This window comes from Sphingomonas sp. HITSZ_GF (assembly GCF_029543155.1).
GTDB lineage: Bacteria > Pseudomonadota > Alphaproteobacteria > Sphingomonadales > Sphingomonadaceae > Sphingomonas.
Map to the genome: position 1 here is coordinate 222404 of NZ_JARQXA010000002.1, position 111447 is coordinate 333850.

The window sequence follows — 111447 nt, forward strand, 5'->3', positions numbered from 1 at the left end:
TGTTGCCGGTGAAGCCGATCACTTCGAGATATCGGCGTAGATCGCCTTGGAGACTTCGCGCTTCAGCGGCGTGTCGCCGAACAGGTTGATCATCGCGACGCCGCGCACCTTGTGGACCGGATCGACCCAGGCGATCGTGCCGGCGGCGCCGCCCCAGCCGAACGTGCCCTTGCCCGGCCCGCCGGGCATGTCGTTGAGATAGACCGAGCCGCCGGCGCCAAAGCCCATCTGCACGCCGGTATCCCTCGCAGTCTCGTTGAGGAGCGACGTGTCGGTGCCGGCCGGCAGCAGGTTCGACATGGCGAGCGCCACGGTTTCGGGCTTGAGGATGCGGGCGCCGTCGAGTTCGCCGCCGTTCAGCAGCATGTGGAGGAACCGGTCATAGTCGCGCGCCGACATGACCAGGCCCGCGCCGCCATAGGGGAATTCGGGCTTCTTCAGATAGATCGAGCCGGCAGCCGGATCGGCGGGCACGCGGGCGGCGCCCATGAAGACATAGTTGCTGGCGAAATTGCCGACCTTGTCCGCCGGCACGGTCCAGTAGCTCTGGTCCATCCCGAGCGGCTTGAAGATGCGCGTGTTGACGAACTGATCGAAGGGCATGCCGCCGGCGACCTCGATCACCCGGCCAAGGATATCGAGCCCGATCGAATAGCTCCACTTCGCGCCGGGCTCGGCGATCAGCGGCAGCGAGGCGGTGCGGTTGGCGAATTCCTCGAGGCTGTCCGGACGGAGCGGCGCCATCTGCGCCTCGAGCTGGACGTTCACCTGGGCCGGGTTGATGCCGAGCCGGTTATACTCGTCGAGCAGCGGGCCCTTGGTGATGATGTTGTAGCCCAGGCCCGCAGTGTGGGTGAGCAGGTTGCGCACCGTGATCGGCCGCGTCGCCGGGCGCGTGGTCAGGTCCTTGGCCGGATCGACCAGCACCTTCATGTCCTTGAACGCCGGGATGAAGTCGCTGATCGGCTGGTCGAGCTTGAGCTTGCCTTCCTCGACCAGGATCATCGCGGCGATACCGGTGATCGGCTTGGTCATCGAATAGACGCGCCACAGGCTGTCGATATCGGCCTTGTGCGCGCTGGCCTCTTCGGAGACGCGGCCTTCGCTGACCACGGTCACCGTGCCATCACCGCGGCCCGAGACGATGACGATGCCGGGCACCTTGCCTTCGGCGACATAGCGTTTGGCGAGCGCCGTCTCGGCGGAGACGTTGGGCGTGGCGGGCGGCGGCGGAGCGGTCTGCGCGAGTGCGGGCGACGCCAGCGCCGCCAGGCCAAAGCCGAAACCGATCAGACCGCGCATAGCACTCTCCCGAATGTCCTGGCCGCCTTGGCGAAGACGGTGGGCAATCCGGCCGATTCGAGATCGGCGACCGGCCACCATTCGCCCGCGACGGCGGCGCCTGCATGCTCCGCGATTGTTGCAGCTGCAAGAGCGACGTCGAGATTGAAATGGGTGAATCCGTGGCTGACGGTTTCATCCAGCACGCGCCATTCGGCCGCCGCCGGCGCGCCTTCCAGGCCGGGCGGCGAATCGGTCCAGGGGCCGGTGGGCAGTGCGCGCATCCCGCCGAGCAGCCCCTTGTCCGGACGGCGGACGAGCAGCACCTTGCCGCCGCGCTCGAGCCAGAACATCGTGCCGTGGCGCTGCGGCTTGGGCGGCTTGGCGGCCTTGATGGGGAAGCGCTCGGGCGCGCCGGAGGCGAAGCCGTCGCAATCCTCGCGCAACGGACACAGCAGGCACTTCGGGGAGCGCGCGGTGCAGATGCCGCTGCCGAGATCCATCATCGCCTGGGCGAAATCGCCCGCGCGCGCATCGGGGGTGATCGAATCGGTCAGCGCATAGATCCGGGCCTTCGCGCCGGGCAGCGCCTCCTCCACCGCGAACAGCCGCGAGACGACGCGCTCGACATTGGCGTCGACCACCACCGCACGCCGGCCAAAGGCGATCGCGGCGATCGCCGCCGCGGTATAGCCGCCGACGCCGGGCAGCGCGCGCAGGCCCGCCTCGGTGTCCGGAAACGCGCCGCGCCGCGCCACTTCGCGGGCGCAGGCAAGCAGGTTGCGGGCACGCGCATAATAGCCGAGCCCCGCCCAGGCGGCCATCAGATCGGCATCCTCGGAGGCGGCGAGCGCCTCGACGCTCGGCCAGCTCCGGGTGAACTTGCCGAAATAGGGGATGACGCTGGCGACCTGGGTCTGCTGGAGCATCACTTCGGAGAGCCAGACGCGATAGGGATCGGGCGCATTGGCGCCCGGCCGCGCGCGCCAGGGCAAGTCGCGGGCGTTGCGGTCATACCAGCGGAGCAGCGCGGCTGCGATTGCACGGGGGGCGATTGCGCGAGGGGCGTTGTCGGGCACAGGGCCCTATGGCATGGGTTGGCGGAAATGACGAAGCCCCCGCGTACCACCACTCGCCAGCCGGCTCCCGAGCCGCAGCGCGCACTGCGCCCCCGCGCAGTTTCCGAGCTGCTCCCCGATGTCGGCCGGGCCAGCTTCCGCAAGTTCGGCTTCGTCCAGCATTCGATCGTCAGCCGCTGGGCCGAGATCGTCGGCGCGCGCTATGCCCGCGTCTCGATCCCCGAATCGATCCGCTTCCCCCAGGGCAAGCGCGAGCAGGGCGTGCTCCACCTGATCGTCAGCGGTGCGCACGCCCCGACGATGCAGCATATCGCCCCCGAGATCGTCGAGCGGGTGAACCGCTTCTTCGGCTATGCCGCGGTCGCCAAGCTGGCGATCCGCCACGGCCAGGTGAAGGCACCCGAAAAGGCCGCGCCGCCGCCCAGCCTGAAGCCGCTGAGCGAAGCGATGGGCGAGAGCCTGCGCGGCATCGCCGACCCTGAATTGAAGGCCGTGCTCGAGGCACTGGCCGCCGGCGTCGCCGCAAGCGACGAGAAGCCCAAGATCGGCCGGATAGACTGATGCGCACCCTGTTTGCACTTGCCGGCGCCGCGGCGCTGGCGCTGATCGGCGGCGCTTCGGCGCAGCAGGCGGCGAAGCCCGCGCCCAACTGGGAGTCGACCGTCACCGTCACGCCGCAGGGCGGCTATCGCCAGGGCAATCCCGATGCGCCGGTCAAGCTGGTCGAATATGGTTCGCGCGGCTGCCCCACCTGCGGCCGCTTCGCCGCCGAGGGCGTGCCGGCGCTGCGCCGCGACTATGTCGCCACCGGCAAGGTGAGCTACGAGTTCCGAGACTATCTGATCCACGGGCCGCCCGACCTGGCGATGGCCGCGCTCAACCAGTGCGTGCCGACCGCGCGCTTCTTCCCGGTGCTCGACGCGCTGTTCGCCAACCAGCGCCAGTTCGAGGACAGGCTCGAGGCACTGGTGAAGAGCCAGCCGGCGCAGGTGAATGCCTGGCAGAAGCTGCCCATGCCGCAGATGGCGACCCGGTTCGCCGAGGCGATGGGGCTGATCGCCTTCATGAAGACGCAGGGCCTGCCCGAGGCGAAGGCGCGCCAGTGCCTGGCCGATCCCAAGCTGATCGCCCGCATCGCCAAGACCAATGCCGACGCGGTTACCATCTACAAGGTGGACAGCACCCCCACTTTCATCGTCAATGCGCGCAAGGTAAGCGCCTATAGCTGGGAGCGGCTGCTGCCCGAGCTATGGGCCAATGGCGCCTCGGATTAGTCTGGAGAAGAACTCGCTATGCGTACCCTATTGGCCCTGGCCCTGACTCCGCTCCTCGCGCTCGCGGCCTGCGGCGGCGACGACAAGGGCAACAGCGCGGTCACCTCCGCCACCCCGGTCGCTGCGACGACGCCGCCCGCCGGCAAGGCGTGGACCGACATGATCACCAAGACCAAGGACGGCGGCTATCTCCAGGGCAATCCGAACGCGCCGATCAAGCTGGTCGAATATGGCTCGCGCAACTGCCCCTATTGCGGGCTGTTCGGCCGCACCGCGCCCGAGCCGCTGCGCGCCAACTATATCTCGACCGGCAAGGTCAGCTGGGAATTCCGCGACTTCCTGATCCACGGCGCGCCCGATCTCGCCGCCGCGCTGCTCAACCAGTGCGTGCCCGACGAGAACTTCTTCCCGGTGCTCGACAAGTTCTTCGAGAACCAGGACGCGTTCCTGACCCGCACCGAGCAGCTCTACAAGACCAACCAGCCGCTGATCCAGCAGCTCCAGCAGCTGCCGCCGCCCCAGGCCGCGGTCGCCTTTGCCGAGCAGCTCGGCATGATCGACTTCATGAAGCAGAACGGCGTGCCCGAAGCCAAGGCGCGCCAGTGCCTGAGCGACAAGGCCAAGATCGACGAGATCGCCAAGGTCAATGCCGACGGCGCCACCGTCTATGGCGTCAACTCGACGCCGAGCTTCTTCATCAACGGCAAGAAGGTGGAAGCCGGCAGCTGGGAGCAGCTCGAGCCGCTGCTCAAGCAGGCCGGCGCGCGCTAACGCCGGGAACGGGGGCTAGGGCGCCGTGCAGATCAAGCGGCTGCGGCTGACGGGCTTCAAGAGCTTCGTCGACCCTGCCGATCTGCGCATCGAGCCGGGGCTGACGGGCATCGTCGGCCCCAATGGCTGCGGCAAGTCGAACCTGCTCGAAGCGCTGCGCTGGGTGATGGGCGAAACCAGCGCCAAATCGATGCGCGGCGCCGGCATGGAAGATGTGATCTTCGCCGGCACCGCCACCCGCCCCTCGCGCGATTTCGCCGAAGTCACCATCCAAGCCGACCAGGTCGGCTCCGACGACGAACTGGAAGTGGTGCGCCGGATCGAGCGCGGCGCCGGCTCCGCCTATCGGATCAACGGGCGCGACGTGCGCGCCAAGGACGTGGCCCTGCTCTTCGCCGATTCGGCGACGGGCGCCCACTCCCCCGCCCTGGTCAGCCAGGGGCGGATCGGCGCGATCATCCAGGCCAAGCCGGGCGAGCGCCGGGCGATGCTCGAGGAAGCGGCGGGCATCGCCGGGCTGCATGTGCGCCGCAAGGATGCCGAGCAGCGGCTGCGCGCGACCGAGGCGAACCTGACCCGGCTCGACGAAGTGATCGGCGACCAGGAGAATCGTGCCGCGCAGCTCAAGCGCCAGGCGCGCCAGGCCGAGCGCTACCGCGAGCTTTCGGACAAGATCCGCGTCGCCGAGGCGCGGATGATCTTCGCGCGCTGGCGCGATGCCGCCGCGGCGGCGGATGCGGCGAAGAAGGAAGCGCTGGCTGCCGAGGTGCTGGTCGCCTCGCGGACCCAGGCGCACGACTCCGCCGTGGCGATCCAGCAGGCGGCGGCGGAGAAGCTCGCCACGCTGCGCGCCGAGGCTTTGGCAGTGCGCGACAAGGCGACCGAGGCGATGCACGGGCTCGCCACGCTGCGCTCGGACAAGGCGGCGGTCGAGCGCCGCATCGCCGAGGTACAGGAATCGGTGCGCCGGCTGGAGGAGGATCGCGGCCGCGAAGGCGCGCTCGCCCGCGACGCCGCCGAGGCGCTGGCCCGGCTCGACGAGGAAGTGAAGGCGCTCGACACGCGCATCGCCGAGACGACCGCGCGCATGCCCAATCTCGATGCCGCGCTGGCCGAGGCCGAGCGCGCTGCGCGCGATGCCGAAGTCGCGCTTGCCCAGGCGCTGGCGGCGCAGGCGAGCGAGGCGGCCGAGGCGCGCGTCGCCGAAGCGGCGCTGGCAGCGGCGCGCACCCGCGCCGAACGCTCCGAGCGCGACCGGGCGCGGATCGATGCCGAGCTGAAGGCGCTGCCCGATCCGGAGCCGCTCCAGGCCGAGAAGGCACGGGCGGCCGAGGCGCGCGCGCAGGCGGTGCGCCAGGCGGAAAGCGCGCGCACCGGGCTCACCCGCGCCGACGCAGAGGAGCGCAGCGCGATCGAGGGGCGCAACCATGCCCAGGTGGCGCGCGCCACCGCGCATGCCGAGCTGGCCCAGCTCGACAGCGAATCCGCCGCACTGGTCAAGGCGACGCGGCCTTCGGACAAGGACCGGCTGCTCGACAAGCTCAAGGTCGATGCCGGCTATGAGCGCGCGCTGGCCGCGGCGCTGGGCGACGATCTAGAAGCCGGGCTCGACACCGCGGCCGAGCGCTATTGGGCCGGCGCCGAGGCGCAGCCGGGCGATCCCGGTGCGCCGGCGGACACCACACCGCTCGGCCGCCATGTCCAGGCGCCGGCCGGGCTGGCGCGGCGCCTTGCCCAGGTGCTGGTCGCCCAGGAGGACAAGGGCCAGCCGCTCGCGGTCGGCCAGCGGCTGGTGACGCTTGCCGGCACGCTGCGCCGCTGGGACGGCTATGTCGCCAGGTCGGGCGGCGCCGCCGCGGCCGAGCGGCTGGTGCGGGTCAACCGGCTGATCGCGATCGAGAAGGCGCGTCCCGCCGCGGTGCGCGCGGTCGAGAGCGCCGATGCCGAGCTGGCGCGGATCGAGGAGAATATCGCCGAAGCGCGGCGCGCGGCTGCCGATTGCCGCCGCGTGCTCGAACATGCCGAGAATGCCGGGCGCGACGCTACCCGGGCCGAGGACCGCGCCACTGCGCAGCTCGAACGGCTCGATTCGCAGCGCGCCGATCTCGACACGCGCATCCGCCGCGTCGCCGCCGAGCAGGACGAGGCGGCCACCGAGCTGGGCCGCGCCGAAGCGGCCAAGGCGGCATTGCCCGACGGCACCGAGACGCGCGCGCGCGTCGCTGCGCTTTCCAGCGATGCCGAAGGCAAGCGCGCCGCCTCTGCCTCCGCCCGCGCCGAACGCGGCACGCTGGAACGCGAGATTTCGGCTGCGCGCGAACGCCATGCCGCGGCGGGCGCCGAGGCGAAGAGCTGGAAGTCGCGTGCCGGCGATGCCGCGCGGCGCGCCAACGAGATGGAGAAGCGCGCGCTCCAGCTGGCTGAGGAGAGCGAAGCGCTGGCCGGACGCCCTGCCCTGCTCGACGCGCAGCTTGCCGAGGCCGAGGCGGCAACCGAGAAGGCGCGCATCGAGAGCGCCGCCGCTCAGGCTGCCGAGCGCGAGGCCGAAATGGCGGTGCGCGAGACCGAAGGCGCGGTGCGCGGTGCGAACGAGATCCTCGCCCAGGCGCGCGAGGAACGCGCCGGCGCCGTGGCGCGCGCCGAGAACCAGGAGAGCCGCCGCATCGAGATGGGCCGCATCTCGGGCGAGCGCTTCGAATGCCCGCCGCCGATCCTGCCGCAAAAGGCCGGGTTCGACGAAGCGACGGTGCGCGCGCCCGAGGAGGAATCGACCGCGCACGAACGGCTCAATGCCGAACGTGAGCGAATCGGCCCGGTCAATCTCGTCGCCGAGACCGAGCTGGCCGAGCTCGAGGCCGCCTTCACCAGCAACGCCGCCGAGCGCGACGAGCTGCACCAGGCGGTGAACCAGCTGCGCGGCTCGATCGGCACGCTCAACCGCGAGGGGCGGCAACGCCTGCTCGCGGCCTTCGAGGCGGTCGACCAGCATTTCCGCCGGCTGTTCTCGACGCTGTTCAACGGCGGCGCGGCGCATCTCGAGCTGATCGATTCGGACGATCCGCTCGAGGCCGGGCTCGAGATCATGGCGCAGCCGCCGGGCAAGAAGCTCCAGTCGCTGACGCTGCTTTCGGGCGGCGAGCAGGCGCTTACGGCAGTCGCGCTGATCTTCGCCTTGTTCCTCACCAACCCCGCGCCGATCTGCGTGCTCGACGAAGTCGACGCGCCGCTCGACGACGCCAATATCGATCGCTTCTGCGACCTGCTCGAACGGATGACCGAGGAAACCGCGACCCGCTACCTGATCGTCACCCACAATGCCGCGACGATGAGCCGCATGCACCGGCTGTTCGGCGTCACCATGGTCGAGCGCGGCGTCAGCCGGCTGGTCTCGGTCGATCTCGGCGGGGCGGAAAGCCTGTTGGCAGCGGAATAATGGGTCGCCGGCAATTCCCGCGCGTCGCGCTGTTCGATGCGCCGACTCCGATCCAGCGGCTGGAGCGGATCGAGGCGGCGCTGGCGCTCAAGGGCGCTCGCCTCTTCGTCAAGCGCGACGACCTGATGGGGCTGGGCGGCGGCGGCAACAAGTTGCGCAAGCTCGAATATCTGCTCGGCGCGGCGATCGAGCAGGGCTGCGACACCTTCATCACCACCGGCGCCCGCCAATCCAACCATGCCAGGCTGAGCGCGGCGGCATCGGCGAAGATGGGGCTTTCGGCCGAGCTGATGCTGACCGACACCGTGCCGCGCACCGACCCGAGCTACCTGCACAACGGCAACCAGCTGCTCGACGGGCTGTTCGGCGCCACGGTGCATCACCTGCCGCGCGGCGCCAATGCGCTGACCGCCGCGCATATTCGCGCCGACGAACTGCGCGCCGAGGGGCGCAAGCCCTATGTCGTCGGCGCCGGCGGCTCCTCGCCGGTGGGGGCGCTCGGCTATGCCGCCTGCGCCGTGGAGATTCGCGCGCAGGAAGCCGAGATGGGCCTGCATTTCGAGACGATCCTCGTCGCCAATGGCAGCCACGGCACCCATGCGGGCCTCGCCGCCGGCATGGCCGCCGCGGGCGACGATCCGGCGCGCATCCTGTCCTTCACCGTGCTCGCCGAGCTGGACGAAGCCGAACTCGAGACGCTGGCGCTGGCCCATCAGACGCTGGCGCTGCTCGGCGGCGGCGAGATCGGGCCCGAGGCGATCCGCATCGACGGATCGCAGCGCGGCGAAGCCTATGGCATCCCAACCGAGGCGATGCTGGCGGCCGTGCGGCTGATGGCGCGGGCCGAGGGGCTGCTGATCGACCCGGTCTATAGCGGCAAGGCATTCGCCGGCGTGCTGGCGGGGCTGCGCGACGGCAGCCTGACCGGCGACGTGCTGTTCGTGATGACCGGCGGCACGCCGGGCCTCTACGCCTACCAGCCAGCTTTTGCCCACTAGCCGTCATCCCGGCGAAAGCCGGGATCTCAGGCGATGGCGCGGGGAAGGAGCCGCTTGAGATCCCGGCGTTCGCCGGGATGACGGCTGATACCGGACGATGGCTATTGGCCAAGGATCCGCCGGTAGAGCCGGATATAATTGTCCGCCATCGCCTCGACCGAGAAATGCGCCGCGACCCGTGCGCGGCATGCCGTCCGGTCGATCGCCTCGACCTGCGCCAGCGCGGCGATCGCCTCGCCGGTCGAGCCGACCAGCAGGCCGGTCTCGGGCGTGATCAGCTCGGGCATGCTCCCGCGATCGATCGCGATCACCGGCGTCCCGCATGCCATCGCCTCGACCACCGACAGGCCGAAGGGCTCGTCGAAATTGATCAGGTGGAGCAGCGCCTGTGCCTTGCCGAGCGCGCGGAGCCGTTCTGCGCCGCCGACAGGCCCGTGATAGACGATGCGATCGCCGAGGAAGGGCGCGACTTCGCGATCGAAATAGCCCTGGTCCTGGACGATGCCGTAGAGGTTGAGCCGCCGCCCGGTGGCGCGCGCCACTTCGATCGCCTCGGCCGCGCCCTTGTCGGGATGCATGCGGCCGAAGAACAGCAGGTCCTCGCCACCGTCGGCCTCGAAGGGGAATTCGTCGAGCCGGATGCCGTGGTGGATCGTCGCGGCATAGCGCAGCGCCGGATTCCGATCCGCCTCGCTGATCGCGACATAGTGCACCCGGTCCTCGAACGGCTTGTACATCGGCAGGATGCGATCCGAGGAGAAGCCGTGGATCGTCGTCACCATCGGCGTCTCGACGAGTCCGGAAAAGGCATGCGCAGGGAAATCGGCCTGGTTGTGGATCAGGTCGAAGCGATCGGCCTGTTCGAACAGATGCGCGAGATGGGCATATTCCCACACCTTGGCATCGACGTCCGGGGTCTCCTCATAGCCGCCCGGCACCACGCCATCGAGTGTGGCGGCGGTGATCGAGTCCTTGGTGGCGAACAAGGTCACGTCGACGCCGCGTGCGACCAGCGCCTCGGTCAACAGGCTCGTCACCAGCTCCCACGGGCCATAGTGGCGCGGCGGCGTGCGCCACGCGATCGGCGCCAGCATCGCGATCCTCATCCGAGCACATAGCCTTCATTGGGCGCGAGCAGCGCCGGGTCCTGGCCGCCGCGCGCCGAGGCGAGGATGGTGAAATCCTCGGCCCATTCGGGAATGGCGAAAGGCTGGGGCCGGTCGCCGAGATTGAGCACGACGAGCAGCCGGTCATGCTCGAGCCGCCGTTCCCAGGCGAGCAGGTCGCCGCCGGCGTCGACCGGGTGATAGTCGCCCAGCTTGAGCGCGGGATGCTCGTGGCGCAGGAAGAGCAGCTTCTGCGTCAGCCGCCACATCGAGGCCGGATCGCCGCGCTGGACCTCGACATTGCGCGCCAGCCAGTCGGGGTGGAGCGGCAGCCAGGGATCGGCGGTGCTGAACCCGGCATTTGCGCCGGCATCCCAGGCCATCGGGGTGCGCACCGGATCGCGGCCGAGGCCGATGCCGGGATCGCGGATCTCGCGCGGATCCTGGACAAGTCCGGGCGGGATCGCGCCGTCCTCCATGCCGATCTCGTCGCCATAATAGAGCGTCGGCGTGCCGCGCAGCAGGAGGAGCAGCATCATCGCGATGCGCGCCTGCTCGGGCCCGACGCGCGTGGCGATGCGCGGGCGATCGTGATTGCCGAGCACCCAGTTCGGCCAGCCGCCCGGGGGCAGCGCGCCCTCATAGTCGGCGATCATCCCGGCCAGGCTGCGGGCGTTCCATTCGGCGCCGATCAGCTGGAAGTTGAAGGGCAGATGCACACCCGGCTGCTCCGCCGTGCCATAATAGCCGACGAGCCTGGGCACCGGCAGGTAGATCTCGCCGATCAGCACCCGCGCCCCGAATTCGTCGGCGAGCGCGCGCATCTCGGCGGCGATGTCGTGCACTTCGGGCTGGTCGGTCGAATGGAGCTGGTGGACGCGGGTGTAATCGGGCTCGCCCGGCTGCCATTCGGTGTTCACCGGATTGTCGGGCAGGTCGACATGCTTGACCATGTGCCACAGCACGTCGATCCGGAACCCGTCGATCCCGCGCTCGAACCAGAAGCGCAGCACGTTGAGCATCGCCGAGCGCACCGCCGGGTTGCGCCAGTTGAGGTCGGGCTGCTCCTTCAGGAAGGCGTGGTAGTAATATTGGCCGGTGGCCTGGTCCCATTCCCAGGCCGAGCCGCCGAAATCGCTGATCCAGTTGTTGGGCGGCGAACCGTCGGGCTTCGCATCGCGCCAGATATACCAGTCGCGGCGGGGATCGTCCTGCGCCGAGCGGCTCTCCTTGAACCAGGGATGCTGGTCGGATGTGTGGTTGGGCACCAGATCGAGCAGCAGCTTGATGTCGCGTGCGTGCGCGGCGGCGAGCAGCGCATCGAAATCGGCAAGCGTGCCGAAGCGCGGATCGACGTCGCAATAATCCGCCACGTCATAGCCGAAATCGGCCATCGGCGAGGGGAAGATCGGCGAGATCCAGATCGCGTCGATCCCCAGCGCCTTTAGGTCGTCGAGCCGGCGCTCGATGCCCTTCAGATCGCCGATGCCGTCGCCGTTCGTGTCCTGGAAGGAACGCGGATAGACCTGGTAGATGACAGCGGATTTCCACCATTCGGTCATGCGATACGACTCCCCCCTGTTCCCCGGCGAAAGCCGGGGCCCAGAGCCACAAGCGGTATCGCAGAGAAACCCTGGGCCCCGGCTTTCGCCGGGGAACGGAAAGGCCAGGTCACTTGAACCGCTCCTTCGAAATACGCGTGATGCGGCAGGCGAGATCGGCCTCGCCGCTGGCCGCGATATAATGGTCGCCCGCATCCGCCACGCCGGTGGTGAACACCACCGGGGTCGGCAGATAGAGCTGGTGTGCGATCGGATCGGTGAGCGCGGGATTGGCTTCGAGCAAAGGTGTCTCGTCCTCGAGCCGCAGGATCTTTGACGGATCGTCCTTGTCGAGCAGCGCCCAGAAGCTGCGATAGACGCCGACCGCGCCCTGCTTCTCGACGCCGTGATAGATCAGCATCCAGCCCTGGGGCGTGAGCACCGGCTGGCTGCCGCCGCCGATCCGCTGGGTCGAGCTGGTGCCCTTGCGCGCGCGGATGCCCGGCGTGTCGAGCGGCTTCCAGTGCAGCCCGTCAGGCGACTGGGCCATGTTGATCGCCGGCCCGCCCAGCCAGGGGCTGTCCTCGGGATAGGCGAAATAGCATTCGCCCAGCGGCCGGGTGAGCGCCATGTACTTGCCGCCCGGCTTGCCCTCGAACAGGATCATGTCCTTGTTCTGGTGATCGAGGACGATGCCGAGCAGCGTGTAGTCGAGCCCGTTCACCGAATGGTACATGGCGGTGCAGTGCCGCTCGGCCGAGACGCCGCACACCGTCATCCACCAGCGCCCGCCAACCAGGCTGATCCGCGCATCCTCGACGCCATAATCCATGAAGCTGGCCGAGGGCTGGATCGCCTTGTCGTAATGGACCTTCACGATCGCGCCACCGTCCTTGCTCAGCTCGACCGGGAGCAGCCAGGAGAGCGAGGTCAGGCCGAGCAGGCGCGGGTTGCGGTCCTTGAGCGCGAACTGGCGCGGATCGTCCATGTCGATGCCGGAGACGGCATGGCGATCGAGGACATAGCCCTGCGGCGTCCAGCGCACTGCGCGGGCATGCGCGCCGTCCACCGGATCGCGCAGCGCTTCGGCCACGCGGACCATCAGCAGCAAATTGCCGTTAGGCAGCCGCGCCAGGCCTGGGTTGAACGCCCCGAGCACATGCGTCGGCTCCGCCACGCCGTTGCGCAGCGGGGAACGGCTGAGATCGACATCGTCGGGTCGGAAGATCAGGAAATCATCGGCCAAAGCTCACTCCCCTCGCTTTGACCCGAACGGTATCAGGCCTTGCCGGTTCCGCCCTGCATCTGCTCGTGATGCCGGATCACCTCATCGATGATGAAGCGCAGGAACTTCTCGGAGAATTCCGGATCGAGGTCGGCGGTCTTCGCGAGCTCGCGCAGCCGGGCGATCTGGCGGTCCTCGCGGCCGGGATCGGCGGGCGGCAGGCCCGATTCCGCCTTGTAGCGCCCCACCGCCTGCGTGACCTTGAAGCGCTCGGCGAGCAGGAACACGAGCGCGGCATCGATATTGTCGATGCTCTGGCGATAGCGGGTTAGAGTCTCGTCGGCCATGGCCGCCTCTTTGCGCAGGACGTAAGGTCACGCAAGCCTTGCCTTTGTGCGCTGCACCCGCCACAGGCTTGGGCATGAGCGCTACCATCCATCGCCTCGGCGCCGGCCCCGCCCCCTCGCTCGATCCGATGATGGCGCTGGTCGCCCACGACATGAACCTCGTGAACGCGGTGATCCTCGATCGCATGCAGTCCGAGATTCCGCTGATCCCGGAGCTGGCCGGCCATCTGATCGCCGGCGGCGGCAAGCGCATGCGCCCGATGCTGACGCTCGCCAGCGCCAAGCTGCTCGGCTATCCGGGCACCCGCCACCACCGGCTCGCCGCCGCGGTGGAGTTCATCCACACCGCGACGCTGCTGCACGACGACGTGGTCGACAGCTCGGACCTGCGCCGCGGCCGCCGCACCGCCAACATCATCTGGGGCAACCCGGCGAGCGTGCTGGTCGGCGACTTCCTGTTCAGCAAGTCGTTCGAGCTGATGGTGGAGAGCGAGAGCCTGAAGGCGCTGCACATCCTCAGCAACGCCAGCGCCGTGATCGCCGAGGGCGAAGTCAACCAGCTCACCGCCGTGCGCCGGCTCGATCTGGGCGAGGAACGTTATCTCGACATCATCGGCGCCAAGACCGCCGCGCTGTTCGCCGCCGCCTGCCGCATCGCCGCGGTGGTCGCCGAGCGCTCGGAGGCCGAGGAACTGGCGCTCGACGCCTATGGCCGCAACCTGGGCATCGCCTTCCAGTTGGTCGACGACGCGATCGACTATGTCTCGGACGCGGGCACGATGGGCAAGGATGCCGGCGACGATTTCCGCGAAGGCAAGATGACGCTGCCGGTGATCCTCGCCTATGCACGCGGCGACGAAGCTGCACGCGCCTTCTGGAAGGACGCGATCGCGGGCCACCGCAATTCGGATGCCGACTTCGCCGAGGCGATCAAACTGGTGCAGGCCAGCCGCTCGGTCGACGACACGCTCGCCCGCGCCCGCCATTACGGCCAGCGCGCGATCGACTCGCTCGGCGTGTTCGCCAACGGCAGCGCCAAGGATGCGATGGTCGAGGCAGTCGAGTTCGCGGTCGCCCGCGCCTATTGAGGCTCAGTCCTCGTCTTCATCCTCGTCGTCATCGTCATCCTCGTCGTCGAGCAGGCCGTCTTCCTCGGCTTCCATCTGCTCCTCGATCGCCTCGACGATCAGATCGAGCTGCTCTTCGCTGGCCGTGAATTCCAGCGTCTCGCCGTCATCGTCCTCGAGATGGAGCGTATAGTCGCCATCGCCGTCCGGGGTGATCGTGAACTGTGCCAGGGTTCTCGCCATGTATTCGCTCCTTAGGCTTTGCTTGCGCCAAACCCGGCTTCGGGGAATTGGTTGCGCACAATGAGCGACGCCCTGCCGATTCATGCCGTGTTGCCCGATCTGCTCGCCGCGCTGCGGGCGGAGAGCAACGCCGTGCTGGTGGCGCCGCCGGGCGCGGGCAAGACGACGGCGGTGGCGCCGGCACTGCTCGGCGAGGCCTGGTGCACCGGCGAAGTGCTGCTGCTTTCCCCCCGCCGGCTCGCGGCGCGCGCGGCGGGCGAACGGATGGCGGCGCTGGCGGGCGAACCGGTCGGCCAGACCTTCGGCTATGCCACGCGGATGGACAGCAAGCGCTCGGCGGCGACGCGGGTTACGGTGGTCACCGAGGGCATTTTCGTCAATCGCATCCAGGCCGATCCCGAGCTGGCGGGCGTTTCCGCCGTGCTGTTCGACGAAGTGCATGAGCGCAGCCTCGACAGCGACTTCGGCCTGGCGCTGGCGCTCGACGCGCAGGCGGCGCTGAGGCCCGACCTGCGGATCGTGGCAATGTCGGCAACGCTCGACGGCGCGCGCTTCTCGGACCTGATGTCTGGCGCGCCGGTGATCGAAAGCGAGGGGCGGAGCTGGCCGCTCGAGCTGCGCCATCTCGGCCGCGCCGCCGATGCGCGGATCGAGGATAGCGTGACAGCGGCGATCCGCACCGCGCTGCGCGATGCCGAGGGCGGCGTGCTCGCCTTCCTGCCGGGCGTCGCCGAGATCGAGCGCACCGCCGAGCGTGTCGGCGAGGTGCCGGGCGCGGTGGTCCACAAGCTGCACGGTTCGCTGGAGCCGCAAGCGCAGCGCGCGGCGATCGCGCCCGATCCGCAGGGACGGCGCAAGATCGTGCTGGCCACCTCCATCGCCGAAACCTCGCTGACGCTCGAGGGAATCCGCATCGTTGTCGATTCGGGGCTTGCCCGGCGCCCGCGCTACGACCGTGCCGCCGGCATGACCCGGCTGGTCACCGAGCGGGCGAGCCAGGCGGCGGTCACCCAGCGCGCCGGCCGCGCCGCGCGCCAGGGGCCGGGGACTGCCTATCGGCTGTGGGAGGAAGCGGCGACCGCCGGGCTCCCGCGCTTCGACCCGCCCGAGATATTGGAAGCCGACCTCTCCGCGCTGGTGCTCGATTGCGCGCTGTGGGGGGTGAGCAATCCGCGCGACCTCAACTGGCTCGACCCGCCGCCCGAGGCCGCCGTCGTCGAGGCACGCAAGCGGCTCGGCACGCTGGAGGCGCTGGACGAGGCCGGCCGCCCGACCGCGCATGGCAAGGCGATCGCCGGCCTGCCGCTGCCGCCGCGGCTCGGCCATATGCTGGTGCGCGCCGCCGAGCGCGGCATGGCCGGCACCGCGGCGCAGATCGCGGTGCTGCTCGGCGAGCGCGGGCTGGGCGGCAATGATGCCGATCTGGATCTGCGCCTGCGCCGCTGGCGGAACGAGCGCGGGCCGCGCGCCGAGAATGCGCGGCGACTGGCGCAGCGCTGGGCGAAAATTCTCCCTCTCCCCTCCGGGGAGAGGGCCGGGGAGAGGGGAAGCGCGACGCACTCTCCACCTCTGCCCCGCTCCCCACCCACTCCCCGGGGGGGTGAGGGGGTGGGAGGAGGCGCCGCCGGGGGCGCGCTCGCCGTCCCCCAGCGGGGCGCACAGCGCCCCGCCGCCCGGGGGCCCCTCGGCCCCCCCCCCCCCCCCCCCCCCCCGGCGGGCCCCGGCGCCCCCCCCCCCCCCGCGCGACGCACTCTCCACCTCTGCCCCTCTCCCAACCCTCTCCCCGGAGGGGAGAGGGCTTTGAAGAAGTCGCCGCCTGTGTCGCGCTCGCCTTCCCCGATCGGATCGCAAAGCGCCGCGACGCGAGCGGCGAGACCTGGGCTTCGACGGGAGGGCGCGGGTTCAAGCTCGATCCCACCTCTTCGCTCGCCCGCGCCGAATGGCTGGCGGTCGCCGAGACGCAGGGCATGGCCGCGGGCGCGCGCATCCTTTCCGCCGCGCCGATCGACCCGGCCGAAGTCGAGGCGCTGTTCGCCGAGCGGATCGAGACCAAGCGCAGCGTCCGCTTCGATCCCGCCACCGGGCGGATCGAGGCGCTGCGCGAACGCCGGATCGGCGCGATCCGGCTTTCGAGCGGGCCCGATTCGGCGGCGGAACCCGCCGAGATCGAGAAGGCGCTGCTCGAGGGCGTGCGCGCGCGCGGCCTGGCGCTGCTACCCTGGTCGGGCACCGCCCAGGCACTGCGCACCCGCGCCGCCTATGCCGGCAATGATTCGCTGTCCGACGAACGGCTGCTGGCCGAGCTCGACGACTGGTTGCCCGGGCTGCTCGCCGGAAAGCGACGGCTCGATGCGGTCGAGGGGCTGACCAATGCGCTGAACAACCTGCTCGGCTGGGACGGGCAGAAGGCGCTCGACCGGCTGGCCCCCGCCCGCTTCGAGACGCCCGAGGGATCGAGCTATGCGATCGACTATGCCGCCGAGGGCGGGCCGACCGTCGAGGTGCGGGTGCAGGCGCTGTACGGGCTCGACACGCATCCGGTGCTGGGCGACGGCACGCCGCTGGTGCTGAGCCTCACCTCGCCCGCCGGCCGGCCGATCCAGACGACGCGCGACCTGCCGGGCTTCTGGAAGGGCAGCTGGGCCGCAGTCGCCAAGGAAATGCGCGGCCGCTATCCGCGCCATCCCTGGCCCGAGGACCCCGCATCGGCCTCCGCGACGCTTCGGACGAAAAAGGCTGATGCAAGGGCCGCGGGACCGCGTTAAAGCGACTCACCATGACCAAGACCGCCCGCATCTACCAGAAGCCCAAGAACGCCATGCAGTCGGGCCGCGCACGCACGACGAGCTGGATCCTCGAGTTCGAGCCCGCACGCCAGCAGCAGGCCGATCCGCTGACCGGCTGGGCCGGCGGCGACGCGACTGCCACGCAACTGCGGATGAGCTTCCCGACGCTGGAGGCCGCCACCGGCTATGCCGAGCGCGAGGGCCTGGCCTTCCATGTGGTCGCGGCGCCCGAGCGCAAGCTCAAGCTCCAGGCCTATGCGGATAACTTCCGCTGAACGAACGATAGCGTCACCGTAGTTTGAGCGTCACCCCGGCCTTGTGCCGGGGTCCACGGTGCCGCATCGATTGGCATCGAACCTCTTGTTCATAGCTCGCCTCGCGGTGGCCCCCGGCACAAGGCCGGGGTGACGGCTTTGGCTCAGTCCGTCAGCAGCGCTCCCGACAAAAGCAGCAGGATTTTCGCGTCGATCCCCAGCCCTTCGGCGCGCTTGGCGGCGACGAACGCGGCGAGGTCGCTGCGCGGCACGCGGTGGACGACGATGTCCTCGTCCTCCAGCCCGCCGCCTTCGCCCACCCTGGTGAGGCCGGTCGCCCGCACCAGCGTGAAGCTCTCCGTCACCAGCCCCGGCGAGGCGAAGTAATCGCCCAGATTCTCCACCGCCCCGCAGTCATAGCCCGTCTCCTCGATCAGCTCGCGGCGCGCAGTCTCCAGCGGCGAATCGCCTTCGCGCCCCGCCTCGTCGCCGATCAGCCCGGCGGGCAGCTCTAGGCAGCGCTTGCCCAGCGGCACGCGGTACTGATCGACCAGCAGGACATGATCCTCATCGTCAATCGCAATGATCGCGGCGGCGCGGATGCCGCGGGCACGCGAGACATATTCCCATTTGCCCCGGCGCCTGGCGGTGATCCACTTGCCCTGCCAGGTGATTTCCTCGATCTCGTCGCTCACAATTCGATCAGCCGGTCGGGAAGCTCGTTCACATCGTCCTCGCTGCGGGGGAAATGCTCGGCCAGCACCAGGCCGATCTGGCGCACCGCCTCGGCCATGCCGTCTCCGGCATGCTTGTCCTTCACGCCCTTGATCAGCGCCGCCATCGCCGCGCCCCACACGTCCGCGGTCACCCTGGAGTGGATCGCCTCGTCGGCGATGATCTCGGCGCGGTGCTCGGCCAGGCTCAGATAGACCAGCACGCCGGTCGAGCCGCGGGTGCGCTTCTCGGCGGCGGCACGAAACAGCGCCAGCGCCCGGCGATGCACCCGGCGCGTCTTGGTCGCGCCGGGGGTGAGCAGCAGCCGCAGCGCATCGAGCGCCAGCACCACCCGCACCACCAGGAAGGTCGCCGCCATCAGCACCAGCGCGATCGTGAGATACCAGCGCGCCGGCACCACCTGCGCCCAATTGTCGACGAAGCGGGTGTGGAGCCACTCGGCCGGCCAGGGCTGCCAGGCGAGCAGCGCCAGGACGAGCAGCATCGCCAGCACCGCCCAGTGCAGCGCCACGTCGTGATAGGGATCCGAGCGCCCCGCGACGACGGTGACGATCTCGCCATTGGTGGTGAGCTCCGCCGCGGTGACGGCATCGGTGACGGCCTGGCGGTCCTGATCGGTCAATTGCATCTCACCAGCTCCCCGAGGCGCCGCCGCCCCCGAACGATCCACCGCCGCCGGAGAAGCCGCCGCCTCCACCGCCGCCGCCCCAGCCGCCACCGCCTCCGCCGCCCCAGCTGCTGCCGCCGCCCCGGCCGGCCTCGCGGCCGATCTCGTTGGCGATCGACCAGAGGATGATCGGCAGCGCGCCGCTGTCGTCGCCGCGATAGCGCCGGTCCCAGGGGCCACGCCGCTTGCGCCGGCCGAGCCCGAGCATCGGCAGGATCACGAACAAGAAGATGATGCCCCAGAAGATCAAGCCGATCGGGAAGCCGCCACTGCTGTGGCTCTTCTGGCGCTTCTGGGTGACCTTGGCCTGCTGCTCCTGCGCGCGCTGCTCGGCAGCCTCCAGGGGCAGCTTCATCTGCTCGGCGATCGCCTTGGCGCCTGCCATGATGCCGCCGGGCATGTCGCCCGCCTTGAATTTGGGAATGATCGTCTCGTTGATGATCTGGCTGGACATGCCGTCGGTCATGATCGGCTCGAGGCCGTAGCCCACTTCGATGCGGACCTTGCGCTCGTTGGGCGCGACGATCAGCAGGATGCCGTTCTTGGCGTCCTTCTGGCCGATCCCCCAGCTGCGCCCGAGCTGATAGCCGTAGTCGGCAATGTCATAGCCCTGCAGATCGGGAATGGTGACGACGACGAACTGGCGCGTCGAGGCCTGCTCGACCTGCTCCGAAAGCTGGGTGAGCTCGGCGACCTGGGGCACCGAGAGCAGATGCGCCTCGTCGACCACCCGGCCGGTGAGCTTGGGAAAATTGGGCTGCGCCTGGGCCGAGAGCGGCACCAGGACGAGCAGCAACGCGAGCAGGCTACGCAACAGGGTCATTGAGTGATCTCGCGAATGATGGCTTCGCTGCCGGCGGCGATGCCGCCGGGCATGTCGCCGGCCTTGAAGCGCGGCAGGATATCCGTGTCGATGACTGCCTTGGCCTCCGCATCGGTCAGCGCCTTTTCGAGGCCATAGCCGACTTCGATGCGGACCTTGCGCTCGTTCGGCGCGACGATCAGCAGCACGCCGTCGTTGAAGCATTTGCGGCCGATGCCCCAGGTGCGGCCGAGGTTGAGGCCATAGTCCTCGATGACATGGCCGCCCAGGCTCTGCACGGTCACCACCACGAACTGGTGCTTCGAGCGCTTCTCGGCATCTACCAGCCGGTTCGAGAGCGCGCGCCGCTGGCTGACCGTCAGGAGGTTCGCGCCATCGACCACGCGCCCGGTGAGCGCCGGGAAATCATAGCCCGAGGGCGCGGCCCCGGGCGCCTGCGCCGCGGCCAGATCGGCATCGGCCACGGGCTCCGCCGTCGCCGCCGGAGGCGTGCATCCGGCGGAGGCGGGCTGCGCGGCTTGCGTCGCGGGCTTGCACGCCGCGAGCGCCCCGCAGAGAAGGAGCGCTCTCAGGATCAGTTGCTGTTCCCGAAGCTGACGTCGGGCATCTTCTCCGCACCGGCCTGGGCCTGGAACGGCACCATCGGCTTGGCGCCGTAGAAGATCTTGGCGCCGATCGCGTCGGGGAAGGTGCGGATGCGGGTGTTATAGGCCTGGACCGCGGTGTTGTAGTCGCGCACCGCGATGGTGATGCGGTTGTTGCTGCCTTCGACCTGATCCATCAGCGTCTTGAAGGTCGCCTGGCTCTGGAGCTGCGGATAGGCCTCGACGCTGGCGAGCAGCCGCCCGATCGAGCCACTGAACTGGTTCTGCGCCGCCTGGAAGGCCGCAACCTTGTTCGGATCGGTGAGGTCGTCGGCCTTGATCTGCACCGAGGTGGCCTTGGCGCGCGCCTCGACCACGTCGGTCAGGATCTTGCCTTCCGATGCGGCGGCGCCCTTCACCGTGTTGACCAGCGCGGGGATCGTGTCCGCACGGCGCTGGTACGCGGCCTGGACATCGGCCCATTTCGCCTTCGCATTCTCTTCCGCGGTGGGCACGCTGTTGAGCCCGCAGCCGGCGAGCAGCGCGGCGGCGGCAAGGGCGAGAACGGCACGAAACTTCATCACTATATGATCCTCCGGATCTGGTTCGTGGGTGTCTTATACAGTGGCAACACCCGGCTCCGAAAGCGAAATCGGACAGGGCGGATTTGCGCGAAGCCGTGAGAAGTGCATCATGGGCGCGCTGCCGCGCCCTGGCGGCAGCAGGTGGGAGACCAGGGGATGTTCAAGGAATTCAAGGCGTTCATCTCGCGCGGCAACGTGCTCGACCTCGCCGTTGCGGTTATCATCGGCGCGGCGTTCAGCAAGATCGTCAGCTCGCTGACCGACGACCTGCTGATGCCGCTGATCGGCAAGATCTTCGGCGGGCTCGATTTCTCGAGCTACTTCATCGCGCTGGGCCCGGTGCCCGCCGCGCTGGCCGGATCGACCGACTATGCCGCGCTGAAGAAGGCGGGCGTGCCGCTGTTCGGCTATGGCGCCTTCATCACCGCCGCGGTCAATTTCCTGATCGTCGCCTTCATCATCTTCCTGCTGGTGCGCGCCGTGAACCGCGTGATGCCGAAGCCGGAGGAAGCCACAGCCGCCGAGCCGGCGGACATCACGCTGCTGCGCGAGATCCGCGACGAGCTGAAGAAGAAGGCGGGCTGAGCCCAAAGTGAAGGGAGTCGCGGCAAATCGTTTCACTTTGCCCGCGGCTCCCCTTGCCGGCTGAAAAGGCGGCAAGAGACCGGCGGACGTCATCAGACGACGCAACCAGACGAAATCCTACATTACAAGCGATTTGCGACAGCCTCAGGCTGCGGCGAGATCTTCCGCAGTGGCATCGGCGAGGCTGGTGCCGTCGAGGATGCGCGCCGTCTCGTCGCGCACGCGCGCCATGGCGTGGCGGATCGCGCAGCTCGCCTCGTCCTTGCAATCGTTGCACGGGCGATAGGCGGTGCGGCTGACACACGGGACCAGCGCCAGCGGCCCCTCGATCACCCGGATGATCTCGCCGAGCGAAATCAGATGCTTGGCCCGTGCCAGGCGATAGCCGCCGGCCTTGCCACGGGTGGAGCTGAGGAACCCGGCTTCGCGCAGATCGGCCAGGATCAGCTCGAGGAACTTGCGCGGCACATTGGCTTCGGCGGCGATGCGGTTCATCGGCGTCGGCGCACCCGCCACGGGCTGGCCGGCAAGGAAGAGCATCGCGCGAAGGGCGTAACGGGAACGCTGGGTCAACATCGGTTCGAAACGTCCATGCCAATTGTTTGCGGCACTGTGAAGGCCTTAGGACGTGCTGCCTGACCTTTTCATTAATGAATCGCGCCCCTATATGGGAGTTGCCGGCTTCGGCCGGCTATGGGGATAAACGACGGCGTGCAATAGGCGCAGCGGACCCGGGGGCGGTACCCGGCGGCTCCACCACCAGCTACCTGGCAGTTATCTGGCAAGGCAGTTGATGACGGGGCCGAACTAGGATCGACGTGTGTTGAAAAGCGCTGACCATCTCTCAGCTTGGGCCACTGTGACGGTCTGAAACACAAGTGCCAACGATAACGAAGCACTCGCTATTGCGGCCTAACCCTACGGCTTAACGGCCCAAGGTTAGACTAAAATGCGCGGTTGGACCCCACCGGGCAACAGAAGGGGATTCCAGCGGTACGGGGAGCACCGGGCAACAGAAGCTCCCCACTTGCACATCGAGGGGCGCAGCCATCCGGCCGCGCCCCTCGTGTCACTTCAGGCGTACCCGATCAGGCATCCTGCTTCAGCGTCGCCATGTCGATGACGAAGCGGTACTTCACGTCGCTCTTCGTCATCCGGTCATAGGCGGTCTCGATCTCGTCCATCCGGATCATCTCGATATCGGCAGTCAGCCCGTGCTGGTGGCAGAAATCGAGCATCTCCTGCGTCTCTGCGATGCCGCCGATCAGCGAGCCGGCGATCGCGCGGCGCTTGAACACCAGGTTCATCACCGAAGGCGAGGGATGGGCATGCTCGGGCACGCCGACCAGCGTGAGCGTGCCGTCGCGCTTGAGCAGCCCGGTCAGCGCATCGAGATCATGGCTCGCCGCCACCGTATCGAGGATGAAGTCGAAGCTGTTGGCGTGCGCCGCCATCTCGTCGGCATTGCGCGAGACGATCACTTCATGCGCGCCGAGCTTCTTCGCGTCCTCGATCTTCGACGGCGAGGTGGTGAAGGCGACGACATGCGCACCCATCGCCGCAGCGATCTTGATGCCCATGTGACCCAGGCCGCCGATACCGACCACGCCGACCTTCTTGCCGGGGCCGGCATTCCAGTGGCGGAGCGGCGAATAGGTGGTGATGCCGGCGCAGAGCAGCGGCGCCACCGCCGCCAGATCCTTCTCGTCATGGCCGATCTTGAGCACGAAGCCGTGCTTGACGACGATGTGATCCGAATAGCCGCCAAAGGTGTGGCCGCCGAGATGCGCATCGGGCCCGTTATAGGTGCCGGTGAAGCCGGTGGTCTCGCAGAACTGCTCCTCGCCTTCGTGGCAGGACGGGCAATGGCCGCAGCTGTCGACCATGCAACCGACGCCGACCAGGTCGCCTACCGCGAACCGGGTGACGTCGCCGCCCACCGCGGAAACGCGGCCGACGATCTCGTGCCCGGGGACACAGGGGAAGAGCGTGCCGTCCCATTCGCTGCGCGCGGTGTGCAGGTCCGAATGGCAGACGCCGCAGAACAGGATGTCGATCGAGACGTCGTCGGGCAGCAGGTCGCGGCGTTCGAAGGTGAAGGGCGCGAGCGGCGTGGTCGCCGACTGCGCGGCATAGGCCTTGGCCTGGGTGGTCATGGGGATTCCTCTGTTCTTGGGGTGTCGGAAATTCAGGGCCTTACCGGCCGACCATCGCCATCTGCGCGGGCGCGTAGCGATCGCCTTCGACTTCGAGCGCCGCTGCCGAGCGATCGATCCGCTCGAGTTCGTCGGCGCCGAGCACGAGATCGGCCGCGGCGAGATTCTCCTCCAGCCGGTGCAGCTTGGTCGTGCCCGGGATCGGGACGATGTACGGGCGCCGGGCGAGCAGCCAGGCGAGCGCGACCTGGGCGGGCGTGGCGCCCTTCTCGGCCGCGACCTGCTGGAGCAGCGCGACGAAGACCTGGTTCTTCTCGATCGCCTCAGGCGCGAAGCGCGGCGTGCTCGCGCGGAAATCGCCGGCGGGCACCTGGGTGCCGGCGGTGATCGCACCGGTCAGGAAGCCCTTGCCGAGCGGGCTGTAGGGCACGAAGCCGATGCCGAGCTCGTCACAGGCGGCAAGGATGCCGTTCGTCTCGGGCGCGCGCCACCACAGCGAATATTCATTCTGGACCGCAGCGACCGGCTGCACCGCATGCGCGCGCCGCAGCGTCTGCTCGCCCGGCTCGGACATGCCGAAATGGCGTGCCTTGCCCTCGGCGATCAGATCGCGGACCGTGCCGGCGACGTCCTCGATCGGCACCGCGGGATCGACGCGATGCTGGTAGAGCAGGTCGATCGTCTCGATCCCCAGCCGCCGCAGCGAGCCCTCCACCGCCGCGCGGATATGATCGGGGCGGCTGTTGACGCTGCCGAGATTGGAGCCGGTCGCGGGATCGATGTCGAAGCCGAACTTGGTGGCGATCACCACCTGGTCGCGCACCGGGCGCAGCGCCTCGCCGACCATTTCCTCATTGGTGAAGGGGCCATAGACTTCGGCGGTGTCGAAGAAGGTGACGCCGCGCTCCACCGCGGCGCCGATCAGCGCCACGCCCTCGGCCTTGCTCAGCTTGGTGGCATAGCCGAAATCGAGCCCCATGCAGCCGAAGCCAAGGGTGGATACTTCCAGGCCGCTGTGGCCAAGGGTGCGCTTTTGCATATCGATAGTCCTGAAATCGAGAGGTGCCCCGTGCCCGACAGAGATAGGGGGGATCGGCCCCGCGATTAGGGGCTGTAATCTGAACGGGTTTATGAGTAAATTTCAGCAATGAACCGTCAGGACCTGGCCGATCTCGCCGCCTTCGTCGCCGTCGCGCGCGAGCGCAGCTTCACCCGTGCCGCCGCCCAGCTGGGCGTGACGCCCTCGGCGCTGAGCCATTGCATGCGCGGGCTGGAGGAGCGACTGGGCGTACGGCTGCTCAACCGCACCACGCGCAGCGTCACCGCCACCGAGGCGGGCGAGCGGATGCTGCGCTCGGTCGCCTTCCATCTCGACGAGATCGCCACGCACGTAACGGCGCTCAACGACCTGCGCGAGCGCCCCGCCGGCAATATCCGCATCACCGCCGACGAATTCTCACTGCAGACCGTGCTGTGGCCGCGGCTGCGCGACGCGCTGGCGCGCTATCCGGACATCAAGCTGGAGATAGAGACCGACTACAAGCTGGTCGACATCGTCGCCGAGAAGTTCGACGCCGGCGTGCGGCTGGGCGACATCATCGACAAGGACATGATCGCCGTGCCGATCAGCCCGCCGATGCGGATGCTGGTGGTGGCGAGCCCGGGCTATTTCGACAAGGCCGGCCGCCCGCAGACGCCGCAGGAGCTGGCCGGCCATTGCTGCATCAACCTGCGCCTGCCGACGCTGCGTGGCCTCTATGCCTGGGAATTCGAGCGGAACGGGCGGGCGCAGCGGGTGCGCGTGGAGGGCCAGCTGACCTTCAACAGCATCTTCCATATCCGCGAGGCGGCGCTCGACGGCTTCGGGCTCGGCTATCTGATGGAGAGCATGGTGCGCGACGACCTCGACGCCGGCACGCTCGAGACGGTGCTCGAGGACTGGTCGCCGCCCTTTGCCGGCTATCACCTCTATTATCCGAGCCGCCGCCAGCCGACGCCGGCCTTTGCCGCGATCGTCGAGGCGCTGCGCTGGCGGCACAGGGAAGCCGGGAAAGCCCGGAACGGATAGCGCCGTTCACGGACCCGGCGGGCTGTCGAGCCGGCGATAATAGATGATGAACTCGTCGCCGCTCCTGCCCGTGTCGAAGATCGCAGCGGTGCGCTCCAGCCCCTGGGCGCGGAGCTCGGGCCCTCCGGTATCGCGTTCGAGCGCTTCCCACACCGGCCCCATCGTGCCCGTCGCGGGATCGGGATCGGCATAGCCGTTCATCTCGCAGATATTCGCCTTGCAGGCGATCTTGAGGACGCGCTTGTCGCCGCCGATATAGGGAATGGCGCGGGTGAAGTCGCGCAGCGCCGCTTCGCTGCGCGGCGCCCATGCCATGTCGCGCTTCTCGACGAGCAGCTGCGAGGCCTGCTGGCTCGCCTTGTTTCCATTGCGCCGCGTCGGGCGGATCGGAATCGGCTCCATCTTTTCCGCGGAGGCCGCGCTGGGCAACGGCAGCGGCAGGGAAGACGACGGCCCGGGTGCGCCGCCGGCGATCCGCACCTGTCCGGCGGGTGCCGCGGCCGGATCATCGCCCAGGAAGTGCAGCGCCAGCCCGGCCGAGCCCAGAATGGCGAGCGTGCCGCCGATGAGCCAGCGCCGGGTCGCGCGATCCGAAAGTGCTTGCAAGGCCGGTACTCCCTCCGGGTGAACGCCCCCGGCGACGCGGCGTACGCCGCCGGGGGCTTTCTCAGCGGCTCCGGATCAGAGCGGCGCCGAACCGAAATACACGTCGCAGCCGGTGCCGGTCGGGCTCAGCCGCGTCGTCATCTGCACGACGTTCTTGCCGCCCGAGCTGTTGGGCACCCATTGCAGCGCCGGCGAGAAGCCGTCGCAGGTGGCCGATTGCGGATCGTCGACCGAGACCGGCGCGTTCATCGCGGTCCAGGGGCCTTCGGGGCTGCCATTGTCGCTGCGGAACAGCAGATAGCCGTTCGCCGCCGACCAGGACCCGTCGCTGAGATGCAGGTGATGGCCGATCCACAGCAGCGGGCCGCCATTCTGCACCGATTTCACCATCGGGGTGCCGTTGAAATAGCGGCTGGCGCTTCCCGTCATCTGGGTGCCGATATTGGTGGTCGTGCCGTAGTTCCAGCCGTCGGTCGAGGTCTTGTAGTGATGCCGGCAGTTGTTGATGCCGGCCACGCCGCACACCTCATAGGTCAGCATCCAGCGGTCGGTGCCGTCGGTCAGCTTGACCACGATCGGCATGCCCGGACGATGCGTTTCCTTGGTGTTCGAGGTGCCGATCGCAACCAGATTGCTGCGGTCGGTCCAGGTCGCGCCGCCATCGCTGCTGCGGACCCGCACCAGCTTCTGGCTGCAGCAGTCGCTGGTTTCGTCGGCATAGATCAGCACCAGGTTGCCGGCGCTGTCGAACGAGAAATTGGGCTCCCAGAAACCATCGTCGTCGGTCGAGGTGATCGCCTTGTTCGATGTCGCCGCGGTCGACAGATAGGTCCAGTTGCGGCCCTTGTCGGTGCTTCGGAAGATCCGGATCTTCGGAATGCAGCCCACGCAATGGGTTTCGGTGTTGATGCCCAGGATCAGATCGCCATTGGGCATGACGACGAAATCGGGGCTGCTGGTCTGGACGGTCGACCAGTTCGACTCGCCGAAGGTGCTCACCGCAGTCCAGGAAGCGCCGTTATCGGTGCTCGAGAAGACCCGGACGCGATAGTCATTGGGGAACAGCAGCACCGTGGCGATCAGCTCGCCCGTCGCCAGCATGCGGATACGGGGATAGCGAGCCTGGGTCTGGAGCAGGGTTTGTGCCTCGGCCGCAACGGGGATGCTGGTCGCCCCGATCGCCGCGAGTGCGGCCAACAGGCCAAGCTTGCCGAATATACGCCCGCAGATACGCCGAACTAGAGATCTGCCGATCATGTCGCTCTCCTTTCGCTAGACATCCTCTCCATCCGGCCCCGCCGCATTCTCCGATCCGCGCCGTCTTTGCGGCACTGCTTGTTGCGGGATGCCTTGCGAGCGCCCCCGATCGGCGAACGCGAAATCTTATCGGCAAATTGGCCTGACACAAATCAATAAATATAATTTATGATATCAATGTTTTATGTAGGCGGCGGCGCATCCTGCGCGGATATTCGGTCATTTTGGACTGACCTATTTCGCCAATTGGTAAGGTGGCACGCGCGAACGCAGTCCGCGGCTGCAAGCCGGATAGCCGGAGCCGCCAGGCCAAAGAAAAGGCCCCCGCGTTTCCGCGAGGGCCCCTCTTTTCCGGGCTTTCGCCAGATTTTCAGGCGATCAGTCGTCGCCGCCGGTGAGGAACGCCGGCAGGCCGATGTTCTCGCCGCCTTCGTCCTTCGATTCCGAACGCTCGCGGCGCGGGCCGCGATCACCACGGCCTTCGCCGCGCGGACCACGATCGCCACGGTCGCCACCTTCGCGGCGCGGACCACGGTCGCCGCCGCGGCCACCGTCACGACGACGGTCGCCACGGTCACCGCGATCGCCACGATCACCGCGCGGTTCGCGCGGCTCGCGGGCCGGACGGGTGTCTTCCAGCTCCTCGCCGGTTTCCTGATCGACGACGCGCATCGACAGGCGAACCTTGCCGCGCGGATCGATCTCGAGGACCTTGACCTTGACTTCCTGGCCTTCGCTCAGGGCATCCGAGACCTTCTCGACGCGCTCGTTCTTGATCTCCGAGACGTGGACGAGGCCGTCCTTGCCGCCCATGAAGTTCACGAACGCACCGAAGTCGACCAGGTTGACGACCTTGCCGGTGTAGATCTTGCCGACTTCGGCTTCCTCGACGATGCCGAGGATCCACTTCTTGGCGGCCTCGATCTGGGTCAGGTCCGACGAGCTGATCTTGATCACGCCCTCGTCGTCGATGTCGACCTTGGCGCCGGTGGTGGCGACGATCTCGCGGATCACCTTGCCGCCCGTGCCGATGACGTCGCGGATCTTGGTCTTGTCGATCTGCAGCGTCTCGATGCGCGGCGCATGCGCCGACAGCTCCGAGCGGGTCTCGCCCAGCGCCTTGGCCATCTCGCCGAGGATGTGCGCGCGGCCGTCCTTGGCCTGGTTCAGCGCGGCCTCGAAGATCTCCTTGGTGATGCCGGCGATCTTGATGTCCATCTGCATCGTGGTGATGCCTTCGGACGTGCCCGCCACCTTGAAGTCCATGTCGCCGAGGTGATCTTCGTCACCCAGGATGTCCGACAGGATCGCATAGTCCTTGCCTTCGAGGATCAGGCCCATGGCGATGCCCGAGACGGCGCGCTTGATCGGCACGCCGGCGTCCATCATCGCGAGGCTGCCGCCGCAGACCGAGGCCATCGACGACGAGCCGTTCGACTCGGTGATGTCGCTGGTCAGGCGGATCGTGTAGGGGAAGTCCTCCTTCGACGGCAGCACCGGGTGCAGCGCGCGCCATGCCAGCTTGCCGTGACCGACTTCGCGACGGCCCGGGGCGCCGAAGCGGCCCACTTCGCCGACCGAATAGGGCGGGAAGTTATAGTGCAGCATGAACGCCTGATAGGAGAGACCGCCCAGGCCGTCGATCATCTGCTCGGCGTCCTTGGTGCCGAGGGTGCAGGTGGCGATCGTCTGGGTCTCGCCGCGGGTGAACAGCGCCGAGCCGTGCGCACGCGGGAGGAAGTGCGTCTCCGCCACGATCGGGCGGATCTGCGTGGTGGTGCGGCCGTCGATGCGCTTGCCGTCCTTGAGGATGGCGGTGCGGACGATCTCTGCCTCGAGCTTCTTGGTCAGCTTGATGCCGGCCATGACTTCCTGCGGGCTCAGGCCGTCCTCGGCGAACTTCGCCTTCGCCTTTGCGCGCGCTTCGTTGAGCGCGTTCGAGCGGGCCGACTTGTCGGTCAGCTTGTAGGCGGCGGTGATGTCCTTGCCGATCAGCTTCTTGATCGAGTCCTTGAGCTTGGCGTTGTCGTCGCCCGAGGCGATGACCCACGGCTCCTTGGCCGACTGCTCGGCGAGCTTGACGATCGCCTTGATCACCTCGCGGCAGGCGTCATGCGCGAACAGCACGGCGCCGAGCATGACTTCTTCCGAAAGCTCCTTGGCTTCCGATTCGACCATCATCACCGCGTCATAGGTGGCGGCGACGACGAGATCGAGATCGCCCTCGGCAACCTGCGCGTCGGTCGGGTTCAGGATGTACTCGCCGTCGATATAGCCGACGCGGGCGGCGCCGATCGGGCCCATGAAGGGCACGCCCGAGATGGTGAGTGCTGCCGAAGCGGCGACCATCGCGAGGATGTCCGGCTCGTTCTCGCCGTCATACGAGAGCACCTGCGCGATGGCGTTGATCTCGTTGTAGAAGCCTTCCGGGAAAAGCGGGCGGATCGGGCGGTCGATGAGACGCGAGACCAGGGTCTCCTTCTCGGTGGCGCCGCGCTCGCGCTTGAAGAAGCCGCCCGGGATGCGGCCGGCAGCCGAGAACTTTTCCTGATAGTGGACGGTCAGCGGGAAGAAGTCCTGGCCTTCCTTCACGCTCTTGGCAGCGGTGACCGCGCAGAGAACCACGGTTTCGCCGAGCGTCGCCATCACGGCGCCGTCGGCCTGGCGGGCAACCTTGCCCGTTTCGAGAGTCAGCGTCTTGCCGCCCCACTCGATCGATACAGTCTTCTTGTCGAACATTGTTTTTCCTTCACTCCCGCTGCCCGATGCAGCGGGGGCCTATGCGTGAGCCGTGAGTGGCTCGTGGGATGCGGCCGGATTGCCGTTCCCGCGTATGGCTCCCAGGGGTGGGAGCCGATCGGCGCCTAGCGCGCCGGGATGACAAAAAGGCGACCCGAAGGCCGCCTTTCCGGTTACTTGCGAAGGCCCAGCTTCGCGATCAGGTCGGTGTAGCGACCCTCGTCCTTCTTCTTCAGATAGTCGAGGAGGCTACGGCGCTTGTTGACCAGCATCAGCAGGCCGCGGCGCGAATGGTTGTCCTTGGCGTGCGTCTTGAAGTGCTCGGTCAGGTTCGAGATGCGCTCCGAGAGGATCGCGATCTGCACTTCGGGGCTGCCGGTGTCGGTGCCGCCGCGTGCGTGTTCCTTGATCAGCGCTTCCTTGCGCTCTGCAGTGATCGACATAGTCTTTCCTTCGACATCGCTTACAGATTGAAGCCGCGGACGACCCGGATGTGACCGGATAGAGCCTCCACCAGCGCGATCGGAGTCTCCTCCAGGCACGCGAAATATTGGCCGTCTTCCTTGGCGATCCCGGCCAGAACCTGCCCCTGTCGGAGCAGCCCTGCCTGGTCGGGGGTGAGGGATAGAGCCGGGATGTCGTCCAGCCCCGCCCTCAATGGCAGGAGGATTTGTTCAAGGGTGCGGGCCTTAGCGGCTTCGTCCAGTTTGTCCAGCGAAATCGCGGACTCCAGGGTGAAGGGACCGGCCTTCACCCGGCGCAGCATCGTGACATGGCCGACACTGCCGAGCGCCCGCGCGATGTCGCGCGCGAGGCTGCGGATATAGGTGCCCTTGGAGACATGCGCGCGCAGGGTGATTTCAAGCAAATCCTCCCCCAGCTTGCTGGGGGAGGGGGACCGCGCCGCTTCAGCGGCGTGGTGGAGGGGCGGTGCGTCAGCACCGGCTTCGCCAGCCCCTCCACCACTCGCTTCGCGAGCGGTCCCCCTCCCCGAGGCAAGCTCGGGGAGGAACTGCAGCGCGTGGATCACGACGGAACGCGAGGCCAGCTTCACCTCTTCCCCGGCCCGCGCCAGATCATAGGCGCGCTCGCCGTCCACCTTGAGCGCGGAATAGGCAGGCGGCACCTGCTCGATCGGCCCGGTGAAGCGGGGCAGCACCGCCTCGATCTGGGCGCGCGTGGGGCGCACGTCGGACGTCGCGATTTCCTTGCCTTCGAGGTCGAGCGTATCGGTCTCGACGCCGAACCGGATCGTGAAATCATAGACCTTGTCGCTGTCGAGCATCCGCCCGGCCAGCTTGGTCGCCTCGCCGATCGCGATCGGCAGCACGCCGGTCGCCAGCGGATCGAGCGTGCCGCCATGCCCGACCTTGAACTTGCCGTACTTGCCGTCGCGCAGCGCACGCTTGACGGCGCTCACGCCCTGGGTGGAGCCGAGGCCAAGCGGTTTGTCGAGGATGATCCAGCCATGCATCCGCGGCCCCTAGCCGAGGCGCGGCGCAAAGTCAGGCCTTTGGGTCAGGCCTTGGGCTTCTTCGCCTTTTTGGGCTTTTCGGGCGGCGGCCCGCTATGGACGATGCTGGAGATCGTGCAGCGGCTGTCGCCGGCGAAGATCGTGTCGCCCCGATCGATCCGCGACGCGCCCGGGAAGGTCTTGAAGCCCACGCCCGTCGCCCAGGGCAGATCGAGGCAGCGGCCGAAGAAGCTGGCATAATACCAGTTGCGGCGGCTGTCCTCGATATAGACGCCGTCACCGCTGTCGGTCGGCTCGAAGGTGCGCACATCGCTGCGGGTGAGGAACGGGATCGTCGCCTGCTCGCCCGATTTGGGGCCGGGCGTCGGGCCCGCCTCCTGCGCCGCAGCGGCGGTGGCAAGGATCAGCGCCGGCAGCGCCAGGGCGAGGGCAGTCTTGCGGAACATCGATCGTCTCCTTTCGAAGACCGGGGGATACACTCCAGCCTGTATCCTTAGCACGATCCGGCTGTACGCTGCATGAAGTGGCGGCGGCACAGCGCGACATAGCGCTCGTTGCCGCCCACTTCGCGCTGCTCGCCCTCGCGCACGGCATTGCCTTCGCCATCGACGCGCAAATTCATCGTCGCCTTGCGCCCGCATTCGCAGACCGACTTGATCTCGACCAGCGAGTCGGCGAGCGCGAGCAGCTCGGCCGAGCCAGGGAACAGCCGGCCCTGGAAATCGGTGCGCAGGCCGTAGCAGAGCACCGGGATTCCCACCTCGTCGGCCAGATGGGCAAGCTGACGGACCTGGCCGGCGGAGAGGAACTGCGATTCGTCGACGAGCACGCAGGCGAGCGGCGCCTCGTAATGCGCGTCCTCGGCGATGCGGCGCAGATCGGTCGCCTCGCCGAAGGGGATGGCAGTGGCGCTGATGCCGAGCCGCGAATCGATCACGCCCCTGCCGCCGCGATCATGGATGCCGGCAGTGAACAGCAGCGTGCGCATGCCGCGCTCGCGATAGTTGAAATCGGCCTGGAGCAGCGTGGTCGATTTCCCCGCATTCATCGAGGCATAGTAGAAATAGAGCTTGGCCATTTATGCGAGGGTCTCGATCGGGAGGGGGGTAGAGTCTCCGGCTTTGGCCTTCAAGCGACGATCAAAGGTCACGAAGCGCGTCGCACCTCCGGCGGAAACCAGATGAACCATGTCGGCAAAGTCAGCGCCCGCGGCAAAACGCTCCACTGCCCAATGAATGGCGGCGGGACCTTCCGCTAGCGCCGGTAAGTCGATCAACTCTGCCAATGCCGTGGCAATGGCATTGCGGGACCAGCCATATTGGGAACGGAGCACCCATTCCGTTTCGACGAGAACACTTGCCAGCAGCACGAACGGCTCCGTCAGAAGCGCTCTCGCCAGCGACGTCTGGGCGGCATCATCCCCGGTAACGGCGCGCACGAGGATATTCGTGTCCACCGCCGCGGTCAGATCTCGTCCTTCGACTTGGCCGCGAACATGGCATCGACGGCACGATCCATGTCCTCGATGGAAACCGGAGGGCCATTCCAAGGCGGCGCTATCTCACGGATACGCGCGAAAATCTCCTCGGCGGTTCGGCCGCTTTTCCGACGTTGCGGCGTGAGAAGTACGCCGTTGCCTGTGCGGACAACTTCAAGCACCTGCCCGGGCAGCAGGCCGAGCGCATCCCGAACCTCTTTCGGGATCACAACCTGGCCCTTGGCCGAAAGGGTGGTTTTCGCATTCACATCGGTAAGATGCGTCTTACCCGGCCAGGAGTCAACCTTGCTCCGCTTCCTCGCCCAGGTCTCGCGCCACTTCGGGCGAACGGAGCAGCTTGTCGATATGGCTGCCCTCGTCGAAGCTCTCGTCCGCCAGGAACTTGAGCCTGGCGGCGTATTTCATCTTCACCCGGTGGGCGACCTCGCGCTGGAGATAGGCGGTGTTGGTCCTGAGCGCCTTGATCACCACTTCCTCGTCCTTGCCGAGCAGCGGCTTCACGAAGACCGTCGCGTGGCGCAGGTCGGGCGACATGCGCACTTCGGTGATCGAGACGAGATGCTTGGCCAGCACGTCGTCATGCACGTCGCCGCGCTGGAGGATCTCGCTCAGCACATGGCGCACCTGCTCGCCGACGCGCAGCACGCGGACCGAACGCTCTTCGTTGCTCTGCGTCTTCATTTCTCACCCCGGCGCGCCATCGCGCCTTGCATCACACGGCCCGTGAAGGTGCCGCGGGCGACCATGTTGCCGCCTTCGTCGAACAATTCCGCCTCGGTCACCGCGATCGTCTTGCCCAGGCTCACTACCCTGCCCTTGCCGGTGAAGCGCCCGGGCAGCGCCGGCTTGAGGCACACGACATGGAAGTCGATCGTCGGCGCATAGACCGTGCCTTCGCTCGCCGCGAACAGGCAGGGCCCCTGCGTATCGTCGAGCATCGCCGCCAGGAATCCGCCCTGCACCGTGCCGGCAGGATTGAGGAAGCGATCGTCGAGCTGGAAGCCGATCTCGATCGCCCGCGCTTCCGCGTCGAACCCCTGCATCTCCCAGCCGAGCAGCCGGGCCGAGGAAGGCGACGGGAAATCGTCGAAGATCGAGCCCGTCACGGCCACCTCCGCAGGAGGAGGCCGATTCCATCCGCCACCCATGCCAGTGCATCGCGCCACCAGCTTTGCCGGCGCGGTGCCGGAGGCGATGACTTGCGTCGTCTCCCCCGGCTTACCGGCATTAGAGCGTGCGCTCGCGCATCTCGACTTCGAAGGTTTCGAGATAGTCGCCCGCCTTGATGTCGGTGAAGTTCTGGCTGAACGTCACACCGCACTCCAGGCCCGCGCGCACTTCGGGGACATCGTCCTTGAAGCGACGCAGCGAGGCGATCTCGCCCTGGTAGATGATGACATCGTCCCGGGTGATGCGCGCCTTGAGCGCCTTGCGGATCGCGCCTTCGGTGACGAGCAGACCGGCGGCCTTGCCGTGCTTGCCCGCCGAGAAGACTTCCTTGATCTCGGCGCGGCCGACGACGGTTTCGAAGGCTTCCGGACCAAGCTGGCCGGCCATGCCCGCGCGAATCTCGTCGGTCAGGTCGTAGATCACGTCATAATATTTGAACGCGACCTTGTTGCGCTCGGCGATCTCGCGCGCCTTGGCGTTCGGGCGCACGTTGAAGCCGATGATCGGGGCACCGGCGGCGCCGGCGAGCGACACGTCGCTCTCGGTGATGCCGCCCACGCCCGAATGCAGGACGCGCGCCTTGATGTCGTCGGTGCTGATCTTGTTGATCGCCGCGACGATCGCCTCGACCGTGCCCTGGGTATCCGCCTTGACGACCAGCGGATATTCCATCGCCTGCTTTTCCTTGAGCGCCGAGAACATGCTCTCGAGGCTGGCCGGCGCGTTGGTCGTGCGCTTCTGGAGCGCGACGCCCGAACGATATTCGGCGACTTCGCGCGCACGCGCTTCGTTCTCGACGACCTGGAGCGGATCGCCCGCCATCGGCACGCCCGAGAGGCCGAGCACTTCGACCGGAGTCGAGGGGCCGGCTTCCTTGACCTGCTGGCCCTTGTCGTTGACCAGCGCGCGGACCTTGCCGCTCTCGGCGCCGACGACGAACACGTCGCCGACCTTGAGCGTGCCGCGGTTGACGAGGATGGTGGCCACGGGACCGCGGCCCTTGTCGAGCTTCGCCTCGATCACCGTGCCTTCGGCCTCGCGGTCCGGATTGGCCTTGAGCTCGAGCAGTTCGGCCTGGAGCTGGATCTTCTCGATCAGCGTGTCGAGACCGATCTTCTTGAGCGCCGAGACTTCGACGTCCTGGGTCTCACCGCCCATTTCCTCGACGATCACTTCATGCTCGAGAAGACGCTCGCGCACGCGCTGCGGATTGGCGCTGTCGAGGTCGACCTTGTTGATCGCCACGATCATCGGCACGCCGGCCGCCTTGGTGTGATTGATCGCCTCGATCGTCTGCGGCATCAGGCCGTCATTCGCGGCGACCACCAGCACGACGATGTCGGTGATGTCGGCACCGCGAGCGCGCATCTGGGTGAACGCCTCATGGCCCGGCGTGTCGAGGAAGGTGACCTTCGACTTGTCCTTCAGCGTGACCTGATAGGCGCCGATATGCTGGGTGATGCCGCCGGCTTCGCCCTTCACCACATCGGTACCGCGCAGGGCATCGAGCAGCGAGGTCTTGCCGTGATCGACGTGACCCATGATCGTCACCACCGGCGCACGCGGCTGCAGCGTGTCCTCGGCATCGGCCTCGGACACGTCCAGATCGACATCGCTGTCGCTGACGCGCTGCAGGTTGTGGCCGAACTCGGTGACCAGCAGCTCGGCGGTGTCCTGGTCGATCGTCTGGTTGACGGTGACCGGCATGCCCATCTTGAACAGCGCCTTCACCAGGTCGGCACCCTTCTCGGCCATGCGGTTGGCCAGTTCCTGAACCGTGATCGCCTCGGGGACGACCACGTCGCGGACCTGCTTCTCGCGCTGGACCGAGCCGCCGCCATAGGAACGGCGATGCTCCTTCTCGCGGGCGCGCTTCAGCGCGGCGAGCGAGCGGGCACGCGCGCCATCCTCGCCACCCAGGGCGCGGTTGACGGTGAGCTTGCCCGACTGGCGGCGATCGTCGCCCTTGCGGTCACGCTGCTGCGGACGCGCGGGCTCGGGGCCGCGGCGCACCGGTGCGCCGCCCGTGGGCGCGGGACGCGAAGCGGGCGCGCCGCCACCGGCCGGACGCGGGGCAGCCGAGGGCGCGGGCGCGGCGGCTTCCTGCTGCGGCTCGGGCTTGGGCTGCGGCTTGGGGATCTCGGGACGCTGCACCGGCGTGAACAGGCGCGGCGCCGGGCGACTCGGATCGAGCTGCAGCGCGACCGGAGCGGGTGCCGGAGTCGGCTTGGGCGCAGCGGCCGGCGCGGGGGTCGGGGCAGGCGCCGGGGCGGCGGCTTCCTCGGCCTTGGGCTCGGGGGCCGGCGGAGCCTTGGCGGCCTCTGCCTCGGCACGCGCCTTTTCCTCGGCACGGCGCGCTTCGGCCTCGACGGCCTCGGCACGCTCGCGCTCCTCGCGGCGGCGCGCTTCCTCGAGCGCGTTCATGCGCTGCTCTTCGGCCTCGCGCAGCAGGCGGGCCTGCCGCTCCTGCGGCGTCTCGTTCGAGACGGGCGGGCGCGGCACGGGAGCCGGCGTCGGGGCGGGCGCAGCGGCGGGAGCCGGCGCGGCCACGGGCTCGGGCGCGGCCTGCGCCTCGTCCTGCGGCGTGCCGTGCGGACCAAGGACCCGGCGGCGCTTCACTTCCACGACCACGGTGTTCGAGCGGCCATGGCTGAAGCTCTGCTTCACCTTGCCCGTCTCGACCGTGCGCTTCAGCCCCAGCGGCGCGCGCATGCCCAGTTTCGGCTTTTCGTTATCGGTGTCGCTCATGCGCCTGCCTAAAGTCCTTCAGTCTGTCGTTCGTCTGACGACGCTTCCGACGGAAGCGCCGATGCGCCTTGCGAAGCGGTTTCGCAAGGGCGGGGGGTGGAATCGGGTCCGATAAAGTGCAGCCACCGATCGAGCGCTTCGCTCGTCCGCGCGGCTGCTTTGGCGTCGGTCAGGCCGGCATGTACCACATTTTCGCGGCCCAGCGCCAAGGACAATATGGTGCGCGGAACGGGCAATGTTAAGCCCTTCAATCCGCTGCCTTCCTCGTCACGGCCCACGCGCCAGGCCTGGGCGAGCTTGCGTGCGCCGTCCTCGCCCGCATCGCTGGCGTGGAGGAGTAGGTGGAGACGGCCGCTGCGCGCGGCTTCCTGGATGCGGTCGCCGCCGATCGCGACATGCCCCGCCTTGAACTCGAGGCCGAGGCGATCGAGCGCGTTGCGCTGCAACTGCTCCTCGATCCGCGCGCCGAGATCCTCGGGGATGCGCAGCTCGGCGCCCTTGAAGGCACGCGTCAGCACGCCCTTGAGCTTCTTGCCCGAGGCTTCGAGCTCGGCGCGGGTCACGCCGATCCACGCCCCGCGGCCCGGCGCCTTGGCGCGGACATCGGGGAGCACTTCGCCGTCGGGCGAGAGCGCGAGTCGGATCAGCCCGTCGCGCGGGGCTTCCTCGCGGGAAAGGATGCAGGTGCGGGTGGGGTCGCTCATGCGCGCGCCTCCCTACCCAACCCGTCATGCTGAACTTGTTTCAGCATCCAACCCTCCACCGGCGATACCGCGCGCGGAGCGTTGGACCCTGAAACAAGTTCAGGGTGACGATGGCTTGTGGCTAGCCGTGCCGTATCATTGTGAGGGAACCGCATGCGCGTCTCCCTGCACCGGCGCGGCGTTGCGGTCAGCGATCAGCTGCCCGCCCGCACCGTAATTCTCGAGGCTCAGCTCGGTGATGTTGACCTGCACGGCACCCGCCGGCTTGCCCAGGCGCGCGACCATCGAGGCCGTGACATCGGCGACGATGCCAGCCTTCTGCTCGCGGGTGGCCGGGCCGGCCAGACGGATGTCGATGAAGGGCATCAGGCGTCGCCCTCCGCCGCTTCGGCGGTCTCGGCCGCGGGAGCCTCGTCCTCGAACCAGTGGGCGCGGGCAGCCATGATGATCTCGTTGCCCTGCTCGTCGCTGAGGCCATATTCGGCGAGGATCCCGCCCTTGTCCTGCTCGCGCTTCGGGGCGTCGTCGTTGCGGCGGCGCGGCTCGGCGCGCTTCTTCTGCACCAGCTCGTCGGTCGCCAGGTCGGCGAGATCGTCGAGCGTCTTGATGCCCGCCTTGCCGAGCGTGACCAGCATCGCCTCGGTCATGTACGGCATGGTGGCGAGATCGTCCTCGACACCCAGCGCGCGGCGCTCGGCGCGATTGGCTTCCTCGCGGCGCTCGAGCGCTTCCTGCGCACGGCTCTGCAGCTCCTGGCCGAGCTCCTCGTCAAAGCCTTCGATCGAAGCGATTTCGTCGAGCTCGACATAGGCGACTTCCTCGAGGCTGCTGAAGCCTTCGGCGACCAGCAGCTGGGCCAGCGTCTCGTCGACGTCGAGCTCGTTCTGGAACATCTCGCTGTTCGCGACGAATTCCTGCTGGCGCTTCTCGCTGGCGTCGGTCTCGGTGAGGATGTCGATCGCCTTGGCGGTCAGCTGCGAGGCCAGGCGCACATTCTGGCCGCGGCGACCGATGGCAAGGCTCAGCTGATCGTCGGGGACGACGACTTCGATGCGATCTTCTTCCTCGTCGATCACGACGCGGCTGACGTTCGCCGGCTGCAGCGCGTTGACGACGAAGGTCGCGGTGTCGGGCGACCAGGGGATGATGTCGATCTTCTCGCCCTGCATCTCCTGCACGACGGCCTGGACGCGCGAGCCCTTCATGCCGACGCAGGCGCCGACCGGATCGATCGAACTGTCATGGCTGATGACGCCGATCTTGGCGCGCGAGCCCGGATCGCGGGCAGCGGCCTTGATCTCGATGATGCCGTCGTAGATCTCGGGCACTTCCTGCGCGAACAGCTTCTTCATGAACTCGGGGTGCGCGCGGCTCAGGAAGATCTGCGGGCCCCGGTTCTCGCGGCGGACGTTGAGGATGATCGAGCGGACGCGATCGCCGACGCGAACCACTTCGCGCGGGATCTGCTGGTCGCGGCGGATCACGCCCTCGGCGCGGCCCAGATCGACCACGACATGGCCGAACTCGACACGCTTCACCACGCCGGTGATGATCTCGTTCTGGCGATCCTTGAACTCTTCATACTGGCGCTCGCGCTCGGCGTCGCGGACCTTCTGGAAGATGATCTGCTTCGAGGCCTGGGCCTGGATGCGGCCGAACTCGATCGGGGGCAGCGGATCGACGATGAAGTCGCCGATCTTCGCATCCTTCTGGAGCTTCTGCGCGCCCTTCAGGTCGACCTGCTTGAAATAATCGTCCACCAGCTCGACCACTTCGACGACGCGCCACAGGCGCAGGTCGCCGGTGTTCGGGTCGAGCTTCGCGCGGATGTCGTTCTCGACGCCGTAGCGGTTCTTCGCGGCGCGCTGGATCGCGTCTTCCATCGCCTCGATGACGATGGCCTTGTCGATCAGCTTTTCCTTCGCGACCGAATCGGCGATGGCGAGCAGCTCGGCCTTGTTGGCGGAAATGGCAGTGGCCATCAGTTGTCTTCCTCTGCTTCGTATTCTTCGGCGCCCTCGGCGGAGAGCGGCACGGTTGCGGCAATGAGCTTGTCGGTCATCAGCAGCTTGGCGTCGGCGATGGCGCCGAACGGAACGCTGACGGCCTTGTACTTGCGGACGTCGATCGAGATCAGGTCGCCCTCGGCGCCGATCAGGTCGCCGGTCAATTGCTTGCGCCCGTCCTCGAGCGGCTCGACCAGGTTGAGGCGCGCCTCATGGCCCTTCCAGTCCTCGAAGTCCTGCGCGCGGGTCAGCGGCCGGTCGATGCCGGGCGAGCTGACTTCCAGGCGATAGGCATAGTCGAACGGATCCTTGCCCTGCTCCTCCAGCGCATCGAACACATCGGAGATGCGGCGCGACAGGTCGGCGCAATCGTCGATGGTGAGCTGGCGGGTATCGGGACGCTCGGCCATCACCTGCAGCGTCGGGTCGCTGGTGCCGCCGAACATCTTGACGCGCACCAGCGCGAGCCCGAGCGCCTGGGCTTCGGGTTCGATCAGCTTGGTGAGGTCGGCAATATTCGCCACGCGGCACTCCGGGATTGGTCAAGCAGCTTCAGCGCCGGAGCCCTGCGGGCCCCGACCTCGGCATGTTTGACGATGTCGAGAAAGCACGGGCGATATACGCACTTGCCGGGGCATGGGCAAGAGGGATCGGAATCTCAAATCCTCCCCGAGCTTGTCTCGGGGAGGGAGACCATTCGCGCAGCGAATGGTGGAGGGGCCGCCGGCGCAGACGGCGGACTATGTCCGCCGCCCCTCCACCGCCTTCGGCGGCCCCCTCCCCCAGCAAGCTGGGGGAGGAATTAAACATCACCCCGGATTGTGCGCGTCGAGGAACTTGCCGACCCGCGCCAGGAAGTCCGCCTCGTTCGCCGGATCGCGCATCGTGTGATCCTCACCCCGATATTCGACGAACTCGTGCGGCTTGCCCAGCCGGGTCAGCGCATCGTGCAGCCGCTCGGACTGGTCGACCGGCACGGTCTGGTCGGCGGTGCCGTGCGCGATCAGGATCGGCATGGCCAGCCCCGCCGCATAGCTGACCGGCGAGATCGCCTCGAGCGAAGGCGCGCGGCCCTGGATGCGGTGGCGCCAGGCGCGGAAGGCGCGCTCCTCGAAGGTCTTGTGGTCGAAATCGAGCTGGGCGCGCACGTCGGAGATGCCGGCATAGCTGATCGCGCAGCGATAGGTGCGATTGTCGCGCGCCGCTGCCCACATTGCGGCATAGCCGCCATAGGACGCGCCCATGATGCAGACGCGCTTGGCGTCGATCGTCCCCTGGCCGGCGAGCCAGCGCACGCCGTCATCGACATCGTCCTGCATGCCGCGGCCCCATTCGCCGTCGCCGCGCGCGATCATCGCGCGGCCGAAGCCGGTCGAGCCGCGATAATTGGGCTGGAGCACCGCATAGCCCTTGCCCGCGAGATACTGGACCCAGGGATCATAGTCCCAGCCGTCCCGCGCGAACGGCCCGCCATGCGGCATCACGATCAGCGGCAGATCGCGGGCGTCGCGCCCCGCCGGCAGCGTCAGATAGCCCTGGATCTTCAGCCCGTCGCGCGCGGCATAGCTGATCGTCGTCACCGGCGAGAGCGGCTTGCCGTCGAGCGCCGGGTTGATCGCGGCAAAGCGCCGGGCGACGCCCTTCTCGACCAGATAATAGCTGCCGGGATCGCTCGCTGTCGCGCTATAGACGAGCAGCCGGGCCTGATCGTCGCTCGCCGAGATCACCCGGTTGGTGCGCCCCGGCAGCACCGCATCGAGCATCGCCTGGCGGGCGCGGGCGGCACCGTCGAACCACAGCATCCGGTCGCGATCGTCGGTATAGGCGACGCCGGCCGGCTTGCCGTCCGGGCCCAGCTCGAACCCGTCGAGATCGGCCTTGTCATTCTCATAGACCAGCGCGCCGAGCTTCCCCTTGCGGAAATCATAGCCATAGAGCGCGATCCGGCCCGAAGGCGCCTCGGCCAGCGCATAGCCCTGGTCGCTGCCCTGGACGGGGGCGAACTGGGCGATTTCCGGATCGGTGCCGGCGGGCGCGCTGCTCGCCTTGCCGAACCGGTCGCCCTCGCCGCGGCGATAGACCAGGAAGGAGCGGTCGCCCTTCTCGCCCATGCCGGCGCGGACCACGCCGGCGCCATCGACCAGCCAGTCGCGGACATGCGGCTGTGCGGCGACGACCTGGGTGAAAGCGCCCGTCGCCAGATCGATGCGCCACACCGCCGGTGCGTCGTGGCGGCCGTCGTGCGACTTGAGCAGCAGGAAGCCGGCCTTGCGATCGACATGGACCAGCTCATCGCCCATCCCCGCCGCCCGGGCGCGGCCAAGCTGGACCAGGCCGCCATCGGCCGGGCTGATCTCGACCAGCCGGGTCGTCGGCGCGGCGCCGTCGCGCGTCAGGCTGGCGAGCAGGCGGCCGGGCGCGAGCCACAGATACCATTCGGCGCGCTCGCCCTGCGGCAGCGCGATCGGGCGCGGCGAAAGATCGGGGCGGAGCGCGTCGTACAGCGCCAGCCGCCCATCGGGGCCGGTGCGCGCGACGATCGCGGCGCCATCGGGCGACAGCTCGGGCTCCTCGATCGCAGGCGCCGCGAGCAGCTCGGCGGCGCTCGGCGGCGTGCGATCGGGATCGGCGCCTGCATGCGCCGGAAGAACAAGAACGGATGCCAGCGCCGCGGCGCCGGCCAAGCGAAGTCTAACCAACCAAACCCCCACCCGATTCCCTGGGCGAGGATGAAGCGAGAAAGGAAATTGCGCAATACCGTAGATTTGCGCAACTTATTGAAACGGCAGCGTTATGAACCGGCGATCCGGTGCAATATCCCCCTGTCGGGCGACTTGGCGTGCTTTCGGGGCGGAGCTAGCACCGGGGCCAGGCGTTGCTGCCCCAAGACAGGAAGAGAGAGGGTCTTTTCGATGCGATCGCATTTCCGCCTGGCGCTGCCCGCGCTCGCGCTGCTCGCCGCCTGCAACAGCGGCGGCGTCTCTGCCCAGCAGGCCGCCACGCCCGCCGCGGGCGAGCCGCCCTTCACCCTGACCCAGGTTGCCGATTTCGACACGCCCTGGGCCATGGCCTTCCTGCCCGACGGCCGCATGCTGGTGACCGAGAAGGCCGGCAAGATCCTGCTCGTTTCGGCCGACGGCAAGAACCAGCAGACTCTCGCCAGCATCGATGTGGTGTTCCAGGGCCAGGGCGGGTTGCTCGATGTGATCCCCGCCCCCGATTTCGCGCGCTCGAAGCTGGTCTATTACACCTATGCCGAGCCGCGCCCCGAAGGATCGAGCCTGGCGCTGGCGCGCGCTACCTTTGTCGATGGCGCGACGCCAGCGCTTACCGATCCCCAGGTGCTCTGGCGCGCCGGATCCGACGGCAAGGGCGGCCAGTTCGGCGCCGTCATCGCCTTCGCGCCCGACGGCAAGTCGCTCTTCCTCACCTCGGGCGAGCGCCAGCGCTTCACCCCGGCGCAGGACCCTAACCAGGCGCTCGGCAAGATCCTGCACCTCACGCTCGACGGCAAGCCGGCGCCGGGCAATCCCTGGGCGGGCAAGACCGGCACGCCGAGCGTGACCGTCACCGATCCGCCGAAGAACACCGGGCTCGCCGCGACCGCGCCGACGCGCAGCCAGGCAGTGGAAGGCACGAACCTGGTTCCCGCCGAGACCTGGAGCCTCGGCCATCGCAATCCCTATGGGCTGGTGTTCGACAAGCGCGGGCGGCTCTGGGAAGTCGAGATGGGCCCCAAGGGCGGCGACGAGGTCAACCTGATCGTCAAGGGCGCCAATTACGGCTGGCCCAACGTCTCCAACGGCGACAATTACGACGGCACGCCGATCCCCGATCATGCGCCGGGTGACGGCTATACGGCGCCCGCGGTCTTCTGGAATCCGTCGATCTCGCCGGGCGGCATGGCCTATTATTCGGGCAGCATGTTCCCCGCCTGGAAGGGTTCGCTGCTGATCGGCGCGCTTTCGGGGCGCGGGCTGATCCGCGTCGCGCTCGACGGCGACAAGGCAAGCAAGGCCGATCAGTGGGACCTGAACATGCGCATCCGCGACGTGGTGCAGGGGCCGGACGGTGCGGTGTGGCTGCTCGAGGATGCCGGCAAGGCCAACGGGCGGCTGTTCAGGCTCACGCCGAAGAAGTGACGGCGCGCCGCGGCGCTTGCAATGTAGGATTTCGGCTGATTGGCTGATGCGGCCCGCCCTTCGGGGCCGGCCGCTCTTTGCCCTGTAGGAAAGATAGGATCAGGCGGTCGCAAGAATGCTGCGTGATGCACCGCTTTGCCGGGAAAACAGGGAAAATAGCCCATCCGGAAACCCGCTCCGGGCCTGTACTTCGTGTACTTTGGCGAGTCGCTGTCGCGCGCGCTGTAGGATCAGCGGGTGATCAGATAGTTGATCCGCGCCGCGGCGATCGGCCGGTCGGGCTCGTCCTGCCAGGCGATCGCCTCGACATTGGCGACGCGGGTGCCGAGCCGGGTGACGGTGCCGCGCGCCCGGGTCGGCTTGTCGCGGCCGCCGCGCATATAGTCGACGGTGATGTTGATCGGCTTGACCCGCGCCTCCTCGCCGCCCAGCGCCTGCTTGAGCGCGCCGACCGCGGCCATTTCGAGCAGCCCGCCGATCGCGCCGCCGTGCAGGAAGCCGGGGCGGCCCAGCACATCGTCGCCGAACGGCATGACGAACACCGGCGCATCCTCGCCCGGCTCGATCGTCAGGCCCAGCAGCTCGGCATAAGGCGGCAGGATCATCGATAGCCCTCGATCGCCATGAAGGTGCCCGCGACATGGGCGAGCGGGTCGTTCGGGTCGCCGTCATGCGCCTGGCCGCGGACGAACGCGATCGAGCGGGTGATCCGGTAGCATTCGCCGCGCCCGATCACGGTGCGCCCCGGCGTGGCGGGGCGCAGATAGTCGATGCGCAGGTCGAGCGTCGCTTGGGGGCGGAAGGCGCCGGCCTTGAGCCACACCGAGACTGCGGTCGCCATGTCCATCAACGCCAGGATCGGCCCCGATGCGAGCACGCCCGATGCCGGATCGCCGATCATGTCCTCGCGGTATGGCAGCGCGAGCTCGGCCCAGTCGGGACCATGCGCACGATAGGCGACGCCCAGCCGGCTGCCATGGCTGGCATAGCCCAGCGAGAAGAAGCGCTGGGGATCGAAGCCGGAAGGGGCGGTTTCGCTCATCCGGGCGGCCCTAGCCTGCCTGCGGAAAGCACGCAAATGGCGGCAATTACATCGTTGTAACATGCACCACAGGCCAACCCCGCCCTAGCCTCCCCGCATCGGGAGCGCCTTGCACCAGGGGGAGCATGGGAATGATCGGAATCGAGCTGAGCGAGATCGTCGAGCTGGGCACCAGCGTGGCGACGCATGGCGCATTGCGCGCCGCTTCGGTGGATATCGACGATCTGTTCGAGCTGGTCGTCGGCATCGCCATCCTGATCTACGAGATCGCGCCCGACTTCGCCGGATGAACGGCATCGACGCCGCCACCCGCTCGGCGATCCTCGCGGCGCGGGCGGCGGCGGGCGACGCGGTTCGGGCGTGGCGCGGCGGCGCGGCCTATTGCGCGCTCGAAGCCGCCTTTGCCGATTGCCCGGCCGACGATCCGGCACTCGCCATGGACCGGGCCAAGGCATTGCTCGACGATGGCGGCTGGGCCGAGGCGCTGCTCGCGCCGCTGGTGGCCGCGCTCGCCGTCGATCCGCTGTTCGAGCCGCCATTGCGGGTGAACCGCGACGCGATGCGGATCGGCGCGGTGCTGTTCGACTGCCCCGCCGTCTCGATCGCCGCGTGCCGCACCAGCGCGGAGGCGATGCGGCGATTGCCGGCGCCGACCAGCATCAGCTTCTCCGGCCGGCTGGCGGTTACCCGCTATGTCCGCGCCGGGGGCGCCCTGCTCCGGCGCTGGCACGCCGATCCCGCCGGGCCGGAATTCCGCGCCGATACCGCGCCGCCCTGTCACGAGGCAGGCGCGCTTCGCCTCTTCGACGGTGCGGTTCATGCGATCGACGGGCACCGCGAAGCGCAGCTGGTTGCGGGAGCTATGCAGGATGTCGTCACGCTGGTCGCCACGATCCGCGCAGGCGCCGCGCCGCTGATGCGCGAGCATGCCATCGCCGATGGCCGGCTGCTCCGCGTCGCGAGCGGGGATGAACGCGCCTCGCGCAGCGAGATGCTGCTCGCCTTTCTCCGCCTTGCCGGCCGCGCCGATGCGCACGAACGGTTCGAGGACGCGACGCACGACCCGGCCTTCCACCTGCGCTGGGCGGCAATGCGCGAATGGCTGGCGCTCGATGCCCGCGCGGCCCTGCCCCGGCTCGCGGCAATGGCGACGCGCGATCCGCATGCCGAGATCCGCTCTGCCGCCACGCGCATGCTGACGGTGGTCCGCGCCCGGCTGGAAGCGCCATGCCCCGGCTGATCGACCCCGGACAGGGCAGCGCGATCGGTCTGGACGATCTGGTCGAGGCGCTGGAGGAAAATCCCGTCGATGTGCGCGACGAGGATGCATTCGCCAGCTGGGGGCCGCTGCTCGCCCGGCTGGGCCGCAACCCGGATTTCCTGGCCGATCTCGCCATCGCCGAACTCAAGACCCGCTGCGCCGGGCAGGACCGCGCCAATGGCTATGGCGCCCAGGTATTCCTGCTGCGCCCGCCCAATGGCCGTTATGTGCTGCGCGCCAATTTCTGGCCGGCGCGCGACGATCCGGTAACGCGTGCCAGCGGGCCGGGTGCGTTCTTCTACGCGCTGCCGCACGATCACAATTTCCCGTTCCTCACCACGGGCTATCTCGGCCCGGGCTATTGGAGCGACTATTACGACTATGACGTCGCGCCGCTGGCCGGCCTGCCGGGGGAAGCGGCCGGACTGCGCTTCGTCGAGCGCTCCCGGCTCGAGCCCGGCAAGCTGATGCTCTACCGGATGCGCCGCGACGTGCATGTCCAGCTGCCGCCCGACAGCCTCTCGGTCTCGCTCAACATCCTCGGCGCCGATCCCGCCCAGCCCTGGCTCGACCAGTATCGCTTCGACGTGACGCGCGGCACGATCGCTGAAGGGCTGACGGTCACCGCCGCCGAAGCGCTGATCGCCATCGCCGTCCATATCGGCAACGGGCTCGACCTCGCCGAGCGCTTCGCACGCAGCCACCCCTGCTCCCGCATGCGCGTCACCGCGCTCGAAGCACTCGCCTCCGCGCTGCCCGACACGGCGCCGGCGCTGTTCGCCCGGGCAGCGGACGATCCCGACCGACTGGTGTCCGGGCGCGCCCGGGCAAGACTATCTCCGTAACGGACATGGTTGCCGCCGGAACGGAGCAATCGCCGTTACCCTTCCCGCGTGCCCGTACTCGTCGCCTTTACGCTTGAGATTCCACGGCTTGCCGACGCGGCGGCGGCGCGCGGGCTGCAGCTCATACCCTTTGCCCCCGATGTGGAGGCGGCAGCTGCACTCGTGGCCGGCGGGAGCGAGCGCATCGCGCAGATCCGGGCGCAGGGCTGGCACGGGCCGCTGCTGCTGGTGCTGCCCGAGGGCGGCAGCGTTGCGCAGGCTCTCGATGCCGGGGCGGACGACGCGGTCCGCGCCGGTACCCCACCCGACGAGATCGCCGCCCGGCTCGCCGCGCGGGTCCGCCCCGGGCCGGAGATCGTGCTCGGCGAGCTGCGCATTGATCCGTTCGCCCGCCGAGTGACGCGCGCCGGGCGGGCAATTGCGCTGCTGCCGCGCGAATATGCGCTGCTCCTCCATTTGGTCGGCCAGGGCGAGCGCCCCGCGGCGCGCAGCGAGCTGCTCGCCGCCGTCTGGGGGCTGGGCTTCGACCCGGGCACCAACGTGGTCGAGGTCCATGTCTCGCGGCTGCGCGCCAAGCTCGACCGCGGCTTCGCAGCACCGATGCTGGTCACCGACAAGGGGCGCGGCTACCGGCTGTGCGCGGCGTGAGGGGCGCGCTATCAGGGCCGGGACACAGGAGAGAAGCCAATGGAAGCGCGCGTAAGCATCGAGATCAGCGGAGGCGTGGCCGATGTCCGGCTGACACGGCCGGACAAGCTCAACGCGCTCGATCCGGCGATGTTCGCAGGGATCATCGCCGCGATCACCCGGCTGGAGACCGAGCCCGGGCTGCGTGCCGTGGTGCTTTCGGGCGAAGGCCGCAGCTTCTGCGCCGGGCTCGACATGGCGAGCATGGCGCAGAGCGGACTGGGCGCCGATTCGCGCTTCGACATCATGGCGCGCACCCAGGGGCTGGCGAACGACTTCCAGCAGGTCGCCTGGGGCTGGCGGACGCTGCCGGTGCCGGTGATCGCGGCAGTGCATGGCGTGGCGTTCGGCGGCGGACTGCAGATCGCCAGCGGCGCGGACGTGCGCATCGCCGCGCCGGGCACACGGCTTTCGGTGATGGAGATGAAATGGGGCATCGTGCCCGACATGGCCGGCTATGCGCTGTGGCGCGGCAATGTTCGCGACGATGCGTTGCGTGAGCTGGCCTATACCGCGCGCGAGTTCGATGCGGCGGAAGCCCAGGCGCTGGGCTTCGTCACCCGCATCGCCGAGGATCCGCATGCGGAGGCGATGACGCTTGCCCGGGCAATCGCCGGGCGCAACCCGCAGGCGATCCGCGCCGCCAAGCGCCTCGCCAATCTCGAGGCCGATGCGGCCGAAACGCTGCTCGCCGAGAGCCGCGAGCAGGGCGCGCTGCTGCGCACGCCGAACCAGATCGAGGCAGTGATGGCGAACATGCAGAAGCGCCCGCCCCAATTCAAAGACTGAGTTGCCAAGCCGCACCCGCCGATCCATACCCGATATTCCAAATTCTGGAGACCTTGCCGAATGCGTGAAGCAGTAATCGTGTCCACAGCGCGTACCGGGATCGGCAAGGCGGGCCGCGGCTATTTCAACGACACCGAGGCGCCGGTGCTCGCTGCGCATGTGATGAACGCGGCAGTGGACCGTGCTGGCATCGATCCGGCGCGGATCGACGACGTCTTCTACGGCATGGGCAACCAATGGGGCACCGAGGGCGGCAACATGGCGCGGATGGCGCTGTTCGCCGCCGGGCTGCCGCACAGCGTCCCCGCGTTCAGTCTCGACCGCAAATGCGGATCGGGCCTGACCGCGATCGCCCTTGCCGCCCGCTCGATCATGACCGACGAGATCGACGTCGCGCTGGCCGGCGGGATGGAATCGATCAGCCTGACGATGAAGAACGCGCCGCGCTACGTGAACAAGTCGGTCACCGACAAGGTGCCGGCGGCGTACATCCCGATGATCGAGACCGCCGAGATCGTCGCCGAGCGCTACGGGATCAGCCGCGAGGCGCAGGACGCATTCGCCGCCGCCAGCCAGCAGCGCGCCGCCGCCGGGCTGGCCAGCGGCGCCTTTGCCGAAGAGATCGCGCCGATCACCGTCGAAAAGGCGCTGTTCGACAAGGAAGGCAACCGCACCGGCAGCGAGACGGTGACTGTCACCCAGGACGAAGGCATCCGCGCCGGCACCACCGCCGAAGTGCTCGCCGGACTGAAACCGGTGTGGAAGGATGGCCAGTTCGTCAAGGAAGGCCATCACGTTACCGCCGGCAATGCCAGCCAGCTTTCCGACGGCGCCGCCGCGCAGATCATGATGGACCGCAAGACCGCCGAGGCCGAGGGCAAGCGGATCCTGGGCATCTATCGCGGCTTCCAGGCCGCCGGCTGCGAGCCCGACGAGATGGGCATCGGCCCGGTCTTCGCGGTGCCCAAGCTGCTCCAGCGCGCCGGGCTCAGCGTGGCGGACATCGGGCTGTGGGAGATCAACGAAGCGTTCGCCAGCCAGTGCCTCTATTGCCGCGACACGCTGGGCATCGATCCCGACAAGCTCAACGTCAATGGCGGCGCCATTGCGGTCGGCCACCCGTTCGGGATGAGCGGATCGCGCCTCGTCGGCCATGCGCTGATCGAGGGGCGCAAGCGCGGGGTGCGCTATGTCGTGGTCTCGATGTGCACCGCCGGCGGCATGGGCGCGGCGGGGCTGTTCGAAATTCCCTGACCACCTTCTTCGTCATCCCGGCGAAGGCCGGGATCTCTTGCCGTATCGCGCCTCCGCCTGAGATCCCGGCGTTTGCCGGGATGACGGCCTGGGCTTGGGGCTGGCTCAGTCCAGCCCCACCGCATCCGCCGCGCGCCTTTCCGCCGCTGCGTGGAGATCCCAGAAATTCTCGACCGGCGCGCCGGCCAGGCGCCGCTGCAGCACTTCGAGATGCGCACCCCAGCCGCCACCGAAGTTGCGCGCATCGCTCGCGCCGCGCAGGCGGCTATGCGTGAGCACCAGCCGGGTGCGATCAGGAGCGAAGGCGAACAACTCGATCGAGACTTCGCCCGCCTCGCCATTGTCCCAGGTAAAGCTGAGGAAATGCGGGGGCTCGATCCGCAGGATCGTCTCCGACCAGGACTTGCCCTGGTTCCTGGCATAGCGCTCCGGATTGGGCACGTCGCCGTCGGACAGGTTCTGGTGGGCGAAGGTCATGCCGAGCTTGCCGCCGACCTGCGGCTCGGTCGGCCCGCCCATGAACCAGCGCGCGCGCAGCTCCGGATCGACCAGATATTGCCACACCGTCTCGATCGGCGCGGCGAGATCGCGCTCGAAGCGGAGCATCTGCGGGGTGATCGTGTCGGCAGCGCGCGTATCAGTCATCTTGCTTCTCCGTGATGCGGCCCAGGCTTTCGAGGATCATCGTCCAGCCCTTGCGGGTCTGATCCTCATAGGCAGCCCAGGCAGGGTCCATTTCGTGGGTGAGGGTGAGCGTGCAGCCGCCGGGACGGGGCACGATATCGAGGGTGACGCGCGTCCACTCGCCCTCCTCCGCCGGATCGGCGGCGAAGAGGAAGACGAGGCGGCGGGGCCGGTCGATCGCCTCGAAGCGGAGGCGATGATGCGCGTCGCCCGCGGCACGCCGCTCGACGATCAGCCCCTGCCCGCCGATGCGCGCATCGATCTCGCAAGTGACCATCTCGCCTTCGGGCGTGGCGAACAGGAAGCGCGCCGCATCTGCCGGATCGAGCCAGGCATCGAACACCCGCTCCGCACTCGCCGCAAAGTCACGATGCACGGTCAGGACCGCCGGCGCGCTCATGCGAGATTGACCTGCCAGGAGATGCCGAACCGGTCCGAGCACCAGCCGAAGCGGGTGCTCCAGCCATAAGCGCCGGGCGGCATCAGCACCTGGCCCTCGGCCGAGAGCGCGGCGAACAGCGTTTCGAACTCGGCTGCATCGGCAACGTCGAGGAAGAAGGACCAGCTGGGCGTGAAATCGAAGCCGTGGCGGATGAAACTGTCATGCGCCATCACCTTCTGCCCGGCGATCACCGCATGAGCGCGCAGGATCGTGCCTTCGGGCCCGGGGCCCTCGGCACCGAACAGCTCGAGCGTGTCGATGCGGCTGCCGGGTACCGTCTCGACATAGAAATCGAGCGCGGCGCGGCCGGCGCCGCCCTGGAACATCAGGAAGGGCGTCGCTTCAGCCATGGGGCTCCTCCTGCTGGTCGGCGGCGAGGATCGCTTCGAGCGCATCGAGGCGGACGGTCCAGAACTTCTCCCACTGCTTGAGCCAGCGTTCGGCCTCGGCCAGTGGATCGGGCTTCAGGGCGCACATATAGCTGCGCCCCACCTTGCGCCGGGCGACCAGCCCCGCGCCTTCGAGCACCTTCACATGCTTGGCCGCGCCGGCGAACGTCATCGAAAAAGGTTCGGCCAGCTCGCCGATCGACTTCTCGCCGAGCGAGAGATGGGCAAGCATGCCGCGCCGCGTGGGATCGGCAAGGGCATGGAAGGTGGCGTCGAGTCTATATTCAACCATGCGGTTTAATATTTCAGCGTCAGGCCGAATAGTCAACCGATCGGTTGAATAATTTTCGGCGAATTTCCGTGGTTCGGCTTGCGGAAATGTTGACTCCGTTGACTCGCCACGCACGCGCGCGAACCACGCATCGCGGGCGGCCTCCGCAGCGGCACGGGTGGAAGTCACCGGAAGGCGAGTGTCGGCCATCCGCCGACACCATCACCGAAAATCCTACATTGCCAGTGAAGAACGAACCTATATGGTTTTAGGCGCCGGTGCCCGGGCGGCGCGCAGGCTGTCCCAGGCATAGAGCGCGCAGCCGGCCCAGATCAGCGCGAAGGTGATCAGGTGGACCGTGCGCAGCGGCTCACCCAGCGCGATCGCGACGAAGAACTGGATCGTCGGCGTGATATATTGGAGCAGCCCCATCATCGACAGCGGCAGCAGCCGCGCCGCGGCGGCGAACATGAGGAGCGGCGTGGCGGTGATCACGCCGGCGGCGAGCAGCAACGCCGTCTGCCCGGCCGAGACGCCGAAGCCGCTGGTCCCCTGGCTTCCGGTATAGAGCAGCCAGCCCGCCGCGAGCGGGACGAGCAGCACCGTCTCCACCGTCAGCCCGCCCAGCGAATCGATCGCCACCACCTTGCGAACCAGGCCGTAGAGCCCGAAGCTGAGCGCCAGCGACAGCGAGATCAGGATCGCGCCGCCGCCGTTCACCGCCATCACCAGCACGCCCACCGCGGCAATCGCGATGGCGATGCCCTGCCAGCGCCGCAGCCGCTCGCCGAGCACCAGCATGCCGAGCGCGACGTTGAGCAGCGGATTGATGAAATAGCCCAGGCTCGCCTCGAGCACATGGCCGGTCTCGACTGCCCAGATATAGACGAACCAGTTGATCGCGATCAGCGTGGCGCTGGCACAGAGCAGCAGCAGGGTGCGCCCGCGCGCGGCGCGCCAAATGTCCCCCGCCCGGCCGAAGCCGAAGACGAGCACGGCCAGCAGCAGCACCGACCAGACCACGCGGTGCGACAGGATCTGCAGCGCCGGGACGTGCGACAGGATGTGGAAATAGAGCGGCAGCACGCCCCAGATCGCGAACGCCCCGATCGAGAGCGCGAGCCCGCGGTTTCCCGAGGGGCTTGCCGTATCGGCGGCGGCGGTGGTGCGGTTCATGCGCGCGCTTTGCGCGGGGCCGGCGCGACAAGCAAGCAAGCCCCGCTTTGGCGCAGCAAAGGATTGCGCGGAACCGGCCGGCCGCTAGGCTGCGCTGGCAAGAGGGGGAATCATGTCTGAACATTGGGAAGAGGAAGGCCCTTATGGCCATCCGCTGATCGCGACGCTGGCCGGGGGCGCGCTGCTGGTGCTGGCCGCACTGATCGGGCCGCGCATCGCCGCGCCACTGCCGCTGCCGGCGCTGCTGATCGGCGGCGCCGCAGCGGGGCTGGTGCTGTGGCTGATCGGCTTCGTCGCCACCACGCGCCATGCAAGCCTGGTGTGGAAGCTCGGATCGCTGGTGCTGCTGATCGGCGCGGGGGCCGGCGCCGCGCTGATTGCGCACGGCCAGTTCCAGACGCGTTCGCGCGCCGATGCGAGCAGCTTTGCCGAGATCGAGCTGACGGCGGACGGATCGGTGATCCTGCCCCAAGGCATTGCCGGGCGCGGGCCGGTATCCGCGCTCTATGCCGAGGCGGTGCAGGCCGAGGCGGCGGAGAAGCGCGCCTTTGCCGACGCGCTGACCAGGTTCGGCGCGGCATCGCTCAACAGCCCCTATCTACTCCAGCAGAACCCCAGGCCGATCCAGGACTGCGCCGCGATCGACGATGTCCGTGCGCTTGCGGTTTCGCAGAGCGCCAAGCGGCTCGAGCGGCGCGCGGCGCTGGCTCGCGCAGTGGGCAGCGCCAGCCTGCCGGTGGCGGCGAAGCAGGGCATCACGCAGATCGTCGGCGACGCCAAGGCCGATCCGGTCCTTACCAACCAGCAGGCGCTGCTCGATGCCACGGCGCAGCTTTGCACCTTGCTCGCCCGCAAGACCTGGGTGAACGCCAATGCCTATTTCGGCTTCCCAAACGGAGCGGACATGGCGGCGTTCAAGGCGATCAACGCGAGGCGGCAGGCGCTGTCCGGCGATGCCGATGCGATCGACGCGGCGGCAAAGACGCGGATCCTGGCCGGGCGCGAGCAGGTCCGCGATGCGCTGAGCCATTCGATCTACACGAAGGAATAGAGAAGTCGGTGTTCCCCGGCGAAAGCCGGGGTCCAGTTGCATGGATGTTCGTGAGGTGCCCGCACCTCACCACTTTCGTCGAGACTGGGCCCCGGCTTTCGCCGGGGAACCGAATTTCTCAAAAGGCTAGGAAGGCCGCACCGGGTTCGCCGCCTGAGCGCCGACCACCGTGTTCCACGGCAGCACGTCCCAGCGCACGATCAGCCCGTTCGCGACATAGGGATCGGCTTCGGCGAACGCCCGTGCCGCGGCTTCGCCGGCGAAGAGCAGCAGCGCGCTTTCGGGCGGATCGCCCACCGCGCCGCCGAGCAGCAGCTCGCCGGTTTCGACCGCTTCCCACGCGAGCTTCAGATGCGCGTCGCGGAAGGCCGCGCGGCGCTCGAGATAGTCAGGTGCGGTAGTGTAGCGCAGGATCCAGTGCATCTCAGCCTCCAATGCGCAGCCACAGCGCGGTGGCGTCGTCCGATATCTTGAAGCGCGGGAAGCGCGTGCAGGCGGCATCGCCCTGCTCGATCGCGCGCAGTTCCCCGGCGATGGCGGCGAGCCCACGGGCGCGGATCGCCGCGACCAGCCCGGCATCGTCATAGGCGGCATAGCTGTCGATCAGCGCGGCATAGCCGTCGCTCATCAGCAGGATCTCGTCGCCCGGTGCGCAGGCGATGCGCGAGGTATCGACCCGCGCCATATGCGCGGGATCGATGCTGAGCACGCGCATGCCCGGGCGGCCGCGGGTGGATTTGAGATTGGCGAGGATCGGCGCCGATGCCTTGGGCTTGCCGAGGCCGTGCTGCGCCAGGCTGGCGGCACGCTCGGCCTCCGAATTGCGGATTTCCTTTTCGGGCCCGAGCCGTGTGACCGCGCCCGCCGACCAGAGGAAACCGACACAGTCGCCGAGCCAGCCGATCTCGGCCTCCCCCGCCCCCAGCCGCACGGCGAGCGACGAAGCGAGCGGATATTCCCAGCGATCCTCTGGCTCGCGGGTGCGGTCGCGCGCCCAGGCGGCGAGGATGGCGCCGGCGACGTCGCCAAAGAGCGCCTCGACCCCGGTCGCCGCGGATGCGGTGAAGCCGGCCTGCGCCGCGCTCGCCAGCCACGCCGCCCCGCCCTGTGCGCCAACCAGACCCGGCGGGCCGAGATCGGTGGCGCCGTCGATCACCCAGGCATGGGCACGGGCGCTGCCGGCGCGATCGTCATTGGGAACGGAAAGGTCGCCGGCAAGGCTGATCGACTGGAGGAGATCGAAGTGCATGGCCACAGCCTAGCCCGGTTTCGTGGCACCTCGCACCATGTAACGCGCATCTGGGCCATAACTGGAGAGCTTGGCCCGCAGCGCGGGGCTCTCCTGCGGTTCGAAGCCCTGGGCCTGCCAGAATGCGGCGCTGTTGTTGACCGAGACCAGCGCGATCGGGGCATCGAGCTGTGCGAACAGCAAGGCGAGACCGGCCCGGGCATTGCCGCCGCCGCGCGCCTCCGGGAGCAGGGCAAGATCGTGGAGATACCAGCTGGCCCGGCTCTCGGGCAGCGCACCCAGCAGCGTGTCGAGCGGCGGGATCGCCGCCTGCGGCCAGGGATAGGCGATGAGATAGCCCGCCACGCCCTCTGCGCCTTCGAGCACGAAGCAGCTCTCCGGCGCGAGCGCCAGCCGCTCGGCGAAGCAGGCGCGGCCCTCGGGATGGTCTGGAAAGGCGATGCGGGCGACCGCGACGACACCGTCGAGATCGCTTGTAGTCATCGCCCGCCAGCGCATCATTCGGCGAACAGCAGCACGGGGGTTTCGAGCAGCTTCCTGACCGCCTGGACGAAGCTCGCCGCGTCCCAGCCATCGACGACGCGGTGATCGCAGCTGATCGACAGGTTCATCAGCTTGGCGCGGACGATCTCGTCGCCCTGGAAGATCGGGCGCTCGACGATCTTGTTCGGGCCGATGATCGCGACTTCCGGACGGTTGATCACCGGGGTGGTGGCGATGCCGCCGAGCGGGCCGAGCGAGGTGACGGTGAGCGTCGAGCCGCTGAGTTCCTCGCTCTTCGCCTTGCCGGTGCGCGCGGCTTCGGCAAGACGGCTGATCTCGGCGGCGAGCTGCCAGACATTCTTGTCCTGCGCATCGCGGATCACCGGGACCATCAGGCCTGCGTCGGTCTGCGCCGCCATGCCGAGATGGACGCGGCCATGACGGGTGACCACCCCGGCCTCGTCGTCATAGCGCGCGTTGATCATCGGGAAGTCGGGCAGCGCCCGGCAGATTGCGACGATCAGGAAGGGCAGCATGGTCAGCTTGGGGCGTGCCCCGCGATTGTCGTTGAGGTCGCCGCGCATCGCCTCGAGCGCGGTGACGTCGATCTCGTCGACATAGGTGAAGTGGGGGATCTGGCGCTTCGAGGCGGCCATGTTCTCGGCGATGCGGCGGCGCATGCCGATGACCTTGATCGGCTGATCCTCGCGGACACGCGACGCATGCGGGGCGTGATAGCCCTGGGCGCTGCCGTAGCGGAGATAGGCGTCGAGATCGGCGTGGCGGACATGGTTGCCGTCGGCCTTCACGGTGGCGAGGTCGATGCCGAGGTCCTTGGCCCGGGCACGAACCGCGGGGGAGGCAAGGACCTGGCGATGCGGGGGGGACTCGGCCACCTCCTCCGTTCGGCCTGAGCCTGTCGAAGGCTGGCTCTCCACGGGCGCTTCACTCTCGGCCTGGCGCCCTTCGACAGGCTCAGGGCGAACGGTTTCCTGCGGTTCCACCGCCTCCTCAACGCCCGGCGTCTCCGCCTCGACCTGTTCCTCGACCGGCGTCTCGGCTTCGGCATCGCCCTCGACTTCGATCACCATCAGGCCCGAGCCGATCGCGACCATCTCGCCGACTTCGCCGGCCAGCTCGACCACCGTGCCGGAGACAGGCGATTCCATCTCGACCGTGGCCTTGTCGGTCATCATGTCGGCGACCTGCTGGTCCTCCGACACCTTGTCGCCGACCTTGACGTGCCAGGCGACGATCTCGGCCTCGGCAATGCCTTCGCCGATGTCCGGCAGGCGGAACGTGAAACGAGCCATTGCGGTCAGTCCTTCAGGATCTTCTTGAGGGCGGTGCCGATGCGGACCGGGCCGGGGAAATAGGCCCATTCCAGGCTGTGCGGGTAGGGCGTGTCGAAGCCGGTGACGCGCTCGATCGGCGCTTCGAGATGGTAGAAGCAGCGCTCCTGGACCTGGGCCGAAAGCTCGGCGCCGAAGCCGGAAGTGCGGGTCGCCTCATGGACGATCAGGCAGCGGCCGGTCTTCTTGACCGACTCCTCGATCGTCTCGATGTCGAGCGGCACCAGCGTGCGCAGATCGACGATCTCGGCATCGATGCCCATTTCCTCGACCGTGTTGGCGACGACATGGACCATCGTGCCGTAGCAGAGGATCGTCACTGCCTCGCCCGGACGGACGACCGAAGCCTTGCCCAGCTCGACGCGGTAATGCCCCTCGGGCACCTGCGCGCCGGGGTGATCGGCCCAGGTCTTGGCCGGGCGGTCATAATGGCCGTGGAACGGGCCGTTGTAGATGCGCTTGGGCTCGAGGAAGAGGACGGGGTCGTTATCCTCGATCGCCGCGATCAGCAGCCCCTTGGCGTCATAGGGCGTCGAGGGGATCACCGTCTTCATCCCCGAGACATGGGTGAAGATGCCCTCGGGCGACTGGCTGTGCGTCTGGCCGCCGAAGATGCCGCCGCCATAGGGCGAGCGGATCGTGATCGGCGCGGTGAAGTCCGCCGCCGAGCGATAGCGCAGCCGCGCCGCTTCGGAGACGAGCTGGTCGAGCGCCGGATAGATATAATCGGCGAACTGGATCTCGGGGACGGGGCGCAGGCCATAGGCGCCCATGCCGATCGCCACGCCCATGATGCCGATCTCGGTGATCGGCGTGTCGAAGGCGCGGGTCTTGCCGTACTTGGCCTGGAGCCCGGCCGTCGCGCGGAAGACGCCGCCGAAATAGCCGACATCCTCGCCCATCACGACCACATTCGGGTCGCGCGCCATCATCACGTCCATGGCCGAGTTGATCGCCTGGATCATGTTCATCTGGGTGGTTGCACCCGCTTCAGTGACCGTGTCGGTCATGCCTGTGCCTTGCGAATAGTCCAGCGGTCGCCCGCCGATGGTTGCCATGTATCGAGCTTGCGGCGCGCGCCGGCGCTGCCCAGGCCATAGGCATCGACGAACAGCTTCACCGGCGCCTCGGTGCGCGGGAAGCGGGCGGCGTCATCGACCAGCCCATGCGTGCCGCCTTCGACGACGAGCGCATAGGTGCCGGCGGGCGCAGTCTCGGCCGGGAAGAGATGCTCCTCCGCCACGGTGGCGTGGCCCATGACGGGCGGGATCGTGTCCTCGGTGCCGGTGACGATCATCACGGGCACTTCGACGGTGGTATAGGCGTTCGCGGGCACGAGGCCGGGGGCCTTGCCGGGCGACGAGAAGCCGAGCACCGCCTGCACCGCGGGATTGCGCGCCTTGAAGTGCGGCAACCCGCCGCCCAGGCACAGCGAGACAAAGGTGCCGAGGCTGTGCCCGACGGCGATCACCGGAAGCCTGGGAAACGCCTTTGCCGCATGCGCGCCGGTTGCGCGCATGTCCACGAAACGCTCGGTAAAGCCGGAGAGGAAGGTGAACTTCTCGCGCTCGGGATAGTGCATCGAATCGACATGGACTGGCGCGAGCACCGCAAAGCCCTGGCTGAGCAGCACCGAGATCAGCCGATCATAGCGCTCGGGCCAGGAACCATGGCCGGTCGAGAACAGCACCACGCCCTTGGGGCTGGCGGGCTTCCAGATGAGCAGCTTGGTCGAGCGCGTCGGCGAGACGGCGAGGTCGATCGTCTCGGGATCGCCGATCGCGGCGGCATGGAGCAGCCCCGGGGGAAGCAGCGCGAGGCCGCCCAGGGCGCAGGCGCCCTTCACCAGCGCACGGCGCGTGAGGAACTGGTTCACAGGCCCGCCGCCTTCTGCTCGTCGAGCATCTGCTGTTGCTGTTCCCTGAGGTGCCAGGGGATCGTCTCGAACACGCCTTCGAACATCGAGTCGAAGGGCTGGTGCATGCCATGGCCGAGGATGCCGTTCTTCTCGGCTTCCTTCTGCGACGCCTTGACCAGCTCGGCGAGCTCGAGGTCCTGCGCGGCGTGGCGCTCCTCGTCCCATTCGCCGATGGCGATGAGGTGCTGCTTCAACCGGCGGATCGGATCGCCGAGCGGCCAGGCATTGGGCTCGCCCGCCGAGCGATAGGCGGTGGGATCGTCCGAAGTCGAATGGCCTTCGGCACGGTAGGTGAAATGCTCGATCAGCGTCGGACCCTGGTTGGTCCGGGCGCGCTCGGCGGCCCACTCCGTCGCGGCATAGACTGCCAGCGCGTCGTTGCCGTCGACGCGCAGGCCGGCGATGCCATAGCCGATCGCGCGCGCCGCGAAGGTGGTCGCCTCTGCCCCGGCGAAGCCCGAGAAGCTCGAGATCGCCCACTGGTTGTTGACGACGTTGAAGATGACCGGCGCCTTGTAAACCGTCGCGAAGGTCATCGCCGAGTGGAAGTCGCCCTCCGCCGTCGAACCTTCGCCGCACCAGGTGGCGGAGATGCGCGTATCGCCCTTGGCAGCGCTGGCCATCGCCCAGCCCACGGCCTGGGGATATTGGGTGGCGAGATTGCCCGAGATCGAGAAGAAGCCGAACTCCTTGGAGGAGTACATGATCGGCAGCTGGCGGCCTTCGAGCGGATCGGCCTTGTTCGAATAAATCTGGTTCATCATCGACACGATCGGATAGCCGCGCGTGATGAGGATCCCCTGCTGGCGATAGGAGGGGAAGCACATGTCGTCGCTCGCCAGCGCGCTCGCCGCGCCGATCGACACCGCCTCCTCGCCGGTGGACTTCATGTAGAAGCTGGTCTTGCCCTGGCGCTGGGCGCGGAACATGCGCTCGTCAAAGGCGCGGGTCAGCGCCATCGCGCGGAGCATGCGGCGCTTCGCATCGGCATCGAGCCGCGGGTTCCAGGGGCCGACGGCATTGCCTTCGTCATCGAGGACGCGGACCAGGCCGTAAGCCAGCTCATGAAAGCTGTCGGCCCGATCGGCCGTGTCGGGCCGGCGGGTGGCGCCGGCGGCGGGCACCACCACGTCGCTGAAGTCCGCTTCGTCGCCCGGGCGGAATCGCGGCTCGGGCACGTGCAGCGCAAGCGGGGGCAGGTTGGCGCGATCGCGCTCGCTCACATGGGCTCTCCGGACACAGGCTCCCGTAGCCAAACGCTCGGGAATCACGTTTCGCGCCATTGTTATAAAATTTCAAAGATCGACGCAAGTAGGTCAGGGGTGCTGACCTGAAACTGCCGGGTGGAAGGATGGGAATTCGAGGCGGGCGGATGCCCTGCGACATTAACCTGTTCCCCGGCGAAAGCCGGGGCCCAGGGTCACAAGCGGAACGGCAGAGAAACCCTGGGCCCCGGCGTTCGCCGGGGAACGGAAAGGCTAAATCACGCCACCGGGAACCCGCGCCGCTTGAACAGTGCCGACACGTCGGGGTCACGCCCGCGGAAGGCGCGGTATGCGAGCTTGCGATCGGTCTCGTTGCCGGTGGAGAGAAGAGTCGCGCGGAAACGGTCGGCCGTCTTCTTGTCCCAGACATTGCCGGTTTCCTGGAATGCCGCCCAGGTGTCGGCGTCCATCGTCTCGGACCAGAGGTACGAATAATAGCCGGCCGAATAGGCATCGGACGAGAAGAGGTGGCTGAACTGCGGCAGCCGGTGGCGCAGCACGATCTCCTTGGGCATGCCGAGCGCGGCGAGCGCTTCCTTCTCGAACGCGGCGATGTCGGTGACCGGCACCTCGCGATCGTGGAGCTGCATGTCGAGGATCGCGCAGGCGAGATATTCGACCGTGTCGAAGCCCTGGTTGAAGGTGGACGACTTCTCGATCTTGTCGACCAGCGCCTGGGGCATCGGCGCGCCGGTCTTGTAGTGCCTGGCGTATTTGTCGAGCACGTCGCGGGTGAGCAGCCAGTTCTCGTTCACCTGGCTGGGATATTCGACGAAGTCGCGCGGCGTGCCGGCGAGCCCCGGATAGGTGATGTTCTGGAGCAGGCTGTGGATCGCATGGCCGAACTCGTGGAACAGCGTGGTCGCATCGTCGAGGCTGATCAGCGTCGGCTCGCCGGCGCCGCCGCGCACGAAATTGTTGTTGTTCGAGGCCAGCGTGTTGCGCACGCCGCCGAACTTCTGCTGGCCGCGATAGCGGGTGGCCCAGGCGCCCGAGCGCTTTCCGGAACGGGCATAGCCGTCGAAATAGAAGATGCCGACATTCTTCCCCGTGCGCGTGTCGGTAACCTCGAAGGTGCGCACGGCGGGATCGAACACCGGCACGTCCTGCACTTCCTTGAAGCCGAGATCGTAGAGCCGGCCGGCGGCGTAGAAGGCGCCCTGGAGGATGTTGGTGAGCTCGAGATACGGCTTCACCTCGCTCTCATCGAGGTCGTACTTCGCCTTGCGGACCTTCTCGGCATAGAAGCGATAGTCCCAGGGCTCGATCGTGATCTTGGCGCCTTCCTTGTCCGCCAATGCCTGCATATCCGCGACTTCCTCCGCCACCCGGGCGCGGGCGGCGGGCCATACCGCCATCATCAGCTTCATCGCATTGGCCGGAGTCTCGGCCATGGTGTCGTCCATGCGGTACCAGGCGTGGTTCTTGAAGCCGAGCAGCTTGGCGCGCTGCTGGCGCAGCTTGAGGATCTCGGCGATGCCGGCCTTGTTGTCGCTGGCATTGCCATTGTCGCCGCGCGAGACGAAGGCGCGCCAGACCTTTTCGCGCAGGCCCCGGTCGGTCGAATAGGTGAGGAAGGGCGCGACCGAGGAGCGGGTGTTGACCACTGCCCAGCCGGCAACCTTGCGTTCGTCGGCCGCAGCCTTGAGCGATGCCTTGAAGCTCTCGGGCAGGCCGGCGAGCTGGGCCTCGCTGTCGAGGACGATCCAGGTCTCCTCGTCCGCCAGCAGCTTGCGGCTGAAATCGGAGAAGGCGGAGGCAAGCGCCTGGTTGAGCCGGCTGACCTCGGCGCGTTCGGCATCGGAAAGCGCGGCGCCGCGGCGGACGAAGCTGCGATAGCTGCGCTCGAGCAGGCGGAGCTGCTGGGGATCGAGCTTCTGCTTCGCACGCGTGTCGTAGGCGCCCTTCACCCGGGCGAAGAGCAGCGGATCGAGGAACAGCTCGTCATTGGCCCTGGCGAGCTTCGGGCTCCATTCGCGGTCGATCGCCTGGACCTGCTTGTCGGCGAGGTTGCTGGTATAGACGCCCCAGGCCGACTGGACCCTATCCATCGTGTCGCCGGCCTTCTGCATCGGCTCGATCACGGTGTGGAAGGTCGAGGCGGTACGCGCGTTGCGGATCGCGTGGATCTCCTGGCGCTGTTCGGCGATTGCGGCCTCGAAGGCGGCGGGGAACATCTCCGCCTTGAACTTGTCCCAGGGCGGCACCCCGCCATAGCCGCCCGGCCAGGGCTGGAGCAAAGGCGCGGCATCGACGGGTTCGGCGGCTTTGGCCATCAGGCTCCCCAGGAACGGCGAGGTCGCGAGCACCGCGCTGGTACCGAGAAGCGCCTGGCGGCGGCTGAAGTTGCGGATCATGTGCGCGAAGCTCCCTGAATTCTGCGATTGCGGCGAGCTTAGGCGGCTGGTGCCGAATGGCAATTGACTCTGGTCCGATATGGAACAGAATAGGAACATTCTTGTTTCCCGAGTCGCGAGTAAATGGCCGATCCTGCCGTCCTGAAGCAATTGCGCGAGAGCCTGCGCGGGCTCGAGGCCGGCGGATTCCGCCGGCGCCCCGCCTTGCCCTTCGGCATCGAGGCGGTGGATTCGCGGCTCGCCGATGGCGGGCTGCGGCTCGATGCGCTGCACGAAGTGGCGGCGGGCACCAGCGACATGGCGGACGATTGCGCGGCGACCCTGTTCCTCGCCGGAATCGCGGCGCGCGCCTGGGGGCCGGTGCTGTGGGTGGTACGGCGGCGCGACCTGTTCGCGCCCGGGCTCGCCCAGTCGGGGCTCGACCACAAAAGGCTGATCTATGCCGAGGCGCAGGACGATGCCGAGCTGCTGGCGATCATGGAGGAAGGGCTGCGCCATCGCGGGCTGGGCGCAGTGATCGGCGAGGCCAAGCGCGCGGACATGACCGCGACGCGGCGACTGCAGCTCGCAGCCGAAGGCGGGCGGACGATCGCGCTGCTGATGAAGCGCGCGGCGCGCGAAGGCAGCAATCCGATCGCCATGCCCTCGGCAGCCGTGACGCGCTGGCGAGTGACCTGCGCGCCCTCGGCACCGCTGCCGGTGGCGGGCGTCGGGCGTCCGCGCTGGAAGCTCGAGCTGGCGCGGCAAAAGGGGGGCGAAGGTTTCGAACTGATCGTGGAGGCATGTGATGCAACGGGTCGCTGCGCTCTTCCTCCCGTTATGGCCGATCGAAAGGCTGTGGCGGCAGGAAATGCGCCCCGCCGCGCGGCCTGACCCGCGCGCCCTCGCCGCCCCCGCCGCGCCGCTGCGCAAGCCGGCGCAGCATGAGGGGCATTGGCGGCCCGGCGCGAAATGGGCGCAGGAGGATGAACCAGTTCCTCCCCGAGCTCGGCTCGGGGAGGGGGACCGCGCGACGCAGTCGCGTGGTGGAGGGGCGGCGGGCGAAGCCCGCCGGCTGACGCCGGCGGCCCCTCCACCACGCCGCTTCGCGGCGCGGTCCCCCTCCCCCAGCAAGCTGGGGAAGGAATTATTCGCCCCCCTCATCACCACGCTTCGCAACGGCAGCCGCATCGAGATCGCCGCCGCCTGCCCTGCCGCGCAGGCGCTGGGCCTGCGGCCCGGCATGGCGGTGACCCAGGCGCGCGCGCAGGTGCCGGGGCTCGATATCCGCCCGGCCGATCCCGAAGGCGACCTGGCATCACTCAGGCGCCTCGCCATCCTTGCCGCGCGGCGCTGGTCGCCGGTGGTGGCGCTGTCGGGTGCCGACGGGCTGTTCCTCGACCTGAGCGGCACCGCGCATCTGTTCGGTGGCGAGGCGAAGATGGCGCGCCGCATCGTCCGCCTGCTCGCCCGCGCCGGCTTCACTGCGCGGATCGCGATCGCCGACACGCCGGGTGCCGCCTGGGCATTGGCAAGATACCGTCACCCCGGCGAAAGCCGGGATCTCATGCCGCAATCCGAACGTGCCATCGCACGAGACCCCGGCTTTCGCCGGGGTGACGGTTTTATCTGCCCGCCGGGCGGACAGGCCGAGTCGCTCGCGGACCTGCCCACCCCGGCGCTGCGCATCGACGAGGCCGCAGTCGAGCTGCTCAAGCGGCTGGGGGTCGAGCGGATCGGCCAGCTCGCCGCCCTGCCCCGCGCCCCGCTCACCCGCCGCTTCGGCGCGGCGACGGTGCTGCGGCTCGACCAGGCGCTGGGCCGCATCGCCGAACCGCTCGATCCGGTCATCCCACCCGAGAGCATCGCCGTGCAGCAGCGCTTCGCCGAGCCGATCGCCAGCGCCGAGGCCATCGAGCATTGGCTGGGCACGCTCACCCCGCGTTTGGCCGCCGCATTGGAGGCCGAGGGGCTGGGGGTGCAGGCGCTCGAATGCGTCGCCGAGCGGATCGACGGCGTGCCGCAGCGCATCCGCATCGGCCTGGCCCGCCCCAATCGCGACGCCGCGCATCTGCTCCGCCTGCTCAAGCGGCGCATCGAGGATGTCGAGCCGGGGTACGGGATCGACGCGATCACCCTCCATGTCCGCCGCGCCGCGCCGCTCGGGCCCGAGCCGATGGTCGAGCGGCTCGACGAGGAAGCCGCGCCCGACATCGCCACCTTGGTCGATACGCTGGCGACGCGGATCGGCCAGGGCGGCATGTGGCGGATGCGCCCGGTGGAGAGCGACGTACCCGAGCGCGCCGCAACGCGCATGCCGGTGATCGATCCGCCCGTGCGCGGCACCACCCGCGCGAAGATCGACGATATCCGCCAGCTCGACCGCCAGCCCGAGCTGCACCCCTGGCACCCCGGCTGGGCCAAGCCGGCCCGGCTGCTCGCCCGGCCCGAGCGGCTCGATCATGTGATGGCGGAGCTGCCCGACCAGCCGCCGCGCCGCTTCACCTGGCGGGGCACCGCGCACCGGGTGATCCATGCCGACGGGCCCGAGCGCATCCAGGGCGAATGGTGGAAGCGCGATGCCGAGCGGCTGAGCGTGCGCGACTATTTCCGCGTCGAGGACGAGGCCGGCCGCCGCTACTGGCTGTTCCGCGCCGGCGATGGCGAGCGCGCCGTGACGGGGGATTTGAGCTGGTATCTCCACGGAGTGTTCGGATGACCTATGCCGAGCTCCAGGTGACGACGCATTATTCGTTCCTGCGCGGGGCGTCCTCGCCCGAGGACCTGTTTCGCCAGGCGGCGCTGCTGGGCCTGCCGGCGCTTGGCATCGTCGATCGCAATTCGGTAGGCGGCGTGGTGCGTGCGCTGGTCGCGTCGGAGCAGCTTTCCAAGGCGGGCTTTCCGGTCAAGATGATCGCCGGCTGCCGGCTCGACCTGGCCGATGGCAGTTCGGTGCTGGTCTGGCCCGAGGATCGTGCCGCCTGGTCGCGCCTCACCCGGCTGCTCACGCTCGGCAAGTCGCGCGCCGATGCGCAAAAGGGCGAGAAGGGCCAATGCTTCCTTCATTGGGACGACCTTGCCGCGGCGAGCGAGGGGCTGGTTGGTGCGCTCGTCCCCGGCCTCGCCGACACCGGCGATCCGCAGGCGCTGGGCTGGATGGCGGATGTGTTCGGGGAACGCGGGCATCTGTGCCTCACCCAGCACCGCCGCCCCGGCGACGCGCTGCGGCTGCACCAACTCGACCGCGCCGCACGCCGCTTCGGCCTGACCCCGCTCGCCACCGGCGACGTGCTCTACGACACCCCCGACCGGCGGATGCTGCAGGACGTGGTGACGGCGATCCGCGAGAAATGCACGATCGACGAACTCGGCTTCCGCCGCGAGCGCAGTGCCGACCGGCACCTGAAGTCTCCGCAGGAAATGGCGCGCCGCTTCCGCGATTACCCGCACGCGCTGGCGGCATCGGAGGCGATCGCCGAGCGCTGCCAGTTCAGCCTGCGCGACCTGAAGCACCAATATCCCGAGGAAGAAGTCATCCATGGCCGCAGCGCGCAGGACGCGCTCGCCGCGCTCGCCTGGAACGGGCTCAAGCAGCGCTTCGCCGGCAAGCCGAGCCAGGCGCATCAGGATCTGCTCACCCATGAGCTCGGGCTGGTCGCGAAGATGGAATACGCGCCCTATTTTCTGACGGTCAATTCGATCGTCCAGTTCGCGCTCAGCCAGCACATCCTCTGCCAGGGACGCGGCAGCGCCGCCAATTCGGTGATCTGCTTCGCGCTGGGCATCACTTCGATCGATCCGATCAAGCACCAGCTGCTGTTCGAGCGCTTCATCTCGACCGAGCGCAAGGAGCCGCCCGACATCGATGTCGATTTCGAGCATGAGCGGCGCGAGGAAGTGATCCAGTGGATCTACGAGCATTACGGCCAGGATCATGCCGCGCTGACTGCGGTGGTGATCCGCTTCCGCTCGCGCAGTGCCTTGCGCGAGGTCGGCAAGGCGATGGGCCTGCCCGAGGACATGACCGCAGCGCTGTCGTCACAGGTCTGGGGCTGGTCGAACGATGTCGATGACCGGCACGCCGACGCGCTCAACCTCGACCGCAGCGATCCGCGCCTCGCGCTGACACTCGAACTGGCCCGCCAGCTGGTCAACACGCCGCGCCACCTTTCCCAGCACCCGGGCGGCTTCGTGCTGACCCGCGACAAGCTGCACGACCTGATCCCGGTCGAGCCCGCCGCGATGGTCGATCGCCGCGTCGTTGAATGGGAGAAGCTGGACATCGAGGAGCTGGGTTTCATGAAGGTCGATATCCTCGGCCTCGGCATGCTCGGCTGCATGCGGCGCAGCTTCGATCTGCTGGCCCAGCACAAGGCCACGCACCTCACCCTCGCTGCGCCGCTGATGCAGGAAGAAGACGCGCTTACCTTCGACATGATCCAGCAGGCCGATACGCTGGGCGTGTTCCAGATCGAGAGCCGCGCGCAGATGTCGATGCTGCCGCGGATGAAGCCGGTGAATTTCTACGACATCGCGATCCAGGTCGCGATCGTCCGGCCGGGGCCGATCCAGGGCAACATGGTCCACCCCTATCTCAAGCGCCGGCAGAATCCGGCGCTGGTCGACTATCCCTCGCCGGCGCTGGAGAGCGTGCTGAAGAAGACGCTGGGCGTGCCGCTGTTCCAGGAACAGGCCATGCAGGTGGCGATGGTCGGCGCAGGCTTCACTGCCACCGAGGCAGACCGGTTGCGACGCGCGATGGCGACGTTCAAGTCGAGCGGCGATATCGGCGAGTTCGGCCCCAGGCTGATCAGCGGCATGCTCGAGCGCGGCATCAGCCAGGACTTCGCCGAGCGCGTGGTCGAGCAGATCAAGGGCTTCAGCAATTACGGCTTTCCCGAGAGCCACGCCGCCAGCTTCGCCAAGATCGCCTATGCCTCGAGCTGGATGAAATGCCATCATCCCGATATATTCTGCACCGCGCTGCTCAACGCGCAGCCGATGGGCTTCTATGCGCCAGCGCAGTTGATCCGCGATGCGCGCAACCACGGAGTGGAGGCGCGCGCCGTCTGCATCAACGACAGCGACTGGGATACGCGAATCGTGCCCGAGGGGCCGAACGCGCGCGAACGGGACGCCAGATTCTGCGGCACCGAAGCCGACTGGAACAGCCTCCAGCCGATCCGGCTCGGCATGCGCATCGTGCAGGGGTTGGCACAGGGCGATGCCGAGGCGATCCTGACGGCGCGCAGGCAGGCCCCGTTCACATCGATCGAGGATATCTGGCGGCGTTCGCGCGTGAAGCCCGCCGCGCTCGAGCGGCTGGCGCGGGCCGACGCCTTCCAGGCGCTCGGCCTCAACCGGCGCCAGGCGCTCTGGGCGATCAAGGGGCTGGGCCAGGCGCCGCTCGACCTGTTCGCCGCCGCCGATGCCCGCGAAGGCGCGACCGTAGCGGAAGTGGTGGAGCCAGCCGTGGCGCTGCTGCCGCTCAGCGCCGGGCGCGAAGTGGTGGAGGATTACCGTGCGACCCAGCTTTCGCTGCGCGCGCACCCCCTCTCGTTCCTGCGCGACCGGCTGGCGGCCCGGCGGATCGCGAAATGCAGCGACCTCCTAAACATGAAGGACGGCGAGCGCGTCGAAGTCGCCGGGCTGATCCTCGTCCGCCAGCGGCCGGGCAGCGCCAAGGGCGTGGTGTTCGTCACGCTGGAGGACGAGACCGGCATCGCCAATGCCGTGCTGTGGGCAGATCGCTTCGAAGCGAACCGCCGCACCGTGATGTCCGCCACGATGCTGGCGATCCGGGGCAAGGTGCAACGCGAGGGCATCGTCATCCATGTCGTCGCCGAGCAGATCAGCGACCTGACGCCCTGGCTGCGCGAAGTCGGCGAACTCGACCTTCCCAACATGACGATGCCCGGCGACGGCGCCACCCATGGCGGCACGATCGATCCGCGCGACCGGCTCGTCCCCCGCCAGCGCCCGGCCGACAGCTGGCCGCCCCGCAGCCTCAAGGCGCCGGAGCTGATCCCGGTGCGCTCAAGAGACTTCCACTGATGCCCGGGAACCGCCTGTTCTTCGCGCTGCGCCCTTCGCCGCTCGCCCGCAACCTGATCGGCGTGCAGCGCGACCAGCTGGGGCTGGCCGAAAGCGTGGTCGAGAACGACCGGCTCCACATCACGCTTGCCATCACCGAGGATTTCGCCCGCCAGCCCTATGCCGAGGCGAAGGCGCTGATCGCGATCGGCGAACAGGTCTCCGCCGCGCCGGTGCCGGTGCGGCTCGACCGCGTATCGGGCAGCAACGAGACGATCGCACTGCGTCCCAGCCGCAAGATCGATGCGCTGGCCGAGCTGGGCGCCAAGCTGCAACAGGGCCTGGCCCGCGCCGGGCTGCTGCGCGGCACCTGGGATTTCCACCCGCACGTCACTTTGCTCTACCGCAAGGGCCGCCCCTTCACCCGGACGATCGATCCGATCAGCTGGGACGCCACCGATTTCGTGCTGATCCATTCGATCCTGGGCGCGCACCGGCACATCGAGCTGGGCCGCTGGCCGCTGGAGGACCGGCAGGGCGCGTTCGGGTTCTAGGGTGGCATTTCCCCATACCTGTGGGGAGCCTTAAAACCCCAGCCCGAGCTGCGGCAGCTCGCGAGTGACGATGCCGCCCTGCACCTCGACGCCCTCGATCGCCAGCATCTGTGCCTTGGAATGCGATCCCCCCGGCGCCGAGAAGCCGCCGATCTTGCCATTGGCCGCGGTCACGCGGTGGCAGGGGATGATCAGCGGCACGGGATTGCTGGCCATCGCCTGGCCGACATCGCGAGCATATTCGGGTCCGGCATCGAGCGATTTGGCGATCGCGCCATAGGTCGCAGTCTCGCCCCAGCCGAGCGCGCGGACGGCGGCATAGACGCGCTCGAAAAAGGGCTGTTGCGGCCCGAGATCGACCGGCACCTGCGCGAAATCGACGCGCTCGCCGGCGAAATAGCGGCGCGCATCGTCGATCACCGCCTGCACCGGCGGCGGTGGCGGCACCGGCCGCGCATCGGGCAGACGGCGCAGCAGCGCCCGCTCGGCTTCGTGCGCGGTGCCCGCCGGCAGCCGGAAGCTGGTGACGCCCGCCGCGTTCCAACCGATCGCGGCAAAGCCCGCCTCGGTCTCGAACGGGTGTAGAAGCGCTCGCCGGTCATGCGGGCAAGATCGGGGCGCGGAACCGCCTGCGCAAGCGCTCCGTTCCCGCGGAAAGAATCAGCCCCCCACGGTCTGCTCGATCACGCCGAAGATCGGGTGGTGCTTGTCGTCCTCGGCCCAGATGCGCACCGTGTCGCCCTTTTTGAGGAACGGGGTGACCGGGGCACCGCCGCGGATCGTCTCGATCGTGCGGATCTCGGCGAGGCAGGAATAGCCGACGCCGCCTTCGCTGACCGGCTTGCCAGGGCCGCCATCCTCGCCGCGATTCGAGACGGTGCCCGAGCCGATGATCGTGCCGGCGCCGAGCTTGCGCGTCTTGGCGGCATGCGCGACCAGCGTGCCGAAATCGAAGGTCATGTCGACTCCGGCATCCGCCCTGCCGAAGGGCTGGCCGTTCACATCGACCATCAGCTTGCGTTGGAGCTTGCCGTCCTTCCACCAGTCGCCCAGCGAATCCGGGGTGGCGAACACCGGCGAGAAGGCGCTGGCCGGCTTGGACTGGAAGAAGCCGAAGCCCTTGGCGAGCTCGCCTGGGATCAGGTTGCGCAAGGACACGTCGTTGGTGAGGCCGACCAGCCGGATCGCGGCGAGCGCTTCCTCGCGGCTGGCGCCGAGCGGCACGTCGCCGGTGACGACCACGACCTCGCCTTCGAGGTCGCAGCCCCAGCTCTCGTCGGCAAGCGGGATCGGATCGCGCGGGCCCAGGAACCCGTCGCTGCCGCCCTGGTACATCAGCGGATCGTGCCAGAAGCTGTCGGGCAGCTCGGCGCCGCGTGCCTGCCGAACCAGCGCGACATGGTTCACATAGGCCGAGCCGTCGGCCCATTGATAGGCGCGCGGCAGGGGCGCGGCGGCGAAGCGTTCGTGGAAGCGCTCGCGCGGGATCACCTCGTGATCGAGATCGGTGGCGAGATTGCGAAGATCGGCCTCGACGGCGTCCCAATTGTCGAGCGCCGCCTGCAGCGTCGGCGCGATCATGTCGGCACCGGCATACCAGGCCAAGTCACTCGATACGACGACCAGCTTGCCGTCCCGGCCATTCTTGAGGCTTGCGAGCTTCATTTGTCTCTCCTTTGCGCCGACCATAGACCCCGGCGCGCAGCCAAGTCGAGGCGGCTAATCGGGCTCGCCCCGGCGCATAAACGCTTGACCTCGACGGCTGCGCGCGCCATGCGCGCCGCGGCTTCGGGCCCTGCCCCCAAGCCGCTGTAAAGCCCGGTCGCCGAGCCCTGTCGAAGGGCGGCCAGGGTCCGCCCCGGCAGGCGGAGACTCGTATCCATGGCAAATGTTGCGGTTATCGGCGCCCAGTGGGGCGACGAAGGCAAGGGCAAGATCGTCGACTGGCTCGCCGAGCGCGCCGACATGGTCGTGCGCTTCCAGGGCGGCCACAATGCCGGCCACACGCTCGTCGTCGGCGAGAATGTCTATAAGCTCTCGCTGCTCCCCTCGGGCATCGTCCGCGGCACGCCGTCGGTTATCGGCAATGGCGTGGTGCTCGATCCCTGGGCACTCAAGGCCGAGATCGAGAAGCTGCGCGGCCAGGGCGTCGAGGTGACGCCCGACACGCTGAGCATCGCCGATACCTGCCCGCTGATCCTGCCGCTCCACGGCGAGCTCGATGGGCTGCGCGAGGACGCGAGCGGCGCCGGCAAGATCGGCACGACGCGGCGCGGCATCGGCCCGGCCTATGAGGACAAGGTCGGCCGCCGCGCGATCCGGGTCTGCGACCTGGCGCATCTCGGCGAGCTCGAGCCGCAGCTCGACCGGCTGCTCGCGCACCACGACGCGCTGCGCGCCGGCTTCGGCGTCGGCCCGATCGACCGCGCGGCGCTGGTGGCGCAGCTAAAGGAGATCGCCGGCTTCGTGCTGCCCTTCGCCAAGCCGGTGTGGCGCGACCTCAACGCCGCGCGCGAGCGCGGTCGCCGCATCCTGTTCGAAGGCGCGCAGGGCGTGCTGCTCGACATCGATCACGGCACCTATCCGTTCGTCACCTCGTCGAACACGGTGGCGGGCACGGCTTCGGCCGGATCGGGCATCGGCCCGGCCGCGGTCGGCTTCGTGCTGGGCATCGCCAAGGCCTATACCACCCGCGTCGGATCGGGCCCGTTCCCGAGCGAGCAGGACAATGACGTGGGCGAGCGGCTGGGCACGCGCGGGCACGAGTTCGGCACCGTCACCGGGCGCAAGCGCCGCTGCGGCTGGCTCGATGCGGTGCTGCTGCGCCAGTCGGCCGCGGTTTCGGGCATCACCGGCATCGCGCTGACCAAGCTCGACGTGCTCGATGGGTTCGACGAGATCAAGGTGTGCACCGGCTACAAGCTGCACGGCGAGGAGATCGACCATTATCCCTCGAACGCCACCGATCAGGCCGCGGTCGAGCCGGTCTATGAAACGATGCCGGGCTGGCAGGAGACCACCGCCGGCGCGCGCAGCTGGGCCGAGCTGCCCGCCGCCGCGATCAAGTATATCCGCCGGGTCGAGGAGCTGATCCGCTGCCCGGTGGCGCTGGTCTCGACTAGCCCCGAGCGCGAAGACACGATCCTGGTCCGCGATCCTTTCGCGGACTGATCCGGCCTGGTCCGCGATCCCTTTGCGGACTGAAACGAAAAGCGCGCTGCCCCTCCGGCCACGGAACGGGGCAGCGCGCCTTCCCTGAAATCAGCCCTGCTTAATGGGGCTTTTTCTTGCCTTCCTTCTTGGCGTCGCGCTTGTCCGCTTCGGCCGTGGTCGGATCCTGGCTGGGGGTTGCCGGATCGGGTGCCGGTGCCGTGGTGGTCGTCGCGTCCGGCTGTGGCGCCGGTGCCGGATCGGGCTCCGGTGCGGGGGCCGGCGCCGTCGTCGTTGCCGACGGATCAGTCGGCGTGGTGGTCGTCTGGGCGAAGGCCGCGGGGGCGGCCAGCAGCGCCGCAGCGCCGATCAGGGTTTTGAGCAACATACAGGGCAATCCTCCTTCGGTTTTTGCCGGCAACCCTTCGAGCCGTTGCACATGTCTGGCTTGTTTCCGGTGATTTCGCCCAGTCCTGCAGTGCGCACGGTTGGGCAGCGAGCCGAGCCGGGGAACAGACGGGCCGAAACCTGCCAGACAAGAAAAGGCAGCCGCACCCGGTAGCGCGACCGCGATTTTACCCGTTCCGTCGCTCAGCGCGGTTCGGTGCTGGCGCTGGCACCGGCGCTTGCGCTGGCGCTCTTGCGACTCGCGCTGGCCGAGACGCCGGCATCGACGCCGACGCTCGAATTGGCGGCCGACTCGACCGTATGCTTGCGCGCCCGACCGGCCGCCGTGCGCGTGCGCGCCCTGGCGTCATAGGCCTTGTCGCGTGCCTTGTCGGTCGTACCGCGCACCGTATCGGTGGTGCGATCGAGCGTGTCGCTGCGGATCGTGCCGTCCAGGTTGCCGCTCATCATACCGCCAGCGGTAGCCACCGGCGCACCCACGGTACCGCCAAGACTGCCGCCGGCCTGCCCGCCGAGACTCTGTGCCAACGCGATTGCCGGCACCAACAGCGCCCCCGCCGCCGCGATCGATAACAATATGCGCATGGGTCGTCTCCTGCATCATCTTGCAGGAACAGAACGTCTCCGCGGACCCGCGCGTTCCTGGCGTTCAGCCGACCTGCGCGCGGTGGAGAAGCTTCTGGTCGGCGAGCACCAGCGCCATCATCGCCTCGACCACCGGCACGCCACGGATGCCGACGCAGGGATCGTGGCGGCCCTTGGTGCGGATCTCGGCCGCCTCACCGTCGCGGTTGATCGTCTCGACGGGGGTGAGGATCGAGCTGGTCGGCTTGAACGCGGCGCGCGCGCGCACCGGCTGGCCGGTCGAGATGCCGCCCGCGATACCGCCGGCATGGTTGGCGAGGAATTCGGGGCCGTCCACGCCCGGCCGCATCGGATCGGCATTGGCCTCGCCGGTGGCGAGCGCCGCAGCGAAACCGTCGCCGATCTCCACGCCTTTCACAGCGTTGATCGACATGATCGCGGCGGCAAGCTCGCTGTCGAGCTTGGCGTAGAGCGGCGCGCCCCAGCCGGCCGGCACCCCGGTCGCCTCGCAGGTGACCGTGGCGCCCAGCGACGAACCGGCCTTGCGCGCCTCATCTACCAGCGCCTCCCAGCGCGCCGCCGCCTCGGCATCGGGCGAGAAGAAGGCATTGCGGTCGATCTCGGCGGCGTCGAAGCGCGAATAGAGGATCGGGGCATGGCCGATCGCCTCGACCCAGCCGGTGATCGTCACCTCGGGGATGACCAGCCGCGCGATCGCGCCCGCCGCCACCCGCGCCGCGGTTTCGCGCGCCGAGCTGCGCCCGCCGCCGCGATAGTCGCGAAAGCCGTATTTCGCGTCATAGGCATAATCGGCATGGCCGGGACGATAGGCCGAAGCGACTTCGGAATAGTCCTTGGAGCGCTGATCTACATTCTCGATCATCAGGCTGATCGGCGTGCCGGTCGTGCGCCCCTCGAACACGCCCGAGAGGATGCGGACCTGGTCCGGCTCCTGGCGCTGGGTGGTGAAGCGCGACTGGCCGGGGCGGCGCTTGTCGAGGAACGGCTGGATATCGGCTTCGGACAGGGCGATCCCCGGCGGGCAGCCGTCGACGACCACACCGAGCGCCGGGCCATGGCTCTCGCCCCAGGTAGTGAAGCGGAAGACGCGTCCGAAAGTATTGAAGCTCACTCGACCCTGCCCAATTGCGCGAACGCCGGTGCGTGCGTCGCTGCGCCGCGCACCCCGCACGGCATGGCGCCGCCCTGGAGCGGCAGCGCCATCAGATACTCACCGGCATAGGGCGAGGCAAATCCCTGGGCCCATTCGGCGGCGAAGCCGAAGCGCTCATAATAGCCGGGCTCGCCGAGCACGAAGCAGAGCATCGCGCCCGCGGCGCCGAGCTGGTCGATCCCCGCCTGGATCAGCGCCTCGCCGACGCCCTGCTGGCGCCAGGCCTTCTCCACCGCGAGCGGGGCCAGCGCGACCGCTGCGATCGGCTTGCCGGCGATCTCGGCCTCCATCCGGCTGAACGCGATCATGCCGGCGAGCGCGCCGGTGTCCTCGTCATCGGCCACCAGGGTCAGCACCATGTCGCCGTCGATGCACAGCCGCTGGACGAGCTTTGCCTCGTCCTCTGCCGGGAAGCAGCGACGCAGCAGCGCGTCGATCGCCGCCACGTCCCCGCCGGTGGCGGGGCGGATCGCGATGCTCACGGCTGTGCTCAGGAAAGCGCGATGTCGGGCGCGTCCTCGGCCTTCATGCCGATCACGTTATAGCCCGAATCGACATGATGGATCTCGCCGGTCACGCCCGACGACAGGTCCGAAAGCATGTAGAGCCCGGCACCGCCGACATCCTCGATCGTCACGGTGCGGCGAAGCGGCGCGTTCAGCTCGTTCCACTTGAGGATATAGTTGAAGTCGCCGATGCCGCGCGCGGCCAGCGTCTGGATCGGGCCGGCCGAGATCGCGTTCACGCGGATATTCTCCGGGCCCATGTCGACCGCGAGATACTTCACGCTCGTCTCCAGCGCGGCCTTGGCGACGCCCATCACGTTATAGTGCGGGATCACCTTCTCGGCACCGTAATAGGTGAGCGTCAGGATCGAGCCGCCGTTCGGCATCAGCTCGCGCGCGCGCTTCGCGACGGCGACCAGGCTGTAGGCCGAGATGTTCATCGTCATCAGGAAGTTGTCGAGCGTGGTGTCGTAGAACTTGCCGCGCAGCTGCGACTTGTCCGAGAAGCCGATGGCGTGGACGATGAAGTCGATCACCGGCCACTTGGCCTTGAGCGTGTCAAACGCCGCATCGAGCGCGTCCATGTCGGCCACGTCGCAATCGATCAGCGTGTCCGAGCCGAGCTGCTCGGCCAGCGGCTTCACCCGCTTGAGCAATGCTTCGCCCTGATAGCTGAACGCCAGCTCGGCGCCCTGCTCGGCGAGCTTCTTCGCGATGCCCCAGGCGAGGCTCTTGTCATTGGCGAGGCCCATGATCAGCCCGCGCTTGCCCTGCATCAATCCGGTCACGACGCACTATTCTCCTGCTTGTCCGGCTCCTCTAGACCGTTCTCGGGCGTTTCCGCCAGAGCCGCGTTCAACTCCGCACCGACGACGAGGCCCAGCCCGACGAGGAAGAAGAAGATCAGCGCGATCATCACGCCCGCCAGGCTGCCATAGGTCAGGTCGTAGCTGCCGAGCGTGCCGAGGATGTGCGGCAGCACCGCGGTGACCAGCAGCCACCAGACCGCGGTGAACAGCGCGCCGGGCCATTTCGGGCATTTGCTCTTCCGGTAGCGGCTGGGCGTGAGCGAGTAGAACAGGATGTAGAGCGCGCCGAACAGCGCGATGGCGGGGGCGATCTTGGTGAGCGAGACGATGCGCTGCGCTTCCGATGCCCAGGGGAAGATCTTGTAGAGGAACTGCTCGACGCCGGTGAGGATCACCTGGAAGCTGAACGCCGCCATGGTGAGGACCACCGAACCGATGATCATCCCGATCGCGCCCAGCCGATATTGCCAGAAGGGCGTGCGCGACTTGGTGCCATAGGCCTGGCGCAGGATGCCGCGGATCGTCTCGATGAAGCCGGCAACGGTCCACAGGCCGACAATCGCGCCGAACCATAACAGGTTGCCGGTGCGCGCCATCAGCACGTCCGACACCGGCTTGCGCAGCAGGTCCGCGACATCGGGCGGGACGGTGTGGAGGAACGCCTCCAGCGTATGGATCCCCTCCGAGCTGCGGCCGAACAATTGCGCGATCGCGGCGGCGACGATGAAGAAGGGAAAGAGCGTGACCAGGCTGAGATAGGCAAGGTTGCCGGCATAGGTGAAGCCGTCGTTGAACGTGCCGATCACAACCCGCTTGAACACGGTCCAGAATTTGGGTCCGAACCCGATGCGGGCGAGCAGGGCGAGAATGCGCCTGCCCAGCCCCGGCTTCGCCTCCGCGGCGCCTGCATCTTCCCCTGTCGTCACTAGGGATTAGACGCCCATGCGGCCACGCGGGTTCCCCTTGTCGGTCCAGCCCCGGGCGAACTCGATCAGCGCATCGTCGTCGACCGGCAGCTCGACCATCAGCGTGACGAGCAGGTCGCCGCGGCCACTGGGCTTCTTGTGGAAGCCGCGACCCTTTAGGCGCAGCGTCTTGCCCGACGAGGAGCCCTTGGGCACCTTGAGCATCACCGGCCCGTCGGGCGTCGGCACGCGCACCTCGGCACCGAGCACCGCCTCGGACAGCGTCACCGGCAGCTCGAGCCGGATATCGTCGCCCTGGCGCTCGTAGAAGCGGTGCGGCTGGATTTCGATCGTCACGATCGCGTCGCCCGGGCCTCCCGGCCCTTCCTCGCCCTTGCCGGCGAGCCGCATCTGGGTGCCCGTCTCGACCCCGGCGGGCAGCTTCAGGTCGATCGTCTTGCCGTCGCGCAAGGTGATCCGCTGCGGCGCCAGCCGGGCCGCATCCTCGAATGAGACGGCCAGGCGATAGGCGACATTGGCGCCCTTGGGTGCCTGACGCCGCCCGAAATCGCCGAAGCCGCCCGAAAAGCCGCCGCCACCGCGCCGCCCGCCACCGAACAGCCCTTCGAAGATGTCGCCGAAGCCGCCCGCATCGCCGGCGCCGAAATCGGGGCGGAAGCCGCTCTGGCCACCGCCGCCCATCCCCGCGCCGAAGCCCGCACCGAACGGGTTGACCGGATTGCCGTCACCGTCGATCTCGCCGCGATCGAAGCGGGCGCGCTTGTCCTTGTCGGTCAGCAGGTCATAGGCCGAGGTGACCTGGCTGAACTTCTCCGCCGCCTTGGGATTGTCCTGGTTGCGGTCCGGGTGCAGCTCCTTGGCGAGCTTGCGATAGGCCTTCTTGATATCGGCCTCGCTCGCGCCACGCGCCACGTTCAGAACGGAATATGGATCAGCTGCCACTCAACACCCCTTTGGAAGCGTCGTATTTCGGCGCGTCCAACCCGTAACGCAAGGGCAGGTGGCGAATGTCCGTCAGCCGGATACCGTCACGCCGCCAAAGTACACGAAGTATAGGCCCAAACCGGCATGCGCGGCGCAGCCCGCGCAATTTCGCTACGCGGAAGCGATCCTATCTTTCCTACAGATCGTCCAGGGGTTCGACATCGACCGAGACATGCAGGTCCTGCGCGCCCGAGCCGAGCATGATGCCGTCGATCGGCGCGATCTCGGCATAGTCGCGGCCGATCGCCATCACGACATGGTCCTCGGCCATCCAGATGCCGTTGGTCGGATCGACGCCGACCCAGCCGAGATCGGGCCCGGCCCAGACCAGCACCCAGGCATGCGTCGCATCGGCGCCGACCAGCCGCGGCTGGCCCGGCGGCGGCAGCGTGCGCAGATAGCCCGAGACATAGGCGGCGGGCAGCCCGGCCGCACGCAGGCCCGAGATCATGATCTGCGCGAAATCCTGGCAGACCCCACGGCGTTTGTCGAAGGCGGCGCGCGGCGAGGTGTCGACCAGCGTCGCGCTGGGGTCGAAATCGAACTCGCGCTGGATGCGGGTGGCGAGCGCATAGGCTGCTTCGAGTATGCCGCGCTCCGGCGCGAGATCGGGCGCGCACCAGGCGGCGATCGCGGGATCGAGCGGGATCTGCTGCGAGGGAAAGAGATAGGCGGCCGGACTGGCCGGCGAGACGTCGCGGCTCTCCCGCGCCAGCCTTGCGATCGCGGCGAGGCTCGGGTCGCTCGCCATCGGCATCGGGATCGGCCGGTCGACGCGAACGCGCGCGGTGCTCTCGATGGTCAGCGTGCTGGTCGGCACTTCGAGCACCAGCCGCACGACATTGGCGAGCCCCGCCTCCGCCCGCGCCGGGAAGACCCGCCCGCCCGGCTCGACCGACAGCGCATAGTCGAGCACTTCCTGCCCCGACCACAGGATCGGCTTGAGCCGCAGGTTGCAGCGCGCGAAGGCGGCCGGCTGGGCATAGTCGAACCGCGTCACGTGGCGGATGCGGTAGAGCATCAGGCGAGGACGAGCCCGGCGGCGCGCAGCGGCTCGGCGCCCTGCAGGAAATAGCGGCGCGCGATCGCATCGGAGAGGTGCGCGAGCCGCAGTTCGAGACCGGCGAGCGTCACATCGTCGAGCCGCGTCGCATGCGCGGTCACCAGGATCGCCGCCAGCTCGCGCGCCTGCTCCTGCTGCGGCTCGGCCAGCCCGTCGTCGGAGAGCACCGGCAGCTTGTTGAGATGGCCCGAGATCGCCGCGATCTGATAGGCGATGCCGCGCGGGTTGCCCGGATCGAGCGTGACGAGGTCGAGCACCGGCACGCGGGCGATCCCGGTCAGATAGCGCTGGCGATAGCTGATCTGGCTGTCGGCCAGGTCGAGCAAGGTGCCGAGATCGTCGCTGGTCGCGTCGACCCGGCCGAAGGCGCGCAGGAAGCGCAGCGTTGCCATCGCTCGCTCGACCCGCCGGCCCATGTCGTGGAAGCGCCAGGCATCGGTGCGCCCCATATGCTCGGCGGCGAGCCCGGCCAGCGCCGAATAGCGCCGCTGCAGCGATCCGGCCTTGTCGAGCAGCCCGCCGCGCGTGGGGAAAGGCGCGTCGAGCAGGCGGACCATGTCGGCGGCAAGCCGGTCGCGCGAGACTTCGCCGATCGACCGCGCCTGGGCGTTGATCGCGGCTACGCTGTACCAGCCCTCCTCCATGTCCTCGAGCGCAGTGCGGGCGAGATGGGTGAGGTCGGCGCGCTTCAGCCCCCTGGGCACAGGCGCAGCGTTGCCGGAGACGAGGATGTCGGACAGGCGGCGCACCGTATCGGCGGCAAGCGCCGCGCCGGTATCCGCGCTGATCGAATTGCCGAGCAGCGCACGGATCACCCCGAGCTGCGCCTCGCCGCGCTCGAGATAGCGGCCGAGCCAGAACAGATTGTCGGCCACCCGGCTGGGCAGCGTGCCGGGATTGCGGCGCAGCTGGGTCGAATCACCCGAGGGCAGCAGCGACACCGGCTCGACCGGATCGGGGCCGTGGACGCAGACGTCCGCCGACCACATGCCCTCGCCCATCACCGCGGCGCGGGCATCGGCATGCGCGCCGATCCGCGCGAAGCCGCCGGGCAGCACCGCCCAATTGCCGTCGGCACCGCGCGCCGCGAACACCCGCAACGTGAACGGCCGCGCCGCGAGCCGGTCCTCGGCCACCACCGGCATCGTCGACAGATGCACCACTTCCTGGCCGACATAATCCTGCGGGCGGCGCTGGAGATCGGCGAGCAGCGCGGCGCGGGCGTCACCCTTGAGCGCGGCACCGAGCACCGGCGCCCCGTCCGGCAGGCCGAGCGGCGCCACGCCGAAGGCCGGCGCGATCAGCAGCTGATCGAGATTGGCCTCGACATGCGCCCGGGCATCCTCCTGCCCGCACCACCAGGTGGCGATGTTGGGCAGGGCCAGCCCCGCGCCGGTCAGCTTCTCGGCGAGCCGCGGCAGGAAGGCGGAAAAGGCCGGCGCCTCGATCAGCCCGGCGCCCGGCGCATTGGCGATCACGACATTGCCGGCGACCATCGCATCGACCAGGCCGGGCACGCCGATCGTCGAATGGCTGTCGAGCGCCAGCGGATCGAGCAGCCGCGGATCGAGCCGGCGCCACAGCGCATCGACGCGCTTTAGCCCGGCGATCGTGCGCACATAGAGCCGGTCGTCGAGCACCGCGAGATCGGCGCCCTCGACCAGCAGCCAGCCGAGATAGCGCGCGAGATGCGCCTGCTCGGCATAGCTCGGGTTGAGCCGCCCCGGCGTGAGCAGCGCGATGCGCGGCTCGGCGCGGCGGCAGCGCGCGGCCAGGCCTTCGCGGAAGGCAGCGAAGAAGGGTGCATGGCGCGCGATGTTGAGGCGGCCCTGCAGCCCATCGAGCGTCTGCCCCATCGCCAGCCGGTTCTCGAGCGCATAGCCGGCGCCGGCAGGCGCGCGGAGCTGGTCGGAAAGCACGCGCCAGCTGCCGTCGGGCCCGCGGCCCAGGTCGAAGGCGACGGCCTGGAGATGATAGCCGCCCGGCGGCACCAGATTGGTGAGCGGACGCAGGAAGAACGGGCTGCCAGTGACGACGGCGGCCGGCACATGCCCATCCGCAACCAGCGTGCCCGCGCCATAGAGATCGGCAAGCACCGCCTCCATCACTTCGGCGCGCTGGGCGATGCCGGCGGCGATGCCCTGCCACTCCGCCTCTTCGATCAGCAGCGGGATCGGCGAGAGCGGCCAGGGGCGCTCCTCGCCTTCGCCGGCAATGCGGAAGCCGGTGCCGATATCCTCGGCCTGGCGATGCGCGCGCTCGCGGGCGGTCTCGAGATTCTCGCCGCACAGCGCCGCCAGCTCCTCGAACACCGCGGGCCAGGCGGCATCGCCCTTGCCGCGGGCACACAGCATGTCGTCGCTGCCGCCGGACGCGCAATAGTCCGCGATCCAGCGATCGGCGATAACGCCTGCGTCGAACAGAGATGCGGCGCTGCTCGCCAACGATCGTCCCCAGCTATCCCGAGGACCTAGTGGGGCAATCGCTGCTGCGTGGCAACATGGGATGCGTACGGAAGCACGCTTGACTCATTTCGACATTTAGCTAAATGTCATCGCCATGAACAATGTGTTCAAGGCCTTGGCCGATCCCACGCGCCGCAAGGTGCTCGAGCTGCTGCGCCAGCGCCCGATGACGGCCGGCGAGCTGAGCGATCGCTTTCCGGTGTCGCGGCCGACCATGTCCGCGCATTTCAACATCCTGAAGGAAGCCGGGCTGATCGCAGCGCACCGGGACGGCAAGTCGATCGTCTATCGCCTGCAGCTCTCGGTGCTCGAAGACGCGCTGCTCAGCTTCGGCCAGCTGTTCGGCATCGGCGGGGCAGCACCCGACTCCACAATCGCAAGCCAAGGATCCATAAAATGAAGATCGGTGTCCGCACTTCCCTGATCGCCGCGCTGTTCATCCTCGGCGCGACGCTGCTGCTGCGCGAGCTGGTGCAGGCCGGCATGCTCGACGGCACCGCCGGCACCCGCGCCGCGATGGTGACCAACGGCGTGATCGTCGCGCTGTTCGGCAACTTGATTCCCAAGACGCTCAGCAAGCCACGCCACTCGGTCGAGGCCGAGCAGCGCGTCCAGGCGGCGCTGCGCCGCTCGGGCTGGGCGATGACGCTCGCCAGCCTGGCCTATACCGGGCTGTGGCTGGCCGCGCCCGAGGCCGTCGCCCAGCCGCTGTCGCTCGCCGCGCTGGGACTCACCGCGCTCTACGTCTTCGGCCTGGCGGTGCGCTGCAAGCTGCGGCGCGACACCGCCGCCGCCTAGCGGACGAAGGTGAGCGTCGAGATGTGCATCACGCTCGCCACGTCCTGCCCACCCAGCCTGGCCGGCGCATTCTCGGTGTGCGAGGCGCTGACCAGATAGCGGCCGGCACCGAGCGACGGCACGGTGATCCGGCCCTGCGCATCGGTGGCGAAGCTCTTCTGCCAGCGATCGGGCGTGACGATCATGATCTTGGCGTCGGCCAGCGGCTTGCCGCGGAACATCAAGGTGAAGCTGTCGCTATTCGCCGCGACCGGCACCAGTTCGAGATCGAGCTGGTGCATGGTCTCCGCGCGGCCGGCGCGGGCATAGAAGATCGCCCCCTGCTTGCCCTCGCCCGCCGCCCAGGGCTCGAACACCGCATCGTCGCGCACGCGGACGTCGCCGGTACCGGCAACCGCCGCCTCGATATGGTTGGCGCGGCGCGTCAGCGCGCCCGTGGCACCGACGAGCTGGGGCTTTTGCAGCTTCGGGAATTCGGGATCGCCATTGGCGGGCACCGCTTCGTGCGGCTCGCCCAGATAGATGCGCGCCGGACCCTTGGCGTCCTTTTCCACCCACACTTCGTGCGCGGCGGCGGGGGCGGCGATCAGCATCGCGGCAGCGGCAAGCAGAAGCGTCTTCATCGTCTCTCTCCCGGCTGGGGACGAGGGAGGTGCCGGACACACCTCCCTGCCCCCTTTATCAGAACTTGTAGTTGGCGCTCACCGTGAAGTTGCGCGGATTGCCGTAGCGATACTGGCTGTAGAAGCCGACCTGGCTGTAATAGGTCTTGTCGAGCAGGTTCTCGACATTGGCCTGGAGCTGGAAGCGCTCGGTTACCGCGAAACGCGCCATCAGGTTCACCAGCGCATAGCCGTCCTGCAGGAAGGTATAGGGCGCGGCAGTGACCGGGTTGGTGCCGGTCGAATAGGCCTTGCTGCGATAGTTGACGCCGCCGCCGATGGTGAAGCGGTCGACCGTATAGGTGGTGAACAGCTTGAGCAGCCGGCGCGGCTGATCGGTGTTCGCGGGAACGTCGTTGGCGTCCTCGGCCTTGAACTGGCTGTAGCCGAAGTTGATGTTCCAGCCCGGCAGCGGCCGGCCGGTCGCCTCGATCTCGAAGCCCTGGCTGACCACGCCGTCGGCGGCGCGATAAGGCTGGACGGTCTGGCCGCCGACGATGATCGGCGCGCCGTCGACCTGGCCGACATTGTCCTGCTCGATGCGGAACAGCGCGACCGAGGTCTGCAGCGCCTCGTTGAAGAAGGCGCTCTTCAGGCCGACTTCATAGGCCTTGCCCTCGAGCGGATCGAGCAGGTCGAGATTGCGGTCGTACAGGTTCTGCGGCTGGAAGATCTTGGTGTAGCTCGCATAGAGCCGGTGGTTCGGCGTGATGTCGAGCAGCGCACCCAGATAGGGGATGAACACATCGTCATCGCCATAGTCGCTCGGCCCGCTCCAGGCGAAACCGGTCTGGTGCCAGCTGGCGAGGCGGCCGCCGGCGATGATCTTGAGCGGATCCGCAACGTTCAGCCGCACCGCGCCATAATAGCCGGTCTGCTTGATCCGCTCCTGCTCGTTGCGCACCGGCGTGGTACCCCACACCGGCTCGGGGAAGTCCGCGCCGCCCTCGCCGACCAGCGGCACGTTCGCCGCCCAGTCGTTCAGCCCGGTGCCCCAGGCTGGATTGTTGCGCGTATAGGGCGCCACGAAATTATCGGTGTGGCGGTTGAGGATGCTGTGCAGCGCGCCGAGCACCACTTCGTGATCGCGGCCGAACAGCGTCACTTCGCCCTTGATCTGCCCGTCGAAGCTGTCCTGGGTGCTCTCGCCCTTCGACTTGTACGGATTGCTCGATTCGATCGTCCCGGTCGCCTTGTCGACATTGCCGTAGAGATAGAGCAGCTGCGTATCGCTCGAATTGCGCAGGCGGTTGTAGTTGACCGTCACGCTCCACCGCTCGCCGATCTGCTGGCGCACCGTGGCGAAGAGGTTGAGGTTGGTGCTGTTCCAGTGCGTCCAGTCCGCCGCAGTGCTCTGCGAGCGGGCGAGATGGGTGGTGGTGCCGTCGGTATAGAAGGTCGGCAGCGCACCCCATAGCGCGCCCTTGGGCTTGGTATCCTGATAGCTGACGCCGGCACGCACCAGCGTGCTGTCGGTCAGGTCGGCATCGACGACGCCGTACAGCACGTACTTCTTGTTGTGATAGAGGTCGATATAGCTGTCGCCCTCCTCGTAGCGGCCGACGGCGCGGGCGCGGATGCGGCCGTTCGCGGTCAGCGCGCCGCCGACATCGCCGGAGATCCGCCAGGTGTTCCAGCTGCCGATGCTCGCATTGACATAGCCGCCCCATTCGGTGGCATCGGCATGCTTGCGCACGAGGTTGACCGAGGCGGAAGGATCGCCCGCACCCGAAAGCAGGCCGGTCGCGCCGCGCACGATCTCGACGCGCTCATAGACGGAGACGTCCATGCTGGTCTCGCCATTGGCGCCGGCGAGCGTCCAGGCGGCGGGAACGCCGTCGATCTGGGTGTTCCGGATCTCGAAGCCGCGCGCATAAAAGCTGTTGCGCACGTCATCGACTTCATTGACCGCCACGCCCACGCCGTTCTCGATCACATCGGCGACGGTGATCAGATTCTGGTCGAGGATGCGCTGCGCGGTGACGATGCTCACCGACTGCGGCGTCTCGCGCACCGTCAGCCCCAGGCCGGTCGCGGTGTCGATCTTGTCGGGGATCGTATAGCGACCGCTGACGACGATCTCTTCTCCATCGGCGGGCTTCTGCGTTTCGTCGGTCTGAGCGAAAGCGGGCGAGGCCAGCGTGGTCAGCGCCACGCCGAGGCAGAGAGAAAGCTTGCGGTTCAACTTGGGTCCCCGAATGTTGATGCGGATGCGTGCCGCGCTCCCGGCGGCTGTCGCGGCCCCTAGTGCTATTGCGAGTGGTTTGCAACTAGCGATGCGGGTAGCCAGATTTCAGACATCGGGTAGTTGCTGATCCGCCACACCCCAGCCGCGCAGTGCGCGACCCGTGGCGCGCTCGATCAGCCCGGCCGCGTCGCGGATCGAGAAATGCCCGGGGCTGTCGATGTCGCGCAGCTCGCTCCAGGTCACCGGCGCCGCCACCGGCGCGCCTTTACGGGCCCGGGCAACATAGGGGAGCACCGCGGTGCTGCCGCGCTGGTTGCGCAGATAGTCGATGAAGATCTTGCCCTTGCGGTTCGCCTTTTTGAGATTGGCGGTAAAGCGATCGGGCTCGGCCTCGCTCAGCGCTTTGGCGAAACGCTCGCAGAAGCTCTTCGCGGCAGGCCATTCCGCCCCCGGCACCAGCGGCACCACCACATGCACGCCCTTGCCGCCCGAGAGCAAAGGCCAGCTGGTCAGCCCGATATCGGCGAGATGGTCCTTCAGGTCGGCCGCCGCCTTCTTCACCGTCTCGAAATCGAGCCCCTCGTCGGGATCGAGATCGAACACCAGCCGATCGGGCTTCTCGACATCGGCGACCAGGCTGCCCCAGCCATGGAACTCGATCGTCCCCATCTGGACGCAGGCCAGTATCCCGTCGGCATCGTCCAGATAGAGATAGGGCTCGACCGATCCGTCCTTCTCGCGAATGTCGACATGGTGGACATGGTCGCCGAAGCTGCCTGCGTCGTGCTTCTGGAAGAAGCAGGCGCGGGCGCGGCCCTGGGGGCAGCGGACCAGGCTGATCGGCCGCCCGGCCAGCCAGGGCAGCAGGATCGGCGCGACCGCGAGATAGTAATCGGCCAGGTCGCCCTTGGTCAGGCCATCGCCGGGGAAGATCACCCGCTCGCGGCTGCTGATCTTCACTGCCGATGCCGGCATCTCGGGCAACGGCGCAGGAGTCTCCGCAACGACCTGCTTCGCCTGCTTGTCCTCGCGCAGCCCGAGAAAGCTCGCATGGCGCACGACATTCTCGGCGGTGAACTCGGCAAAGGCCACTTCGGCGACGAGCTGCGGCTTCACCCAATGCGCCCCGCGCGCCTCGGTTTTGGGCACCTCGGCTGCGGCAGTCCTGGCCGCGATCTCGTCGAGCCGTGCGCGCAGATCGTGCAGCATGTCGGCGCTGAACCCGGTGCCGACCTTGCCGGCATAGACGAGCCCGCCCGGCCCGTTGAGCCCGAGCAGCAGCGAGCGGAAGCCACGGCCCTTCGCCGACGACGGCAGCCAGCCGAGGATCACGAACTCCTGCCGCCTCGTGCACTTGGTCTTGAGCCAGGCCTTGCTCCGTGTGCCGCGATAGGGCGCATCAGCGCGCTTGGAGACCACGCCTTCATAGCCTTCGCGACACATCGTCTCGAACAGCTTCTCGCCGCTGCCCAGCACATGCTCGGAGAAGAGGATGCGCTCGTCCGCGCCGTCGAGCAGCGCGCGCAGCCGCTCCTTGCGGGCGAGCTGGGGCAACTTCGCCAGGTCTTCGCCGCCCTGTTCGAGCAGATCGAAGGCGAACATCACCAGCCCCTCGCCGCCGTTCGACAGCGCATCCTGCAGGCTGGAGAAATCGGGCCTGCCCTGCTTGAGCGCGACGATCTCGCCGTCGATCAGCGCCGGACCGGGCAGCGACGCCGCCGCCTCGGCGATGCCCGGAAAGCGATCGGTCCAGTCGAGCCCACTGCGCGTGTAGATCTTCGGCCCGCCCGCACCGACACTCAGCAGCGCGCGATAGCCGTCATATTTGACCTCGTGCAGCCACTGGTTGCCCGCCGGAACGCTATCGACCAGCGTGGCGAGCTGGGGCGCGCGGAATTTGGGATTTTTACCGTCACCCCGGCGAACGCCGGGGTCTCGTGCAGGTACGCTAGCGGCCTGAGATCCCGGCTTTCGCCGGGATGACGGTTTGGCGGACGGTTTCACGCCCTCCGCGATCTCCTGCATCGTCCGCCCGGTCTTCACGCTGGTCAGAGCGGTCTCGACCAGCGTGTCGGTCGCGCCCGCGAACCGGTCGTCGATCTTGCGCAGCAGCCAGTTCTCGTTCCGCTCCTTGCCGCGCGGCTTGAGGCGGATCAGCAGCCATTCGCCCTGCATCCGCTCGCCTTCGAGCGTGAAGTGGAGATGGCCCTTCTCCAGATCCTTCGCGCTCTTGCCCGGAATCGGCGCCCAGCTGCCCGCGTCCCACAGCATCACCGTGCCGCCGCCATATTCGCCCTTGGGGATCGTCCCCTCGAAATCGGCATAGGACAGCGGATGATCCTCGGTGCGCACCGCGAGGCGCTTCTCGCCCGGATCGAGGCTCGGCCCGCGCGTCACTGCCCAGCTTTTGAGCACGCCGTCGATCTCGAGCCGGAAGTCCCAGTGCAGCCGCGTCGCGTCGTGCTTCTGGACGATGAAGCGGTTGCCGCCGCCGCTGGCGATCTTGCCGGCAGGCTCCGCGGTCTTCGCGAAATCGCGCTTGGCGTTGTATTTCGCGAGCGGATCGGGGGACTTGGCCACTAATCCGTCATCCCGGCGAAAGCCGGGATCTCCCTGTTAGGGAGCGAGCGCTTGCCGCACGAGATCCCGGCTTTCGCCGGGATGACGAAGAACCTCTTCACGCCCGCTTCTTCGCCGGCGCCTTTTTGGCCGGCGCCTTCTTCGCCTCGGGCTTCTCGAGCGACTTCTTGAGCGCCGCCATCAGGTCGACCACGTTCGAGCCGCGCCCGCCCTTGGCGTCCTCCTTGTCCTCGATGATCTTCTTGCCGCGCGACTTCTGCTTGCGCGCGATCAGATCCTTGAGCGCATCGACATAGCGATCGTGGAACTTCTTCGGGTCGAACGCGGCGACCTTCTTCTCGATCAGGCTCTCGGCCAGGCCGAGCAGCTCGGGGTCGGGCGCGTCATCGGGGATGTCGCGGAAATAGCCCTGCGCCTTGTTGACCTCATCGGCATAGCGCAGCGTCTCCAGCACCATCCCGCGCCCGCACGGCTTGAGGCTCACGACATATTCGCGCCCGCGCATCGCCAGCTGGCCGAGCCCGACCTTGCGCGTGCGCTTCAAGGCCTCGCGCAGCACGATGAACGCCTCTTCGGCCAGATCGTCGGCCGGCACGACGAAATAGGGCCGCTCATAATAGAGCACGTCGATCTCGTCGGCATCGACGAACTGGGTGAGTTCGAGCGTCTTCTTCGATTCGAGCTTCACTGCGTCGATCTCGTCCTGCTCGAGCAGGACATATTCGCCCTTCTCGACCTCGAACCCTTTTACGATCTCCTCCGGCTCGACCGCGCCGACGCCGGGCGCCACCTTCTCGTACTTGATCCTTTTGCCGCTCGGCTCGTGGATCTGGTGGAAGCTGATCTGCGCCCCCGATTTGGTCGCGGTGTAGATCTCGACCGGGATCGACACGAGCGCCAGCCGTATCTGCCCCTGCCAATAGGCGCGCGCCGCCATTGCACCTGCTCCTTCGTTGCGAAGCCGATTCAATGTGCCAGCAAAGGAAGCGTTCCTCGACACCTTATTGGGGTGCGCGTAGGAGACCGGCCATGAGCACCGATCCCTTCGCCCTGTTCGACACCTGGTACCGCGAAGCGCGCGAAACCGAGCCCAACGATTCCAACGCGATGGCGCTGGCGACGGTGAGCGCCGACCTCCAGCCTTCGGTGCGGATGGTGCTGCTCAAGGGGCACGGCCCGGACGGCTTCGTCTTCTACACCAACCGCGAGAGCCGCAAGGCGCGGGACCTGCATGAGGGCGCCAAGGTCGCCCTGCTCTTCCACTGGAAGTCGCTGCGCCGCCAGATCCGCATCGAGGGTAGCGTCGCCTTCGCCAGCGATGCCGAGAGCGACGCCTATTTCGCCAGCCGCGCCCGCGATTCTCAACTCGGCGCCTGGGCCTCGGACCAGTCGCGCCCGCTCGACGCCCGCGAGACCTTCGAGGCGCGCTTCGAGGCCGTGAAGGCCCGGTTCGAAGGGCAGGACGTTGCCCGCCCGCCGCATTGGGGCGGCTACCGCGTCACCCCCACGGCAATCGAGTTCTGGCAGGACCGCGCGCACCGGCTCCACGAGCGCCGGCTGTTCACCCGTACCGCCGACGGCTGGTCCGAGGGCCTGCTCTACCCGTGACCAACCTCGCCCGCCGCGCCGCCATCGCCTCCGTCTGCAGCGCGCTGCTGCTCGGCGCGCTCAAGGCCTGGGCGGCGGTGCAGACCGGATCGGTGGCGATGCTCGCGAGCCTCGCCGATTCGGCGCTCGACCTGTTCGCCTCGCTCGTCACGCTGGCCGGCGTCCATTGGGCGGCCCAGCCCGCCGACGCGAATCACCGCTTCGGGCACGGCAAGGCCGAGGCGCTGGCTGCGCTGTTCCAGGTTGTCGTCATCGCGATCTCCGCGCTCGCCATCCTGCTACGCGCGATCGAGCGCTTCCAGACCGGCGACATCGCCGCCGCGCCCGAATCGGGCATTGCGGTCAGCCTAGTCGCGATCGCGGTCACCCTCGCGCTCACCCGCTACCAGAAGCATGTGATCGAGCAGACCGGCTCGATCGCGATCGGCGCCGACCGGATCCACTACACCTCCGACCTGCTGCTCAACGCCGCGGTGATCGCCGCGCTCGCGCTCGACGCCTGGGGGCTGCGCGGCGCGGACCCCGTCTTCGGCATCGCCATCGCCTTCTGGCTGCTGTTCGGCGCGTGGCGCGCGAGCGAAGCCGCGATCGACCAGCTGATGGACAAGGAATGGCCCGAGGACCGGCGCGCCGCCTTTGTCGAGGTCGCCGCGCGCAATCCGGCGCTCAAGAGCCTGCACGACCTGCGAACCCGTTCGAGCGGCAATCGCGACTTCGTCCAGTTCCACATCGCGATGAACCCGGCGATGACGATCGCCCAGGCGCATAGCGTGGTCGAGGCGCTGGAAAAGGAGCTGGGCGACGCCTTTCCGGGCACCGAAATCCTGATCCATGTCGATCCCGACGGCCATGTCGACGAGCCCGACAATCCGCTGACCGAAGCCAATCTGCTGAAGGATACCGAGTGAAGCTGCCATTCGCCCAGATCGACGCCTTTGCCGACCGTGCCTTCACCGGGAACCAGGCCGCAGTGATGCCGCTCGGCGAATGGCTGGCCGACGAGGTGCTTCAGGCGATCGCCGAAGAGAACAATGTCGCCGAAACCGCCTTCATCATCCCCGATGCCAGCGGCGCAGCCGATTTCGAGCTGCGCTGGTTCACCCCCGCGGTCGAAGTCGCCTTGTGCGGCCATGCCACGCTGGCGAGCGGCCATTTCGTGCTCTCGGCCGATCCGGCGCGCGAAGGCGTGACCTTCCGCACGCGCAAGGCCGGCATCCTCGAGGTGCGCCGCGACGGCCCAAAGGAAAATGCCGCCTATGCGATGGCGCTCCCCGCCTATCCGCCCGAGCCGGCCGAAGTGCCTGGGCTGCTCGATGCGCTCGGCGTCGGCCTGGGCGAGACGCTTTATCATCCCAACGGCTATGACCTGACCGTGCTGGAGAGCGCCGAGGCGGTGCTGGCGGTGCGCCCCGATTTCAAGGCGCTGGCGGCGATCGGCCATACGCTCAACATCGTCACCGCGCCGGGCACCGGCACCGACGTGATCAGCCGCGTCTTCGCTCCCGCCGCCGGGATCGACGAGGATCCGGTCACCGGCTCGGCGCATTCGGTGCTGACTCCCTATTGGGCAAAGCGCCTCGGCCGCGACACGTTCAGCGCCTTCCAGGCCTCGAAGCGCGGCGGCCATGTCGCCTGCGGGCTGGCGGGGGACAAGGTGATCCTGGGCGGCACGTGCGTGACGGTGATCGTCGGAGAGTTCGCGCTCTAGCGCCGCCTATCGCGTCGCCGGGGCGATATTCGTGGCAGTCGAAGATCGTGCGGAAGTCTTCCGCGGATAGGATATCTCCGGCGCGCACCCGAAAGGGTGGTGGCACCTGCGCCGCTTTGCAGGCATCCTCCTGGCCTTGGGCGAATCATCGGCCCTCTGCGGAGGAGAAATGCGATGTGGAAATTCGGCTTGGCGGCACTGGCACTCGCGGGCGCCGCACCGGCAGCGGCGCAGGTCGCGCCGTATCCCGCCAGTTTCACCACGCAGGAGATCGCGACCAACGGCACCACCATCCATGTCCGCGTCGGCGGCAGCGGCCCCGCCGTGGTGCTGCTCCACGGCTATGGCGAGACCGGCGACATGTGGGAGCCGCTCGCCACCCGGCTGGTGGGCACGCACCGGGTGATCATCCCCGATCTGCGCGGACTCGGCCTCTCGGCCAAGCCGGCGAGCGGCTATGAGAAGAAGATCCAGGCCGAGGACGTCGCCGGCGTACTCGCTGCGTTGGGCGTCACCGGCAAGATCGACGTCGTCGCGCATGATATCGGCAACATGGTCGGCTATGCCTTTGTCGCGGCGCATCCGGAGCGCGTCGGCCATTTCGTGCTGATGGACGCGCCGATCCCCGGCATCGGCCCGTGGGAAGAGATCCTCAAGAACCCGCTGCTCTGGCATTTCCGCTTCGGCGGGCCGGACATGGAGCGGCTCGTCGCCGGGCGCGAGCGCATCTATCTCGATCGCTTCTGGAACGAGTTCTCCGCCGATCCGAAGCGGTTCGACGAGGCTTCGCGCGAACATTATGCCGCGCTCTATGCGCTGCCCGGCGCGATGCATGGCGGGTTCGGCCAGTTCGCCGCCTTCGATCAGGATGCGATCGACGACAAGGCGCTGCTCGCCCGCGGCAAGCCGGCGCTGCCGGTACTGGCGATCGGCGGCGAGAAGTCGTTCGGCCCCACCATGGCCGTGGTCGCCCGCGCTGCCTTCACCAACGTCACCCAGGCGGTAATCCCGGCTTCGGGCCATTGGCTGATGGAGGAGCAGCCGGAGGCGACCTCGGACGCGATCGTGGCGTTCCTGAAATAGGGCCCTTGGGAAAAGGGCTGGCAATGTAAGATTTCGTCTGATCTACGCTTGTAGATGCAGGCGCGCCGCACCCCTTCCTTCCCGCCAGCTTCGCCGCGACGCATGGGCGCGCGCAACGCCGCGCGCCGGCCGGATCCGGGGAAGGAGGTCCCTCGCGCGCGTAGCTATTGCGACTTTCGTGACTTTCCGGCCCGAATCAGGCCGGCAGCAGTTCGGCGCGCTCGGTCTCGGCGATCCAGCCGCCGCCGAGCACGCGCTCGCCGGCATAGAGCACCGCCGCTTGGCCCGGGGCGACGCCGTATTCGGGGGATTCGAACTCCACCCGGCCGTTCTCCAATCGCGCGGGTACCGGCTTGGCGAGGCTGCGTACCTTGGCGGTCATCGGGCCCTGATAGCTGCCGCCCAGCCAGTTGATCCCCTCGATCCGCGCCGCGCGCACCGCCAGCGCGCGCTTGGGGCCGACCACCACCTCCCTGGTCGCCGGATCGAGCCGCAGGACATAATAGGGCTCGGGTGCGCCGCCGATCTCGAGCCCGCGGCGCTGGCCGACAGTGAAGTGGATCAGCCCGCGGTGCCGGCCCAGCACCCGGCCCGATTCGTCGACGATCGCGCCGCCGGTCTCCGCCTCGGGGCGCAGCTTCTTGACCAAAGTCGCATAGTCGCCGTCGGGGACGAAGCAGATGTCCTGGCTGTCGGGCTTGGCAGCGACGCCCAGCCCCAGCGCGGCGGCGAGCTCGCGCACCTGCGGCTTGGGCATGCCGCCCAGCGGGAAGCGCAGGAAATCGAGCTGCGCCGCAGTGGTGGCGAACAGGAAATAGCTCTGGTCGCGCGCCGGATCGTGCGCGCGGTGCAGCTCGGCACCCTGCGGCCCCATCACCCGCTGGACATAATGGCCGGTCGCCAGGCAGTCGGCACCCAGGTCGCGGGCGAGCGCGAACAGGTCGGTGAACTTGGGACCCATGTTGCACTTCACGCAGGGAATCGGCGTGCGGCCCGCCAGATATTCGTCGGCGAAGTCGTCGATCACTTCGCTTTTGAAGCTCGAGGCATGATCGAAGACATAATGCGCGATGCCCAGCTTGTCGCACACGGCGCGGGCGTCGCGGATGTCGCGCCCGGCGCAGCACGAACCGGCGCGGCCCACCGCCTCGCCATGATCGTAGAGCTGCAAGGTCACCCCGATCGTCTCGGCGCCAGTGGCGGCGGCGAGCGCGGCGACGACCGACGAATCGACTCCGCCGGACATGGCGACGACGATGCGCCTGGCCTTGAGCGGCCCTTCGAGCTGAAAGTCTCCTGCGAGCATGATCGCGCGCATTTAGGCGCTCCCGGAGCAGTGCGCCAGTCCGGTTGGATTCCGGTAACGCTGGTTAAGCTCCCGTTTTCACCTGCTTTACGGACCCTTCAACTCTCTGGGGTAGAACAGACCATCCGAGATCAACTTGTCGGATGGGTAAGAGAGCGTGGACCTGAGTTTCGCCAGACTTGAACGCGATGTGGCGATCACCGCCATGCCGACCGAGCTGGCGGTATTGCTGGTCGGCGTGGCGGCGCGCCAGGCGGCGAGTCCCACGGCCCGCGCGCAGGCCCGATTGGCGCTGGTGGCGCCGGTCGAGCAACTGCTCGCGCCGGCGCACGGGGCCTTTCACAGCCTCGCGGCGCTCGCCCTTACCCGTCGTAAAGAGGAATGAAGACTGCGTTTACCGAGGCGTTTTAGCCCCTGTTCAAGCGCGGCGAATATGGGTCGTTTTGTTGAGTTGCGTAGCGGGGGCCCCCCGCCCCGAAAGGCGAGTAGATGATTGAGAACCAGAAGATCCGTCCAGCGAAAGTGATTGGCCCGCTCGGCGAGCCGCTTACGCTCGATACGCTGCCGCCGCCCGACACCACCCGCTGGGTGGTGCGTCGCAAGGCGGAAGTGGTGGCCGCGGTGAACGGCGGCCTGCTCAGCGTCGACGAAGTGTGCGAGCGCTATGGCCTGACCGTCGAGGAATTCGCCGGCTGGCAGCGCGCGATCGATCGTTCGGGCATGCCGGGCCTGCGCGTCACGCGCATCCAGCATTATCGTTCGCTCTACGAGCGGCAGCAGAAATACTGAGCTCCTCCCTCAAGGAGCAATGGCCCGTCCCGGCATGCCGGGGCGGGCCTTTTTCTTGTCCGCAATCGGAAAAGTTCCCGAGTCGACGTAAAATTTCGGTACGGAACCAACATGAGTGGCCGCTCATTTTCCCTCCGTCGCCCGGTCCGCGGGCCTAAACAACGGAGGGACTTATGGTGGGTCTTATCGTTTGGCTGGTCATCGGCGGTGTCGTCGGCTGGCTCGCCAGCATCGTGATGCGTACCGATGCCCAGCAGGGCATTTTCCTGAACATCATCGTCGGTATCGTCGGCGCCTTTATCGGCGGCTGGCTGTTCGGCGGTGGCGACATCAACAGCGGCGTGATCACGCCGACCACGTTCCTGGTGTCGCTGGTCGGCGCGATCGTTCTGCTCGCGCTGGTCAATCTGGTCCGTCGCGGCTCGCTGCGCTAACCGGATCCCAGGTTCAAAAGGGGCCGTCCCAGCCGGGGCGGCCCCTTTTTCATGCGCGTTACTTGAGCAGGAAGCGCACCGAGACGGTGACGTTCAGTTCGCGCTCGCCGGCGACGACCTCGAGCTTGTCGGCAACCATGCCGGCCTGCGCGCGCATCATCACCGGCGCCGGCATCGGCGGCAGTGCGCCGCTCTCCGAAATCGCCAGGATGCGATCGACCCTGAGCCCCGCCGCCTGGGCATAGAGCTCGGCGCGCGCCCGCGCCTTCTTCACGGCGTCCACCCGCGCTTCGTCGAGCGCCGAATCGGGCTTGTCGATCGTCAGGTTCGGGCCGGAAATGTCGTTGGCGCCCTCGCGGACCAGCGCATCGAGGATGCTGCCGCTCTTCGCCACGTCGCGGAAGCGGATCGAGACCTGGTTCGACGCCTGATAGCCGGTGATCACCGACGGCTTGTTCTCGGCATAGCGATATTGCGGGCTCAGGCTTATCCGCGCGGTCTGGATGTCGCGCTCGGCGACGCCGGCGCCGCGCAGCGCCGCCAGCACCTTGGTCATCTGCGCATTGTTCTGCTGCATCGCCTCGGCCGCGGTTGCCGCCTGGGTGACGACGCCGGCCTGGATCACCGCCAGATCGGGCACCCGCGTGCTGCTGCCGGTCGCGCTGACATCGAGCACGGTGCCGTCGAGCGGCACGGCACGCGCCTCCTGCTGCGCGGCGGCGGGCAGCGCGGAAACGGCGACCAGCGCGGCGGTGGTGGCAAGGGCAATGCGAATCATCGAAAGGCTCCAAAAGGATTTGTCCCGCGCACGGCATGCCGCACACGGGACAAATGCAAGCTGAACGAAAATGCGCGGGCGCCTAGACCCGGCGCACCATGATCAGGCGATAGAGCGCGAGCAGCACCACCGCGCCGGCCGTCGCCGCCGCATAGGCCTGCCAGGTCGTGTCCTCGATGTTGAGGCCGAGCATCGGGGTAAGATATTTGGCGAGCAGCGCTCCGGCGATGCCCAGAAGGATCGTGACGATCACGCCGCCCGGATCCTTACCCGGCATGATCAACTTGCCGAGCACGCCGGCCACCAGGCCGATGATCAGCCACCCGATAATCCCATGCGGCATTAGATCCCTCCTCGATTCGGCCCGTCTCCCCAGGGCCGCGCGGAAGGTCGCGCTACTAGGGCGCCTTTGCAACCGTTTCTTGTCGGAAACGGTGGGAAACCATTCAGACACTTGCGAATAAGGTCCGAATTGGGCATTTCGCGCTGCACAAGCGAAACGGCTCTTGTAGCCGGTGCCTTATTCATCTAATACAGTGCGATCCATTGGGGGCATCGGCCATCTTGGCCGAATCGGAATGTCGCACATGAATTACGAGGCAGGGATGTTCGGACGACAGGAGCGGCTGGAGTACACGGGTGAGGATGCGCCGAAGTCGCGGCGCTGGCTCTGGATCACTCTGGCCGTGGTAGCGATCATCGCCATCGCCGCCTTCTTCATGATGGGCAATCGCGACGGCGCGGCGACCAAGAAGGCCGCGGCGCCCAAGGGCGAAAACAGCGCGCAGATCCCGACCGTTACGGTCGCGGTGCCGGGCCGCCAGTCGGTCCAGACCGTGATCAGCGGCACCGGCAGCCTTGCCGCCAAGCGCGAGATGCCCGTTGGCGTCGCCGGCGAAGGCGGACTGGTCACGCGCGTGCTGGTCGAGCCGGGTGTCTGGGTCGGCAAGGGCCAGGTCCTCGCCACCGTCGATCGCTCGGTGCAGGTGCAGACCGCCAGCTCGCTGGCCGCCTCGGTGCGCGTCGCCGAAGCCGATGCCAAGCTTGCCCAGGCCAATCTCGACCGCGCGCAGAGCCTCGTCTCGAACGGCTTCGTCTCCAAGGCGGACATCGACCGGCTGACCGCCGCGCGCGACCAGGCTTCGGCCCGCGTCCGCGTCGCCCGCGCCCAGCTTGCCGAAACCAACGCCCGCAACGGCCGGCTCGACATCCGCGCGCCGGAAGCCGGGCTGGTGCTCACCCGCCAGGTCGAGCCGGGCCAGATCGTCAGCGCCGGATCGGGCGTGCTCTTCCGCATGGCGATGGGCGGCCAGATGGAGCTGCGTGCGCAGCTCGCGGAGGCCGATCTCCAGCGCACCCGCGTCGGCTCGACCGCGCAGGTGACGCCGACCGGCAGCACCCAGGTGTTCAGCGGCACGGTGTGGCAGGTCTCGCCGGTGATCGATCCGAACACCCGCCAGGGCATCGCCCGCATCCAGCTCAACTATAATCCGGCGCTGCGCCCGGGCGGTTTCGCCGCGGCGCAGATCATCACCGGTTCGAGCGAGGCGGTGATCCTGCCCCAGTCGGCGATCCAGAGCGACGCGCAGGGCAATTACGTCTATACGCTCGACGCGCAGAACAAGGCGGTGCGCACTCCGGTCACCACCGGCGAGGTCACCGATGCCGGCGTGTCGATCACCCAGGGGCTGAGCGGCAGCGAGCGCGTGGTGCTCACCGCGGGCGCCTTCCTCAACCCGGGGCAGAAGGTCATCCCCCAGGGCCTCAAGAAGCAGTAAGGGACGCGTCTCATGAGCTTCCGGAACATCTCCGCCTGGGCCATCCGGAACCCGGTTCCGCCGATCGTCCTGTTCCTGTTCCTTACGGTTGCGGGCCTTGTCAGCTTCAACCGGATGGACGTGAACAACAATCCGGACATCGACTTCCCGATCGTCTGGATCTCGATCAGCCAGCCGGGCGCCGCGCCCAGCGAGCTCGAGACGCAGATCACCCAGCAGGTCGAAAGCGCGGTGCGCAGCCTGCAGGGCATCGACGAGATCAACTCGACGGTGACCGAGGGTAACAGCCAGACCGTCGTCCAGCTCGCGATCGGCACGCCGATCGACCGCGCGGTGGAGGACGTGCGCAGCGCCGTGCAGCAGGTGCGCGGCAACCTGCCCGACGGCATCCTGGAGCCGCAGATCGGCCGCGTCGATTCGGCCAGCGACAACGACATCGCCAGCTTCACCGCGGTCGCCACCGACATGACGGTCGAGCAGCTGAGCTGGTACATCGACAACACTGTCGCCAAGTCGCTGCTGTCGATCGAGGGCATGTCGGCGGTGAACCGCAACGGCGGCGTCAACCGCGAGATCCGCGTCCAGCTCGATCCCGCGCGCCTCCAGTCCTATGGGCTGACCGCGAGCCAGGTAAACAACCAGCTGCGCTCGGTGAACCTCAACGCGGCCGGCGGGCGCGCCGAGATTTCGGGCTATGAGCAGTCGGTCCGCGTGCTCGGCAACGCCAAGGACGCCTATACGCTGGGCCAGACCCAGATCTCGATGGGCGGCGGGCGCACCGTGCGCCTGGCGGACATCGCCACCGTGCAGGACAGCTTCGCCGAAGTGCGCAGCAGTGCGCGGTTCAACGGTCATGCGGTGATCTCGTTCGACATCCAGCGCGCCAAGGGCGCTTCGGACGTCACCATCTACAACGAGACGCAGAAGAAGCTCGCCCAGCTCGAGAAGAACAACCCCAAGGTTCATTTCGAGCTGCTGTCGAACTGGAGCCGCTACGCCAAGGAACAATATGATTCCGCGATGGAGGCGATGATCGAAGGCGCCGCCCTCGCCGTCGTGGTCGTGTTCCTGTTCCTGCGCGACTGGCGCGCGACGATCATCTCGGCGCTCGCCATCCCGCTCTCGTCGATCCCCGCCTTCTGGTTCATGGACCTGCTCGGCTTCACGCTGAACCAGATGACGCTGCTCGCGCTCAGCCTGGTGGCCGGCGTGCTGGTCGACGATGCGATCGTGGAGATCGAGAACATCGTCAGGCATATGCGGATGGGCAAATCGGCCTATCAGGCCTCGATCGACGCGGCGGACGAGATCGGCGTGGCCGTGCTCGCCACCACCATGTCGATCGTCGCGGTGTTCCTGCCGGTCGGCATGATGCCGGGCATCTCGGGCCAGTTCTTCAAGAATTTCGGCCTGACCGTCGTCGCGTCGGTGCTGATGAGCCTTGCCGTGGCGCGCCTCGTCACCCCGATGATCGCGGCCTATTTCCTCAAGGCCAAGGGCCATGTCGCGCACGGCGAGGGCCCGGTGATGGACGCCTATGTGAAGCTGCTGCGCTGGACGCTGCGGCATCGCTGGTCGGCCATCCTGGTCTATGTGGTCTCGCTGGGCATGACGATCATGTTCTTCGCGATCCTGCCCAACACCTTCCAGCCCGAGCAGGATCAGGACCAGGTGACCGCGACGGTGGAGATGGTGCCCGGTACCACGCTCGATCAGACCGATCGCGTCGTGCGCCAGGTCGCCGAGCGGCTGCGCACCGAGCCCAATGTCGAGAGCCTGTACGAGCGTGCCGGTCCCGGCAACGGCCGCGTGCTGATCAAGCTCAAGGACGATCGCACCGAAACGAGCAACGAGTTCACGCGTCGCCTGACCCCCGATCTGCTCAAGATCGCCGATGCCCGTGTCGGCTTCCGCTCGCAGGGCGGCTGGGGCTCGAGCGGCCGCGCGCTGACGATCACGCTGGGCGGCGAGGATCCGGTGCTGCTCACCAAGACCGCGCTCGCGCTTTCCGATCAGATGTCGAAGCTGCCCGAGCTGGTGGCGCCGCGCATCGCCGGCGACCTCAACCGGCCGGAAATCGTGATCAAGCCGCGGCTCGATCTGGCGGCGAACCTCGGTGTCACCACCGCGGCGCTGTCCAGCGCTATCCGCATCGCGACGCTGGGCGACATCGACCAGAACAGCGCGAAATTCTCGCTGTCCGATCGCCAGATCCCGATCCGCGTGGCGCTTGAGGAAGATGCCCGCGCCAAGCTCGACACGATTAAGAACCTGCCGGTGCAGACGCAGAGCGGCGGCTCGGTCCAGCTCGGCACGGTCGCGGACATCGCCTTCGGCACGGGCCCGACCAAGATCGAGCGCCTGAACCTGCAGCGCCGCGTCGTCGTCGGCGCCGATCTCGCTACCGATCCCAAGACCGGCAAGCAGGTCATCTCCAGCGTCGCGCTGAAGAAGATCCACGATCTGCCGGTGATGAAGAACCTGCCGGTCGGCGTGGCCGAGATGACCGTGGGCAACGTCAAGTGGCAGACGGAGATGATCAACAACTTCATCATCGCCGTGATGTCGGGCGTGTTCCTGGTCTTCGCGGTGCTGGTGCTGCTCTATCGCCGCTTCATGTCACCGCTGGTGAACATGGGTTCGCTGCTCAACGCGCCGCTGGGCGGGCTGATCGCGTTGTGGATCGCCGGCCAGCCGATCTCGATGCCGGTCTATATCGGCGCGCTGATGCTGTTCGGCATCGTCGCGAAGAACTCGATCCTGCTCGTCGACTTCGCGCTGGAGGAGATGGCCAAGGGCGTCGACAAGTTCACTGCGATCGTCGACGCCGGGCACAAGCGCGCCCAGCCGATCCTGATGACCACGGTGGCGATGGTCGCGGGCATGATCCCGACCGCGCTCTCGCTCAACGGCGACGCGTCGTTCCGCGCGCCGATGGGCATCACCGTGATCGGCGGCCTGATCCTGTCGACGCTGCTCACGCTGGTGATCGTGCCGGCGCTGTTCAGCCTGGCGGTGGGTCTCGAGCAATGGCTCGGGCCGCGCCTGTCGCGCCGTCTGCTCACCTACAAGCCGGGCGACGATGGCAGCCGCGTGCTCGGCCAGGGCCATGGCGGGACGATCGAGCACAAGCCCGGGGACGATTCGCCGCAGCCTGCGGAGTGAACTTGATCCCGTCTGATGTATTGGGGAGTGCGTGACCATGTCGCGCGCTCCCCTTTCTGCATCCGAGGCGGTTCCCGCCGGCCTGCGCCAGATGCGGCTGGTGGCGACCGGCCTGCTGGTGGCGATGGCCGCGCTCTTCCTGCTCGCCCGCGCCTTCGACCATGTCCATCCGGCGATCGGCTATGTCCGCGCCTTTGCCGAGGCGGCGATGGTCGGCGGGCTGGCCGACTGGTTCGCGGTGACCGCGCTGTTCCGCCACCCGCTCCACCTGCCGATCCCGCACACCGCGATCATCCCGCGCAACAAGGATCGCATCGCCTCCACCCTCGCCCAGTTCCTGCGCGACAATTTCCTCACCCCCAAGGTCGTCGCCCGCCGCATGCAGCGGCTGGACCTTGCCGGTGCCGCCGGGCGCTGGCTCGCCGATCCGGGGGCCGGCCGCGGGCGGCTGCGCGCCGGACTCGGCCGGCTCGCAGCGGACATATTGGAGGCGCTCGACCAGGAGCGGCTCGGTGGCATGGTCAAGCACACGATCGCCGCCCGGCTGCGCGCGCTCGAGATCGCCCCGCTGCTCGGCCGCGCGCTCGAGGCGGCGATGCTGGAGGACCGCCACCGCCCGCTGCTCGACGGCATCGTCCGCTGGGCCGCAAAGGTGCTCGACGCCAACGAGCACATGATCCGCCAGATGGTGCACGAGCGCTCGGGCGCGGTGATGCGCTGGACCGGGCTGGACGAGACGCTCGCCAACAAGATCATCGAGGGCCTCGCCCGGCTGATCGGCGACATGGCCGAGGACCCCGGCCACCCGCTGCGCGCCAAGGCCGAGGAAGGCATCGCCCAGCTCGCCCGCGACCTGCAGGATGATCCCGAGCGGCGCGCCCAGGTCGAGCGGTTCAAGAACGAGCTGCTCGACAATCCCGCGCTGGCCGATTGGTGGATGGGGATCTGGGAAACCGGGCGCGCGGCGCTGCTGCGGGCGGCGCGCAACCCCGATGCGCTGCGCACCGGCGCGTTCGGCGACGCGATGCGCCAGCTTGGCCACACGCTCCAGACCGATCGCCGGCTGGCCGACACGATCAACCGCTTCGCCCGGCGCAGCGCGGTCGGCGCCGCGACCGATTATGGCGACGGCATCGTCCGGCTGGTCTCGGACACGATCAAGGGCTGGGACGCACAGACGGTCACCGGGCGCCTGGAGAACGCAGTCGGCCGCGACCTCCAGTACATCCGGATCAACGGCACGCTGGTCGGCGGGCTGGTCGGCGTGGCGATCCACGCCATCGACGCGCTGCTCTGAGCGAGAACGTCATCCCGGCGAAAGCCGGGATCTCAGGCGGCTCTTTCCCACGATCGCACGAGATCCCGGCTTTCGCCGGGATGACGATAATGGCTTTTATGCCGCCTCGCGCTCCAGCAGAACCTCGCCCTGGTCCTCGCCGTCCCAATAATGCGCGCGGGTGCCGTGCACCTTGATCAGCACCAGCCCGGGCGTATCGACGCCCTGCTTGAACCAGAGGCTGAGCCCCTTGGTCCAATGCGCCTCGAACGCCGCCTTGTCCTGGATCAGCTCGGCCAGGCCCTCGACATGGACGAACACCGGCTTCATCCCGAGCAGCCCGCCCTTGCCGTGAAAGGCCAGCCCGACCTGTGCATTCGCCTTCAGGTCGGCGACCAGGCGGGTGTCCTCGCAGGCGAAGAACCAGTTGTCGCCATCATAATCGACTTCGCGGTTGTTGCTCATCGGGCGCGCCGCAATCGTGCCGCCCTCGCTATGCGTGGAGAGCATCGCGAAATCGACGTCCTTCATCATTTCCGCCAGTTGTTTCAGCGTCTTGGCCATGATCCTCTCCGCATCTTTCCGTGCGGGGAGAGAACGAACGCCGGCGCGATTATCTCCAGTCGAGAAGCGGCCATCCCTTTTCCGCCGCCAGCTTCTGCAACGGCCCATGCGCATTGACCGCGAATCCCTCGTCCGCCCAGCCGAGCAGCGGCGCATCCGAGACATGATCCGAATAGGCGCGGACATACGCGCTGCCGCGCGGGATGGCCTGCCCCGCCATCCAGCTTTCGATGCGATGGAGCTTTACGGGCCCGTAACAGTTATCGCCTTCGATCAGAGAGAGAATCCGGCCTTGCCCATCGCGCTTCGCCTCGGTTGCAATAACGTCTTCGATGCCCAGGCGATGGGCGATCGCGGCGGCGTAATAGCCGTGCGAGGCGGTGGCCATGACGATGCGGTAGCCATCCGCCCGGTCGGCAGCGATCTGCGCGCGGGCGCCGTGGAGCACGCCGTGCATCGCTTCCTGCTCCGCGAACGCCTCGGCCAGCTGCGCCATCTCCTGCGGCGCGAGCGCCCCGCCGAGCAGCAGGCGCTGCGAGAATTGCTTGAGCCCGGCGCGGTCGACCCGCTTGAGCAGATAGCCGATGCCGGCCACGCCCACCGCCGGGAACAGCGCCAGGCGCCACGGCGCACGCGCTCTTGCCGCCGCGATCAGGAACCGCGTCCAGGTCGGCGCGGCGGTGATCGTCTTGTCCATGTCGTAGATTGCGAGTTTATGCATTGAAGCATCTACGAGCGGCAGCGCTTGCCGATCCAGCCCGAATCGCGGAAAGGTGCGCGCGATGAGCGCCTTGGCCGATTTCGAACGGACAGATTCGGGTAGCGGCGGCGCAGTCCTCCGCTTCAGCGGCAATCTGTCGCTCGCCAATCTCGGCGACCTGCCCGATCGGCTCGACGCAGTCGAAGGCGCGGTCACGAAGATCGACCTTTCGGGGATCGATCGGATCGACACCGTAGGCGCCTGGGTGATCCGCCGCTTCGCGCGCGACAAGGACGCCAGCATCGAGGGGCTCAACCCCGCGAGCCAGCACCTGTTCGACCAGGTCGTTGCCGCCGAGCATCCGATCGAGCTGCCGCGCCCGCCGGCCAGTCCCTTCGTCCATCTGCTCGCCGAGATCGGCGATGCCGTGTTCACTGCGATCCACACGCTCTACGGCCTGCTCGGCTTTCTCGGCGCCACGGTGATCGCCTTCTGGAACGTCGCCACCCATCCGCGCCGCTTCCGCTTCCACGCCACCGTCCACCGTTTCGAAGTGGTCGGCGTCTCAGCGCTCGGCATCATCGGGCTGATGAGCTTCCTGATCGGCGTGGTGATCGCGCAGCAGGGCGCGGTGCAGCTCCGCCAGTTCGGCGCCGAAGTCTATACGATCAACCTGGTCGGCCGCATCACGCTGCGCGAGCTCGGCATCCTGATGACTGCGATCATGGTCGCCGGCCGCTCGGGCTCGGCCTTTGCCGCGCAGATCGGCACGATGAAGCTCACCGAGGAAATCGACGCGATGCGCACGATCGGCGTCTCGCCGATGGAGGCGCTGGTCGTGCCGCGCACGATCGCGGTGGTGACGATGCTGCCGCTGCTCGGCTTCTATTCGGCGCTGATCGCGATCATCGGCGGCGGCCTGCTCTGCTGGGTGCAGCTCGACATTCCGCCGATCACCTTCGTCCAGCGCATCCGCGAGGTCGTGCCGCTCAACGACCTGTGGGTCGGGCTGATCAAGGCGCCGGTGTTCGGCGCGATCATCGCCATCGCCGGCTGCTTCCAGGGCATGCAGGTCGAATCGGACGCCGAGCAGGTCGGCCGCCGCACCACCACCGCGGTGGTGCAGGCGATCTTCCTGGTGATCGTGCTCGACGCCTTTTTCGCGGTCTTCTTCAGCCAGATCGGATGGATATGAGCGACGATATCGTCATCTCCGTCCGCGGGCTGAAGAACTGCTTCGGCGACCAGGTCGTGCACGAAGGACTCGACCTCGATGTGCGCCGCGGCGAGATTCTCGGCGTGGTCGGCGGCTCGGGCACCGGCAAGTCGGTGCTGATGCGCTCGGTGATCGGGCTGCAGACCCCGGTGGAAGGCGAGATCCATGTGTTCGGCGAGAACACGATCGGCCGCGACGAGACCGAGGCGACCGAGATCCGCAAGCGCTGGGGCATCCTGTTCCAGGGCGGCGCGCTGTTCTCCACGCTCACCGTGTCGGAGAATGTCCAGGTTCCGCTCAAGGAATTCTACCCCCGGCTCGATCCGGCGCTGCTCCAGGAGATCGCGGCCTACAAGGTGGTGATGACCGGCCTGCCGCCCGAGGCGGCGCCCAAATATCCGGCAGAGCTGTCCGGCGGCATGAAGAAACGCGCTGGCCTCGCCCGCGCGCTCGCGCTCGATCCCGAACTGCTGTTCCTCGACGAGCCTACCGCGGGACTCGATCCGATCGGTGCCGCCGCGTTCGACGAACTCACCGCCTCGCTGCAGAAGACGCTGGGGCTCACCGTGTTCCTGATCACCCATGATCTCGACACACTCTACGCCATCTGTGACCGCGTGGCGGTGCTGGCGGACAAGAAAGTGATCGCAGTCGGAACGATTCCCGAGCTGCTCGCCTTGGATCACCCGTGGATCCAGGAATATTTCAACGGACCGCGCGGACGCACCGCGGTTGCCAGCGCCAAGGCACATGCCGTGGCCGAGGACGTGACTGAGGACAGGGGCTGATGGAAACTCGATCGAATCACGTGCTGGTGGGCGCCGTCGTGCTGATCCTGCTCGCCGTCCTCGCCCTGTTCATCGTCTGGCTTGCCCGCCTCTCGGGCGGCAACGAGCGCGAGTACGACATCTTCTTCCGCCAGGCGGTCGACGGGCTCAACCCCGGCTCGGCAGTGGCCTTTTCCGGCGTCCCTTCGGGCCAGGTGAAGGCAATCGAGTTCTGGAAGCCCGATCCCCAGCTGGTGCGCGTGCGCATCACCGTGAAGGACGAGGTGCCGATCCTCGAAGGCACCACCGCGACGATCCAGAGCAGCTTCACCGGTCCCAGCACCGTGCAGCTCGAAGGCGCGGTGAAGGGCGCGCCGCCGATCAAGTGCCCGCGCGAGAACCCGCGCGCCGCCTGCCCGCTCGGCGTGCCGGTGATCCCGACCAAGCCCGGCGGCCTGGGCGCGATCTTCTCGTCGGCGCCGAAGCTGCTCGAGCGGCTGACCACGCTCACCGAGCGGCTTACCGAGCTGCTGAGCGACAAGAACCAGACGTCGATCGCCGGCATCCTGGCGAACACCAACCGGCTGACCGATGCGCTCGCCGATCGCGGGCCGGAGATCGCGGCCACGCTCGCCGAGACGCGCATCGCCATCCAGAAGTTCGGCGTCGCCACCGAGCAGATCGGCAAGCTGGCCGAAACCGCCAACGGCACGATCGCCGAGGACGTGAAGCCGACGATCGCCAACCTCAACAAGACGATCGCTTCGGCCAAGAAGAGCATGGACACGCTCGACCTGTTGTTCAACGATGCGCGGCCGGGCGCACAGGCCTTCTCGAAGAAGACCATCCCCGAGCTCGGCCAGCTGATCCAGGACCTGCGCCAGATGTCCCAGTCGCTCTCCTCGGTTGCCGAGAAGCTCGACCAGGGTGGTGCCGGCAGCCTGGTCGGCAGCCCCAAGCTCCCTGACTATCAGCCCAAGAAGTGAGACACGCGATGAAGAAGCTCGCCCTGCTCCTGCTCGCCGGTTCGCTCTCCGGCTGCATCTCCTTTGGCGGCAAGCCCCCCAAGGTGCCGTTCATGACGCTCCAGGCTGCCGAGCAGATGAAGCCCGGCGAGGTGCAGACCCCGGCTTCGGGATCGACCGTCACCGTGCTCTTCCCGGTCGTGCCGCACGAACTGGCGACCACGCGCGTGCCCGTCCATCAGGGCGAGAATGCCGTCGCCTATGTGAAGGACGCGCAGTGGGTGGAAGCGCCGCCGCGCCTCTTCGCCCGGCTGGTCGGCGACACCATCTCGGCACGCACGGGCCGCCCGGTGCTCAGCTATCGCCAGTCGCAGGTCGATCCCGGCGCCACGCTGTCGGGCGAGCTGCGCCGCTTCGGGGTCGATGCCGACACCAACGAGGCGGTGGTCCAGTTCGACGCGTTGCTCGTGCAGGGCGACGATCCCGCCAAGTTCCAGAAGCGCCGCTTCGAAGCCCGCGCGCCGCTGGCCGAAGTGAAGCCCGATCTGGTCGCGGCAGCGCTCAACTCCGCGGCCAACCAGGTCGCGGTCGAAGTGGCGGACTGGGTGGGGAAGTAAGCCGAACCGGCCCAGCAAAGCCGTGATCCCGACACCAACCCGTCATCCCGGCGAAAGCCGGGATCTCATGCGGCTCCTGTCCCGCACCTTCGCCTGAGACCCCGGCTTTCGCCGGGGTGACGAGATGCACGTTATTGCGCCCGCCGCACCGCCGGCAGCGCGTTGCACACGTCGACGCCGCCCATCGGCACGGTGAAGAAAGCGCCGTCGCGGTTCTCACGTGCCTTCACCCAGGCGGCGAAGCGCACATTGTCGGTGCTGCGAACCTGGAAGTGCGGGCGCTCGTCCTCGGGCAGCTGGCTGGCGAGGCGCACCGAGAGGATCGGCGTCGGCGTCTGATCCTTGGCATAGACGCCGAGCTGCGCGGTGCCGCGCGGCAGGCTGGAGAGCCACTGCATGCCCTCGACCACCCGGCCGACGATCGCGATATTGCGGTCGAGCGCACGCGGGGCATGGCCGATCACCGTGTAGAGCTCGGCGCCGCTGCCGGTCGAGGGCGCCAGGTCGCGCGCGACGCCGACCATCGAATAGCAATGGGTGAGCGACGTCACCGCGCCGAAATTGGCGAGCGGCCAGCCATCGGCGCTCAGGCCGGTCCTGGCGGCATAGGAATCGGGTTTGGCGAAGGTGACGCTCTTCACCGCGTCGAAACCCGGCCATTCATATTCGGCGGGCGGGTTCTCGATCACGCCGGGCGGCAGCGCGGTCTTGTCGTCGCCGCCGCCCCACTGCGTGACGTAATTGTCCTGCACCCGATAGACGCTGGTGCCGTCCCACCAGCGCGCCTCGGCGAGCTTGCGGATATTGGCGACATGCGCCGGGGCGTAGCGCGGGGCGAGGCGGATGAAGACCTGGTGCCCGCCCTGCAGCGTCATCACCAGCATCTCGTTGTCGGGGATCGCCTTCCAGTCCTCGGGCAGCGCATCGGCCGGGGTCGGGGCGGTCTGGGGAACGGCGAGCGCGGTGAGCGCGAGGAGCAGCTTGAGCATGGGGCGAGACTGCTGCTTGCCTCGCCCTGCGTCAATCGTTAGGGCACGCAACTTCCAGGACATGCGGAGCGGTGGCCGAGTGGTCGAAGGCGCTCGCCTGGAAAGTGAGTATACGGCAAAACCGTATCGAGGGTTCGAATCCCTCCCGCTCCGCCACTCATAACCATTCGGTTATTACTTCGTTTCCGTCAGTCGCTCGGTCGCGTCGAGCCGCGCGGCGAAGGGATCGCGGACCATCCGGGCCTGGCCGTCGGCGGCGAGGTCCAGCAGCGTTTTGTCGCCCGCATGGAACGGTGCCCAGGCCGGCTGGCCGTCGCCGTTGGGATTGCCGGTCCGCGCGAAATTCTCGACATAGGCGTGGAAGCTATTCGAGAGCTGCGTGTCGCGCGGTGCCAGCTTGTCGCCGTAGCGCGCCGCCACCGTGCCGAACATGTAGGGCACGTCGCTGGCATGGCGCGCACCCGGCGAGGGCAGCAGCGACTGGGCGACATAGGAGAAGCGGTAGAACCACACCGGCTGGCCAGTGCGCGCCACCGAGGTGGCGATGAACCGCGATGGCTCTAGAAAGGCGCGGTCGCGCGCCATTGCCCGGCGCACCAGGTCCACATCGAGCGAACCGTCCGGATCATAGGCAGCGCGTGCCGCCGCCTGCTCCGCGCCAAACGCCGCGAACAGCGCGTCCTTGTCGCCCGGCCGCGCCCCGATCGGCGCATCGTCGGAGGTGGCGCCGACGATCAGCGGCACCTTCGCCTGCTTGCCGGCGCGGAAGATCGCCTCGGTCGCGCCGGTGATCACCGTGCCGTCGATCATCCCGCCGCCGACATAGGTGTCGCCGCCCGGCACCTTGCCGATCGCCATGAACACGCCTTCGGAGACCATCGCCGCCGGCAGCGCCCGCAACTGCGCCAGCGCCGCGGGGCCGCTCGCCGTGATCCCCGCACTGCGCGCGAAATTCTCGCCGAAGCGCTCGGCCTCGGGCAGTGCCTTGGGTGCGAGCAGGCTGCGCCCTCCGCCCGACATCACCACTGCGCGGGCGAACAGCCCCTTGGCCGCCGGCGAGCCCATCAGCGTCAGGATCGAGATGCCGCCGGCCGATTCACCGACCACCATTACCTGCTTAGGATCGCCGCCGAACTTGGCGATATTGGCCTGCACCCATTTGAGCGCGGCGATCTGGTCCATGAAGCCGAAATTGCCGGTCGGCCCTTCCTTCGCGGCGGTCAGCGCCGGATGCGCGAAGAAGCCGAAGCGGCCGAGACGGTAGTTGAGTGTAACGGTGACGAAGCCGTCCTTCGCGAAAGTAGCGCCGTCGAAGATCCGCGAGGCGCTGCCGCCGTTCATCAGGCCGCCGCCATGGATCCAGACCACCACCGGGCGGGCCTTGGCGGACGCCACGGCGGGCTTCCAGACGTTCAGGAACAGACAGTCTTCAGACGGCGAAGTTAGCTGCGGCTCGTCCATCGGGATGATCTGCTGCATACAGACCGGCGCGAATTGCTTCGCATCCCGCACTGCAGCCCAGGGCTTCACCGGCTGCGGGGCACGCCAGCGAAGATCGGCGACGGGAGCGGCCGCATAGGGAATGCCGCGAAACGCGATCGTCGCGCCTTCGGCGCTGCCCTCGATCGGGCCCGAGGCGATGGTGACGCGCGCCGGATCGGAGGGCGCGGCAGCCGCCGACAACGTTGCCATGAGAAGGGGCGCGGCAATGCGGAGCGTCTTGGTCATCATGAGCCTCACTTGTCGAGAATGGCGGTGGCGGCGGCGCTGTCGGCCTTGGGGGCGAGCGGCGCAGTGAAATTGGGCACATCGCGGCTGTTGCGCGTGTCGGCCGGCACGCCGGTGGTGTTGATGTACCAGTCGAGCAGCCGCTGCTCGAGCGCGTCCTGCACCTTCGCATGGCTGCGCCGGCCGATCAGGTTGTCGAGCTCCTGCGGATCAGCCTGGCGATCATAGAGCTCGCTCAGCCCCTGCGGCCGCTGGACGAAGGTGTAGCGCTGGGTGCGCACCGACGCCGCACGGCCGACCAGCGCCGGCTGCTCCGCCGCCAGTTCGGACTTGCGCGCATAGAGGCCGCCGGAGGGCGAATCGAAGGCCTGGGGCTCGTAGATGTTCATCCCCGCCTCGGTGAAGGCGGCGCGCTCCGGATCGCCCTGCCCGCCGCGCAGCTGGGGCATCATCGAGCGGGCGAAGTTGGTGTGGGTCGATGCCAACCCGGCGAGATCGAGGAAGGTCGGTAGCACGTCGTACAGCTCGGTCATGCCCGTCGCGACATTGCCGGCGACGCCGCCGGGCGCGCGCCCGATCATCGGCACATGCGTCAGGCAGGTCTCGAGCCCGCCATGCCATTTCTCGACCAGCCCATAGTCGCCGGCATAATCGCCATGATCCGAGCTGACGAACAGCGCGGTATCCCTGTCGCGGCCGGTGCGCTCCAGCGCCTCCATCAGCTCGCCGAGCAACCAGTCGGTGTAGGAAACCTGGCCATAATAGGTCGCGCGCACCTCGCGCAGCACGGCGTCATCAACTTCGTTCAGGCGATATTTCTGGCGGATCGCCTGGTGATAGGCCGGCCGGCCCTTTGTCCCCGGCGGGATCAGCGCGGGCAGGTCACCCGGCTTGTACATGTCCTGGAAGCCGTCGGGCGCATGATAGGGCGGATGCGGGTGGAAGACGGGCAAGAACAGGCAGAAGGGCCGGTCCTGCTCGCGGCGCTCGATCACCTCGATCGCCCGGCGGAGGATGCCGTAATCGCTGGTCGCACGCCGATCGCCCGTTGCCGGCAGCAGCATCGTCGTCGGCCCGTCCGCCTTGCCGCGCCGCGCGCCCGGGGCATGGTCGCCCGGCGCTGCGCCCGGTGCCGGCGGATCGGCCCAGTCGGTCAGGCTGCGCGCGAAGGTCTCGGGCGCAAGCACGTCGTTCTTGCCGAAGAAATAGGTGCCGTAGCCGCCTTCGCGCAGCGTGCGGAACAGGTTGGGCTCGTCGGGCTGGAGCAGATAGCCGAAGCCGCGATGCCCGGTGGCGCTCGTCGGCAGCCCGGTGAGCATCGAGCAGCGCGAGGCGGCACAGATCGGCGTCTGGACATGGCAATTGGCGAAGCGCGTGCCCTGCTTCGCCAGAAGGTCGAAATTGGGCGTGCGCGTGACCGGATTGCCGTAGCAGGCCAGTGCGTCCGCCCGCATCTCGTCGGGGAAGAACAGGATCAGGTTGGGCCGCGACGCGCCGGGCACCCGCGCGCGCGCCGCAAGGCTCGCCAGGAAAGTCGATCCCGCAGCGCCGATCAGCGCCCGGCGGTTCATCGGAAATCCGGTCATCCTATCCTCCCATCTCGCCGCCCGTCTTCGGGTCGGCTCATTCCGCGTCGGGCTGGTTCTCCGGCGCCGCCTTGGAAAACGCATCGAGCGCCAGGCAGGCGCGCTCGATCTCGAGCAATTTCGGCCAGCGCTGCAGATCCACGCCGAAGCGCCGCGCATTGACCAGCTGCGGCACCAGGAACAGATCCGCCAGCGTCACCTGTTCGCCGAAGCAATAGGGGCCGGGCTGCCCCTCGATCAGCTTGCCACAGGCATCGAGCCCCTCGACGATCACCGCGGCGGCCCAGGTGTTGACCTGCGCCTCGTCGAGCCCGAGCGCGCGCAACCGCGCCAGCACTTTCAAATTCTGCACCGGATGCGTGTCGCAGGCGATCACCTGGGCAAAGGCGCGGACCTTGGCGCGGGCGACCGGATCGGCAGGCAGCAGCGCAGGCGCCGGATAGACTTCGTCCAGATATTCGCAGATCGCCAGGCTCTGGGTGAGCACTGCGCCGTCGATCTCGAGCGAGGGCAGCAGCCCCTGCGGGTTGAGCGCACGATATTCCGGCGCATTCTGCTCGCCCTTGCGCAGATGGTGAAAGGCATCGGCATAGGCGATGCCCTTCAGGTTCAGCGCGATACGCACGCGATAGGAGGCGCCCGACCGGAAATAGCCGTGCAGCGTCACCGCGTCAGTCATTGGCAAGCGCGCCGACCTTGATCACGCAGTCGCTCAGCCCAGCGATCGACACCACGACCTCGTCACCCTCGACCACCGCGCCGACGCCCGCCGGGGTGCCGGTATAGATCAGGTCGCCCGGCTCGAGCCGGTAGAAGCGCGAGACATAGGCGACCACATCGGGCACGTCCCAGATCAGCTCGTTGAGATCGGCGTCCTGCTTCACCGTGCCGTTCACCGTCAGCTTGATGCTGCCGCTGTCGAACGGGCCGGTCTCGCTCGCGGGATGGATCAGGCCGAGCGGCGAGGACTGCTCGACATTCTTGCCGGTGCTCCACGGACGGCCCTTTTCGCGCGCCTCGAGCTGCAGGTCGCGGCGGGTCATGTCGAGACCGGTGGCAT

111 protein-coding genes, 1 tRNA gene, 1 other RNA gene and 2 pseudogenes (2 of these 115 only partly in view) are annotated in these 111447 nt (G+C 68.1%); 42 read left to right on the top strand and 73 right to left on the bottom strand.

Annotated features, from left to right (window positions below):
• The 3 genes in view from nudC to P6144_RS06830 are tightly spaced (each overlapping or abutting the next) and all read right to left on the bottom strand, a layout consistent with a single transcriptional unit that may run on beyond the window.
• Positions 1 to 22 carry the start of an NAD(+) diphosphatase gene (nudC, locus tag P6144_RS06820; RefSeq protein ID WP_277766984.1) on the bottom strand. Its footprint begins 842 nt before the window's first position, so the window shows 22 of its 864 coding nt (coding positions 1-22); it begins with the start codon at positions 20 to 22; the stop codon falls past the left edge of the window.
• Positions 19 to 1302 (bottom strand): serine hydrolase domain-containing protein, encoded by a 1284-nt coding sequence (locus P6144_RS06825; RefSeq protein ID WP_277766985.1) that lies wholly within the window; start codon positions 1300 to 1302, stop codon positions 19 to 21. Before P6144_RS06825 ends, nudC begins: the two co-directional genes overlap by 4 nt.
• Positions 1290 to 2360 (bottom strand): A/G-specific adenine glycosylase, encoded by a 1071-nt coding sequence (locus P6144_RS06830; RefSeq protein WP_277766986.1) that lies wholly within the window; start codon positions 2358 to 2360, stop codon positions 1290 to 1292. The genes P6144_RS06825 and P6144_RS06830 overlap by 13 nt, the downstream gene beginning before the upstream one ends.
• A 27-nt stretch (positions 2361 to 2387) precedes the next feature.
• On the opposite strand from P6144_RS06830, the gene P6144_RS06835 reads away from it, so the two are divergent.
• The 5 genes from P6144_RS06835 to P6144_RS06855 are packed head-to-tail and all read left to right on the top strand — an operon-like array spanning position 2388 to position 8836.
• Positions 2388 to 2921 (top strand): DciA family protein, encoded by a 534-nt coding sequence (locus P6144_RS06835; protein WP_277766987.1) that lies wholly within the window; start codon positions 2388 to 2390, stop codon positions 2919 to 2921.
• Complete coding sequence (locus P6144_RS06840; protein ID WP_277766988.1) at positions 2921 to 3634, top strand: thioredoxin domain-containing protein; 714 nt, start codon at positions 2921 to 2923, stop codon at positions 3632 to 3634. Before P6144_RS06835 ends, P6144_RS06840 begins: the two co-directional genes overlap by 1 nt.
• Positions 3635 to 3652: 18 nt before the next feature.
• Complete coding sequence (locus tag P6144_RS06845; RefSeq protein ID WP_277766989.1) at positions 3653 to 4405, top strand: thioredoxin domain-containing protein; 753 nt, start codon at positions 3653 to 3655, stop codon at positions 4403 to 4405.
• 25 nt (positions 4406 to 4430) lie between these two features.
• Positions 4431 to 7838, top strand: a complete 3408-nt coding sequence (locus P6144_RS06850; protein WP_277766990.1) for an AAA family ATPase — start codon at positions 4431 to 4433, stop codon at positions 7836 to 7838.
• Entirely contained in the window at positions 7838 to 8836 is a 999-nt protein-coding gene (locus P6144_RS06855; protein WP_277766991.1) for a D-cysteine desulfhydrase family protein, read from the top strand. Before P6144_RS06850 ends, P6144_RS06855 begins: the two co-directional genes overlap by 1 nt.
• A gap of 101 nt (positions 8837 to 8937) precedes the next feature.
• On the opposite strand, the gene P6144_RS06860 is transcribed toward P6144_RS06855, so the two are convergent.
• The 4 genes from P6144_RS06860 to P6144_RS06875 form a co-directional block, all read right to left on the bottom strand.
• Entirely contained in the window at positions 8938 to 9942 is a 1005-nt protein-coding gene (locus P6144_RS06860) for a glycosyltransferase family 4 protein (protein ID WP_277766992.1), read from the bottom strand.
• Positions 9939 to 11504 (bottom strand): alpha-amylase family glycosyl hydrolase, encoded by a 1566-nt coding sequence (locus tag P6144_RS06865; RefSeq protein WP_277766993.1) that lies wholly within the window; start codon positions 11502 to 11504, stop codon positions 9939 to 9941. The genes P6144_RS06860 and P6144_RS06865 overlap by 4 nt, the downstream gene beginning before the upstream one ends.
• A 109-nt stretch (positions 11505 to 11613) precedes the next feature.
• Positions 11614 to 12729 (bottom strand): glycosidase, encoded by a 1116-nt coding sequence (locus tag P6144_RS06870; RefSeq protein ID WP_277766994.1) that lies wholly within the window; start codon positions 12727 to 12729, stop codon positions 11614 to 11616.
• A 32-nt stretch (positions 12730 to 12761) separates the two neighbouring features.
• Positions 12762 to 13055, bottom strand: a complete 294-nt coding sequence (locus tag P6144_RS06875) for a chorismate mutase (RefSeq protein ID WP_277766995.1) — start codon at positions 13053 to 13055, stop codon at positions 12762 to 12764.
• A gap of 74 nt (positions 13056 to 13129) precedes the next feature.
• Between P6144_RS06875 and P6144_RS06880 the strand changes: the two genes are divergently transcribed.
• Positions 13130 to 14143 carry a polyprenyl synthetase family protein gene (locus P6144_RS06880; RefSeq protein WP_277766996.1) on the top strand — a complete coding sequence of 338 codons (1014 nt, stop codon included), beginning with the start codon at positions 13130 to 13132 and terminating at the stop codon, positions 14141 to 14143.
• Positions 14144 to 14146: 3 nt separating this feature from the next.
• On the opposite strand, the gene P6144_RS06885 is transcribed toward P6144_RS06880, so the two are convergent.
• Positions 14147 to 14365 carry a hypothetical protein gene (locus tag P6144_RS06885; RefSeq protein ID WP_277766997.1) on the bottom strand — a complete coding sequence of 73 codons (219 nt, stop codon included), beginning with the start codon at positions 14363 to 14365 and terminating at the stop codon, positions 14147 to 14149.
• A gap of 60 nt (positions 14366 to 14425) precedes the next feature.
• Between P6144_RS06885 and hrpB the strand changes: the two are divergent.
• From hrpB to P6144_RS06900, 3 genes and pseudogenes are all read left to right on the top strand, one after another.
• Positions 14426 to 15877, top strand: a pseudogene (gene hrpB, locus P6144_RS06890) (ATP-dependent helicase HrpB); the annotation flags it as partial.
• A gap of 296 nt (positions 15878 to 16173) precedes the next feature.
• A pseudogene (locus P6144_RS06895) lies at positions 16174 to 17130 on the top strand (ATP-dependent helicase C-terminal domain-containing protein); the annotation flags it as partial.
• An 11-nt stretch (positions 17131 to 17141) separates the two neighbouring features.
• Positions 17142 to 17426: an NADH dehydrogenase ubiquinone Fe-S protein 4 gene (locus P6144_RS06900; protein WP_277766998.1), complete on the top strand. Its 285-nt coding sequence runs from the start codon at positions 17142 to 17144 to the stop codon at positions 17424 to 17426.
• 143 nt (positions 17427 to 17569) lie between these two features.
• Here P6144_RS06900 and P6144_RS06905 read toward each other — a convergent pair whose 3' ends face one another.
• From P6144_RS06905 to P6144_RS06925, 5 genes are all read right to left on the bottom strand, one after another.
• Positions 17570 to 18100 (bottom strand): NUDIX hydrolase, encoded by a 531-nt coding sequence (locus P6144_RS06905; protein ID WP_277766999.1) that lies wholly within the window; start codon positions 18098 to 18100, stop codon positions 17570 to 17572.
• Entirely contained in the window at positions 18097 to 18768 is a 672-nt protein-coding gene (locus tag P6144_RS06910; protein WP_277767000.1) for a hypothetical protein, read from the bottom strand. Before P6144_RS06910 ends, P6144_RS06905 begins: the two co-directional genes overlap by 4 nt.
• Position 18769: 1 nt before the next feature.
• Positions 18770 to 19630 (bottom strand): TPM domain-containing protein, encoded by an 861-nt coding sequence (locus P6144_RS06915; RefSeq protein ID WP_277767001.1) that lies wholly within the window; start codon positions 19628 to 19630, stop codon positions 18770 to 18772.
• Positions 19627 to 20094, bottom strand: coding sequence for a TPM domain-containing protein (locus P6144_RS06920; RefSeq protein WP_277767002.1), 468 nt, complete (start codon positions 20092 to 20094; stop codon positions 19627 to 19629). The genes P6144_RS06915 and P6144_RS06920 overlap by 4 nt, the downstream gene beginning before the upstream one ends.
• 110 nt (positions 20095 to 20204) lie before the next feature.
• Complete coding sequence (locus P6144_RS06925) at positions 20205 to 20795, bottom strand: LemA family protein (RefSeq protein WP_277767003.1); 591 nt, start codon at positions 20793 to 20795, stop codon at positions 20205 to 20207.
• Between the two features lie 159 nt (positions 20796 to 20954).
• Between P6144_RS06925 and mscL the strand changes: the two genes are divergently transcribed.
• Positions 20955 to 21383, top strand: a complete 429-nt coding sequence (gene mscL / locus P6144_RS06930) for a large conductance mechanosensitive channel protein MscL (RefSeq protein ID WP_277767004.1) — start codon at positions 20955 to 20957, stop codon at positions 21381 to 21383.
• A gap of 144 nt (positions 21384 to 21527) precedes the next feature.
• Here the strand turns inward: mscL and P6144_RS06935 are convergent, their stop codons facing one another.
• Positions 21528 to 21959: an Rrf2 family transcriptional regulator gene (locus P6144_RS06935; protein WP_277767005.1), complete on the bottom strand. Its 432-nt coding sequence runs from the start codon at positions 21957 to 21959 to the stop codon at positions 21528 to 21530.
• A 61-nt stretch (positions 21960 to 22020) separates the two neighbouring features.
• On the opposite strand from P6144_RS06935, the gene ssrA reads away from it, so the two are divergent.
• Positions 22021 to 22411: a transfer-messenger RNA gene (gene ssrA, locus P6144_RS06940) on the top strand.
• 60 nt (positions 22412 to 22471) lie between these two features.
• Here ssrA and P6144_RS06945 read toward each other — a convergent pair.
• Both P6144_RS06945 and P6144_RS06950 read right to left on the bottom strand, forming a co-directional pair.
• On the bottom strand, positions 22472 to 23539 hold the full coding sequence (locus tag P6144_RS06945; protein ID WP_277767006.1) for an NAD(P)-dependent alcohol dehydrogenase: 1068 nt from the start codon (positions 23537 to 23539) through the stop codon (positions 22472 to 22474).
• A gap of 40 nt (positions 23540 to 23579) precedes the next feature.
• Complete coding sequence (locus P6144_RS06950; protein WP_277767007.1) at positions 23580 to 24578, bottom strand: aldo/keto reductase; 999 nt, start codon at positions 24576 to 24578, stop codon at positions 23580 to 23582.
• Between the two features lie 108 nt (positions 24579 to 24686).
• Between P6144_RS06950 and P6144_RS06955 the strand changes: the two genes are divergently transcribed.
• The gene (locus P6144_RS06955) at positions 24687 to 25607 is read left to right on the top strand and encodes a LysR family transcriptional regulator (protein WP_277767008.1); all 921 of its coding nucleotides are present in this window, start codon (positions 24687 to 24689) and stop codon (positions 25605 to 25607) included.
• 6 nt (positions 25608 to 25613) lie between these two features.
• Here P6144_RS06955 and P6144_RS06960 read toward each other — a convergent pair whose 3' ends face one another.
• The 17 genes from P6144_RS06960 to P6144_RS07040 form a co-directional block, all read right to left on the bottom strand.
• On the bottom strand, positions 25614 to 26213 hold the full coding sequence (locus P6144_RS06960; RefSeq protein ID WP_277767009.1) for a hypothetical protein: 600 nt from the start codon (positions 26211 to 26213) through the stop codon (positions 25614 to 25616).
• A 75-nt stretch (positions 26214 to 26288) separates the two neighbouring features.
• Positions 26289 to 27410 carry a sialidase family protein gene (locus P6144_RS06965; RefSeq protein ID WP_277767010.1) on the bottom strand — a complete coding sequence of 374 codons (1122 nt, stop codon included), beginning with the start codon at positions 27408 to 27410 and terminating at the stop codon, positions 26289 to 26291.
• Positions 27411 to 27848: 438 nt separating this feature from the next.
• Positions 27849 to 30209, bottom strand: coding sequence for a polyribonucleotide nucleotidyltransferase (pnp, locus tag P6144_RS06970; protein WP_277767011.1), 2361 nt, complete (start codon positions 30207 to 30209; stop codon positions 27849 to 27851).
• 173 nt (positions 30210 to 30382) lie between these two features.
• Positions 30383 to 30652, bottom strand: a complete 270-nt coding sequence (gene rpsO, locus P6144_RS06975) for a 30S ribosomal protein S15 (RefSeq protein ID WP_277767012.1) — start codon at positions 30650 to 30652, stop codon at positions 30383 to 30385.
• A 20-nt stretch (positions 30653 to 30672) separates the two neighbouring features.
• Entirely contained in the window at positions 30673 to 31683 is a 1011-nt protein-coding gene (gene truB, locus P6144_RS06980) for a tRNA pseudouridine(55) synthase TruB (protein WP_277767013.1), read from the bottom strand.
• A 44-nt stretch (positions 31684 to 31727) separates the two neighbouring features.
• Positions 31728 to 32129: a DUF6491 family protein gene (locus tag P6144_RS06985; RefSeq protein WP_277767014.1), complete on the bottom strand. Its 402-nt coding sequence runs from the start codon at positions 32127 to 32129 to the stop codon at positions 31728 to 31730.
• Between the two features lie 47 nt (positions 32130 to 32176).
• Positions 32177 to 32761 carry a thymidine kinase gene (locus P6144_RS06990; RefSeq protein ID WP_277767015.1) on the bottom strand — a complete coding sequence of 195 codons (585 nt, stop codon included), beginning with the start codon at positions 32759 to 32761 and terminating at the stop codon, positions 32177 to 32179.
• Positions 32762 to 33139, bottom strand: a complete 378-nt coding sequence (locus P6144_RS06995; protein ID WP_277767016.1) for a type II toxin-antitoxin system VapC family toxin — start codon at positions 33137 to 33139, stop codon at positions 32762 to 32764.
• Positions 33140 to 33147: 8 nt separating this feature from the next.
• The gene (locus P6144_RS07000; RefSeq protein ID WP_277767017.1) at positions 33148 to 33429 is read right to left on the bottom strand and encodes an AbrB/MazE/SpoVT family DNA-binding domain-containing protein; all 282 of its coding nucleotides are present in this window, start codon (positions 33427 to 33429) and stop codon (positions 33148 to 33150) included.
• Positions 33430 to 33460: 31 nt separating this feature from the next.
• Positions 33461 to 33862 (bottom strand): 30S ribosome-binding factor RbfA, encoded by a 402-nt coding sequence (rbfA, locus tag P6144_RS07005; RefSeq protein WP_277767018.1) that lies wholly within the window; start codon positions 33860 to 33862, stop codon positions 33461 to 33463.
• Positions 33859 to 34287: a PaaI family thioesterase gene (locus P6144_RS07010; RefSeq protein WP_277767019.1), complete on the bottom strand. Its 429-nt coding sequence runs from the start codon at positions 34285 to 34287 to the stop codon at positions 33859 to 33861. The genes rbfA and P6144_RS07010 overlap by 4 nt, the downstream gene beginning before the upstream one ends.
• A gap of 121 nt (positions 34288 to 34408) precedes the next feature.
• On the bottom strand, positions 34409 to 37099 hold the full coding sequence (gene infB, locus P6144_RS07015; protein WP_277767020.1) for a translation initiation factor IF-2: 2691 nt from the start codon (positions 37097 to 37099) through the stop codon (positions 34409 to 34411).
• 8 nt (positions 37100 to 37107) lie between these two features.
• Positions 37108 to 37803, bottom strand: a complete 696-nt coding sequence (locus P6144_RS07020; RefSeq protein ID WP_277767021.1) for a DUF448 domain-containing protein — start codon at positions 37801 to 37803, stop codon at positions 37108 to 37110.
• Positions 37804 to 37938: 135 nt separating this feature from the next.
• Positions 37939 to 38169, bottom strand: coding sequence for a 4-oxalocrotonate tautomerase family protein (locus P6144_RS07025; protein ID WP_277767022.1), 231 nt, complete (start codon positions 38167 to 38169; stop codon positions 37939 to 37941).
• Positions 38169 to 39785 (bottom strand): transcription termination factor NusA, encoded by a 1617-nt coding sequence (nusA, locus tag P6144_RS07030; protein WP_277767023.1) that lies wholly within the window; start codon positions 39783 to 39785, stop codon positions 38169 to 38171. Before nusA ends, P6144_RS07025 begins: the two co-directional genes overlap by 1 nt.
• The gene (gene rimP, locus P6144_RS07035; protein WP_277767024.1) at positions 39785 to 40333 is read right to left on the bottom strand and encodes a ribosome maturation protein RimP; all 549 of its coding nucleotides are present in this window, start codon (positions 40331 to 40333) and stop codon (positions 39785 to 39787) included. Before rimP ends, nusA begins: the two co-directional genes overlap by 1 nt.
• Before the next feature lie 285 nt (positions 40334 to 40618).
• Positions 40619 to 42508: a S9 family peptidase gene (locus P6144_RS07040; RefSeq protein ID WP_277767025.1), complete on the bottom strand. Its 1890-nt coding sequence runs from the start codon at positions 42506 to 42508 to the stop codon at positions 40619 to 40621.
• Between the two features lie 213 nt (positions 42509 to 42721).
• On the opposite strand from P6144_RS07040, the gene P6144_RS07045 reads away from it, so the two are divergent.
• Entirely contained in the window at positions 42722 to 43951 is a 1230-nt protein-coding gene (locus tag P6144_RS07045; RefSeq protein WP_277767026.1) for a PQQ-dependent sugar dehydrogenase, read from the top strand.
• 230 nt (positions 43952 to 44181) lie between these two features.
• Here P6144_RS07045 and P6144_RS07050 read toward each other — a convergent pair whose 3' ends face one another.
• Together P6144_RS07050 and P6144_RS07055 are read right to left on the bottom strand one after the other, a co-directional pair.
• Positions 44182 to 44556 carry a PaaI family thioesterase gene (locus tag P6144_RS07050; protein ID WP_277767027.1) on the bottom strand — a complete coding sequence of 125 codons (375 nt, stop codon included), beginning with the start codon at positions 44554 to 44556 and terminating at the stop codon, positions 44182 to 44184.
• Entirely contained in the window at positions 44553 to 44993 is a 441-nt protein-coding gene (locus P6144_RS07055) for a PaaI family thioesterase (RefSeq protein ID WP_277767028.1), read from the bottom strand. Before P6144_RS07055 ends, P6144_RS07050 begins: the two co-directional genes overlap by 4 nt.
• Positions 44994 to 45124: 131 nt before the next feature.
• On the opposite strand from P6144_RS07055, the gene P6144_RS07060 reads away from it, so the two are divergent.
• From P6144_RS07060 to P6144_RS07085, 6 genes are read left to right on the top strand one after another with little or no spacing between them, the layout of a single operon-like run.
• A complete protein-coding gene (locus tag P6144_RS07060) occupies positions 45125 to 45283 on the top strand; it encodes a hypothetical protein (protein ID WP_277767029.1) in 159 nt (52 codons plus the stop codon).
• Positions 45280 to 46233, top strand: a complete 954-nt coding sequence (locus P6144_RS07065) for a hypothetical protein (RefSeq protein WP_277767030.1) — start codon at positions 45280 to 45282, stop codon at positions 46231 to 46233. Before P6144_RS07060 ends, P6144_RS07065 begins: the two co-directional genes overlap by 4 nt.
• The gene (locus P6144_RS07070; RefSeq protein WP_277767031.1) at positions 46221 to 47099 is read left to right on the top strand and encodes a transposase; all 879 of its coding nucleotides are present in this window, start codon (positions 46221 to 46223) and stop codon (positions 47097 to 47099) included. Before P6144_RS07065 ends, P6144_RS07070 begins: the two co-directional genes overlap by 13 nt.
• A gap of 48 nt (positions 47100 to 47147) precedes the next feature.
• A complete protein-coding gene (locus P6144_RS07075) occupies positions 47148 to 47747 on the top strand; it encodes a response regulator transcription factor (protein WP_277767032.1) in 600 nt (199 codons plus the stop codon).
• A 39-nt stretch (positions 47748 to 47786) separates the two neighbouring features.
• Entirely contained in the window at positions 47787 to 48575 is a 789-nt protein-coding gene (locus P6144_RS07080) for a crotonase/enoyl-CoA hydratase family protein (protein WP_277767033.1), read from the top strand.
• Between the two features lie 60 nt (positions 48576 to 48635).
• Positions 48636 to 49829 (top strand): acetyl-CoA C-acyltransferase, encoded by a 1194-nt coding sequence (locus tag P6144_RS07085; protein WP_277767034.1) that lies wholly within the window; start codon positions 48636 to 48638, stop codon positions 49827 to 49829.
• Positions 49830 to 49934: 105 nt separating this feature from the next.
• On the opposite strand, the gene P6144_RS07090 is transcribed toward P6144_RS07085, so the two are convergent.
• From P6144_RS07090 to rarD, 5 genes are all read right to left on the bottom strand, one after another.
• Positions 49935 to 50474 carry an SRPBCC family protein gene (locus P6144_RS07090; protein ID WP_277767035.1) on the bottom strand — a complete coding sequence of 180 codons (540 nt, stop codon included), beginning with the start codon at positions 50472 to 50474 and terminating at the stop codon, positions 49935 to 49937.
• Positions 50467 to 50913: an SRPBCC domain-containing protein gene (locus tag P6144_RS07095; RefSeq protein WP_277767036.1), complete on the bottom strand. Its 447-nt coding sequence runs from the start codon at positions 50911 to 50913 to the stop codon at positions 50467 to 50469. The genes P6144_RS07090 and P6144_RS07095 overlap by 8 nt, the downstream gene beginning before the upstream one ends.
• Entirely contained in the window at positions 50910 to 51305 is a 396-nt protein-coding gene (locus tag P6144_RS07100) for a VOC family protein (RefSeq protein ID WP_277767037.1), read from the bottom strand. Before P6144_RS07100 ends, P6144_RS07095 begins: the two co-directional genes overlap by 4 nt.
• Complete coding sequence (locus P6144_RS07105) at positions 51298 to 51636, bottom strand: metalloregulator ArsR/SmtB family transcription factor (RefSeq protein WP_277767038.1); 339 nt, start codon at positions 51634 to 51636, stop codon at positions 51298 to 51300. The genes P6144_RS07100 and P6144_RS07105 overlap by 8 nt, the downstream gene beginning before the upstream one ends.
• A gap of 237 nt (positions 51637 to 51873) precedes the next feature.
• Positions 51874 to 52791: an EamA family transporter RarD gene (gene rarD / locus P6144_RS07110; RefSeq protein ID WP_277767039.1), complete on the bottom strand. Its 918-nt coding sequence runs from the start codon at positions 52789 to 52791 to the stop codon at positions 51874 to 51876.
• 112 nt (positions 52792 to 52903) lie between these two features.
• On the opposite strand from rarD, the gene P6144_RS07115 reads away from it, so the two are divergent.
• The gene (locus P6144_RS07115; protein ID WP_277767040.1) at positions 52904 to 53842 is read left to right on the top strand and encodes a hypothetical protein; all 939 of its coding nucleotides are present in this window, start codon (positions 52904 to 52906) and stop codon (positions 53840 to 53842) included.
• 126 nt (positions 53843 to 53968) lie between these two features.
• Here P6144_RS07115 and P6144_RS07120 read toward each other — a convergent pair whose 3' ends face one another.
• The 8 genes from P6144_RS07120 to P6144_RS07155 form a co-directional block, all read right to left on the bottom strand.
• Positions 53969 to 54265, bottom strand: a complete 297-nt coding sequence (locus P6144_RS07120) for a YciI-like protein (protein WP_277767041.1) — start codon at positions 54263 to 54265, stop codon at positions 53969 to 53971.
• Position 54266: 1 nt separating this feature from the next.
• Complete coding sequence (locus P6144_RS07125; RefSeq protein WP_277767042.1) at positions 54267 to 55091, bottom strand: protein phosphatase 2C domain-containing protein; 825 nt, start codon at positions 55089 to 55091, stop codon at positions 54267 to 54269.
• A 9-nt stretch (positions 55092 to 55100) separates the two neighbouring features.
• Positions 55101 to 55574, bottom strand: coding sequence for a GNAT family N-acetyltransferase (locus tag P6144_RS07130; protein WP_277767043.1), 474 nt, complete (start codon positions 55572 to 55574; stop codon positions 55101 to 55103).
• 14 nt (positions 55575 to 55588) lie between these two features.
• Positions 55589 to 56887, bottom strand: coding sequence for a dihydrolipoamide acetyltransferase family protein (locus tag P6144_RS07135; RefSeq protein WP_277767044.1), 1299 nt, complete (start codon positions 56885 to 56887; stop codon positions 55589 to 55591).
• A 5-nt stretch (positions 56888 to 56892) separates the two neighbouring features.
• The gene (locus P6144_RS07140; RefSeq protein WP_277767417.1) at positions 56893 to 57897 is read right to left on the bottom strand and encodes an alpha-ketoacid dehydrogenase subunit beta; all 1005 of its coding nucleotides are present in this window, start codon (positions 57895 to 57897) and stop codon (positions 56893 to 56895) included.
• 35 nt (positions 57898 to 57932) lie between these two features.
• Positions 57933 to 58802: an alpha/beta hydrolase gene (locus tag P6144_RS07145; protein ID WP_277767045.1), complete on the bottom strand. Its 870-nt coding sequence runs from the start codon at positions 58800 to 58802 to the stop codon at positions 57933 to 57935.
• On the bottom strand, positions 58799 to 60067 hold the full coding sequence (locus P6144_RS07150; protein WP_277767046.1) for a 3-methyl-2-oxobutanoate dehydrogenase (2-methylpropanoyl-transferring) subunit alpha: 1269 nt from the start codon (positions 60065 to 60067) through the stop codon (positions 58799 to 58801). Before P6144_RS07150 ends, P6144_RS07145 begins: the two co-directional genes overlap by 4 nt.
• Positions 60068 to 60327: 260 nt before the next feature.
• The gene (locus P6144_RS07155; RefSeq protein ID WP_277767047.1) at positions 60328 to 62466 is read right to left on the bottom strand and encodes a M3 family metallopeptidase; all 2139 of its coding nucleotides are present in this window, start codon (positions 62464 to 62466) and stop codon (positions 60328 to 60330) included.
• A gap of 123 nt (positions 62467 to 62589) precedes the next feature.
• Between P6144_RS07155 and P6144_RS07160 the strand changes: the two genes are divergently transcribed.
• Genes P6144_RS07160 through P6144_RS07175 form a run of 4 tightly spaced genes read left to right on the top strand, consistent with a single transcriptional unit; the run spans position 62590 to position 69032 of the window.
• Positions 62590 to 63339 (top strand): protein ImuA, encoded by a 750-nt coding sequence (locus tag P6144_RS07160; protein WP_277767048.1) that lies wholly within the window; start codon positions 62590 to 62592, stop codon positions 63337 to 63339.
• On the top strand, positions 63317 to 65164 hold the full coding sequence (locus P6144_RS07165; RefSeq protein WP_277767049.1) for a DNA polymerase Y family protein: 1848 nt from the start codon (positions 63317 to 63319) through the stop codon (positions 65162 to 65164). Before P6144_RS07160 ends, P6144_RS07165 begins: the two co-directional genes overlap by 23 nt.
• On the top strand, positions 65161 to 68499 hold the full coding sequence (locus P6144_RS07170) for an error-prone DNA polymerase (RefSeq protein ID WP_277767050.1): 3339 nt from the start codon (positions 65161 to 65163) through the stop codon (positions 68497 to 68499). Before P6144_RS07165 ends, P6144_RS07170 begins: the two co-directional genes overlap by 4 nt.
• Complete coding sequence (locus tag P6144_RS07175) at positions 68499 to 69032, top strand: 2'-5' RNA ligase family protein (protein WP_277767051.1); 534 nt, start codon at positions 68499 to 68501, stop codon at positions 69030 to 69032. Before P6144_RS07170 ends, P6144_RS07175 begins: the two co-directional genes overlap by 1 nt.
• A gap of 30 nt (positions 69033 to 69062) precedes the next feature.
• Here P6144_RS07175 and P6144_RS07180 read toward each other — a convergent pair whose 3' ends face one another.
• Positions 69063 to 69479 carry a methylated-DNA--[protein]-cysteine S-methyltransferase gene (locus tag P6144_RS07180; protein WP_277767052.1) on the bottom strand — a complete coding sequence of 139 codons (417 nt, stop codon included), beginning with the start codon at positions 69477 to 69479 and terminating at the stop codon, positions 69063 to 69065.
• A gap of 213 nt (positions 69480 to 69692) precedes the next feature.
• Entirely contained in the window at positions 69693 to 70697 is a 1005-nt protein-coding gene (locus P6144_RS07185; RefSeq protein ID WP_277767053.1) for a fumarylacetoacetate hydrolase family protein, read from the bottom strand.
• 216 nt (positions 70698 to 70913) lie between these two features.
• Between P6144_RS07185 and P6144_RS07190 the strand changes: the two genes are divergently transcribed.
• Positions 70914 to 72203 carry an adenylosuccinate synthase gene (locus tag P6144_RS07190; protein ID WP_277767054.1) on the top strand — a complete coding sequence of 430 codons (1290 nt, stop codon included), beginning with the start codon at positions 70914 to 70916 and terminating at the stop codon, positions 72201 to 72203.
• Positions 72204 to 72303: 100 nt separating this feature from the next.
• Here the strand turns inward: P6144_RS07190 and P6144_RS07195 are convergent, their stop codons facing one another.
• The 9 genes from P6144_RS07195 to P6144_RS07235 all read right to left on the bottom strand — a co-directional run bounded on the left by P6144_RS07195 (position 72304) and on the right by P6144_RS07235 (position 81081).
• Complete coding sequence (locus tag P6144_RS07195) at positions 72304 to 72570, bottom strand: hypothetical protein (RefSeq protein WP_277767055.1); 267 nt, start codon at positions 72568 to 72570, stop codon at positions 72304 to 72306.
• A 203-nt stretch (positions 72571 to 72773) separates the two neighbouring features.
• Positions 72774 to 73175: a hypothetical protein gene (locus P6144_RS07200; protein WP_277767056.1), complete on the bottom strand. Its 402-nt coding sequence runs from the start codon at positions 73173 to 73175 to the stop codon at positions 72774 to 72776.
• Between the two features lie 64 nt (positions 73176 to 73239).
• A complete protein-coding gene (gene aroC, locus P6144_RS07205) occupies positions 73240 to 74307 on the bottom strand; it encodes a chorismate synthase (protein WP_277767057.1) in 1068 nt (355 codons plus the stop codon).
• On the bottom strand, positions 74304 to 74831 hold the full coding sequence (locus tag P6144_RS07210; RefSeq protein WP_277767058.1) for an N-acetyltransferase: 528 nt from the start codon (positions 74829 to 74831) through the stop codon (positions 74304 to 74306). The genes aroC and P6144_RS07210 overlap by 4 nt, the downstream gene beginning before the upstream one ends.
• Before the next feature lie 8 nt (positions 74832 to 74839).
• The gene (fabI, locus tag P6144_RS07215) at positions 74840 to 75643 is read right to left on the bottom strand and encodes an enoyl-ACP reductase FabI (RefSeq protein ID WP_277767059.1); all 804 of its coding nucleotides are present in this window, start codon (positions 75641 to 75643) and stop codon (positions 74840 to 74842) included.
• Positions 75640 to 76533, bottom strand: coding sequence for a YihY/virulence factor BrkB family protein (locus P6144_RS07220; protein ID WP_277767418.1), 894 nt, complete (start codon positions 76531 to 76533; stop codon positions 75640 to 75642). The genes fabI and P6144_RS07220 overlap by 4 nt, the downstream gene beginning before the upstream one ends.
• Positions 76534 to 76596: 63 nt before the next feature.
• Positions 76597 to 77532, bottom strand: coding sequence for a DnaJ C-terminal domain-containing protein (locus P6144_RS07225; protein ID WP_277767060.1), 936 nt, complete (start codon positions 77530 to 77532; stop codon positions 76597 to 76599).
• A 178-nt stretch (positions 77533 to 77710) separates the two neighbouring features.
• The gene (locus P6144_RS07230; protein WP_277767061.1) at positions 77711 to 78595 is read right to left on the bottom strand and encodes a transglutaminase family protein; all 885 of its coding nucleotides are present in this window, start codon (positions 78593 to 78595) and stop codon (positions 77711 to 77713) included.
• Positions 78595 to 81081, bottom strand: coding sequence for a circularly permuted type 2 ATP-grasp protein (locus P6144_RS07235; RefSeq protein ID WP_277767062.1), 2487 nt, complete (start codon positions 81079 to 81081; stop codon positions 78595 to 78597). Before P6144_RS07235 ends, P6144_RS07230 begins: the two co-directional genes overlap by 1 nt.
• Positions 81082 to 81196: 115 nt before the next feature.
• Here P6144_RS07235 and P6144_RS07240 point away from each other — a divergent pair, with 115 nt between their 5' ends.
• Together P6144_RS07240 and P6144_RS07245 are read left to right on the top strand one after the other, a co-directional pair.
• Complete coding sequence (locus tag P6144_RS07240) at positions 81197 to 81502, top strand: autorepressor SdpR family transcription factor (RefSeq protein WP_277767063.1); 306 nt, start codon at positions 81197 to 81199, stop codon at positions 81500 to 81502.
• Positions 81499 to 81900 (top strand): hypothetical protein, encoded by a 402-nt coding sequence (locus tag P6144_RS07245; protein WP_277767064.1) that lies wholly within the window; start codon positions 81499 to 81501, stop codon positions 81898 to 81900. Before P6144_RS07240 ends, P6144_RS07245 begins: the two co-directional genes overlap by 4 nt.
• Here the strand turns inward: P6144_RS07245 and P6144_RS07250 are convergent.
• The 4 genes from P6144_RS07250 to P6144_RS07265 all read right to left on the bottom strand — a co-directional run bounded on the left by P6144_RS07250 (position 81897) and on the right by P6144_RS07265 (position 88267).
• Positions 81897 to 82523, bottom strand: a complete 627-nt coding sequence (locus P6144_RS07250) for a DUF4198 domain-containing protein (RefSeq protein ID WP_277767065.1) — start codon at positions 82521 to 82523, stop codon at positions 81897 to 81899. The two genes, P6144_RS07245 and P6144_RS07250, sit on opposite strands and share 4 nt — an antisense overlap.
• Before the next feature lie 58 nt (positions 82524 to 82581).
• Positions 82582 to 84747: a TonB-dependent siderophore receptor gene (locus P6144_RS07255; protein WP_277767066.1), complete on the bottom strand. Its 2166-nt coding sequence runs from the start codon at positions 84745 to 84747 to the stop codon at positions 82582 to 82584.
• 108 nt (positions 84748 to 84855) lie between these two features.
• A complete protein-coding gene (gene ligD / locus P6144_RS07260) occupies positions 84856 to 87330 on the bottom strand; it encodes a DNA ligase D (protein WP_277767067.1) in 2475 nt (824 codons plus the stop codon).
• A 97-nt stretch (positions 87331 to 87427) separates the two neighbouring features.
• Complete coding sequence (locus P6144_RS07265) at positions 87428 to 88267, bottom strand: Ku protein (RefSeq protein ID WP_277767068.1); 840 nt, start codon at positions 88265 to 88267, stop codon at positions 87428 to 87430.
• A 92-nt stretch (positions 88268 to 88359) separates the two neighbouring features.
• On the opposite strand from P6144_RS07265, the gene pdxH reads away from it, so the two are divergent.
• From pdxH to P6144_RS07285, 4 genes are all read left to right on the top strand, one after another.
• Positions 88360 to 88938, top strand: coding sequence for a pyridoxamine 5'-phosphate oxidase (gene pdxH / locus P6144_RS07270; protein ID WP_277767069.1), 579 nt, complete (start codon positions 88360 to 88362; stop codon positions 88936 to 88938).
• Positions 88935 to 89846, top strand: coding sequence for a cation diffusion facilitator family transporter (locus P6144_RS07275; protein ID WP_277767070.1), 912 nt, complete (start codon positions 88935 to 88937; stop codon positions 89844 to 89846). Before pdxH ends, P6144_RS07275 begins: the two co-directional genes overlap by 4 nt.
• The gene (locus P6144_RS07280) at positions 89843 to 90646 is read left to right on the top strand and encodes a PhzF family phenazine biosynthesis protein (RefSeq protein WP_277767071.1); all 804 of its coding nucleotides are present in this window, start codon (positions 89843 to 89845) and stop codon (positions 90644 to 90646) included. The genes P6144_RS07275 and P6144_RS07280 overlap by 4 nt, the downstream gene beginning before the upstream one ends.
• Positions 90647 to 90820: 174 nt before the next feature.
• Positions 90821 to 91729: an alpha/beta hydrolase gene (locus P6144_RS07285; protein ID WP_277767072.1), complete on the top strand. Its 909-nt coding sequence runs from the start codon at positions 90821 to 90823 to the stop codon at positions 91727 to 91729.
• Between the two features lie 196 nt (positions 91730 to 91925).
• Here P6144_RS07285 and mnmA read toward each other — a convergent pair whose 3' ends face one another.
• The gene (gene mnmA / locus P6144_RS07290; RefSeq protein ID WP_277767419.1) at positions 91926 to 93035 is read right to left on the bottom strand and encodes a tRNA 2-thiouridine(34) synthase MnmA; all 1110 of its coding nucleotides are present in this window, start codon (positions 93033 to 93035) and stop codon (positions 91926 to 91928) included.
• Between the two features lie 157 nt (positions 93036 to 93192).
• On the opposite strand from mnmA, the gene P6144_RS07295 reads away from it, so the two are divergent.
• The 3 genes from P6144_RS07295 (at position 93193) to P6144_RS07305 (ending at position 94258) form a co-directional block, all read left to right on the top strand.
• Positions 93193 to 93420, top strand: coding sequence for a hypothetical protein (locus P6144_RS07295; RefSeq protein ID WP_277767073.1), 228 nt, complete (start codon positions 93193 to 93195; stop codon positions 93418 to 93420).
• Between the two features lie 104 nt (positions 93421 to 93524).
• Positions 93525 to 93824 carry a DUF1153 domain-containing protein gene (locus tag P6144_RS07300; RefSeq protein ID WP_044334131.1) on the top strand — a complete coding sequence of 100 codons (300 nt, stop codon included), beginning with the start codon at positions 93525 to 93527 and terminating at the stop codon, positions 93822 to 93824.
• A gap of 176 nt (positions 93825 to 94000) precedes the next feature.
• On the top strand, positions 94001 to 94258 hold the full coding sequence (locus P6144_RS07305; RefSeq protein WP_277767420.1) for a GlsB/YeaQ/YmgE family stress response membrane protein: 258 nt from the start codon (positions 94001 to 94003) through the stop codon (positions 94256 to 94258).
• Positions 94259 to 94316: 58 nt separating this feature from the next.
• On the opposite strand, the gene P6144_RS07310 is transcribed toward P6144_RS07305, so the two are convergent.
• Together P6144_RS07310 and P6144_RS07315 are read right to left on the bottom strand one after the other, a co-directional pair.
• Positions 94317 to 95036 carry an SIMPL domain-containing protein gene (locus P6144_RS07310; RefSeq protein ID WP_277767074.1) on the bottom strand — a complete coding sequence of 240 codons (720 nt, stop codon included), beginning with the start codon at positions 95034 to 95036 and terminating at the stop codon, positions 94317 to 94319.
• An 82-nt stretch (positions 95037 to 95118) separates the two neighbouring features.
• On the bottom strand, positions 95119 to 95379 hold the full coding sequence (locus tag P6144_RS07315) for a GlsB/YeaQ/YmgE family stress response membrane protein (protein ID WP_277767075.1): 261 nt from the start codon (positions 95377 to 95379) through the stop codon (positions 95119 to 95121).
• A gap of 244 nt (positions 95380 to 95623) precedes the next feature.
• Between P6144_RS07315 and P6144_RS07320 the strand changes: the two genes are divergently transcribed.
• From P6144_RS07320 to P6144_RS07330, 3 genes are read left to right on the top strand one after another with little or no spacing between them, the layout of a single operon-like run.
• A complete protein-coding gene (locus tag P6144_RS07320) occupies positions 95624 to 96814 on the top strand; it encodes an efflux RND transporter periplasmic adaptor subunit (RefSeq protein ID WP_277767076.1) in 1191 nt (396 codons plus the stop codon).
• A 12-nt stretch (positions 96815 to 96826) separates the two neighbouring features.
• Positions 96827 to 99979 carry an efflux RND transporter permease subunit gene (locus P6144_RS07325; protein WP_277767077.1) on the top strand — a complete coding sequence of 1051 codons (3153 nt, stop codon included), beginning with the start codon at positions 96827 to 96829 and terminating at the stop codon, positions 99977 to 99979.
• Between the two features lie 37 nt (positions 99980 to 100016).
• Positions 100017 to 101276, top strand: coding sequence for a DUF445 domain-containing protein (locus P6144_RS07330; protein ID WP_277767078.1), 1260 nt, complete (start codon positions 100017 to 100019; stop codon positions 101274 to 101276).
• A gap of 96 nt (positions 101277 to 101372) precedes the next feature.
• Here P6144_RS07330 and P6144_RS07335 read toward each other — a convergent pair whose 3' ends face one another.
• Both P6144_RS07335 and P6144_RS07340 read right to left on the bottom strand, forming a co-directional pair.
• Positions 101373 to 101819 carry a pyridoxamine 5'-phosphate oxidase family protein gene (locus P6144_RS07335; RefSeq protein WP_277767079.1) on the bottom strand — a complete coding sequence of 149 codons (447 nt, stop codon included), beginning with the start codon at positions 101817 to 101819 and terminating at the stop codon, positions 101373 to 101375.
• 49 nt (positions 101820 to 101868) lie between these two features.
• Positions 101869 to 102540 (bottom strand): HAD-IB family phosphatase, encoded by a 672-nt coding sequence (locus P6144_RS07340; RefSeq protein ID WP_277767080.1) that lies wholly within the window; start codon positions 102538 to 102540, stop codon positions 101869 to 101871.
• A 61-nt stretch (positions 102541 to 102601) separates the two neighbouring features.
• Here P6144_RS07340 and P6144_RS07345 point away from each other — a divergent pair, with 61 nt between their 5' ends.
• From P6144_RS07345 to P6144_RS07360, 4 genes are read left to right on the top strand one after another with little or no spacing between them, the layout of a single operon-like run.
• Complete coding sequence (locus tag P6144_RS07345; protein ID WP_277767081.1) at positions 102602 to 103714, top strand: ABC transporter permease; 1113 nt, start codon at positions 102602 to 102604, stop codon at positions 103712 to 103714.
• Entirely contained in the window at positions 103711 to 104523 is an 813-nt protein-coding gene (locus tag P6144_RS07350; protein WP_277767082.1) for an ABC transporter ATP-binding protein, read from the top strand. Before P6144_RS07345 ends, P6144_RS07350 begins: the two co-directional genes overlap by 4 nt.
• Positions 104523 to 105488 (top strand): MlaD family protein, encoded by a 966-nt coding sequence (locus P6144_RS07355; RefSeq protein ID WP_277767083.1) that lies wholly within the window; start codon positions 104523 to 104525, stop codon positions 105486 to 105488. The genes P6144_RS07350 and P6144_RS07355 overlap by 1 nt, the downstream gene beginning before the upstream one ends.
• A gap of 8 nt (positions 105489 to 105496) precedes the next feature.
• Positions 105497 to 106084 (top strand): ABC-type transport auxiliary lipoprotein family protein, encoded by a 588-nt coding sequence (locus P6144_RS07360; protein ID WP_277767084.1) that lies wholly within the window; start codon positions 105497 to 105499, stop codon positions 106082 to 106084.
• Between the two features lie 131 nt (positions 106085 to 106215).
• Here P6144_RS07360 and P6144_RS07365 read toward each other — a convergent pair whose 3' ends face one another.
• On the bottom strand, positions 106216 to 107073 hold the full coding sequence (locus P6144_RS07365) for a peptidylprolyl isomerase (protein WP_277767085.1): 858 nt from the start codon (positions 107071 to 107073) through the stop codon (positions 106216 to 106218).
• Between the two features lie 65 nt (positions 107074 to 107138).
• On the opposite strand from P6144_RS07365, the gene P6144_RS07370 reads away from it, so the two are divergent.
• Positions 107139 to 107229 (top strand) — tRNA-Ser (locus P6144_RS07370).
• A gap of 18 nt (positions 107230 to 107247) precedes the next feature.
• Here the strand turns inward: P6144_RS07370 and P6144_RS07375 are convergent.
• The 4 genes in view from P6144_RS07375 to P6144_RS07390 are tightly spaced (at most 44 nt apart) and all read right to left on the bottom strand, a layout consistent with a single transcriptional unit that may run on beyond the window.
• Positions 107248 to 108765, bottom strand: coding sequence for a carboxylesterase family protein (locus P6144_RS07375; RefSeq protein WP_277767086.1), 1518 nt, complete (start codon positions 108763 to 108765; stop codon positions 107248 to 107250).
• Between the two features lie 44 nt (positions 108766 to 108809).
• The gene (locus P6144_RS07380; protein WP_277767087.1) at positions 108810 to 110387 is read right to left on the bottom strand and encodes a sulfatase-like hydrolase/transferase; all 1578 of its coding nucleotides are present in this window, start codon (positions 110385 to 110387) and stop codon (positions 108810 to 108812) included.
• A gap of 37 nt (positions 110388 to 110424) precedes the next feature.
• Positions 110425 to 111066 carry a maleylacetoacetate isomerase gene (maiA, locus tag P6144_RS07385; protein WP_277767088.1) on the bottom strand — a complete coding sequence of 214 codons (642 nt, stop codon included), beginning with the start codon at positions 111064 to 111066 and terminating at the stop codon, positions 110425 to 110427.
• Positions 111059 to 111447, bottom strand: the 3' portion of a protein-coding gene (locus tag P6144_RS07390) for a fumarylacetoacetate hydrolase family protein (RefSeq protein WP_277767089.1). The gene runs 310 nt beyond the window's last position; 389 of the gene's 699 nt are visible here — the last part of the coding sequence; its start codon lies off the right edge, out of view; the stop codon is at positions 111059 to 111061. The genes maiA and P6144_RS07390 overlap by 8 nt, the downstream gene beginning before the upstream one ends.

What these genes read in the sequence shown, in the direction of transcription:
- P6144_RS06825 (WP_277766985.1), bottom strand. Translation starts at nt 1,302, where the DNA reads ATGCGCGGTCTGATCGGTTTCGGCTTTGGCCTGGCGGCGCTGGCGTCG.
- P6144_RS06835 (WP_277766987.1), top strand. Translation starts at nt 2,388, where the DNA reads ATGACGAAGCCCCCGCGTACCACCACTCGCCAGCCGGCTCCCGAGCCG.
- P6144_RS06840 (WP_277766988.1), top strand. Translation starts at nt 2,921, where the DNA reads ATGCGCACCCTGTTTGCACTTGCCGGCGCCGCGGCGCTGGCGCTGATC.
- P6144_RS06845 (WP_277766989.1), top strand. Translation starts at nt 3,653, where the DNA reads ATGCGTACCCTATTGGCCCTGGCCCTGACTCCGCTCCTCGCGCTCGCG.
- P6144_RS06855 (WP_277766991.1), top strand. Translation starts at nt 7,838, where the DNA reads ATGGGTCGCCGGCAATTCCCGCGCGTCGCGCTGTTCGATGCGCCGACT.
- P6144_RS06860 (WP_277766992.1), bottom strand. Translation starts at nt 9,942, where the DNA reads ATGAGGATCGCGATGCTGGCGCCGATCGCGTGGCGCACGCCGCCGCGC.
- P6144_RS06865 (WP_277766993.1), bottom strand. Translation starts at nt 11,504, where the DNA reads ATGACCGAATGGTGGAAATCCGCTGTCATCTACCAGGTCTATCCGCGT.
- P6144_RS06875 (WP_277766995.1), bottom strand. Translation starts at nt 13,055, where the DNA reads ATGGCCGACGAGACTCTAACCCGCTATCGCCAGAGCATCGACAATATC.
- P6144_RS06880 (WP_277766996.1), top strand. Translation starts at nt 13,130, where the DNA reads ATGAGCGCTACCATCCATCGCCTCGGCGCCGGCCCCGCCCCCTCGCTC.
- P6144_RS06885 (WP_277766997.1), bottom strand. Translation starts at nt 14,365, where the DNA reads ATGGCGAGAACCCTGGCACAGTTCACGATCACCCCGGACGGCGATGGC.
- P6144_RS06900 (WP_277766998.1), top strand. Translation starts at nt 17,142, where the DNA reads ATGACCAAGACCGCCCGCATCTACCAGAAGCCCAAGAACGCCATGCAG.
- P6144_RS06910 (WP_277767000.1), bottom strand. Translation starts at nt 18,768, where the DNA reads ATGCAATTGACCGATCAGGACCGCCAGGCCGTCACCGATGCCGTCACC.
- P6144_RS06915 (WP_277767001.1), bottom strand. Translation starts at nt 19,630, where the DNA reads ATGACCCTGTTGCGTAGCCTGCTCGCGTTGCTGCTCGTCCTGGTGCCG.
- P6144_RS06925 (WP_277767003.1), bottom strand. Translation starts at nt 20,795, where the DNA reads ATGAAGTTTCGTGCCGTTCTCGCCCTTGCCGCCGCCGCGCTGCTCGCC.
- mscL (WP_277767004.1), top strand. Translation starts at nt 20,955, where the DNA reads ATGTTCAAGGAATTCAAGGCGTTCATCTCGCGCGGCAACGTGCTCGAC.
- P6144_RS06935 (WP_277767005.1), bottom strand. Translation starts at nt 21,959, where the DNA reads ATGTTGACCCAGCGTTCCCGTTACGCCCTTCGCGCGATGCTCTTCCTT.
- P6144_RS06945 (WP_277767006.1), bottom strand. Translation starts at nt 23,539, where the DNA reads ATGACCACCCAGGCCAAGGCCTATGCCGCGCAGTCGGCGACCACGCCG.
- P6144_RS06950 (WP_277767007.1), bottom strand. Translation starts at nt 24,578, where the DNA reads ATGCAAAAGCGCACCCTTGGCCACAGCGGCCTGGAAGTATCCACCCTT.
- P6144_RS06955 (WP_277767008.1), top strand. Translation starts at nt 24,687, where the DNA reads ATGAACCGTCAGGACCTGGCCGATCTCGCCGCCTTCGTCGCCGTCGCG.
- pnp (WP_277767011.1), bottom strand. Translation starts at nt 30,209, where the DNA reads ATGTTCGACAAGAAGACTGTATCGATCGAGTGGGGCGGCAAGACGCTG.
- rpsO (WP_277767012.1), bottom strand. Translation starts at nt 30,652, where the DNA reads ATGTCGATCACTGCAGAGCGCAAGGAAGCGCTGATCAAGGAACACGCA.
- truB (WP_277767013.1), bottom strand. Translation starts at nt 31,683, where the DNA reads ATGCATGGCTGGATCATCCTCGACAAACCGCTTGGCCTCGGCTCCACC.
- P6144_RS06985 (WP_277767014.1), bottom strand. Translation starts at nt 32,129, where the DNA reads ATGTTCCGCAAGACTGCCCTCGCCCTGGCGCTGCCGGCGCTGATCCTT.
- P6144_RS06990 (WP_277767015.1), bottom strand. Translation starts at nt 32,761, where the DNA reads ATGGCCAAGCTCTATTTCTACTATGCCTCGATGAATGCGGGGAAATCG.
- rbfA (WP_277767018.1), bottom strand. Translation starts at nt 33,862, where the DNA reads ATGAAGACGCAGAGCAACGAAGAGCGTTCGGTCCGCGTGCTGCGCGTC.
- infB (WP_277767020.1), bottom strand. Translation starts at nt 37,099, where the DNA reads ATGAGCGACACCGATAACGAAAAGCCGAAACTGGGCATGCGCGCGCCG.
- P6144_RS07020 (WP_277767021.1), bottom strand. Translation starts at nt 37,803, where the DNA reads ATGAGCGACCCCACCCGCACCTGCATCCTTTCCCGCGAGGAAGCCCCG.
- P6144_RS07025 (WP_277767022.1), bottom strand. Translation starts at nt 38,169, where the DNA reads ATGCCCTTCATCGACATCCGTCTGGCCGGCCCGGCCACCCGCGAGCAG.
- nusA (WP_277767023.1), bottom strand. Translation starts at nt 39,785, where the DNA reads ATGGCCACTGCCATTTCCGCCAACAAGGCCGAGCTGCTCGCCATCGCC.
- P6144_RS07045 (WP_277767026.1), top strand. Translation starts at nt 42,722, where the DNA reads ATGCGATCGCATTTCCGCCTGGCGCTGCCCGCGCTCGCGCTGCTCGCC.
- P6144_RS07050 (WP_277767027.1), bottom strand. Translation starts at nt 44,556, where the DNA reads ATGATCCTGCCGCCTTATGCCGAGCTGCTGGGCCTGACGATCGAGCCG.
- P6144_RS07055 (WP_277767028.1), bottom strand. Translation starts at nt 44,993, where the DNA reads ATGAGCGAAACCGCCCCTTCCGGCTTCGATCCCCAGCGCTTCTTCTCG.
- P6144_RS07060 (WP_277767029.1), top strand. Translation starts at nt 45,125, where the DNA reads ATGATCGGAATCGAGCTGAGCGAGATCGTCGAGCTGGGCACCAGCGTG.
- P6144_RS07065 (WP_277767030.1), top strand. Translation starts at nt 45,280, where the DNA reads ATGAACGGCATCGACGCCGCCACCCGCTCGGCGATCCTCGCGGCGCGG.
- P6144_RS07070 (WP_277767031.1), top strand. Translation starts at nt 46,221, where the DNA reads ATGCCCCGGCTGATCGACCCCGGACAGGGCAGCGCGATCGGTCTGGAC.
- P6144_RS07080 (WP_277767033.1), top strand. Translation starts at nt 47,787, where the DNA reads ATGGAAGCGCGCGTAAGCATCGAGATCAGCGGAGGCGTGGCCGATGTC.
- P6144_RS07085 (WP_277767034.1), top strand. Translation starts at nt 48,636, where the DNA reads ATGCGTGAAGCAGTAATCGTGTCCACAGCGCGTACCGGGATCGGCAAG.
- P6144_RS07090 (WP_277767035.1), bottom strand. Translation starts at nt 50,474, where the DNA reads ATGACTGATACGCGCGCTGCCGACACGATCACCCCGCAGATGCTCCGC.
- P6144_RS07095 (WP_277767036.1), bottom strand. Translation starts at nt 50,913, where the DNA reads ATGAGCGCGCCGGCGGTCCTGACCGTGCATCGTGACTTTGCGGCGAGT.
- P6144_RS07100 (WP_277767037.1), bottom strand. Translation starts at nt 51,305, where the DNA reads ATGGCTGAAGCGACGCCCTTCCTGATGTTCCAGGGCGGCGCCGGCCGC.
- P6144_RS07105 (WP_277767038.1), bottom strand. Translation starts at nt 51,636, where the DNA reads ATGGTTGAATATAGACTCGACGCCACCTTCCATGCCCTTGCCGATCCC.
- rarD (WP_277767039.1), bottom strand. Translation starts at nt 52,791, where the DNA reads ATGAACCGCACCACCGCCGCCGCCGATACGGCAAGCCCCTCGGGAAAC.
- P6144_RS07115 (WP_277767040.1), top strand. Translation starts at nt 52,904, where the DNA reads ATGTCTGAACATTGGGAAGAGGAAGGCCCTTATGGCCATCCGCTGATC.
- P6144_RS07120 (WP_277767041.1), bottom strand. Translation starts at nt 54,265, where the DNA reads ATGCACTGGATCCTGCGCTACACTACCGCACCTGACTATCTCGAGCGC.
- P6144_RS07125 (WP_277767042.1), bottom strand. Translation starts at nt 55,091, where the DNA reads ATGCACTTCGATCTCCTCCAGTCGATCAGCCTTGCCGGCGACCTTTCC.
- P6144_RS07130 (WP_277767043.1), bottom strand. Translation starts at nt 55,574, where the DNA reads ATGACTACAAGCGATCTCGACGGTGTCGTCGCGGTCGCCCGCATCGCC.
- P6144_RS07135 (WP_277767044.1), bottom strand. Translation starts at nt 56,887, where the DNA reads ATGGCTCGTTTCACGTTCCGCCTGCCGGACATCGGCGAAGGCATTGCC.
- P6144_RS07140 (WP_277767417.1), bottom strand. Translation starts at nt 57,897, where the DNA reads ATGAACATGATCCAGGCGATCAACTCGGCCATGGACGTGATGATGGCG.
- P6144_RS07155 (WP_277767047.1), bottom strand. Translation starts at nt 62,466, where the DNA reads ATGATCCGCAACTTCAGCCGCCGCCAGGCGCTTCTCGGTACCAGCGCG.
- P6144_RS07160 (WP_277767048.1), top strand. Translation starts at nt 62,590, where the DNA reads ATGGCCGATCCTGCCGTCCTGAAGCAATTGCGCGAGAGCCTGCGCGGG.
- P6144_RS07165 (WP_277767049.1), top strand. Translation starts at nt 63,317, where the DNA reads ATGCGCCCCGCCGCGCGGCCTGACCCGCGCGCCCTCGCCGCCCCCGCC.
- P6144_RS07170 (WP_277767050.1), top strand. Translation starts at nt 65,161, where the DNA reads ATGACCTATGCCGAGCTCCAGGTGACGACGCATTATTCGTTCCTGCGC.
- P6144_RS07175 (WP_277767051.1), top strand. Translation starts at nt 68,499, where the DNA reads ATGCCCGGGAACCGCCTGTTCTTCGCGCTGCGCCCTTCGCCGCTCGCC.
- P6144_RS07185 (WP_277767053.1), bottom strand. Translation starts at nt 70,697, where the DNA reads ATGAAGCTCGCAAGCCTCAAGAATGGCCGGGACGGCAAGCTGGTCGTC.
- P6144_RS07190 (WP_277767054.1), top strand. Translation starts at nt 70,914, where the DNA reads ATGGCAAATGTTGCGGTTATCGGCGCCCAGTGGGGCGACGAAGGCAAG.
- P6144_RS07195 (WP_277767055.1), bottom strand. Translation starts at nt 72,570, where the DNA reads ATGTTGCTCAAAACCCTGATCGGCGCTGCGGCGCTGCTGGCCGCCCCC.
- P6144_RS07200 (WP_277767056.1), bottom strand. Translation starts at nt 73,175, where the DNA reads ATGCGCATATTGTTATCGATCGCGGCGGCGGGGGCGCTGTTGGTGCCG.
- P6144_RS07230 (WP_277767061.1), bottom strand. Translation starts at nt 78,595, where the DNA reads ATGCTCTACCGCATCCGCCACGTGACGCGGTTCGACTATGCCCAGCCG.
- P6144_RS07240 (WP_277767063.1), top strand. Translation starts at nt 81,197, where the DNA reads ATGAACAATGTGTTCAAGGCCTTGGCCGATCCCACGCGCCGCAAGGTG.
- P6144_RS07245 (WP_277767064.1), top strand. Translation starts at nt 81,499, where the DNA reads ATGAAGATCGGTGTCCGCACTTCCCTGATCGCCGCGCTGTTCATCCTC.
- P6144_RS07250 (WP_277767065.1), bottom strand. Translation starts at nt 82,523, where the DNA reads ATGAAGACGCTTCTGCTTGCCGCTGCCGCGATGCTGATCGCCGCCCCC.
- P6144_RS07265 (WP_277767068.1), bottom strand. Translation starts at nt 88,267, where the DNA reads ATGGCGGCGCGCGCCTATTGGCAGGGGCAGATACGGCTGGCGCTCGTG.
- pdxH (WP_277767069.1), top strand. Translation starts at nt 88,360, where the DNA reads ATGAGCACCGATCCCTTCGCCCTGTTCGACACCTGGTACCGCGAAGCG.
- P6144_RS07285 (WP_277767072.1), top strand. Translation starts at nt 90,821, where the DNA reads ATGTGGAAATTCGGCTTGGCGGCACTGGCACTCGCGGGCGCCGCACCG.
- mnmA (WP_277767419.1), bottom strand. Translation starts at nt 93,035, where the DNA reads ATGCTCGCAGGAGACTTTCAGCTCGAAGGGCCGCTCAAGGCCAGGCGC.
- P6144_RS07300 (WP_044334131.1), top strand. Translation starts at nt 93,525, where the DNA reads ATGATTGAGAACCAGAAGATCCGTCCAGCGAAAGTGATTGGCCCGCTC.
- P6144_RS07310 (WP_277767074.1), bottom strand. Translation starts at nt 95,036, where the DNA reads ATGATTCGCATTGCCCTTGCCACCACCGCCGCGCTGGTCGCCGTTTCC.
- P6144_RS07315 (WP_277767075.1), bottom strand. Translation starts at nt 95,379, where the DNA reads ATGCCGCATGGGATTATCGGGTGGCTGATCATCGGCCTGGTGGCCGGC.
- P6144_RS07320 (WP_277767076.1), top strand. Translation starts at nt 95,624, where the DNA reads ATGAATTACGAGGCAGGGATGTTCGGACGACAGGAGCGGCTGGAGTAC.
- P6144_RS07325 (WP_277767077.1), top strand. Translation starts at nt 96,827, where the DNA reads ATGAGCTTCCGGAACATCTCCGCCTGGGCCATCCGGAACCCGGTTCCG.
- P6144_RS07330 (WP_277767078.1), top strand. Translation starts at nt 100,017, where the DNA reads ATGTCGCGCGCTCCCCTTTCTGCATCCGAGGCGGTTCCCGCCGGCCTG.
- P6144_RS07335 (WP_277767079.1), bottom strand. Translation starts at nt 101,819, where the DNA reads ATGGCCAAGACGCTGAAACAACTGGCGGAAATGATGAAGGACGTCGAT.
- P6144_RS07340 (WP_277767080.1), bottom strand. Translation starts at nt 102,540, where the DNA reads ATGCATAAACTCGCAATCTACGACATGGACAAGACGATCACCGCCGCG.
- P6144_RS07345 (WP_277767081.1), top strand. Translation starts at nt 102,602, where the DNA reads ATGAGCGCCTTGGCCGATTTCGAACGGACAGATTCGGGTAGCGGCGGC.
- P6144_RS07350 (WP_277767082.1), top strand. Translation starts at nt 103,711, where the DNA reads ATGAGCGACGATATCGTCATCTCCGTCCGCGGGCTGAAGAACTGCTTC.
- P6144_RS07355 (WP_277767083.1), top strand. Translation starts at nt 104,523, where the DNA reads ATGGAAACTCGATCGAATCACGTGCTGGTGGGCGCCGTCGTGCTGATC.
- P6144_RS07360 (WP_277767084.1), top strand. Translation starts at nt 105,497, where the DNA reads ATGAAGAAGCTCGCCCTGCTCCTGCTCGCCGGTTCGCTCTCCGGCTGC.
- P6144_RS07365 (WP_277767085.1), bottom strand. Translation starts at nt 107,073, where the DNA reads ATGCTCAAGCTGCTCCTCGCGCTCACCGCGCTCGCCGTTCCCCAGACC.
- P6144_RS07375 (WP_277767086.1), bottom strand. Translation starts at nt 108,765, where the DNA reads ATGGCAACGTTGTCGGCGGCTGCCGCGCCCTCCGATCCGGCGCGCGTC.
- P6144_RS07380 (WP_277767087.1), bottom strand. Translation starts at nt 110,387, where the DNA reads ATGACCGGATTTCCGATGAACCGCCGGGCGCTGATCGGCGCTGCGGGA.
- maiA (WP_277767088.1), bottom strand. Translation starts at nt 111,066, where the DNA reads ATGACTGACGCGGTGACGCTGCACGGCTATTTCCGGTCGGGCGCCTCC.